The sequence below is a fragment of the Thermobifida sp. genome (assembly GCF_017577275.1).
In the GTDB taxonomy this organism is placed as follows: Bacteria; Actinomycetota; Actinomycetes; order Streptosporangiales; family Streptosporangiaceae; genus Thermobifida; species Thermobifida fusca.
Window position 1 is genome coordinate 461373 of record NZ_PITY01000020.1, and the last position, 115343, is coordinate 576715.

A 115343-nucleotide genomic window follows, 5' to 3' on the forward strand; every position below is an offset into this window, starting at 1 on the left:
AGCGGGCCCCCCGAGTTGCCTGGGTTGATGGCCGCGTCGGTCTGGATCGCGCTGAGGTAGGCCTCTTGGCCGTCCTCCCCCACGGTCACCGGGCGGTTGAGGGCGCTGACGATCCCCGAGGTGACCGTGCCGTCCAGTCCGAGCGGGGCGCCGATCGCGATCACGGTGTCGCCGACGGCTACCTCATCAGAGTCGCCGAATTCCAGCGGTTCCACATCCAACGGGTCCGCTAGTTTGAGCACCGCCAAGTCGGAGGAGGCTGCCGCGCCCACCACTTCAGCCCGGCTGACGTGGCCGTCGCTGTAGACGACTTCGATCCCGCCGCGGCGCACCGCGTCGACCACGTGGTTGTTGGTCACCACGTAGTTGCCTTCGATGACGAACCCGGAGCCGTTGCCGCTGAGCTGCGGGCTGGTGCTGCGGATCGATACCACGCTGGGGCTGACCCGCTGGGCGACCCCGGCAATAGTGTCGGGGGCGCGGCTCGGCACGTCGCTGGGCACTTCGTTGTTGGGCGCGCCGCTGCTCTGCGGGGGCGGGGATTCTTCTGGGGCGACGAGGGAGGCGCCCACCATGCCGCCGACACCTGCCGATCCTGCGGCTACAACCATGACGAGGAGCAGCACCGCCCACAGCGGCATGCCGTTCCGGCGGGGCCGCTGCTGCGGTTCTTCCGCGGGGATGCCGGGGGTGAAGACCGGCCACTGCCCGGTGGAGTGGACTGCGTCGGGCGGGGGCCCCGGATTCCGCAGTCCGGGAGGAACCGCCCAGGTCTGGGTGTGCGATGACGGAGTCTGCCTGACCGGTCCCGGCCCCGCGGAAGGATTCCATCCGGATGCGGCGGGCTGCTCTCCGATGGGCGACCACGCTGGCCCGGGGCTCATCCCGCCCAGGCTGGCCGGCGGTGCTGTGGCGGGGCCTGACGCGGAACCGGTGTACGGCCCGGACGGGGGCTTTGCCGGTCCCGTCACCGGGTCTTCCGCCTCTCCGTGTATGTCGCGGCGTCCGGTCTCGTTGGTCATGTGATCTCCGTCTGTTACTGCCCGATCCATCCTGGCGCGCACAAGATCAACGCTGGTTAAGGAGGCCACACTCGTCCGTGACCACGGGGTTCCGCATGCCCCTTCTCTGGGATGCACATTAGTCGAGCCACGTTCCCACGCGTTCGAAACCTCGACCGACTCGCTCCCAGAAACCGTGGCGGTCGGGCGGGGGCAGCGCGTGGAGGACGTCGGCGACGAGACCCGCTGGCGCGTCGGCGAGCACCGTGTGCACGAACCCGTCCGCTTCCCAGATCCGCTGGTGCTGGCCGCCTTCGTCGGCGACGTGGACGAGGGCGCCGTCCTCTTCGGTCCGGCGCAGCCCGGTGACCGCTGCCCCGCCGAGGCTGCCGCGCTGGGTGAACACGGAGATCACGCTGATCCCGTCGGAGTAGGTCAGGTGGGTGATCCGCTCGTCTCCTTCGCCGGTGGCGCGGGCCTCAACCAGTTCGAAGCCCCACAGCAGCCGTTCCGGCAGCACCCAGCCTTCGTCTCGCAACTGGCGGAGTTCCTGCGGGTCGAGTTCGTCGCCCCAGGGTCGGCTGACGACGTCGGGCTGTCGTGTCTCCTCGGCAAGCGCGGCCGCGTCCACACCGAACTGGATGGATTCGAACACGCTGGTCTGCGCGACTTCCCCGCTGATGTCGTACACTTCGCGACGCAGCAGCAGCCCGGTGTGCTCATCGGTCCAGAAGCGGGCCGCGACCTGCCCGTTGTCCCGTTGGGCGACCACACCCACGGCGGAGCGCTGCCCAATCTGGGTTTCCCCTTCGGTGCGGACCCAGAAGTTGGTTTCCAGCACGTCGAGCACGTCTTTGCCCACCCTGCCCCAGGGGGTTGATCCGACCAGCAGGTTGGTGCCTTCCCCGGTGTCGTGGAGTGGACTGACCAGCGTGCCCACGCCGGGCTGGTGGAGGATGTTCAGCCGGGCGGTTTCCGTGCGGCCCGTGCTGTCGACCCAGGACACCACGCGGACCCCCTGGTAGGAGAGGCGGACGCTGGTCTCTGCGGCGCGCCGCAGGACCGCCATGCCGTCCCCGCCGCGCCGTCCCGCGGGACGGTCGGCAGAGTCGCCGACAACGGCGACGGATACCAGGCACAGCAGCAGGCACAGCACGGCTGCCGTGGCCGGTGCACGCCATCGGGGACCGGCCGTGTCACGGCCCCCGCTCACCGGTGCTCAGGGGTGTCCGACCGCATCACCCCGCGGTTGACCGTCTGGACAACCTGCACTGTTGGTGCATCGTGCGGGGACAGGGGACGGGTGACCACTGGGACCGTGGCGGGGTCCCCCAGCGGGGACTGCCCGGAGACGGCCGCGTGTTCGATCGCGTAGTCGGTGAGCGCCGGGGTGACCACGGGGGGTTCCGCGGGGTCTCCACCGGCGAGGAACGCGGTGCCGAGGGCGGCGGCGAGCATGGAGACTCCCGCGACCGCGTAGCGGGCGCGCCCCCACTCGCCGCGGAACCGGAAGAGTCCGCGGGCCGGGGCGGGGCGCCGTTCCGGGCGCGGCAGGGGGAGTCCGCCGAGCGGTTGGCCTGCTCCCAGGGGCGGGGACGCACCGAACCCGCTGGGGGGTGCGGGCGGGTCCCCGGTGGTGGCCTCGGGAAGGGCGAGGAGCCGGGTGAGGAACTCGGAGGCGGGTTCTGGGGGCCGCAGGGTGCACAGCCGCTGTTTCAACTGGCGCAGCATGGCGGCTTCGAACCGGCATGGTTCGCAGCGGGCGAGGTGGCTGAGCACCCGTTCCCGCTCGCTGTGCCCCAACTCGCCGTCGATGAAGGCGGAGAGCTGCTCCTCTAGGTGGCTCATGCTTCCGTGACCTCCCCGACCCGTTCGGCTGCCTGGCGGCGGTGCTGCAGCGCGGCGCGGAGTTGGGCTCGGCCGCGGTGGATTCGGCTGCGCACCGTGCCCAGCTTCACTCCCAGAGTGGCGGCGATCTCCTCGTAGGAGAGCCCTTCGATGTCACACAGCACAACGGCGGCGCGGAACTCGGGGGAGAGTGCGTCGAGTGCGGCCTGCACGTCGGCGTCGAAGTGGCGGTCGTCGTAAGCCTGCGCGGGGGAGGGTTCCCGACCCTCGAGACGGTCGTTGGCGGTTTCCGCGAGTCCTTCGAAGCGGATGCGGGAACGGCGCCGCGCCATGTCGAGGAACAGGTTGGTGGTGATGCGGTGCAGCCACCCCTCGAAGGTTCCGGGAGTGTAGTTGGCCAGCGACCGGAAGACGCGGATGAAGACCTCCTGGGTGAGGTCTTCAGCGTCGTGCTGGTTGCCGGTCAGCCGGTAGGCGAGCCGGTAGACCCGAGCCGAGTGGGTGCGTACCACCTCTTCCCAGCTTGGCGGCTCCCAATGGCCGAAGTCGGCGGCAGGGGCTGGGTCTGCCACTAGCACTCCCTTCGTTCGGCGCTCGGTCCACGTGGCGGGGCGTCGATACTCCTGCTTTTCATTAACACCGCGGGGAACGATTAAGTTCCGCACCGCACACACGAGAGGACTTTGGGCCTGCCGAACCGGGGGTGGGCGCTGCTGCGGTTCCGGACAGCGGCAGGTCCGAGGCTGCTGCCCGGTTCAGGGGGTGCGGGAGTTTACCGTTCGGCGAGCCAGCGCAGCAGCAGCCGGGTGCCGAACGCGGTACCGCCCTTGCTGAGGATTCCCTCGTCGCTCATGGACCGGCCCGGGCCGGCGATGTCCAGGTGCGCCCAGGGCACGGAGCCGACGAATTCGCGGAGGAAGAGCGCAGCCTCGATGGCTCCGGGGTGCCCGTAGTCGTCTTTGACGCTCGTGTTCGCCAGGTCGGCGACGGGAGAGTCGAGGGCGTCGCGGTACTCCTCGTGCAGCGGCATCCGCCACAGGGTCTCGCCGGACCGCTTCCCCGCGTCGACGAGTGCGGCGGCCAGCGTGTCGTCGGTGGCGAAGAGGGCGCCGATCCCGCTGCCCAGGGCGACCCTGGCTGCCCCGGTGAGCGTAGCCACGTCCACCAGGGTGTCGGGGGCCAGCTTGGTGACGGCGTAGCCGATCGCGTCGGCGAGCACGAGGCGGCCTTCCGCGTCGCTGTTGAGCACTTCGACGGTGCGCCCGCTGTAGGTGGTCAGCACATCGCCTAGCCGCATGGCCGAACCGGAGAAGGCGTTCTCCGCGATCGCGAGCAGCCCGGTGACCGAGACCCGGACGCCGAGTTCCTGCACGGCCGAGAGGACCGCGAGGATGATTCCGGCGCCGCTCATGTCGGTCTTCATGAGCTTCATGTTGTCGTTGGGTTTCAACGACAGTCCGCCGGTGTCGAAGGTGATGCCTTTGCCGACGAGGACGATGTGCTCGGTGGCGCCGGCTGGGCGGTAGGAGAGTTCCACCAGTCGCGGCGGCCGGGGCGATCCTTGGCCGACGGTCAGGATCGCGCCGAACCCGTCGTGGTACAGGGCTTCCTCGTCCCAGACCCGGACCGACAGTCCCGCTTCTGCGCCGATGGCTTCGGCTCGAGACGCGAGCCACGCGGGGCTTTTCTCCGCTGCGGGAGTGTTGATGAGGTCCCGGGCCATGGCGGTAGCCCGGGCCAGGACCGTGCCCCGCCTGGTTGGTTCGGCGGCCTCGGAGGCTGCCGAACCAACCAGGTCGATCGCTGCCGCGGGCGCGGTGCCCTCGGCTGTCTCAGTCAGCGTGAACGTGTAGGAGGCCAGCAACGCCCCTTCCACGAAGGCGGTCAGCGCTTCCGGGTCGTGACCCGAGACAGCAGCGTTGACCGCGGCTCGGGAGCTTCCTCTCACCGAGCGTGCGAACGCCGCGCCCGCCTTGCGCATCTCCTCGGGGGTGGCGTCGCCGACCCCGAGGAACGACAGGCGGATCAGCCCTCGACCGAGATCCACCGGGAACTCGACGATCTGCCCTGCTTTCCCGCGGAATTCGTAGGTGTCGAACAATTGCGCCACCGACGCGGGAAGCCGGGCGTCGAGGTTGGTCAGGCTCAGTCCTACGCCGTCCGCTACCGGCTGCGGCCCGTCCGTTCCAGCGCGGACGATGATCGCGAGGCGGTCAGCGGTGGATTCGGCGAGGACGCCGTCAGTCGGGTGGATCTCCGTAGCGAGCGGCACGGGCACTCACATTCCTCGTGGATTCGGATATCGCGTGGCCGGACGATCACTCTCGCTGACCGTGTGGGCGGGGGTGAAGACGCAGTCAGGTCTGGTCGCCCGGCACCACGATGGGACAACGGTGGGAAAACCGTTAACTGACGACTTCGTTGAGTGCGTTGGCGAGTTCACCGGCCTCGGCCGGGGTCAGCTCGACCACCAGACGCCCACCGCCCTCCAGCGGAACCCGCATGATGATGCCGCGACCCTCCTTGGTGACCTCCAGCGGTCCATCTCCGGTCCTCGGCTTCATCGCCGCCATGCCGTATCCCCTTTCCTAGACGATGGTCGCGCGTGTGTGAGTCGGTCCATCGGCGTCCCGGATCGTCTCAACGAGTCCGGAGTGCGGAGCGGGCCGAATCCGCGTGACTCAGTGAACGAATCACTGATCTGTCATTATCTCGGTTTTGGCCCCGGGTTGGAAACGACCGGGAGGTTGTGAGCCGGACGAAACTCGACGATCGTGGGACGGCAACGGTGCTGGCGGTGCCGTCCGAAGACTCTGCTACCCCCGTGGGATTCCTTATTCCACCAGCCAGGACAGTCTCGGGCGAGGACTGCGCTCCGCGAATTACGGACCCGCTGTGTCAGGGAGAGTCAATGTCCGATAAAGAGAGCGTCCGCTACGAGGCTGCCGACGGGGTCGCCACGATCACGCTGAACCGGCCGGAAATGCGCAACACGCTCACCGTGGAAACGCAGCAGCTGCTGCTCGAGGCTTTGGAGCGGGCGCGCGGGGACGCCGCGGTCCGCGCGGTGCTGCTCACCGGGGCGGGCGAAGCGTTCTGCGCTGGCTGGGACATGGTGGAGCACGGTCGGCGGCTCAGCGAAGGCAAAGGCTTCGGGGACACGGTGCGCGCCTACACCAACCCCATCGTGTTGACCATGGCCCGGATGCCTAAGCCGGTGGTCGCCGCGGTCAACGGCGTGGCGGCGGGCGCGGGCGCCGGGCTGGCGTTCGCCGCGGACTTGCGGATCGCTGCCGCCGGCGCGTCGTTCGTCCTCGCGTTCGCCAGTCTGGGGCTGGGCGCGGATTCCGGGGTCTCCTGGACGCTGCCGCGGCTGGTGGGCCAGGCGCGGGCGATGGAGATGCTGCTGCTCGCCGAGCCGGTGACGGCAGAACGCGCCCTCGATATCGGGCTGGTCGCCCGGGTTGTCGCACCGGAGGAGCTGGCACACGCCGCGCGCAGTCTCGCCCTGCGCCTGGCTTCCGGGCCGACCGTGGCCTATTCCGCGATCAAGGCGGAGGTGGGGTGCGGCGCGGCGCTGGACCTGGCAGGTGCTTTGGAGATCGAAGCCAGCCTCCAAGACCAGTGCGTGGAGACCGCCGACCACCTGCAGGCCGCGCTGGCTTTCCTCGAGCAGCGGCAGCCCGCCTTCCGCGGATGCTGACCGGCAGCGCGGCACGGTCAGCCGAGGCTGCCGATCAGCAGGAACAGCAGGATGAAGAGCAGGACCCCGGCGATGACGGCGATGCTGACGACGCCGAGCACGAACGCGGTGCTGGTCCCCTCGGCCTGCTGCTGGTACTGCTGCCCGCTATAGGGCTGGCTGGTCTGGGGGTAGCCCCCGGTGGACGGCATCCACGGCTGGGCGGGGGCGTAGGGGCCGCTCGGCCCCCCGTGGGGCGGGATGGCCGCATTCCCGGAATGGGGGGTGGGATAGGCGTGCTGGTGCGGTCCGGGCGGGGGCGCGTACCCGCCCTGCTGGGGACCGGTCGCATACCCGTATCCGGACTGGTGCGGCCCGGTCGCATACCCGTATCCGGAGTGCTGTGCACCAGTCGAGGGCAGGGAAGGCTGGGGGCCGCTGGCGGTCTGCGGGTGTGGCGGGGGCGTCGGAGACGGCTGGGCCGCGACGTTGGAGTGCGGTGGCGGAGGGGCCGGCGGGTAGGAGCGGTAGAGTTCCGCGGCGCTCTCCTGCTCTCCCGTGTCGGCAGCGGCGATCGCCCCGGCCACGAGGGTCTGGTGGGTGACGGGGATGGCCGTGTCCGTGCTGGGCTCCTCAGTCGGGGGCGGCCCTTCGATGCCGAGCACCAGCATGAGGGTTTCGGCCGCGGTCGGCCGCTGGGCGGCGTCTTTGTTCAGGCAGCGTTCCGCGATTTCGCGCAGGGTGCCGCTGAGCTCCCCGAAGTCCGGTTCGTCGTTGATGACTCGCTGGACTACGGCTTTCAGGGAGCCGTGGCCGAACGGGCCGCGCCCGTTGGCCGCGTAGACGAGGGTGGCACCCCAGGCGAACATGTCGACGGCCGGTCCGAGCGGCCCACCGGTGATCTGCTCCGGGGCCATGTAGGCGGGGGTCCCGGCGATCCTGCTGGTGAGGATCGCGGTTCCTTCGAGGGCCCGGGCGATGCCGAAGTCGATGACGCGCGGGCCCCCGGGGGCCATGAGCACGTTGGCCGGTTTGAAGTCGCGGTGCACGATTCCGGCCTGGTGGATGGCGGCGAGGGCGGTGAGGGTGCCGACTGCGAGCCGTTCCAGGCTGGCTCCGCGCAGCGGCCCTCGCTCGCGGACCACGGCCTGCAGCGAGGGGCCTTCCACGTACTCGCTGACCACGTAGGGCGGGTCGGCGTCGAGGTCGGCGGCGAGCACTTGCGCGGTGCAGAACCGCGCAACCCGGCGGGCCATCTCGACTTCTTCGGCGAGCTGTTCGCGCAGGCCCGGCAGGTCGAGGGCGTCCCGGTGCAGCGTCTTGACCGCCACCCGTGCCCCGTCAGGGGCGCTTCCGAGGTAGACAACTCCCTGACCGCCCTGTCCGAGCCGTCCAAGTAGCGTGTACTCCCCGATGCGCGCGGGGTCGGTGTCGATCAAGGGGGCCGGATCGGCCATCGGTCCTCCCGATTGGCTGGGCCCGCCGTCGTTGTCCTGGCTGGCGGCGGGCATGGGGCGAACCTACTTGAGGGTACCCGTGGAGGTCATGACGGTTCCTTCTCGGGAGATACCCTCCCACGTGGCCTCGAGTGTTCCGGGGACGCGTTGGGTCAGGGTGAGCATGCTCGTGTCGATACAGCGGTCCTCCGGATCGTAGGTTTCCGCGTAGTCGAACACGAGAGATTCCGCGGTCTGCTCGGTGAGGACGATGCTGCCCCGGCAGTGGAAGGGAAGCAGTTCTGCACTGCCTCGGTCAGTCCCCGCGTCGAGTTTGAGCTGGACCACCCAGTCGGCGACCAGGTTGCCTTCCTCGTCGTGCTGGGACATCTCCCCGCTCCAGCTTCCCGCGTACTCTTCGGGGATGCCGTCGGTGACGACAGCAGGGGGTTCTTCGGGTTCTGGCTCTTCTTCTCCCCACAGCAGGCTGCCGACCATGACGGCCAGCACGACGACGCCGACGCCTACACCGAGGATGAGGGGCAGTTTGGGGCGCCGGTTGTTGTGTCGGGCGGATCGGGGCGGGGGCCACAGCGACATCGCTCGGATCGGGGATGCCGCTGACGGGCGCGCGCTCCGCTCCGATTCGGGGGGCGCGGTCACCGCTGTTCCCTAACGGGGGGTGTGGAGCGAGGACTCTGGCGCGAATCGATCATCGCTTCCTCCAACGGTGCGAACGTGCATGGAGGGGACGTTCGCAATACAGCGAAACAGGATAAGCCACGCGAACTACCCCCACACCGGCAAGCAATGTGACGAAAATCACATGAATAATGGTGGTGTTTTCCGCGGCACGCGGGGGTTTCGGGGGGTACTGTTCGCGGATTTCCTTAGGTCGAATTCTCCAATCCCAAGGAAACCGGCAAAAGGAAAGTATTGCCCACCCGCGTGCGGAAAAGAAGCAGCCGCGGCACGGACACCCGACCGCTGGCGCGCCCCGCTCAGGCTGGGGATTCCGCGGGATACCCGCGGGCAGTGCCGCTCCCACGGCAGTGGCAGTCGACGAGGTGGTCGTCCACCATCCCCACCGCCTGCATCATCGCGTAGACGGTCGTCGGGCCGACGAAACGGAACCCGCGCTGCTTCAACGCCCGCGCCAACGCGGCGCTCTCCGGGGTGGACGCGGGCACGTCCGCGGCCGTCTTCGGTGCGGGCGGCGGCGACTCAGGCGCATACCGCCACACGAACTCCGCCAGCCCTTCCGGCAGTGCCAAAGCCGCCCGCGCATTGCTGATGACCGCTTCGATCTTGGCGCGGCTGCGGATGATCCGCGCGTCCGCGAGCAGCCGCTGCACGTCCCGCTCCGTGAACGCCGCAACCCGGGCCATGTCGAAACCGCAGAACACCTCCCGGAGCGCCGCGCGTTTCCGCAGCACGGTCAGCCACGACAGCCCGGCCTGGAACGCTTCCAGGCTGACCCGTTCGAACAGTCCCCGATCGTCGCGGACCACGACGCCCCATTCCAGGTCGTGGTAGCGCATCAAATCGGCGGCGCCCAACGCCCACGGGCAGCGGAACCGCCCGTCGGCGCCGCGGCGTGCCCCTTGTGAAGGGAAGTCCGCCCCGGACGACTCCTGGGGCGGACTCTCCACGCTCATTCTTGACGGTCTCCTATCCCGGAATGCTGGTTGGCGTACTCGACCCCGGGGGGTGCGGCCGCGTCCGGCCAGGGGTCGGTATCAGATCCTTCACTCTCGGGAGCGTGCTGCTCTCCCCCCTCCGCTGAAGTTTCCCGGGGGGAACGCGGATACCACACCTGTGGCCGTGCTGCAGAGGAGGCGGGGCTGTGCAACCGCGCTTCCAACTGGGCGATACGCGCGTCCCGCTCCTCGATGTCGGCGGCCATCCGGTCCAGCACCTCGTCAACGGCGCGCACATGGTATCCCCACAGCGCGAGGGGAAGCCGGATTCGCGCCACGTCACGGCCGGTCACCAGGCGGTCAACGGGCAGGTCCAGCGGAGGGTGATCAGCTTCGAACCGCGCCAGTTGCCCGCCATGCCCCATGACCAGAACCGCCACGGTGACGAGCACCGCGAAGGCAGCCAGTGCTGTCAGGATCAGGATGGCTATCACACTGTCGATCGTGCCACATCCCCGCCACAGAATGTGACGCGGCACAATCCACGGCTCAGGAGTGCTCGGCTTCCCGCAGGGCCTCCTCCAGCTCTGTGACCGCCTCCTCCTCTTCCAGGGCCCGCTCCCACTCTGCGTGGGCCCGTTGGATCGTCTCGATGACGTCGTCCGGGTCGTCGGTGAGGTGGATCAGATCGGGGTCGCTCGGAGAGATCAAGCCTTCAGCGAGCAGCCGGTCGTTGATCCACTCCACCAGGCCGCCCCAGAAGTCCGTGCCCACCAGGATCACCGGGAAGCGGGTGATCTTGCCGGTCTGCACCAGGGTGAGCGCTTCGAACAGCTCGTCGAGCGTGCCGAAGCCGCCCGGCAGCACGACGAACGCCTGGGAGTACTTCACGAACATCGTCTTGCGGACGAAGAAGTACCGGAAGACGACCCCCAGGTTGACGTAGTCGTTGAGCGACTGCTCGAACGGCAGCTCGATACCGAGGCCGATCGAGGTCCCGCCGACGTCGGCGGCCCCCTTGTTGGCGGCCTCCATCAACCCCGGACCGCCGCCGGTGATGACCGTGTACCCGGCCTCCACGAGCTTGCGGCCGATCTCCTCCCCCAGCTCGTAGTAGGGGGTCTCCGGTTTGATCCGGGCCGAGCCGAACACGCACACGGCCCTGCCCACCTCGGAGAGCATGCCGAAGCCCTCAACGAACTCCGACTGGATGCGCAGCACCCGCCAGGGATCGGTGTGCACCCAGTCCGTCGGGCCGCGACGGTCCAGCAGCCGCTGGTCAGTGGTGCTCTTAGGGATCTCTCTTCCCCGGTAGGTGAGGGGACCTGCCTGCCGTTCGATCGATCGAGAATCCGTCATGTCGCAACGTTACCCACTCTGAGGTTTCTCGCATCGACTTTCAGGCCAAGCAACGGTGTCCGCAAGCGGTCTGAGCGGCGACAACCACCGCGGCAAGCGCCTTTACCCTGCCCCGGTCAGCCAGGCGGCCATCCGCTGCTCCGCGGTGGCGATCTCCGCCAAGTCCACCCACTCGTCTTTCGTGTGCGCGAGGGTGGGATCCCCGGGACCGTAGTTGACCGCGGGAATCCCCAGCTCGGCCATGCGCGCCACATCGGTCCACCCGAGTTTCGCGCGTGCCTGCCCGCCGCCGACCGAGGCCACGAACGCGGCCGCCGTGGGATGGTCCAGCCCTGGGCGGGCCCCTGCCGCCACGTCGGTCACCCGCACGTCGAACCCGTCGAACACTTCCCGCAGGTGGGCTTCGGCTTCCTGCGGGGTGCGGTCGGGGGCGAACCGGTAGTTGACGGTGACGACGCACTGGTCGGGGATGACGTTGCCCGCCACCCCGCCGGTGATCCCCACCGCGTTGAGCCCTTCGTGGTAGCGCAGTCCGTCCACTTCGGGCTGGCGCGGCGTGTAGGCGCGCAGCACGTCGAGGATCCGGCCGGCTTCGTGGATGGCGTTGCGGCCCATCCACGAGCGGGCGCTGTGCGCGCGCACCCCCTGCGCGGTCACCTCCACCCGCATGGTGCCCTGGCAGCCGCCTTCGATCTGGCCCCCCGTGGGCTCCAGCAGCACCGCGAAGTCCCCGCGCAGCCAGTCGGGATGCCGGGCGACGAGCCGTCGCAGCCCGTTGCGCTCCGCTTCGACCTCCTCGCAGTCGTAGAAGACGAACGTGAGGTCGTAGACCGGGTCGGTCAGGGTCGCGGCCAGCTTGAGCTGGACCGCCACCCCGCTCTTCATGTCGGAGGCCCCGCAGCCGTAGAGCCTGCCGTCCACGACGCGGGAAGGCACGTTGTCGGCGATCGGCACCGTGTCCAGATGTCCGGCGAGGATCACGCGCCGCTCCCGCCCCAGGTCGGTGCGGGCCACGACCGCGTTGCCGTCCCGCAGCACAGTCAAATGCGCATAGGACCGCAGCGCCTGCTCTACCGCGTCAGCGAGCGGCTCCTCTTCCCCGCTCACCGACGCGATGTCGATGAGGCGTGCAGTGAGGTCACGGACATCCGCGGTGAGATCCAACATGGCTGCGCTTTCGTGGTGAGACGGGACGGGGACACGCTACCGGTCCCGGCCTGCTCCTTCGAGCCGACCGGGACCGGTGGGAAGAAGCGAGGGTCAGCCGTTGACGCCGTGCTCGCGGAGCAGTTCGTTGAGCGCGAGCTTGTCGTGCTCCTGCCCCTCCTCCAGGCGCTTGAGCACGAGCAGGCAGGGCAGGCCGAAGTCGCCGCCCGGGAAGCTCTTCACCCGGTTGGCGGTCACGCACACCGACCAGGCCGGAGCTTCACCGCGCTTGAGCTCTTCACCGGTCTCGGCGTCGAACACGCGGGTCGAGGCAGTGAGGATCGTGCCCGCGCCGAGCTTGGCGCCGCGGCGCACCCGCGCCCCCTCGACCACCATGCTGCGCGAGCCCAGGAACGCGTCGTCCTCGATGATGACCGGGGACGCCTGCGGCGGCTCCAGCACACCGCCGACCCCGACCCCGCCGGACAGGTGCACGTTCTTGCCGACCTGGGCGCAGGAGCCGACCGTGGCCCACGTGTCCACCATGGTGCCGGAGTCGACGTAGGCGCCGATGTTGGTGAAGGACGGCATCAGCACCGTCCCCGGGGCGATGTAGGAACCCCACCGGGCGATCGCGCCCGGCACCACGCGCACCCCGTCCAACCGGGTCTTCAGCGGGATGCGGTCGTGGTAGTGGAAGCCGCCCACCGTGGACTCTTCCATCCCCAGCACGCGGAAGCTCAACAGGATCGCGCGCTTGGCCCGCTGGTCCACGACGACCTCGTCGGTCTCAGGGTCCACGTGGGCGACGCGCGCCTTGCCGGCGTCGATCTGGTCGACCGCGCCCACGATGATCTCACGGGCCTCAGCGTCGTCGGGAGTGAGTTCGGAGCGGCGCTCCCACAGCTCGTCGATGCTCTCCGGGAGCGGACTGGTGTACGAGGTGGTCATGGCTGGGAGCCTACTGGGTTCCTCCCGGGCCGGGAAAAACCGGGCACTCTCGTGGTGTCGGTCACGGGTGTCTGCCAGGGACTACGCTGGACGGTCCGTACCATCAACTACGAGAACCTTATTTGGGTGGCGTAGTCCGGACCGCACTCCGTACGGGCAGGCCACCTGGCCTACCCTTATGCCGCATCATGAGGATTTGTCATCTCATAGCGTAGTTTCTCCCGACATCTATATGGTCAGCTCGTGCCCAGAAAGCGTCGAAGGATTTCCGCGTTCGTCAAGATCCTGTTCGCCTTGACCCTGGCCTGTGGTCTTCTCGTTGCCGCGGGTATCTATGCCATACGCTCCATCAAACCTCTTGACCTGACTCCACCGCCGCCGAAAGACGGCTGCCGCCTCGCCACCGAGGAGGACACTGACACGCTCGAAGTGGAGCAGGCCGCCAACGCGGCAACGATCGCGGGCGTGGCCTTCGCCATGGACCTTCCCCCGCGCTCCGTGGTCATCTCCTATGCCACGGTGTGGCAGGAGTCGCAGTTCTTCAACATCGAGTACGGTGACCGCGACTCGCTGGGACTGTTCCAGCAGCGCCCCTCTATGGACTGGGGCACTCCCGAAGAGATCATCGACCCCGTCTACGCCAGCACCAAGTTCTACGAAGAACTGGTGAAAGTCGAAAACTACCTGGAGATCCCCGTGTACAAAGCGGCCCAGGCGGTGCAGCGCAGCGCCGACGGGTTCGCTTACGACCAGCACACGGAGCGCGCCCAGGTCATGGCCAACGCCTTCACCGGTGTGGAAGGGGCCGTAGTGACCTGCTGGTTCCCGGACGAGGAAGCGGGTCCCACCGACGTGGCTGCCGCGGTCGAGGAGATGCGGCGCGTCTTCGGGGTCGGCCCCGAAGAGCTGGGAACCGTCGAGCGCCAGACCGGTGACCTCGGCTGGGCCATGGCCCAATGGGCGGTCGCCCACGCCGCCGCCTACGGTCTTACCTCGGTGACCTACCTCGACCAGCAGTGGACCGCTGAGTCCGGTCTCGCCGGGTGGCAGTCGCTGCCCACCACCACCCAGCAGCTTGTCTTGGAGTAGTCCGCGGCGCCGGCACGTGCCGGGGGTGCTGCCTACAGTTCCGCGAGCCGTTTGACCGCGGCCGCCACCCGCTCGTCGGTGGCGGTGAACGCCACCCGGACGTGCCGGGCCCCCGCCGGGCCGTAGAACTCGCCCGGAGCGACCAGGATGCCCTGCTCGGCCAGCACCCGCACCGAGCCCCACGCGTCATAGTCGGGGTGGCTCGCCCACAGGTACAGCCCGGCTTCCGAATGCGTGATCTGCCAGCCGGCTTTCTCCAATGCGTCGCGCAACTGGGTGCGGCGGGCCGCATAGCGCTGCTTCTGCTCTTCAGCGTGCTCGTCGTCGTCGAGCGCCGCCCGCATCGCCGCCTGCACGGGGGCGGGCACCATCATCCCGGCGTGCTTGCGGGCCTGGAGCAGCTGCTGGACGAGGGCCGGGTCGCCGGCCACGAAACCCGCCCGGTACCCGGCCAGGTTGGAACGCTTCGACAGGGAGTGCACGGCGAGCAGCCCTTCGTGGGAGCCGCCGCACACCTCGGGGTGGAGGATCGACAGGGGCCGCTCCCCTTCCCAGCCCAGTTCCAGGTAGCACTCGTCGGAGGCGACCACTACCCCGCGTTCCCGCGCCCAGGACACGACTTTCCGCAAGTGCTCGAGTCCGAGGACCCGGCCGGTGGGGTTAGCCGGAGAGTTGATCCACAGCAGTCCGGGGCGGACCGGCCCTAACTGGGTGAGCGAGTCGGCCGCGACCGGCGTGGCCCCCGCGATACGAGCCCCGACGTCATAGGTGGGGTAGGCCAGTTCCGGGAAAACCACGGTGTCGCCCGGGCCCAGTCCCAGCAGGGTGGGCAGCCAGGCCACCAGTTCCTTGGAGCCGATGGTGGGCAGGGTGGCGTCCGGGTCCACCTGCACCTGGTGGCGGCGCGCCAACCAGCCGCTGATGGACTCCCGCAGCGCCCGCGTGCCGTACGTCTGCGGGTATCCGGGGGTGTCCGCGGCCTCGGCTAGTGCCGCGCGCAGCCGCGGGGGCACCGGGTCCACCGGGGTGCCCACCGACAAGTCGACGATCCCGTCGGGATGCTGCGCTGCGGTCTCTTTGTACGGTGCCAACCGGTCCCACGGGAAGGTCGGTAGCCGGTCAGCCACCGGGCGCCGCTCGGCCATGGTCGCCACGTCCCCTCATCACGTCACTTCCCGCACCGTCCCGGTCGGCGGGCGCGGGCCCTGTTCTGTTGTACCGTGTCCGCCCCGCCGGGGCACGACTCGATCACGCCGCCGCCTTCCCCAGCCGGGGCCAGGCAACGGCGTGATCGTCACATTCCTCAGGCCACCGCACCAGCGATGGCCGGACCCGTATCCGCTTTCTTCGTCCTACTCGCCCTGCGGTGGAAGGGCAGCGACCAGCGGGTGGTCCCGGTCGATCTTGCCGACCTTGGAGGCACCTCCGGGAGAGCCCAGCTCCTCGAAGAACTCGACATTAACCTTGTAGAAGTCCGACCATTCGCTGGGCAGGTCGTCCTCGTAGTAGATGGCCTCCACCGGGCATACCGGCTCGCAGGCACCGCAGTCGACGCACTCGTCGGGGTGGATGTAGAGCATGCGCCCGCCCTCGTAGATGCAGTCGACGGGGCATTCTTCAATGCATGCCTTGTCGAGCACATCGACACACGGCTGCGCGATGACGTAAGTCACGTCGTATTCCTCCTCGGTCTCGCCACGTGGACCGCGTAAGTGGCTGCTACGTCGCGATACTTCTGACCGACCACCACCGAGTGGCCTCCCGGGGCTTGGTGCGCTTGCGGGACGGTCTGCGCGGAAGACCGGCAGCGCCCTCAAACGGGTCTTACGGCCAGAGGACACGGGTACCGCTGTCCCTAGTATTGCGTTGCACGAAGCCTGGATCACAATCGGGGGGTCGTGACTGTGGGATACGTTGCCCGCTTCACCCACGCCATAACCAAAGACGATGTCGGCCAGCGAGTCACTGTGCGTTTCCGGCTGCCAGACGGGAGATTCCGGGATATCGTCGGTGTATTGGAGTCATGGCACGACGATGTGCTCGTGTTGCGCCGCCGCGACGGGTCGCTCGCGCACGTGACCGCCGCGGAGATCGTGGCCAGCAAGGTCGTGCCGCCGCAGCCGCCCCGGCGTTCCGGCGCACCGGGTTCCGCGTAACCCACGGGCCGGGCCATCGGAGGTGAGACGAGGCAGGAGGTGGGAATCCCGCCGTGCAGGAAACCGTGGCCGCTGCCCTCGCTCACCTGACGCGCACGGATCCGGTCGCCGCCCACGTAGCGCAGAGCGCCTTGGACACCCTGCTCTCCGGCCGGCGATTGGAAACCCTGACCCAGCACGCCGTCCAAGAGTTCTGCTGGCACGTCCTCCCGGTGCGGTTCTCCTCCGAGCCCAGCGAGTGGCAGTTCGTCACCGACTCGCTCAGCTCCCTGTTCCGCCTCCTCGATTTAGACCGCTACGCCGACATCTGCGTATCGGAACGCACCCGCGAAGTGCTGCGCGCCTATGCGACCTCCCACGACCAGGGCCTGGCAGCCTACGAGCGCAGCATGCGCTCCTCCGGGGTGATCCCGCCCGACCTGCCCGAATTGACGTGGGGGACCGCGCTCGGCAACGCCGAGATCGAAGCCTACCGGGAGACGTCCGCGGTACTGGAGCTGGCGATCGCCGCAGGTGAAGTACGTCCAGGCACGCGCGGCTGGCGGGCAGCCCAAGAGGAGCGCGCCCGCAGCTTCCTCACCCAGCCCGACCACCACGGCCTCAGCTATCTGGACAAGATCCGCCAGGAACGGGTCGCGGAGTGGCTGGCGTCCCGCTCCCACCCGCACCGGGAGCACCTGCTGCCCCTGCGCGGCCAGCTCACCGCCGGCGTGGACATGCCGCGCAACGCGGCTGACGCGCTCGCCCCCGTGCAGCGGCTGCTCGACTATGCCGCCGACGGGATCGCGCTCACCCAGATCGGCTACATATCTCCTGCCGTGGTGCGGGCGCTGTGCGACGAATTCGGCTGGTGGACATCGCCGTCGCCGCCGCGCAGCGAAACCGATGTCATGCAGCTCATCGTGCTGCACAAACTGCTGCGGGCTATGCGGGCGGTGCGACGCTCCGGCCGTCGGCTGGTGCTGACCCGGCACGGGCGGCAGCTCCACAGCGACCTCAACGAACTGTGGCGCGCGGTCGCGGAAAGTGTGCTGGCCACCGACGGTTTCGAGCAGGCCGCGATCGAAACCCTGCTGGGTGTGCTGCTGCTCCGCTCCCCGCAGTCAGCGCCCGCCCCATACGGTGACGCCGACATCGACGTCGCCGACGAGGCGTGCCGGCTGCTCATCCAGTCCGGCTGGGAGGATGACGTCATCGGCGGGCGGCCCCGCACCGACCAGGTGCGCTCCGTCCTCATCAGCGTGGTGTGGCTGCTGGAGATCCTGGGGTGCATCACCGGCCCCGACCTGCTCGGCGACGGCCCCACCCCCCAGTTGACGAAGGTGGGGCGGGCTTTTGCGCTCACCGCGCTCCACTTGTCGGCGACGGCTCCGGCCGCGTCACTGTAGTCGGTGGGGCGACCCCGGCACGCGGCATGCTCTGCTGCCCTCTAGCCTGTGGGTAGTTCTTCCACACCGTGTTTCACCCGTGTGACCAGCAGGAGCAGCATGTCCACGTCTGATCCGGCACCCCGGTCGGCGGCTGAGGAGCCGCCCACCGGCCCGTCGACCACCGCTAAGACCGAGCCTGCCTCGCCCGGTTGGCTGGACTTCCTGCCCAGCCCGATGTTCCTGTTGCTGGTGGGGGTGACCGCGCTAGCCGGGTGGCTGTCGTGGACCCGCGCCGAAGAGACCGTGCTCGGCTGGCGCACCGCCTACGCGCCGTTCCTGCTGCTCCTCGGCGGCTGGCTCATCTGTCTGACCCTGCACCAGTACGTGCGGTCGCTACTGGCCTACCGGGGCGGGGACCGGGCGCTGCGCGGCAGCGGCTACCTGAAACTCAACCCGTTCGCTTTCCGGGAGCTCGGCGCCCAAGTGGTGCTCCCGGTCGCGTTCCTGCTGCTCGGCACGTTCGGGCTCAACGGCCCCGCCGTGCACGTGGACCGGTCCGCGGTCACCCGTCCTTTCCGGGTGCTCGCTGCTTTGGGCGGGCTGGCCACCAACGTCGTGCTGGCCGCGGTGCTGGCGGTCGCGGTGGCCCTGCTCGTCCCCGCAGGCCAGGTCACGAACAACTGGGCGATCGGCGCGGTGATGTTCCTGTGCTTCCTCAACGTCAGCGCGGCCCTGCTCGCCCTGCTGCCGGTGCCGGGCACGGTGGGCTACGACATCCTCACCGAGGCGGTCAACCGGTGGCGGCCCAGCCGCAACGCGGCGATCTTCGGCACGGTGCTGCTGTTCGCTGCCGTGTGGTGCCCGCCGATCCACGCCGTGTTCTTGGAGAGGCTGTTCTCCCTGTTCAGTCTGATTGGGGTGGAGTCGCTGTACCTCGAGTGGGGGCAGACGTTCCTCCGTCCGTGGTGACCTTGTCCCGGGTTTCGGGGGTCAGCACGGTCGCCACAATCACCGCGCCTACCCCGCCGTAGAGGAACAGGTAGGTGGGGACGGTGGAGGTCATGACCACGTCGCCGCCGGCCACGTACCCGGTCAGGAGGACACCGGCGAGAATCCACCCGGCGGCGAACGCTCCCGGCCCCCATTTGGCGCCGACCGCCCAGCCGATCACCCGGGCCCCGGAGAAGAGGACGAGGAGGAACAGCAGGACGGTTGCCACGCTGAGCAGTTGGCCGATCGTGCCGGTCAGCCACAGCCACGACGCCCACCCGGCGCACAGTCCCGCCACGATTCCGCCGACCAGGCCCAGTGCTGCGAGGAAGACGATGTTGAGCGCGGCCAGCATGCCCATCAGGCGGCGGTCCAGCCCGGCGGTGGCTTCCGCACCGGGCTCTGCGCGCTCACCGGTGTGCTCTGCCGAGGAAGTCACAGTGAGCAGCCTAACCGCTTCCCGCGCCCCAGCCGGGCCAGGGCGCGGGGTGGCTTGTCTTGCACGCTGCTGCCGTGCTCCTGGTCAGGCGAACAGGTCGGTTTCGTAGCCATCGGGGCCGCGGCGGGGTTCCGGGCCGTGCAGCAGGGTGAAGTACTCCACGGCGTGGATCTCCTGGGCGATGCCGTTGGAGAGCGCGAACCGGGTGCCCGCCACAGCGACCTGGGTGGCGTGCGCCTGCAGAGCGTCCCGCTTCTTCTCCCAGTAGGCGGAGCCGTCGATGCGGGTGGTCACCAGGTCGTCCGGGGTGCCGGGGGCGATGTCCTCCACCGCGGCGGGCGCGGTGAACGGGCCCGGGTCGGCTTGCATGCGTGCCACTGACTCTTCCAGCAGCTTCCTGGGCTGGGCGATCGCATACAGCTTGCGGGCTTGCCAGGGGGTGCCCGGCAGGGAGGGGTCCGCGGCTTGAGCGAAGGCGCGCATGGTCACCCGGTGCGCTTGGATGTGGTCGGGGTGCCCGTAGCCGCCGTTGTCGTCGTAGGTGACGATGACTTGGGGGCGCACTTCCCGGATGATCGCGGCGAGTTCGTGGGCGGCCGTGTCCACGTCGGCCTGCCAGAAGCACGCGGGGTGGCTGTTCGTGGGGGCACCCATCATGCCTGAGTCGCGGTAGCGCCCCTTGCCGCCCAGAAACCGCTGGTCGTGGACACCCAATGCGGCGCAGGCGCGTTCGAGTTCCGTCACCCGGTACTCGCCTAGTCCGCCTTCCCGGTCACTCGCCAAATGGGCCAGTTCCGGGGGGATCACTTCCCCTTCTTCACCGAGGGTGCAGGTCACAAGCGTGATGTGGGCTCCCTCGGCCGCGTATCGGGCCATGGTCGCCCCGGTGACGATGGTTTCGTCGTCAGGATGGGCGTGCACCAGCAGCAGGCGACGGTCGTTCATGCCGGTGACGATACCCGCGCCGGTGAACTCTTCTCCCGGCGCCTCAGTGAAACGCCTGCGGGATGGCGCACCGCCGGACTGCGGTCTACGGCTGTCAGAATGCGTGGCATGAGCTTCCCACGACAGTACGCTCGGACCCAGCGCTTCAGCATCGGTGTTCCCCGCTCGTTCCAGATCTCCCCGGACGGCCAGCGTGTCGCGTTCTTGAGAAGCCGGGACGGTACCGACACCGCGACCTGCCTGTGGGTTGCGGAACCGGACGGCACGGAGCGGATCATCGCGGACCCGCGCACGATCGGTGACACGGGGGAGGATCTGCCGCCGGAGGAGCGGGCCCGCCGGGAGCGGCTGCGTGAGTCAGGAAGCGGCATCGTCTCCTACAGCGTGGACAAGGCGTTCACCCGCGCCGTGTTCTCCTTGTCCGGCAGGCTCTACAGCGTGGAGTTGGACGGCTCCGGCACTCCCCGGGAGCTGCCCGCGGCCTCCCCGGCCATCGACCCGGTGCTGGACCCCACGGGACGGCTAGTGGCCTACGTCCACAAGGGCGCCATCCACGTGCTGGACCTCGCCGACGGTTTGGACCGCGTGGTGGCCGCCCCGGACGGGAAGAACATCACCTGGGGTCTGGCCGAGTTCATCGCCGCCGAGGAGATGGGACGCCACCGCGGCATGTGGTGGTCTCCGGACGGGACTTTCCTGCTCGCCACCCGTGTGGACACGACCCCGGTGCGGCGCTGGCACATCAGCGACCCGGGGAACCCCGAAGCCGTGCCGCAGACGGTCGCCTACCCGGCGGCGGGCACCGACAACGCCGAGGTGCGGTTGGCGGTGCTGCGGGCCGACAACACCGGGGAGCCGGTGTGGGTGGAATGGGACCGGGACGCCTTCCCGTACCTGGTCACCGCGGGGTGGACCCAGCGGTTGAAGGGCACGTCGACCATCGTGTTCACCGTGCAGGACCGGGCCCAGCGCACGCTGCGGGCGTGCACCGCGGACCCGCTCACCGGGCACCTCCACGAGCTGTGGACGGAGACCTCCGACACCTGGGTGGAGATCATGCCGGGGGTGCCGGAGTTCGACGCTTCAGGCGCGGCACTGCGTTTCGGGGTGGACTCTTCCGGGGAGCGGGCGCTGTACCTGGGCGACCGGATGGTGAACTCCCCCGGGCAGTACGTGCGGGCCGTACTGGACGTGGACGGGTGCTGCGTGCTGTATTCGGCGTCCCCTCTCGGGGAGCCGCACATCGTCCGGCTGTGGCTGTACGACAGTCGGACAGACACGCGCACTGAGATGAGCTTCCCCGGGGCGGACGGTCCTTCCGGGGTGCATTCTGGGCTGCTGCGCGGCGACACCTTGGTGATCCAGCGGCGCGACCTGTCCAGTCCGGGGGTGCGCACCGCGATCGTGCGGGGTGTGCACGAGGAGCAGTCCGTGACCGAGGTGGAGAGCCGGGCGGAGCGCCCCGACCTGCCCGGTGTGCACGTGCAGCTCCAGCGGTTGGGCGAACGGGAGATCCCTGCCGCGCTCGTGCTGCCGTCGTGGTATACGCCGGATTCTGATCCGCTGCCGGTCCTCCTGGACCCCTACGGCGGCCCGCACGCCCAGCGGGTGCTCTGCGCCCAGAGCGCCTACCTGACCGCGCAGTGGTTCGCGGAGCAAGGGTTCGCGGTGCTGATCGCTGACGGGCGCGGCACTCCGGGCATCGGCCTGGCGTGGGAGCAGGCCATCCACCGGAACATGGCGGAAACCGTGCTGGAGGACCAGGTGGCGGCACTCCACGCGGCGCCGGAGGCGTTCGGGGTGCGCCTGGACTTGACCAAGGTGGGGATCCGCGGGTGGTCGTTCGGCGGATACTTGGCGGCGCTGGCAGTGCTCCGCCGCCCGGACGTGTTCCACGCGGCCGTGGCGGGTGCTCCCGTCACCGACTGGCGGCTGTACGACACGCATTACACCGAGCGCTACCTGGGGCATCCGGACGACGATCCGGAATGCTACGAGCGGGAGTCGCTGCTGGTGGACGCGCCGAAGCTGCAGCGCCCGCTGCTGCTGATCCACGGGCTCGCTGACGACAATGTGGTGTTCGCCCACACGCAGCGGCTGTCGTCGGCGCTGCTCGCGGCGGGACGTCCGCACACGGTGCTGCCGCTGTCCGGAGCCACCCACATGGCCAACGATCCGACCGTGTCGGAGAACTTGCTGCTCGTGCAGGTGGAATTCCTCCGTGACGCACTGCACCTCACCTGAGTGACCGCGTGTTCTCGGCCTCGGCGGGATCGGACCGGTTTTCGTCCCGCCGGGGCCGTGTTTTTTTGGACCGCCCGGCATGGTTTTTGGCTACCCAGGGTACATAGTGTGTCACCGATTGTCCGTTAGGTGGATAGTGTCCCTTCCTCGGACTGACTGTCCGAGACACTCCACCCGGTGGGCTGATCGGAGTCCCCCGCTCCGCCTGACTCCGACAACCCAGAAAGGAACGGGTCGTGAACCATTCCTCCCGAAGAACCACCTCCCTCCTTTTCACTGCCGCGCTGGCCGCCACTGCACTGGTCGCCGCCACCACCCCCGCCTCCGCCCAAGAGCTCGCCCTCAAACGCGACCTCGGGTTGAGCGACGCTGAAGTCGCGGAACTGCGCGCCGCCGAAGCCGAAGCAGTCGAGCTGGAAGAGGAGCTGCGCGACTCCCTCGGCTCCGATTTCGGCGGCGTCTACTTGGACGCGGACACCACAGAGATCACGGTCGCCGTCACCGACCCCGCCGCCGTGTCCCGTGTCGACGCGGACGACGTCACCGTGGACGTTGTTGATTTCGGGGAAACCGCCCTCAACGACTTCGTGGCGTCCCTCAACGCGATCGCTGACACCGCTGACCCAAAGGTCACCGGCTGGTACACCGACCTGGAGTCCGATGCGGTAGTCATCACCACGCTCCGGGGCGGCACTCCGGCAGCCGAAGAGCTCGCCGAGCGGGCTGGTCTGGACGAGCGGGCCGTGCGCATTGTCGAAGAGGACGAAGAGCCGCAGTCCCTTGCCGCCATCATCGGCGGCAACCCCTACTATTTCGGGAACTACCGCTGCTCTATCGGATTCTCGGTCCGCCAGGGCAGCCAGACCGGCTTCGCCACCGCGGGCCACTGCGGTTCGACAGGCACGCGAGTCAGCTCCCCCTCAGGCACTGTCGCCGGATCGTACTTCCCCGGCCGTGACATGGGCTGGGTGCGTATCACCAGCGCTGACACCGTCACCCCGCTCGTCAACCGCTACAACGGCGGAACGGTGACCGTCACCGGTTCGCAGGAGGCCGCCACCGGCTCTTCGGTGTGCCGCTCCGGAGCGACCACCGGGTGGCGCTGCGGCACCATCCAGTCGAAGAACCAGACCGTCCGCTACGCGGAAGGAACCGTCACCGGCCTGACCCGCACCACTGCCTGCGCTGAAGGCGGCGACTCCGGCGGCCCGTGGCTCACCGGTTCCCAAGCCCAAGGGGTGACCTCGGGCGGCACCGGTGACTGCCGGTCCGGCGGCATCACGTTCTTCCAGCCCATCAACCCGCTGCTGTCCTACTTCGGACTGCAACTGGTCACCGGCTGAGCCGGTCTTCTCGGCCCCGGGTTCCCCTGTCGCGGCGGTCCTTGGGCCGCCGCGGCGGTGGGCCCACACGTCTGACCAGTCACCCACCGTTAGGCTGGAGCTATGCGTTCTGTTTCGGCCGCCGTTGTCGACGCTGCCGTAGTCGTCCTCTTCGTGCTCATCGGACGGTCCAGCCACGGTGAGCCCAACACCCTGATCGACGTGGTCACCACCCTGTGGCCGTTTGCTGCTTCCCTCGCCTTGGGGTGGATCGTCGCCCGAGCCTGGCAGATGCCTGTCGCCCCCTTGCGCACCGGCGTGGGAGTGTGGGCGATCACCGTCGCCGCAGGCATGGCGCTGCGTGCCCTCTCCGGCGGTGGAATCGCCGTGTCGTTCATCGTCGTAGCGTCGCTGTTCCTCGCCGCAGGCCTCATCGGCTGGCGTGTCGTCGCCACCCTGGTGCTGTCCCGCCGCACCACCACTCCTACCCCCCACTGACTCCACACACGGTGGGCGACGTGTCCTGCGGAGGCGTTCCCGCTGCCTGTCCTACTCGTACCCCCGCGGATGTCGACGATGTAGACCAGGGTTGCGCCTCCCAGAACACCCACGGCGGCACGGCCCGCGTCACGGTAGGTCTCGTGCACTGCCCGACCATGCCAGGCAGTGGAGAGCCGGGCATCCCGCGGCTGCCCAGTCAGGCATGGCATAGACGGACACTGTGAATCGCGTGAGGGCCTGTCCGCACCCTCCCGTCTGCCATGGCGGGCAAGGACACCAACGTGTAGGAAAGCTGGATGTCAGAGTGGCCCGCTAGCGCTGTGGTATGCGGACTGCGGGCGGTCTAAAGAGGTGTGCCTGGTGATGAGGAATGCCTCGCTGAAGAGAGTCGCCCTCACCATGTCCTGATCGTCGCGGAGCCATGCCCTGCGTTGTCTCCGGGAAGCCGCTCGCGAGAGTGACGGCATCGTGGCTTCCCTCTCAACATCTCTAGGGGCCACTGGTGGTTCGTGGAGGACCCGCGCAAGTCCCGGGAGGCACACAGTTGGTGACGGCGAGGTCCACACTGCTCCGACGATGATCGGCTCAACGACGTAGGCGGTTACGGGGATGCGGACGTATCTGCCGAGGTGGGAAGAGCTCCGGCACACGCCTAGGGCTGTTCCCTGATCGTGCGAACACGAGCCAGGAGCGGTCTCTCATTCGTTTTTAGGCCGCATGTGCTCCGGGAGCACGAACACACCTCGACCGACCACTGACCGAACCAAGCCTTGTTCCTTGAGCCAGTTAACCGCACGCTCGGCGGTTCCCTTGGCAATGCCGAATTCCTGGTGGAGCTGTTTCACGCTCGGGATGGGCTTACCAGGCTGGTACCAGCCTGCTCTTATCCGCGAAAGCAGGATGGCCGCAATCTGCTTCCACACCGGATCGATGCACACCGGGTCAATCTCACTGTCTGGTCCGTACTCCCGGGACAAGGGTCCTAGATCTTCCATGTCCATAGCTTGCGTTACCACTTTTCACCGTACGTCTTCTGGTGTAGGCATGGGGATTTATGGTTACCCACAGGTTGGCAAGCCAAAGTCTTTGAATCCTTGTGTATGAGTGGGTAGGTGTGGGTAGGCTAGGGGACGTCTAAGGAACACGAAAAAGCTCCCGCGGTCGCGGCCACGACCCGGGAGCATGGTCAACGCTGCATGGGAGCGCTGACGTGGTCAGTCTACTGCTCAACTGGTTGGGCGTGGGTTTCCGCCTGCTCAGGCCCGTGACTGGGGTGCACGCAGCCCCGAAGTCGGTTGTCGCCACTCTGGAAGCCCCGTCCGTCCGCTCCCGCAAAGCACGGGAGCCGCACTCTCACCCCGCACCGACCGCCAAGCAAAACACCACCGCGAGCCGCCGCGGCCCGGTTCCGGTAGTCGACCCGGACAACGTCAATCCGCAAGCCGCTTTGATCCGTCCCTACTTCGTGGCGCATGAACGTCAAGCCGCTCTCGGGAGGTTTCTGATGTCCGACCTTGCCAAGGCTGACGCCATTTATGACCGGCTGAGCGAAGCGGTCCGCGAGCGTCTGGACGACCCGGAACTAGCGGACGCTTTCGAGCACCTCGACGACTGGCTGCGTGCGGGTCGCGCGCTTCCCACCCCGTGGAAGCGTGAGTAAGTCGCTGCGGTAAGCCTTCTTCCCTCCCACCAGGGCCCGTTTTAGCTCTCCGCCTCTCCTGGAGCTAGCGGGCCCGTTTTGCACCTGGCTCCAGAGGTACGGGGTATGGACTGACCGCGGATACGGGAGCGCGTACAGCTTCGGGCTGCTACGGGACAAGAAGCACGCCGCAGGCCGCACCTTCGGCTATGCCACACGCGACTTCAACGATGGTTGGCTGATCTCCGCGAGCAGCTACGGTGCCCGTCCAGGCATCTGCGAGTTAGCCGAAAAAGCCGAGTAGGCCTGAACACATCCGACCCAATGAGACAAGAGGAGGAACGCTGCTAGCCCGCCTGGGAAGCTCGAGCACGCCGATCTGTTTCTACGACTCAACTTTCTGAGGCACTAAGAGACCGTTCACAGGACGCCGCTACGTCGGCTGTGCTCCCCGACCATGGCAGCGCAACACTGTCTTCAGAGAAGTAACACTGCAACTCAACGGCCTGTATGACCGCTCTTCGATAGCGGTTACACAGTGCTTAGATGGCTTTCGCAGAAACTATTAAGTACGAGTTATTTATAAAATCATCAAGCAGGAATCATCCTTTCAAGCCTTGTGTCAATCACTGGAACCAACTTACGAATAAGAGTCCTCAACTCAACTTCCAAATCGGAACCTCCAGAAGAAACTGGAATCTTTACCTCTATACAAAATACCCCACTCCTAGTTCTTCCCAAAAAAATATATAGATTCTCTTCACCTCCTTTTCCAAGACCATAATAAGCAAAAGATTCATCGGCCATATCAGCCATCAACTCTTCATTTATTAATGAATCGAATTTTTCATTAACAGAAGATTTCTCTTCAGAAAGAAGATCCTTCGCCTGCTTCAGACGTTGCTCATCAGAAAAACTACCAGCAAAAACCTTATAACTCAGAGAGAAAATCCATTTATTTCCTGTCGAACTATACACTTCCCAGGTACAGTCATCTTGGACTATACGATCTTCAGCATCAGGACCAGGGTCACTGTAGTTATCTTCAGAAGATATCCTCACCGGCCCCATTTCTCTAAAGGCACCAGCTTGCCCAGATGTCTCCAAAGACCGACAAAGATCCAAGGATCCTTGTTCCATAGACAGCGGAGGTTCCCAAGTTACAACCGGAGATCCCGTCTGAATCCTGCCTGAAGAAGAATCACCTAAGCCTGAAACAAAAATAGCCTTGACGAGGCTAGAAATTATCCAGACAACCAGGAGACCAGCCAACACACCAGAGCCAGAAAAAATCAAAAACGCCTTAAACCCATGAATCCCCTCTTTTTTAACTTGTCTAGCTCCCATTATTTACCCAGTCTCTCCAATTGTTCTTTAGCTTCCGGAGCCTCCAACGGCCTGGTGAAGCCCATGATCGGCGCCCGGTTAGGGCTGTCGTATTCACGTACCGCGATAGGCCCGCAGTTGGTGCACCAGGCTTCAACCATCAGGCCGTCCCCGATCACCATGCCGACATGTCCTGGCCCCGGGGGTTCTCCTGGCCGCTGTACGTCGAAGAAGACCAGGTCTCCTGGCTGTTCCTGCCCCTTGGGAATGCGAGGGCCGAAATTCCATTGGTCCTGAGAGATGCGGGGAATCGTGACTCCGATGCTCTCGTAGGCCCGCATGACTAGCCCCGAGCAGTCAAAACCGTTCGGCCCTGTACCACCCCACACATAGGGTTTGCCTCGCTGGGCCAGTGCCCAGTCCACCACCGCTTGGACCAGATCGTCCGGAGCGCTGCCGATGAAGTTACCGTCAGCGGTCAGCGTGCAGTTCACCGCGGTAGCGATGGACGCGCTCGCCGTGTACGAGCCTTCCGCGTACTTCTCCGCCCACTCCAAAACCTCGTCGACATACCACCAGGCGTGGTTGTAGGCGTAGATCGCCTGGCGGATGTCTTCTTTGGCACCGTGGTCGAGCAGATAGTCGGCTGCGGCGGGAATGGCATCCTCTGGGTCGTACACGTTCACGATGCCGTCGCCGTTACCGTCCTGGCCGTAGCCTTCCTCTGGACGGTCCTCGACAGGCATGATCGGTTCTCCACCCCAGCTATTGCCTGCCGCAGACCCGTCCAGAGCACCGAACTGCATCGGTCCGGCTGCCCCCCAGTCGTTGTGTCCTTCCGTGATGCCCGGTCCGTCCCAACGACCGTGGTGGCTTTCCACCTGGCCGATCCCAGCCAGCACGTTCCACGGGATCCCTTTTTCCTCCCCGACCCTCTGGTAGATCTCTAGGTAGTTTTCCGGGATGGAGTTCTCGGCGTACCCGGAGGCTTCCACCTGTTCGGTCTCACTGGTGCATTTCAGTGCCCCAGAGGTGAGGTTGGCGACGCTTTGATTGACCGTGGCCAACGGAATGACGACCACCGCGACGGTCACCACGCCCGCGATGAACAGGCCGACACCGATCGCAAATTGGGTCGCGCAGTTGCCGTCGTCAGACGGAGGTACGCGGACGAACAGCCGGAGCATCACCCGCCTCCCAGGTTGCCTGCATCAGCCGGTTGGAAGTCGTAGACCCGCCAGCTCCCGCCTTCTTTGACCATGGTGACGGCAAAGTCCCCAAGGTTCTGGGCTTTACCGTCATCGCTTTCCGTAATGGACTGCACTTTGAGGATGAAGACGATCGACTCATCGTCGAAGCCGCGGATCGACTTCACCACCGCACGTCCAGTGGAAACCGCCTGCTGTTCAGCGCGTTCTCCCCACAGCGCTTCAGCTCCGGAACTCTGCGCGAGAGTCCGGGCATACTCCTTGGTGGCGTGCTCGCCGAGCCTGTCGTAATACTCCTGGGGGGATTTCGAATAGTCGATGGTGCCGTAGTCGGTGGCGAACTCCTGGGCCACAGCCGCTGCAGCAATGAACTCTTCTTCGCTGAAGGGCAGCCAGTCGGCGAGCGCCATATCTTCAGCCGCCACGGTGGGCAGCGGCTCGACAGGCTGGTCCTCTCCCCCTTCCTCCAGGGTCTCAGTCCTGCCGCCTTCGGCCACCTGCTCCTGCTGCTCCGGGTCTGACGTGTCAGAACCACCTCCCAGGCTCCAATAGATGCCGAAGGAGACGAGGGCCACGATCAGGACACCGAAGACAAGGCGCTGTGCGCCGTCGGAAAGTGGCTTGGACATGGGGGCTTTCCTGCTGGTGAGGTGGTTACAGGGGTGGGGTCAAGGTGCAGGACCGCTATACGGCCTGCACCTTTGAGCTGGCGAGGTCAGTCATCGCTGTCCAACCAGAAGGGCACCTCCCGTGTACGGTCGCGACGCCCAGCACCCTCGGCCCAGAACGGGCTGATCGGAGCGTCCTTGTCCTTGCGGGACCCGCTCAGCCAGGTACCGCCTTCGCCGCTGCTCTGCTCACTGGAGCTCGGTGCTGGCGCGGGTCGGGCAGGCGGCGGGGTCCGTTTCTCACCCCGGGTGCCAGGCCCAGCCCACCGGGAGGGGCGAGGCAGTGTGCTGCCCTGGGGCGGGGTCTCCGTGCGGCCTTCGAACAAGCCGGTCCCTGAGGCAGAGGAGTCCGCTCGTGGAGGCGCGGCGTCTTTACTGGCACGCGGTGCCGCTTCGGCGCGATGCGCGTTACCGGAGGAACCTGTCCCGAACACTGAGCTCCATCCGGTGTCTCCGACCCCGGTGTAGCCGCCGGCCGGGCGCGGCGGAATGGCCCCGCCACCGCCGGTTCCTTCGAAAAGACTGTTGCTGGCGGATGACGCCGTGCTGAGTCGGGGTGCTTGGGAGGAGTCCCGTTGCGGTGCGACGCCAGCCCTTGAGGCACCGCCGGATTTGGAGCTGCCGTCGAGGTTCAGCGGAGGCGGAGCCGCTTTACCCGGGGTCCGGCCGTAACCCGCCACTCCCCGGGCCCGCGCACGACCGCCGCTCTCGGTAGCGGTCGCACCCTCGTTGTCGCCTTCCGCCGCGGTGGCAACGCCCTCGGCTTCTGCTGCATCGGCACCGGCTGCCGCTCCTGCTGTCGCTGCCGCACCAGCCGGAAGAGCAGCGGCCCCAGCCGCAAGCTGTGGTGCCCGATCAAGGCCCCACTTCTGCGCTTTCATGTAGGCCACGGGCGGCAGGACATTCGCGCTGGCGGCCAGCACCCGGCTGTTGAGCGCATCGTTGACCATGCGCGAGGTGAAAGTGTTGGCGTTCACCGAAGCGAAGAGGTTCGCGAAAGGCTTGCGGTAGATGAACAGCGCCACGGTGAACAGAGCCAGCAGAATCATCTGAAGGCCCCAGCCAAGGTCAGTGGCCATCACCAGGCCGTAGCACATGACCAGAAGAGAAATAAGCAGAACGATAAATACCTGCTTGAGCAAAAGCCCGAGAAGCATCTCGAACCATCGCACCAAGACAGTTCGACCGTATCCTGGGTGAACTCCAATCAGCAAAAATATAGGGGAAAGCAACAGGAGCAAGAGGAACCCTATTTTTAGAACAATAAGAGCAACCGCTCCAGCAAGTATCAGCCCTCCAGCAAAAACAGCAGAAAAGAGGGCCAATGTTGCTACACCAAGACGGTTTCCCTGCTGACTCCCCTCAAACAATGGATAAACTTCAGGATAGGTTCTTTCGATGTTTTCGGCTATCTCTTGATAGCTTTCCTGTTTTTGAGAAACAAGTTCAACAGGGTCAATTTCCCCTTGTTCAATTCTATACTGCTCCAGCCTGCTTATGGCTTGCGCCTCCAATAGAGGAACCGCATATTGTTCAGCAGCAGCATCCGCAACCAATCCGCTTCCAAAAACTCCTGCCACCCACGGCCTACACACAAGGCCAGACCAGAGCATTTGAGAATTCTGACGGACAGCAAAATCTCCGTCTGATTCCCAGTCTGCTTTCTCGAGTTCGGGAGCTCCAGCAGGACAAATCGCAGAAGCCCCTGAAACTGTCACTTTGGCGACAGCGGAATTAACAAGACTCCCGCCCGCGTTGACTACGGTGCTCGCATATCCCAGGATCTGCCCGGGGTTAACGAGTATCCAGATACCCAGGGTGGTAGCGACCACCATCCATACGGCGCTTTCGATGGTCAGAGTGACCCGTTTGCGGATAAGGCCGTACCAGCCCAGCCACACCGCACCGAGGATGATCACTGTGGGCAGGAGCGGGCGCCAGATTCCTTCCCGGAGTTCACCGATAACGTTTTCAACCAGACGGTTAAAGTTGTCCAGCAGGCCATCCGAGGTAGCCGCCTGATAGACGGTGATCGTCGACTGGTTGATCGTCTTCGACAAGTCCCAGGCGGTATTGCTCAGAGTGGCCATCGCGCTGGAACTCAGTTTGTCCACGCAGGATTCGCGGATGGTGTGCCACTGCTGTCCGGCAGTTCCGTACTGGCCGTAAATGCTGGCGTCCGGAGGAAGGCCGTCGGGAGAAGCCGCCGCTGCATCCGCTGCTTGAGGCGGTACCAACAATCCGTCTACACCCGAGCCTGCTGCTTCAGGTTGGGGTGCTGGCTCCCCTTCACAACCCGGAACGGCGGCTTGCACTGAGCCGATCGGGACGAGTAGAAAAGCCAACATTAACGCGGCCAAAAAAGCGACCCTTCGCAGGTCGAACCGCCGAACCCGGCCCAGCAGTGTCATGGCAGCGGCTCCCGAATGTCCCGCGTGGTGTTGCCCACCAAAGCGCCGTCCTCCTCAACCTGGGGCTTTCGCCGTGTCGGGTTGGTGTCAAGCCACCGGAGCAGCTCTTCCGAAACGAGGTCGACGGCGATACGTCCGGCTCGCCCGTCGAGATCCCGGAAAATGCATTCCCCATTTCCGAGGTTGCGCAACGCAGCAATGTGTTCTTCGGAAGGCTCGATTCCAAGTAGCGACATCACGTTACGCACCTCGACCCGCTCTGTGGAGCGGAAAGCGAAAACACTGGAGATGCAGTTGGTGACCTGTTCGTTCAGCAAGTCACCGGCGTTTTGGCTGACCAGAATGAGCGCCGTATTGCGGGAGCGCCCCATACGAGACACTTCAGGCACCAATTTGGCACCTTCCGGTGTCGAAGTGACCGCCCATGCCTCGTCGAGGAAGATCGCCTTGGGCACCCGCCAGTCCAAACCGTTCATCAACCGGCGGGCGAACTGGCTAACCAGGTAGAGCAAGGCCACGCTGAGCCGCTGCTCGTAGCTGTAGTCGTCACGGTGGACCGTCGAGTCCGGCAGGGTGAGACCGCCGAGGGTGAACACGGTCGTCCATCCCTCCGTGTCGACCTGGGTGTCACCCTGCGGGTGGAAACAAAGCCGGGCCAACCGCATCTCGGACATGGACCGCAGGACCGCGCCCAGGTTGCGGGATGCGGCGTCGTCTGCGGACTCCAGGTAGGTGACGACCTTGCCGAGGCTGGGCTGCGGCTGGTCGGCGACCGCTGCCACCGCCTGGATCATCGCGGATTCGCGTTCCTCGCTCATGCGGGGCAGCAGCAGCCGCAGGGTTTCCGTGGCCATCGTCTTCTTTGTCGGCAGGTCATCGCCGAACCCGAACGGGTCGAGCAGCCCGGCCTGTGCCGACTCCAGCGCCATGATGCGCGCTTTGCGGCCGCGCCGCTGCAGCAGTTTCACCAGGGATGCGGCGTCGCCCTTCGGGTCGATCGCGGCAACCGTGACCCCGCGCAGCGCCAACTGGTAGATGAGCAGCAGCGCCAGTGTAGTTTTACCGCCGCCGGGCTCCCCGGTGATGGCGATAGCGGTGGGACGGTTGCGGGCAGCCGCAACCAGCGGGTCGAAGTGCACGATGGACCGTGCCCGGCCGATAGTCTCCCCGATGTACGGGCCGATCCAGCCCGCGCCACTGGAGTCTTTGCGGTCGCCGAGCTCCACGGTGGCGGTGGGCATGCCGCCCGCGATCGTGCGCAGCGGCTGGCGCTGCACGTACGCTTCCAGGCGCAGCCGGTCCCCCGGCAGCGATTCGCAGAACAGGGAGAACTGGTCGCCGGTGGATTGGGTGAGGTCGATACCGATGTCCCGGTAGTGTTCGGTGACCGCTTCGACCCGTTGCACGAGCAGGTCGTAGGTGGGGGCGGCCACGATGAGCCGATACCAGCCGTACACGAACGGCAGCCGCTCTTTCGTGATGCCGTGCTCCAGCATGCGGGCGGCGTTGATCTGCTCCACCAGGGCGATGTCGGGTTCGGCCCCGGCTTCGCTCATGTGCGCCTGCATGTCGCGGGCATGCGCGAGACGGCGCGACACGTCCTTACTGGCCTTGGCGGGCGGCACCAGTTTCATGCGCAGCGACGCTTCCACGGGGAACGGGAGCGCGTCCGCGTAGTGCAGCCACGGTTCGCCGTCCGGGAACGGCATCAGGTCAGGGAAGCGGGAGAACGACAGGTAGGAGACGTAGGCTTCCCCGCCGGGCTGTTCCAGGCGCAGGTAGGAGCGGCCGTTGTGGATGACTCCGTCGACGAGCGCTTCGATTTCGCCGCGGCCCCAGCGGCGGCGTCCCGCAGCCGACTCTCGGGGTTCTTCAATGGTGGCGGTGACGGAGTGGCGGAGCAGCCACGCGAGTTCGCTGGCCCGGGCGTGGCGGGCATGCAGCGAGCTGGCGGCGAGTGCCCGGCCAAGGCGTTCGGCTTGGGCGGTCCAGCGGGCGATCTCCCGGTCGTCGACCGCGTCGTCTTCCAAGCCGAGGGTGCGCTCAGTGCGCTGGTAGATGCCGAGCAGTTGCGCGAACACGCCTTGGGAGAGTTGGGCGCGCACCCCGCGCTGCCCCAGGCGCACCCCCAGGTAGACCTCTTTGGTCCAGAAGTCTTTCGCCCACACGTGCCGGTACATTTCGTCGAGGTACTCGTACCAGCCGGGCCCCGAGTCGGATGTTTCATCGAGCCGGGTCGCCCATTCCACCGCCGGATAGGTGCGGTGGGCGATCCGCAGGTGCACTTCCGCGTCGTTCATCCGGATCGCGGCGAGCGCGATCGTGATGTTGGTGGCGAAAGCTTCGCGCTCCTCCGGTGTGGAGAACTCGTAGGAGAAGGTGGGCAGGCGGAAGTAAGCCCATGCTTCGGTGTCGCTGAGCAGCACGCGATCGTCGAAGTAGCGGACCGCCAGCCTGCTGGCGCGTCTGCTGAACTTCATCGGCTCTCCTCCTGCGCTGATGTGGGGCGGCGAAGCGGCGTCGGGGCGGCCGTTTCACTTCGTTGGTGCCCGGTGTGGCTAAGGTGGTCGGCGACGACCGCCGCGAGTGCGGCGTAGGCGCGGCGGGTGGTGTGCCGCAGGGACCGGACTTCGATGACGGACTGGGCCGAAGCGATGTGGTCGTCCCACGGGATGCGGACAATGGCGCGGCAGTTGCCGCGGGCGACTTGCTCAGCGGCGTCCACGTCGGTGAGGCTGCGACGGCTGACCCCGTTGATGACGACGATCGACCGGGACCGCAAGTCGGTGTAGCCGTGGCCGTCGAGCCATTCGAAAGTCAACGCGACTGAGCGGGCCGCGTCCGCGCTGGCGGGGGCGACGAGGACGAGTCCGTCGACGACGGGCAGGGCCCGGGCCACACCGGTGGCGGCCGGGTCGAGCAGGATGATCTGGTAGTGCCGCCGCAGGGTGCCGGTCAGGGTGACGTAGTCGCGGTCGTCGAGGGTTTGCACGTACGGGTCGTCGAGGGTGGCGACGACTTCCAGTCCGCTGGGGGTGCGTGACGTGTAGTCGCGCAGGGTGGAGTAGGCGTGCAGGGCGTCGGTGTTGGCCAGCAGTGAGGTGAGGGTTTCCGGGGTTTCGGTGCGGATGCGCCGCGACAGGCTCTCCGGTCCCGGGTTGATGTCGACGGCGACGACATGGTCGTCGCGGTAGGCGGCCAGGGTATGGCCGAGCATGAGGGTGGTGATGGTCTGTCCCGCGCCGCCAGTGCAGCCGAGGACGACCACGCCGCGGGAGCCCGCCAAGGGTTTGCGGAGCCGTTCCATTTCGGCGGGCGACAGTTGGGGTTTGGCGTTGGCGGAGTGTCCGCCGGTGACGACGCGAGCCAGTCGGCGCCAGCCGCGCGTGCCGGAGGCGTCTTTGAGGGAGGCGGGTTTGGTGCCCGCGGAGGTGCCGCCGCGGGGCGGGGTGGCGCCGGTGAAGTGCTGCTGTTCCCCGGTGCCGTGGTCGAGCTGCAGGTCGGGTTTGCTGGGTGCGGGGCGTTTCTCTGCTTCGTCGGTGTGCTGGTCCGGGGTGCTGGTGCCTCGGGCGGGGGTGAGGATGCCGCCGACTTTGCGCGCGTTGTCCACGAACCGGGTGAAGAGGCCGCGGTCCGTGTCCGAGCCGGTGGTGGTCGGCTCGGGTTCGGTGTCCGGGGTGCGCTGGGGGGCTTGGCCTGCGGAGCGGACTCCGCGGGCGAGCCGGTTGGAGTGGCGTCGGGGCAGCGGGTCGCGGTTGTCCCCGTCGGCCGGGGTGGTGCGTTCGGCAGGGTCGGTGAAGCCGCGGCTGCGCAGCGCGGCCTGTTCGATGGCGGCGAGTTCTTCTTCGGTGCGGCGGGGGCGGACCGCGTCCACGAAACTGTCCAGCTCCCCGGTGCCGTGGTCGATCTCCAACCGCGGCTTGCCAGACGCGGAACGGCCCGCAGACCGCTCACCAGCCTGCTGCACCGGCTCCGGCTGCTCACCCCCACGGGACGCAGCCGACTCCTCCTCACCGCGACGCGGACGCACCGCATCAACGAAACTGTCCAGCTCCCCGGTGCCGTGGTCGATCTCCAAGCGTGGTTTCCCGGATCCGGCGGCGCGGATCTGCTCGGCGAGGGAAGGCAGGGTGGCGGAGACGTCTTCCTCCCATGCTGCGGGTTCGTCGCTGTCCGCGGCAGTGGGGGACGGTGCGGCGGGGGCGGGTTCGGGGCCGGTGTCCTCCGGCGTCCCGGAATCGGCCTGCGGGTCAGGTTCGGCCGGGACGGCTGGTTCGGCGGGGACAACAGCCGCGTCCTCTGCCGCGGAGACGTCCGCGGTGTCGCGAGGCTCCTCCCACGGGGAAGGCGCAGGCGACGGTTTCGGGGCAGGCACACCGGTGTCGCTGGTCCGGGCCACCGGCGGAAGGTCCCAGGGGGCGGCGTGCGGGCGCGGCCGGTTGGAGCGGCGCTGCGGCCGCGGCTCCTCCGCGGGGGCGGGCAGGGCAGTGCCCTGGCCGGTCTGGAGGGCCGGTTCCGCGGTGCCGCGGACGACCGGTTCGGCTGCGGCCCGAATGTCCTCGGACCGGGTCTGGGGTTCTTCGGTGGGCGTGGGGTGTGCTGCAGCCTGCGCTTCGTGGGCTTCAGCACGGGCGCGGGCCCGCTGCATGCGCCGGGCGATCACGTGGCTTTGGGCGCGGCCGCGCAGGCGGCGTTTCGCTTTCCGGTGTGCTGGCTCGGCAGCGTGGTCGGCGAAGTCGTCGGCTCGGGACGGCTGGGTGGGAACGTCAGCAGTGGAGGTGGGCTCCGCGTCCGGTTCCGTGTTGGGGGCGGGCGCGGATTCCGCGGCGAGTGTCGGCTCCGGTTCGGGTGCTGCCATGATCTCCTCGGCTCGGCGGCGTGTTGCGGCACGCTCCTCAGCCGCTCTGCGTTCCTCCTCGTCCCGTGTCGCCGCGGCGTCCGGTTCACGGGCGTGCGCGTCAGAGTCCTGCGGCTCGGGCTGGGTGTCCCCAGCGGGGACCGCGACCGTCTCGGCCGCGGTGGACGGGTGGTCGTCGTTGCCGGTGGCGGTGTCCCCTGTGTCGCGTCCCGTCCGGAACGCCGGGGCGTCGTCCCGGTTCTTGCGGGGGGCCAGTTCTGCCCGGCGAGCGGCAGCAGTCGAGGAGGCGAGGGGTGCGGGAGCGGGCTCCTCCTGGCGGGCAGGAGGGTTCTCGGGGAGGGCGAAACCGAAGTAGTTGAGGACGCGCCGGAACAGCGGCGGCTGGGCGGACCGCCGCTCCTCGGGTTCGTGGTGGGCGGGTGTAGGGGTGGGGGAGGCCGCCGGTGCACCGTCGGGTGTCGCAGCGGGCTCGGAGTGGTCTTCGCGGGCCGAGGCTTCAAGAACCTCGGTTTCCGGTTCGGTGTGTCGAATAGTGGTCCTGCCGAGTCCGGGGAGGGGTCCCGCAGCCGGGTCACGGCGCCACACTCGGGCCGTGACGATGATGCGGTCCGGCTCGTACTGGGGGACGAGCCGGGTGTAGACCCGCGCCTCGGTGGCGTAGACGAGTTGGGAGCGCAGCAGTTCGGTGAGGCTCTTGCCTTCGATGACGGGGCGGGTGGCCAGGAACGTGATCACGCCGGGCGGGACAAGCCACACCACGTGCCAGGGGGTGTGGAAGGGGACCCCGAGCAGCCCCATCAGCAGGCACCAGACGACGGACGTGCCCACGAACACACCGATGGTGACGAGCGAGACCGGGACCGGCAGCCGGAAGTCGTACAGCTTGTACAGCCGTTTCTCGATACGCCAGATCCTGGTGTATGTGGGCAGATCCACGTCCCCGGCCTCCTACTCGGTGCTCACGCCCATGGCTCGCGCGATAGCAACGGCGAGGACCTCGATGATCCCGGGCACATAGAAGACGATCCCAATAAAGATCGCCAGGATGATGAACTGCGCGAATCGCGTGATTTCCCTGGTGAACAGGAAAAAGATCGCGACGATCGACACGATCACCAGGAACAGGGGCCCGAAAAATCCGCGGAGCCAGTCCGCTAGCCCTGTGGTGTTGGGGCTGTCCGTAACCTCGGCGGCCAGATGCAACGTTGTGGATGCCGCGGCGGCCAGGTCGGCTGCAAAGCCGGTGAGGAGGGAGAGCATTTAGCCGACCCCCTCCCTTTCCTGGGTACTGTCCTGCATGGTCCTTGCCTCTCTTTGCACAATGGCTGGCCTAATCGCGACCATTGTGGCGCGCCCGTCAGTCAAACGAGTTGAGCGCGCCGCGGATGTCGCGTACGTACCAGGACCCGTCATCTCCGACAACGGTGACGTCGTAGCTTTGGGTGAGTTCCGCGGTGGTGTCCCCGCCGCTTCCGTCCGGGATCAGCCACACCACGGTGACTTGGGCGACGCGCACGTCTTGGGTGGCTCCGGGGACCGCGGGAGGCACTTTGGTGTCGGTGATCTTGCCGAACCGGAGGAAGTCGCCGGGGAGTGCGGTGACCTCGGCGCCCGGTTCGAGGTAGCGGTCCAGGTGCTCGTGGTTGTGCGCGTAGGCTTCGAAGAAGCCTTTGAGGATCGGTTCGAGTTCTGCCCGCGCCTCAGAGTCGGTGGCGAACGAAGTGTCGGGCAGGCTGGCTTTCTCGGGGGCGGCGAGGAGGGCGGGGCGGCCGGAGACGACCAGGGCGGTTCCTTCGCTGTCGGCGGCGTAGACGGGCACGTCGAGCGTCATGGGTTCGCCGTTGACGTTGACGGCGAGCCGCACGAGCGCGTTGTGCTCGTCTTTCACCTCGACGGTGATGACTTCAATGCCGGTAGCGGACAGTTGGACCCCGGGCAGGTCGAAAGCGGTGACACGGCCTTCCGGGACGAACTGGGCGAGGGCTTCAGCGCGTTCGCTCGCTTTTTCCGGATCGGCGTTGAGATAGGCGTCGGCGAACCGCACGGCGAGAGAGGCTGCGGCGGTTTCCGGGAATTCCACGGTGTCTTCGCCAACCGGCTGCTGCGTGGACTGGGGAAAGAAGTTCTCGCGTATCGGCAGCCACACGCCGTTGACGATCACCACGATGATGAATGCCCACAGCACGGCGCGGCCGACCCAGAGCCACCAACGGCCCCCCGCACCGGCCCGGGGACGCCGTCCCCCACCGGGCTGCGGGGCGGCGTCGAAGGTCTCGTCCGCTTCGGCGGGAGCATCCTCGTCAATGACGCTCCCGCGCCCAGCGGCTGACCTGCCAGCCATTGCGCCTCCATCCACACACGGGCGCGCCCCGCCGCGGGGCCGCCGGTTCCGCCATCCGTCTGTTGTTTATCCCATCTTCCATAGTGCGGCATGATCCGGGATCTACGCGCGGATTACCGGAACGTGTTTCTTTCCCGCTCTCAATACCTGACCTGGACTGATCGGGCAACAGCACGATACAGTCACGTCAATTTTCTCTGCGGTATCAGAAAACGGCCACCCCTTGCGGATATTTACGGGTGATCCGAAAAAACGGAAAAGGCGGGTGGATAGCGCAGGAAGCTGATCTTCTCAGCGGAGCTGCGGAGGAACTCCCCCACAGCAGCGGACACAGCACGCATGCGGAACGTCCCTCCCAGGCAACACGGCATCCGCGCTCCACGCTGCGGAGAGGGAGCCTGCGCTGCCGTCCGCCCCTCGTACCGGGCCGGGTGCGGGCAGCGGCAGCGGAAACGCGGGGCCGCGCCTCCACGGTCGAGGCCAGCGCGGCCGCGTCACGCAAGCGCGGGGGTGCGCTCCCCAGTGGGAACAGGGCACCCCGCACCGTCAGCAGAGCCGCTGGGCGGAGACTGCTCCGCCGCGGCGCCCGTTAGACGTTGAACCGGAACTCCACCACGTCCCCGTCAGCCATCACGTAGTCCTTGCCTTCCATGCGGACCTTGCCCGCGGCCCGGGCTTCCTGCAGCGAGCCCGCTGCCACAAGGTCGTCGAAGGAGACCACTTCGGCTTTGATGAAACCGCGCTGGAAGTCGCTGTGGATCACCCCGGCCGCCTCGGGGGCAGTAGCGCCCTTCCGGATCGTCCAGGCGCGCGCCTCCTTCGGCCCCGCGGTGAGGAACGTCTGCAACCCGAGAGTGTCGAAACCGACCCGGGCCAGTTGTGCCAGGCCGGACTCGGTCTGCCCCATCGACTCCAAGAGTTCGGCTGCCTCGTCCTCGTCGAGCTCGCTCAGCTCCGCTTCGAGCTTGGCATCCAAGAAGATCGCTTCGGCCGGGGCCACGAGTCCGGACAGTTTGGCGCGGAACGCCTCGTCGGCGAACGCTTCCAGGTTGCCGTTGAACACGTAGAGGAACGGCTTGGTGGTGAGCAGGTTCAGTTCGCGCAGCAGTCCGACGTCCACGCCGGCCTCAGCGGCCCCCGAGAACAGGGTTTTTCCGGAGTCGAGGACTGTGCGCGCCTTCTCCGCTGCGGCAAGCGTCTCCTGCTTCTCCTTGTCCTTGGCGTTGGCTCTGGCTTCCCGGGCCAGCCGGGTCAGCGCTTTGTCCAAGGTTTGCAGGTCGGCCAGGATGAGCTCGGTGTTGATGGTCTCGATGTCGCGCGCGGCGTCCACAACCCCGTCGACGTGGGTCACGTCGGGGTCCTCAAACACCCGGATGACCTGGCAGATCGCGTCGGTCTCCCGAATGTGGGCGAGGAACTGGTTGCCTAGCCCTTCCCCTTCGGAAGCCCCTCGGACAATCCCCGCGATGTCCACAAAAGTGACCGTGGCCGGAACAGTCCTGGCCGAGCCGAAGATCTCGGCGAGAGTGTCCAGCCGCGGGTCGGGGACACCGACCACTCCGATGTTGGGTTCGATCGTGGCGAAAGGATAGTTCGCCGCCAAGGCGTCGTTCTTGGTCAGCGCGTTGAACAGTGTGGACTTGCCGACGTTCGGCAGGCCGACGATCCCGATAGACAGACTCACGACTCTCGAGTCTAGACACCCGTTATGAGCGGTCAGTGCCAGCAGTAATCCCCGTCGTCCCGATGATCGACCGGAATCCGATCCCTCCTAGGGCGACACGAAACACACCGGAGAACCGGACACCTCACCCGAAGTGAGACACTGGCCACTATGAGCCATCACGAGGGGAGGAACGGTGACGACACGGCGGGACACGTGGGAAGTCCGGGTGCCGCGGCGGTCTGCTGCCGCACCGCGGCGGTCCGCGTCCGCACCCCGGCACCGCGCCGGTGCTTCGCCTTCACCACCCCGTGGACGGGTTCGGCTCACAGCCCGCGGCGCGGTGCTCTGCATCGTGCTCGCCAGCCTGGTCTCCGCGCTGCTCGCCACCGCTGTCGCCTACCCGCCGGTCAACGGCGCCGGTTTTGTGCTCGCCTGCGGGCTAGCCGTGCTGACCGTGCGTCCCCAAGACCTGCTGACGTTGAGCGTGAGCCCGCCGCTGGCCTACTTCTGCGGGGTACTCCTCGCTGAATGCGTGCTGAGCGTAGGAGCCGACAGTGTGCTGCGCAGCGTGGCCATCGGGGTCGGGCTCCGGCTCACCGACGCTGCCCCGTGGCTCTTCGGCGGGACCGCGCTGCTGCTGGTGATCGCCCTGCTGCGCGGACTGCCGCAGAACGTGCGGGAGTTGCGCGCGGAACTCACCACCCGGCACCGCCGCGGTTCCCGCCGTCTGTCGTGACCGCTCAGGCCGGGGAGACGGGGAGCGGCTTGCCGACCAGGGACTTGTCGTTCTTCGACCGCCGGGTCCGCAGTTCCCGGGGCAGAGCGAACGTTATCTTCTCCCGCTCGGTCTCCACTTCCTCCACGTCGGTGAAACCGTAGGTGGCGAGCCGCTCCAGCAGCTCCCGCACCAGGATCTCCGGCACCGACGCGCCGCTGCTGACCCCGATAGTGGTCACGCCTTCCAGCCACTCCTCCTTCAGATAGGTGGCGTTGTCCACCAGGTAGGAGGCGCGGGCGCCCGCGTCGCGGGCCACTTCCACCAGGCGGACCGAGTTGGAGGAGTTGGACGAGCCCACCACGATGAACAGGTCGCACTGCGGAGCGATCGCCTTGACCGCGGCCTGACGGTTCGACGTGGCGTAGCAGATGTCGTCGCTGGGCGGGTCGATGAGGTTGGGGAAGCGTTCCCGCAGCGCCTGAACTGTGGCGTTAGTCTCATCCACCGACAGGGTGGTCTGCGACAGCCACGCCACCCGGTTGGGGTCGCGGACCTTGATGTTGGCGACCTCTTCCGGGCTGTCGACGATCTGGATGTGCTCGGGAGCGTGGCCGCTCGTGCCCTCGACCTCTTCGTGCCCCTCGTGCCCAATGAGAATGATGTCGAGGTCCTCGGCGGCGAACCGCTGGGCTTCCTTGTGGACTTTAGTGACCAGCGGGCAGGCCGCGTCGATAGTCCGCAGCTTGCGTTCCGCCGCCTCCTTGTGCACCTGGGGGGAGACGCCGTGGGCGGAGAAGACCACGGTGGCGCCTTCCGGCACTTCGGAGGTCTCCTCGACGAAGATGACACCGCGCTCCTCGAGGGTGCGCACCACATGCGTGTTGTGCACGATCTGCTTACGCACGTAGATGGGGGGCCCGTACTGTTCGAGGGCCTTTTCGACGGTGTGGATGGCGCGGTCCACCCCGGCGCAGTAACCGCGGGGTTTGGCGAGGAGAACACGGCGGCGATTCGTCGCAGTCATGCCCCCATCCTACGGTCCATACCCGCTAGCGCGGGCTTTTGGGCACGCGAAGGGGCGTAAGCGCCGCTTTGGTCCCGTATCGGTCCCGAACTGGTGAATTCCGTTTCGCTCTCCTGCGGTGATGCGTAAAACTCCCCTATTCTGGCTATCTGCGCAATACAGCACATCGTCGCCGTCCCGACGTGTCCCCGCAACACCGTCGGATGTGCTCACACCGTTGTGACCGTGACCACTCAGGAGCCTCCGAGTCCCATGTCGAAGCCCTCCCTGATCAACAGAATCGGTGACGCGTTCAAGCGTCTGTTCGGTAGGTCGACCCGTCCCGTGGTGTCCAGCAAGCCCGAGGACATGGCCGCCGCTGACGTCCCAGCGAAGCGGGCCGAGGGCGCGGTCAGCGAAACGATTCCGGCGCAGACCGCGGACGCGGACGCCGCGGCGGAGTTCGCCACGGAGGCGGTCTCCTCCGACGAGCAGCGTCCCACCGAGCCGCCGGAGCCGATCAAGCCGTTGGAGACGTCGAAAGCTCCCGAAGCTGCGGCAGCACCCCAGCAGGCTCCCGAAGAGCCTCTGGCAGAGAAGAAGAAGGAGGAGGAGAAGCCGGCGGAGGCCACGGCCAAAGCGGAGTCGTCGTCCACGGAGCCGTCCGACGCTCAGTCGTCGCCCGCCGAGGAGAAGGCGGCGGAGCAGCCCGCAGCCGCGTCCGAGGAGAAGGCCGAGCCCGCCGCGGACGCAGAGCAGGCCCCCGCAGAAGCCCCTCTCCCCAACTACGACTCTCTGACCCTGCCGTCGGTCCGGGCCCGGCTCCGCAAGCTCACCGTCGACCAGGTCCGCCAACTGCGTGCCTACGAAGCCGCGCACGCCAACCGTCCCGAGTTCGTGCGCATGTTCGACAACCGGATCAAGAAACTCGAGGAGCAGCAGTCTGCCGAATAAACGGTTCGCTACGGGGGTGACGGCATGACCACCGGGGCTGGACAGACACGGTCCAGCCCTGGTCCTGTTCCAGCTCGGAGACGATACGGGTCCGCCGGCCGTCAGCCACTCCCCGGGATGAGTCCTGGCTCGTATCGTTGGAGCAACGCGAGCGTGACTCGGAGGCGAAGGAGTACTCCCCCATGGGCAAGGCGCTGGTGCTGGGCGGCGGCGGCATCGTCGGACTCGCCTGGGAGATCGGCGTCCTGACAGGGCTGCGGGACGCGGGCGTGGACCTGCGCGACGCCGACGTAATCCTGGGCACGTCGACAGGCGCGATCGCGGCCGCCCAGATCGTTTCCGGGGTTGCGCTCGACGAACTCTACGAACGCCAACTTGCCCCGGCGGGCGCCGAAGCTGCGGCGCGCCCGCACTGGTGGGTGCGGGCGCGGGTCGCCGGGACACTGCTGACCGCGCGCTCCCCCAGGCTGGGGCGGGCCCGGGTAGGGCTGATCGCAGCGTCCTCTGCCCGGTTCTCCCAAGCCGTGCGGGAGCCGCTGCTCGCCGCCCACCTGCCAGCCCGGGACTGGCCGGAGTCCACCCACCTGGTGGTCACCGCGGTCGATGCCCGATCCGGAGCCGTGCGGGCCTTCTCCCGCACCGACGGGGTCGACCTGCTGCACGCGGTCGCTGCGAGCAGCGCAGTACCGGGACTGTGGCCGCCGGTGGCGGTCGACGGGCGGTGGTACATCGACGGCGGGGTGCGGTCCGCGACCAACGCGGACCTGGTTGCCGGGCATGAACGCGTTATCGTCGTCGCGCCTTCCCCGCGCGGTCCCCTGCTGTGGCGGCAACCGGTCACGGTCCCGTTCCCGGAAGGCACGCAATGCACGTGGGTCACCCCCAGCCCGGAATCGCGTGCCGCGTTCGGCCGGGACTTGTTCAACCCGGCGCGGCGTGCCGCAGCCGCCCGGGCCGGGCGGGGCCAGGCCGCGGAAGTGGCGGTCCGGGTCGCCCGCACGTGGGGCGTGTGACCGGGCATTCCCCTTCCCCTGTCACCGGTCGCGTCTAGGCTCCTCGTATGGGCATGGAGAGTTCCCCCGAGTCCCCGCAGCCGGTACGTGTGGTCTTGCAAGCCGTGGGCGGCTGGATTGGACGGCTCGGCCGGATCTGGATCGAGGGGCAGGTCGCGGAGCTGCACCGCCGCGGCGGCATGGCTTACATCACGCTGCGTGACCCGGTGGCGAACGTGTCCGCCCGGGTGACCTGTTCGATCCGGGTGCTGCGGGCCGCTGACCCGCCCCCCGAGCAGGGAGCCCGGGTGGTGGTGTACGCCAAACCCGACTTCTATGTGCCGCGCGGCACGTTCTCGTTCCAAGCGTTGGAGATCCGCCATGTCGGCCTGGGCGAGCTGCTCGCCCGGTTGGAGCGGCTGCGGCAAGCCCTGGCCGCCGAGGGGTTGTTCGCGGAGTCCCGGAAGCGGAAACTGCCGTTCCTGCCCGGGGTGGTGGGGCTGATCTGCGGACGCGACTCCGCCGCGGAACGGGACGTGCTGGAGAATGCGCGGCGGCGGTGGCCCGCCGTCCGGTTCGAAGTGCGCGAAGTCGCAGTCCAAGGCGATCGTGCCGTGCCCGAGGTCATGGCCGCGCTGGAGGAACTGGACGCGCACCCCGAGGTTGATGTCATCATCATCGCGCGGGGCGGCGGCTCCCTGGAAGACCTGCTGCCGTTCTCCGACGAGGCCCTGGTGCGTGCGGTCGCGGCTGCCCGCACCCCCGTGGTCAGCGCGATCGGGCACGAACAGGACACGCCGCTGCTGGACTATGTGGCGGACCTGCGGGCCTCCACGCCCACGGATGCCGCCAAGAAAGTCGTCCCTGACGTGGGAGAGCAGTGGGAGCTCATCCGCCAGCTGCGGGACCGGGCGCGCCGGGTGCTGGAAGGCGGAATCGCACGGGAAGAAGCGTGGCTGGCGAGCATGCGGTCCCGCCCTGTCCTGGCCAACCCGGTCCAGGAAGTGGAACGGAAGATCGAGCAGGTATTCGACTTGCGGGACCGGGGACGCCGGGCGCTCACCGCTGCCCTCGACCGGGCCGGAGACAACCTCGCTCACATCCGTGCCCGGTTGCATGCCCTGTCCCCCGCCACCACGCTGGCACGGGGGTACGCGATCGTGCGGCGTGCCGACGGCACGGTGGTGCGTTCCGCCGCTGAGGTGGCCCCCGGGGAGGAGCTGCGGTTGCGGTTCGCCGAGGACGGGCTGGTCGCGATCGCTCAAAACCGAGAGGAGGACGAGCTGTGACAGCCGAAGAGAACCCGCCGGCTGAACCGGAACTGAGCTACGAGGAGGCCCGCGAAGAGCTGGTGGCGGTGGTGCGCCGCTTGGAGTCGGGCGGGTTGACACTCAAAGAGTCGCTGGCGTTGTGGGAGCGCGGCGAAGAGCTAGCGAAAACGTGCGAGGCGTGGCTGGAAGGCGCCCGCGCCAAACTGGCTGCTGCGTTGGCCGAAGACACCCCGGAGCCCGAGGAGGGCGCCCCGTTCTGACGGCGGCCGTCCAGGGGCGCCGCCGTGGACCAGCAGCGGGACTGCTTCCGCGCAGCCGGGCCACGCGGGCCGGAAAAGGACCGGGCGGCACTTCCCCGGCACGGCGGTGTCCCGCCACGTCACGTCGTAGGGCTGTGCCGCCGCACCGTGTTCTGCCTGCTCGTGGAACAGTCCCGCGCCGCGCTGTCGGGGCGCTGCCGCCCCGCCGTGGCTGGAGCGCGCGCGGAAATGTCCTGCCTAAAGAGGGCGTGCTGTCAGGGCTGGGACGCGCACCGGGCCACCGGTGCCGCTAGCGGGGCGAGCCCTTAGACCGGGTAGACCGCAGTCACTCCTGTGCGGGGGTCTGCGGTTCCAGCGCCCCCGCAAGGGTCTCCAGTTCCTCATAGGAGGCACCCCCGCTGACGATGAGCGTGGCGTCGTCGGTCCGCAGCACGAGGGAGCGTTCGTCCTCGACTTCGTTGTACCGGCGTTCCCAGACTTGGCCGTTGATCGTCGACTCCCCGTCGGGTTCGCCCCTCATCGTGACTTCGGCGATGAACGCGTCCGGGTCAGCGTCGCTGATGTGGAACGCGGCATGCCGGTCCTCGGGGGTAGCGAACCCCACCGACCAGCGGACCGGTTCGGTCGGCTCCTCTTCGGTCAGCGCGCCGCCGTCGTTCAGCCGCGAACTCGTGGGGGTCCACCCCTCGGGCAGTTGGTCCTGGTCAGGCGCGTACGCCTGGTAGGGCGCGATCTCGCTGAGGGTCAACGCGTCGGGGGTGTAGTCGACGGTAGGGATCTGCTCCGACCGTCCCGAGTCCACCACCACCGTGATCAGGACGACCAGGGCGATCAGTGCGCCCAGCACGATCGCGTAGCCCAGGAAGGTGTTGTCGCTCCGACGGCTACCGCTGCTCATGTGATTCTTCTCCACCCCGTCTCTCGGTTCTGCTGCTTCCCAGCTTGCCCGATGGTCAGGGGTCACTCTTTCCGGGGTGTCAGAGAACTGAGCCGTTCCACCACGGCGTCGGCGAGTTTCCGGGCCTCGTCCGGGTCCCGTTCGATGACCTCGGTCGCGGCCAGGGAGATCGAACCGGTGACGATCATCAGCAGCGCTTCGTCCACGGGTTCGTCCGCCTTGCGGAACAGGGCGGCGTTACGGCCGGTCCACTCCCGCAACTGCTGGCGCATGAGCGCTTCGAACCCGGGAGGGCTGTCCCCGCTGTAGAAGATCCGCGTGAGTTCCCGCTCCTCAATACACCCTTCCAGGTAGGCGCGTGCAGCGATGGTCATGAGCTTGCGGGGGTCGTTCTCTCCTTCCGCCCGGGCGTCGACCACCGCCTGGTGGGTCCGATCCTGCTGGCGCTGCTGGAACTCCTGGTAGAGCGCCAGGTAGAGGTCCGCCTTCCCGGTGAAGTGGTGGTAGAGGCTCCCGACGCTAGCTCCGGCCTGGGCGACAACCTCGCTGACCCCAGCTTTATCGAAACCGGATGTGCGGAACACGTACGACGCCGCTTCCAACAGCGCGCTGCGTGTGGCCGCTCCTCGGGCCGAGGCCCGCACCGGCTTTTCCACCTTCTCCACTGTCAACCCAATCGTTCCTTACCGCCTGCGAAAGGCTCACCTAGTGTTGAAGAGAGTACGCCAGCGGGATCCCGCACGACCCCGCTGTGCTGGAGGCTGAAAGAATTCAGCGCGCTCTCCGCACCGTGAGGGCGGAAGAGCTGATTCGGAAAGGGCTGGCCATGACCACTGCGAACGCTCCGGTACCGATCCCGCACGATGCTCCCGACCGCAACCTGGCCCTGGAACTGGTACGGGTCACTGAGGCTGCCGCCCTGGCCGCTGCGCGCTGGGTGGGGCGCGGCGACAAGAACGGCGCGGACGACGCAGCCGTGCGCGGCATGCGCCACCTGATCAGCACCGTGTCCATGAAAGGCACGGTGGTGATCGGGGAGGGCGAAAAAGACAACGCCCCCATGCTGTACAACGGCGAGCAGGTCGGTGACGGCAACGGCGCCGAATGCGATGTCGCGGTGGACCCGATCGACGGTACCCGGTTGACCGCGATGGGTATGCCCAACGCGATCTCGGTGATCGCGGTGAGCCCGCGCGGTTCCATGTTCGACCCGTCTGCCGTGTTCTACATGGAGAAGCTGGTCACCGGGCCGGATGCGGCGAACGTGGTCGACATCAACGCGCCGGTGGCCGACAACATTCGCGCGGTCGCTAAAGCCAAGGGCGGCGACCCGCGGGACATCACCGTGGTCATCCTCGACCGGCCGCGGCACGAGCGGCTGGTCCACGAGGTGCGGGAGACCGGGGCCCGCATCAAGTTCATCTCCGACGGTGACGTGGCCGGGGCGATCATGGCGGCACGCGCCGGTACCGGTGTCGACCTGCTGCTGGGGATCGGCGGCACCCCGGAGGGGATCATCGCGGCGTGCGCCATCAAGTGCCTGGGCGGGGTGATCCAGGGGAAGCTGTGGCCGCGCGACGACGAGGAGCGGCGCAAGGCTGAGGCCGCAGGACACGACCTGTCCCGGGTGCTGACCACTGACGACCTGGTCTCGTCAGAGGATGTGTTCTTCGCGGCCACCGGGATCACCGGCGGGGAGCTGCTCAGCGGAGTGAAGTACGTGGACGGCGGGGCGTTCACTGATTCGCTGGTCATGCGGGGGCGCAGCGGCACGATCCGCCGGATCAGCAGCGAGCACCGGCTGCGCAAGCTGTCGTCCTACCGCGGAGTGGACGTTTCTGGTGCCCGCTGAGGCATCGCCACGCTGATCACCGGGCTCGGCGCTGCTCGCCGGGCCCGGTCACTTTTCGGCCACGAACCGGTATAGCAAGAAACCAGAAAGTTCCACGGGAGGTCAAAAGCGCCTGGAACGAACGTTGAGAAACCTCGTGTCCGGAGGTCCCATGTCCTACCCTGACCCATCTGATCAGTCTCCCCAGTGGGGCCAGCAGCAGCCGCCACCGGGACCGCCGACCGGTCCGGGATATCCGCCCCAGGGACAGCCGCAGGGAATGCCTCCCGGACACCCTGCCGGACCGCCACCGTCCCACGGACAGCCCCTGGGGCCACCCCCGGGGCAGCCCCAGGGGGCTCCGCCTGGACAGCCTCAGGGAGCACCCCCGGGACAGCCCCAGGGCGTACCGTCTGGGCAGCCGCAGGGAGCACCCTCTGGGGCGGCGCTAGCGGCCCCGCACGGTCCGGGCGGTCCGGGTTTTCCGCCCTCGGGGCAGCCGATGCACAGCGGCCCGGGCGGCCCGCCGCCCCGCAAGAAGCCGGTCTGGCTCATTCCGCTGTCGATCGTGCTGGCCGTGGCCCTGATCGGCGGTGGGGTGTGGGCGTCCGTGGCCCTGGTGAACAACCTGTTCGGCGGGGCGCAGCCCGAGTCGGTCCTCCCCCGCTCCTCGGCAGTGTTCGCCAAGCTCGACCTGAAGCCCACGGGCCAGCAGTGGGCGTCCTACGCCCAGTTCTACGAACGGCTCCCTGACACGCTGAAAGACGAGTTCGAAAGCGCCGAAGACGACTTCGGTGAGGAGCTGTTCGAAGAGCTGTTCCCCAACGTCGAGCTCGACTACGCGTCCGAGGTCGAACCGTGGCTGGGGCAGCGTTTCGGTGTTGCCGTCTGGGCAGGCAACGAGGAGCCCCTGTACGCGATCGCCCTCGCCGTGGAGGACGAGGAGCTCGCAGAGGAGACCCTGACCCGGATCCAGAGCGAGGACGACACGCTCTTCTTCGAAGTCGTCGACGGGTTCGCGATCCTCACCGACTCCCAGGACGCGCTCAACGACCGGCGCTTCCTCGTCGAGAACGAAGGCACGCTGGAGGACAACGAGGACTTCGCCGACGACATCTCCGACATCGGCCGGGGAATCGCCACGGCGTGGATCGACTACGGCGCGATCGTCCACAACGAGGTGCTTGCCGCAGACGCCGACCTGGAAGACCTGGCTGAGCTCGGCCAAGTCACCGGCCGGCTCGTCGCGGTCGTGCGGATGGAGAGCAAGTACCTGGAATTCCAGGCCAACCTGGTCAACGCGGCGCTTGACGGCAACACTATCTTCGCCGAGTCGGTGCCTACCGGGGGCATCACCGCGCTGCACGACCTGCCCGACAACTCGGTGATCGCGCTCGGCGGGGACGGGCTGGACGCTGTCGCCCAGGCTTTCTGGGAAGCCAACCAGGGGAGCATCGAATCGTCCGAGGACTACGAGGAGTTCGACAGCGCGATGCGGGAGCTGGGCGTGCGCCTGCCCGCTGACTTCCACAAGCTTCTGGGCACCAAGACGGCCTTCGGCATGACCGACTTGGAGGGCCTAGACTACTTCGGGTACAGCGACATCCCCTTCGAACTGCGGCTGACAGGCGCAGACAGCGCTCTGTGGGACGAGCTGGTCTCCCCCATGAGCACCGGGTTCGGCCCTTCGCCTTCGGTGACCACCGACGGCGACACCACGGTGATCTCCATGGGCAGCGCCGGAACGGGGCGGCTCGGTGACGACCCGGTCTTCCAGGAGACGATGAGCGGGTTGGAGAAAGCCCACCTGGCGCTCTACATGGACCTGCGGGTCGCAGCCGAAATGTGGGAGGACGCGCGTCCGAACCAGTGGGGTGGCCTGGGCGGCGCCCTGCAGTTCCAGGAGAACGGCTCGGCGACGCTCAACCTGCGCTGGGTTCCCAGCCCTGAGTGATCCCGCACCAACCGCTAAGGGTGGGGCGCGGCGGACGGTCCGCTGCCCCCCACCCTTGCTGTGTTCTCGCCGGTGGAACGGGTCAGTCGATGAGGCGGCGCTGCATCTGGTGGACAGCGAGGACCCAGACGACCACGGCAAACCCCACGAGCACTGCCACATGGCCGAGGGCAGTCAGGGCTTCGATACCGAAAGCGCAGCCGCGGATCAGTTCCACACAGTGGTAGAGCGGGTTGGCCATGGCCGCTGTCTGCGCCCACTCCGGCAACTGGTCGATGGGGAAGAACGTTCCCGCGACCAGGAAGATCGGGGTGATGACCCCGGAGATGACATAGTCCGCCATCCGGATCGACGGGATGATCGCGGACAGCAGGATGCCGAAGAGCGCGAACCCGAACCCGGTGGCGGCCGCGATGACCGGGACGAACAGCATCGGCCAGACCGGGTCGAGGCCGAACCCGAAAGCGACGAGCAGCGGGGCGCAGCCGTAGACGCCGGCTTTCAACCCCAGCCACAGCGCTTCACCGGTGACCAGTTCCCGCACGTCCACGGGGGCAGCCAGCACCCCTTCGTACGTGTGCTGGAAGCGGCGGCGCACGAACGTGTTGATCAGCCCCGGAAACATGGACGTGAACAGCGCGGATATCGCCACGATCCCCGTGCCGAGGAATTCGATGTAGTCGTAGCCGCCGATGCTGCCGACGAGCGCCCCCATGCCCATGCCGAAAGCCAGCAGGTACAGCACGGGTTCGACGATCGACGAGAAGGTGATGGGCGCCCACGTGCGCCGGTACAGCGCCCACTCGCGGGCGAGGATGCCGAGGACGGGGGCAAACTCGAATCCTCCGGGGCGTGGGCGGTCTACGGTGGTGTTCTCGGTTGCGGTCACTCTACGGTCTCCCCGGTCAGGGTGACGAACACGTCTTCCAGGTTGCTGGCGCGGCGCATTCCCGTGCCGAGCCGGTCCCGCAGCGAATCGGGGAGTTCTTCGGCGCGGAGCACGGAAAGGGTGGAGCCGGTGCGCCGCGTAGTGAACCCGGCGTGGTGGATGACTTTCTCTAGTTCTTCGACACCTTCCGCCCCGATCTGGTACTCCTCGACGGTTTTCCCGGCGTATTTGGCGATCAGGTCGGCGGGTTCGCCGCGTTCGACGATGCGTCCCTTGGCCATGAGCGCCACTTCGTCGGAGAGCCGCTCCGCTTCTTCGATGTAGTGGGTGGACATGAGGACCGTGACCCCCTCGTCCCGGAGGGCGGAGATGAGCCCCCACAGTTCTTGGCGGACTTGCGGGTCGAGGCCGACAGTGGGCTCGTCGAGGAGGAGCACGCGGGGACGGTGGACGAGGCCGCGGGCGATGAGCAGTCGGCGGCGCATCCCCCCGGAAAGCTTCTCGGTGAACTCGTGTCGCCGATGCTCCAAGTGGGCGATGCGCAGTGCCCGCTCCACGGCGGCGTCGCGTTCGCGGCGCGGCACCCGGTACAGGTAGGTGAAGCTGCGCAGGTTCTCTTCGACGGTGAGTTCCTCGTCGAGATTGTCGTGCTGGGGCACCACTCCCATGAGGGAGCGCGCCCACTTCGACTTTTGGGGGATGGGATGGCCGAGGACGCTGACGTGTCCTTCGTCCACGGTGCTCTGCGCGGTGAGGATGCGCATGGTGGTGGACTTGCCTGCCCCGTTGGGGCCGAGCAGTCCGAGCACGACACCTTGGGGGACGTCCAGGTCGAGGCCGTTGACGGCGGTGATGTCGCCGAAGCGTTTCACGACCCCGCGGAGCGAGATCGCCGGTGGCGAGTCCGCTGACGGGTCCGGGGAAGGTTCTGGCCTTGCGGGCTGCGACGACGAAGTCATGGGGTTCACCGTAATCGGCGGTCGGATGTGGTCCTAATGATTTTTTCTGCGGCCACGGTGTCGGGAAGTACTGTTGACGGGTGTGATGGAGGGAACTTCCCCGGAACGGCTGCGGGCATCCGACGCGGACCGGGAGCGTGTACTGGCGGTGCTCCGCGAGGCAGTGGCGGACGGCCGTTTGGACTTCGAAGAATTCCAGGAGCGCAGCGACCGGGCTGCCGCAGCACGCCGCCTCGGCGACCTGGTGGGGCTCACCACCGACCTGGTGCCGCCGGAGGCGCAGCCGCTGCGGTTGGACTCCGGGCCGGTGGCCGCGCTGTTCGGTGCGAAGCGGCGGGGCGGACGCTGGGTGGTCCCCAGCCAGCAGTGGGTGTTCTCCCTGTTCGGTAGTGCCGAGCTGGACTTGCGGGACGCGCTGCTCGCCCGGGACCGGGTGGCGGTGGCCGCTTCCGCGTTCTTCGGCCGCGTGGTGATCCGCGTGCCGGAAGGCATGGAGGTGCGGATCCGGCGCCGCTCCTTGTTCGGTAGGCGGGCCGCAGTCCACCCCTCGCCGCTGCGTCACGCCCCCGTGCTGGAGGTTGACGGGGTCAGCCTGTTCGGTTCGGTGCGGGTCAGCACGTCCCGGAAGCGGCGGCTGGGGCGTGGCCGGCCGCGGCGTGAACTGAGGTGAGCGGGGCGCGTGGCCTGCCTGCCGTTGCGGGAGGGCTGCGCACGGCAGGCTGGGACCGGTCTGGCAGTCTGTGGTCTGGCTGAGGCTTGAGTGGGGAGTTGTGGCAGGTGTGCAACCGGGATCAAGGGGTGCGGTCCGCGCACGCCTTCGGGGTCAGTGTCCCGGGCGGGCAGCCGCAGTGCCCCGGGCACCGGGTCTGCTCGCGCCTCCACAGCCGTAGGGGATGGATGGTCGCCGACGGGGCCCCGGGACGGGGCGCACCGTGGGTGTGCGGAAAGGTGGACCGTAGTGGGAGTGGTTTTCCGCGGCTGGCCGGGCTGCCGGCGGCGGGTGCTGCGCCCGGACTGGTCTCCTGCTGCCGCGGGGCGCGTCCCCGCAGCACCGCCCTCCCTGTGAGCCTGACCGGCACATGCAACGAGGTTTGTCCTGGAGGTCTTTTAGATGACTGAATACCGCATCGAGCGGGACTCGATGGGCGAGGTCAAGGTTCCTGTCGAGGCCAAGTGGCGGGCGCAGACCCAGCGCGCGGTCGAGAACTTCCCTATCTCGGGGCAGGGCCTGGAGGCCGCGCACATCGCGGCACTGGGCCACATCAAGGCTGCGGCGGCGAAGGTCAACGCTGAGCTCGGTGTGATCAAGGAGGACATGGCCGAGGCGATCCGCGAGGCCGCGCTGGAGGTCGCCGCGGGCAAGTGGAACGACCAGTTCCCCGTGGACGTGTTCCAGACCGGGTCGGGCACGTCCAGCAACATGAACGCGAACGAGGTCATCGCGACGCTGGCCACGGAGCGGCTGGGCCAGCCGGTCCACCCCAACGACCACGTCAACGCGTCCCAGTCGTCCAATGACGTGTTCCCGTCCTCGATTCACATCGCGGCGACCTCCGCGCTGATCAACGAGCTGATTCCGGCGCTGAAGCACTTGGAGGAGACGCTGTCGGCGAAGGCGTCGGAGTTCGCCACCGTGGTGAAGAGCGGCCGCACCCATTTGATGGACGCGACTCCGGTGACCTTGGGCCAGGAGTTCGACGGGTACGCCGCGCAGGTGCGGTACGGCATTGAGCGGATCGAAGCGTCCCTGCCGCGGGTCGCGGAGCTTCCGCTGGGCGGTACGGCCGTGGGGACCGGGATCAACACGCCGGAGGGCTTCTCCGCGAAGGTGATCGCGGAGATTGCGCGGGCTACGGGGCTGCCGCTGACCGAGGCGCGCAACCACTTCGAGGCCCAGGGGGCGCGGGACGCTCTGGTGGAGCTGTCCGGTCAGCTGCGCACGATCGCGGTGAGCTTCTGCAAGATCGCCAACGACATCCGGTGGATGGGTTCGGGTCCGCGGACCGGTCTCAGCGAGATCTTCCTGCCGGACCTGCAGCCGGGGTCGTCGATCATGCCGGGCAAGGTCAACCCGGTGCTGTGCGAGTCGATGCTCCAGGTGGCCTCGCAGGTGGTGGGGAACGATGCCGCGGTGGCGTTCGGCGGGTCGACCGGCAACTTCGAGCTGAACGTGCAACTGCCGCTGATCGCCCGCAACGTGCTGGAGTCGATCCGGCTGCTGGCCAACATTTCCCGGGTGTTCGCGGACCGGTGCGTGGCCGGGATCACCGCTAACGAGGAGCGGTGCCGCGAGTACGCGGAATCGTCGCCGTCGATCGTCACCCCGCTCAACCGCTACATCGGCTACGAGGAGGCCGCCAAGGTCGCCAAGCAGGCGCTCGCGGAGCGGAAGACGATCCGCCAGGTGGTGATCGAACGCGGGTACATCGCCCAGGGCAAGCTGACCGAGGCCCAGTTGGATGAGGCGCTCGACGTGCTGGCGATGACCAACTCGCAGAAGTAGCAGCGGAACCAGTAACGGCGGTGGCCGCGGAAGGCCACCGCCGTGGTGCGCGTGGTGCGGGCCTGGCCTCCTGCCAGGCCCGCGGCGTTTGCGCGGGCGTGGTTAGTACCAGCCGACGCTCTGCGAGTGCTCCCAGGCCGCACACGGGCTGCCGTAGCGGTCCTTGATGTAGCCCAGTCCCCACTTGATCTGGGTGGCGGGGTTGGTCTGCCAGTCGGATCCGGCGCTGGCCATTTTCTCGCCGGGCAGCGCCTGCGGGATGCCGTAGGCGCCGGAGTAGGGGTTGCGGGCCTGGGGGTTCCAGTTGCTCTCCCGCTGCCACAGGGAGTCGAGGCAACTGAACTGGTCGGATCCCCAGCCGTAGTCGGCGAGCATGGCCTGGGCGATCGCCCGAGGGTCGCCGCTGGGGATGGATACGGGTTCCGGTTCTTCCTCTTCTTCCTTTTCCTCTTCCAGGGTGCCGCTGGCGGTGGCGAGGGACTGCGCAAGAGCCTGCTCCCGCTCAGTGCTGGCCTGTTCGAGCTGACCCGCCGGGACTCCCTGGGAGTCGTCGGGGAAGAAGGACTCTGTGTCCGCTTCGTCGGGCAGGATTGCGGCTGAGGCAGCCTGGTCCGGCGCGGCGCCGGTATCGGCGGCGAAAGCGGAGAAGCCGAACGTTGCACCGGCGACAGTGAGCGCCGCCGTTCCAGCCGCGGTAGCGAGCCGCAACGAAATTCGGTTCTTCAGCAAGGATTGGCCTTTCAACGGTCGCATGTCCGGTGGCTTCCCATGCGCTCGAATACACCCCGGATCTTGACAAGGGACTGGGTGGGCGACAGGCGAATCAACGGACACCACCGGCTGCCGTGTCGCCGAAGATCACCGCGCGCAGGGGTGGTTTTGGGGAGTCACCACAGACGACTGCGGAATGCGCGCTCTCGGGGTCTGAACGGAACAGAAACAACCTTGCCGCAAGATCTCGGCATCGTCACGCTACACCCATGGGTGACATAGACCACATTACATATTGGGGCTTTTTTGACAACCAATTCCATAGCACCCCCGTCTAAAAATAAGGGCGCCTGCCCAGAAAACCGGACAAACGCCCATGTCTGCGGCGGTCAGCCCTCCAGCATCTCCGTGACGAGCGCAGCAATCGGAGAGCGCTCCGACCGGGTCAGCGTAATGTGGGCGAACAGCGGATGCCCTTTGAGCTTTTCGATCACCGCGACCACCCCGTCGTAGCGGCCCACCCGGAGGTTGTCCCGCTGGGCGACGTCATGGGTGAGCACCACCCGCGAGTTCTCCCCGAGCCGCGACAGCACGGTCAGCAGCACGCCGCGCTCCAACGACTGCGCCTCGTCCACGATCACGAACGAGTCGTGCAGGGAACGGCCCCGGATGTGGGTGAGCGGCAGCACCTCGAGCATGCCGCGGTCCACGACCTCGTCGATGACGTCCTGCGTGGTCAGCACCGAGAGAGTGTCGTGCACCGCCTGCGACCACGGCGACATCTTCTCGTACTCGGTGCCCGGCAAGTACCCCAAGTCCTGACCGCCCACCGCGTACAACGGCCGGAACACCACCACCTTGCGGTGCTGCTGGCGTTCCAGGACCGCCTCCAGCCCGGCGCACAGCGCCAGCGCCGACTTGCCCGTACCGGCCCGACCGCCCAGCGAGACGATGCCGACCTCCGGGTCGGTGAGCAGGTCAAGGGCGATGCGCTGCTCCGCGCTGCGCCCATGCAGGCCGAACACGTCACGGTCGCCGCGCACCACCTTGACCGACTTGTCAGGCAGCACCCGGCCCAGGGCCTTGCCCCGTTCGGAGACCAGCACCAGGCCCGTGTGGCACGGCAGGTCCCGCGCCTCCTCGATATCGGTGGTTCCGTGAGCGAAGAGCTCCTCGATCTTGTGGGCAGGAACCTCGAGCTCCGCCATTCCGGTCCATCCGTGCTCGATGGCCAGTTCCGCGCGGTACTCGTCTGCGGCCAGACCCACCGACGAGGCTTTGATCCGCAGCGGAAGGTCCTTGCTGACCAGGACCACGTTGTTGTTCTCGGCGGCGAGGTTGCGCGCCACGGTGAGGATGCGCGTATCGTTGTCGTCCTGCCGGAACCCGGCCGGGAGGACCTCGGGGTTGCTGTGGTTCAGTTCCACCCGAAGCGTGCCGCCCTGGTCGTTGACCGTTACCGGAGTGTCGAGAGCACCGTAAGCGACCCTCAGATCGTCGAGCTTGCGCAGCGCCTCCCGGGCGAAATAGCCCAGTTCAGGATGGTGTCGCTTGCTTTCCAGTTCAGAGATGACGACGATCGGCAGGACCACCTCGTGCTCGGCGAAACGGGTGATCGACAGGGGGTCCGCCAGCAGGACACTCGTATCGAGGACGTAGGTGCGCCGGCTGCTGTCTCCTGCGGCGGGGCTAGGGCGGACAGGGTCACGGTGAACGGTCGAGGAACTAGCCACTCGTTCTCCCCCTGGGCGCGGTCAAGCGCCCTAGACTCACGGGAATCCAAGGACCGGGACCAGCCCCATGAGGGCCGGGACCGGCCCCCTTCGTGATGGTTTCCTGTCTCGCCAGGAGCATCAATGAGTCGGGGCCTCCCGCGTGGTGGGTATGCGCACCCCACCACCGCTATTGACGGTACCCCGCTCATCCGAAAGAGCAAGACCTTTATTCGACCAATTCGTGAATAAGTCGTTACCTTAACCCGGTCGACCCTTGGGAGAACAGGCTGTCAGCAGCCGAAACGCCGCTGGCGCACACTGTAGGAGCGCAGCGCGCGCAGAAAGTCGATCTTGCGGAACGCGGGCCAGAAGACTTCGCAGAAGTAGAACTCCGAGTGGGCGCTCTGCCACAGCAGAAAGCCGGAGAGCCGCTGCTCCCCGGAGGTGCGGATGAGGAGGTCGGGGTCGGGCTGACCGCGGGTGTAGAGGTGCTTGGCGATGTCGTCGAGGTCGAGCCGCTCAGCCAGCTCCTCCAGCGTGGTGCCTTTCGCGGCCTCTTCGAGCAGCAGCGAGCGGACCGCGTCGGCGATCTCGCGGCGCCCGCCGTATCCCACGGCGACGTTGACGAGCAGCCCGGGGTTGCGCTCGGTGGTGGTCCCCGCTTCCTTCATCACCTGGGCTGTGGAGGCGGGCAGCAGGTCGAGGGCGCCCATGGGGTTGACCCGCCGCCCTTCGTTGCAGAGCCGCCGCACTGTGTTCTCGATGATCTCGAACAGCGGTTCCAGCTCTTCGGGGGGACGCGCGAGGTTGTCGGTGGACAACAGCCACAGGGTGACGACCTGCACCCCGACTTCATCGCACCAGTCGAGTAATTCGAAGATCTTCTCGGCGCCCGCCCGGTGCCCTTCTTTCGGGCTGGACAGTCCGCTGAGCCTGGCCCACCGGCGATTCCCGTCGAGGATCACTCCCACGTGCCGGGGCTTTGGAGCGTTGCTCAGCGCACGCTCCAAGCGCCGTTCGTACAGCCGGTAGAGAGGGATGCGCAACAGCCCCATGGACGGTAGTACCTCTCCTGACACCTTCGAGGCCGCGAACACGGCAGCGGACACGCGGGGTCTCCGGCACGTGCACCGTGCCGGAACACCACCGCAGGCATGATCGCACGACGGGTTGCTTCAGCCGTCGATCAGTCCTTAACAGTAGTCAAGAACTGGGACTGCGACGACCATCTCCTTCGCCGTCTTTTGCGTGGAATGCCCCTCAGTTCACCGCGAGGGCCTGGCGAACCCGTTTGCGGCCTTCGTGGATACGCGATTTGACGGTTCCCAGCGCCAGGTCGAGCTGGGCTGCGATCTCCCCGTACTCCATCTGGCACAGGTCGCGCAGCACGAGGGGGGCGACCAGGTTAGGCCGGTCCTTCTCCAACTGGTCGAGCGCTTCCAGCAGGTCGATCCGCGACCCGGCGATGACGCTCGTGGTGCGCGGGTCAGTGCGGTGCGGCAGGCGGTCGGCTTCCGTGGGCATCTCCGCGGCCCGCCGCTTGAGTGCCCGGTAGGTCTGCCGCGCAGAGTTGGAGACCACCGTGTAGAGCCAGGTCGTGAACATCGAATCGCCGCGGAAGTTCTGGATGTTGGCGGCCACCCGCATCAGCGCGTCCTGGCAGGCCTCCTCAGCGTCCTGCCGGTAGGGCAGGAAGCGGGCACAGCGACGCAGGACGTCAGGTTGGATGCGGCGCAGCAGTTCTTCGAGCGCGGCTTCGTCCCCCTCTTTGGCGCGCAGCGCCAGTTGCTCGAGGGACTCTTCCTCACCCGGAGCGTGGTTGGGGCTTACCGTTTCAGAAGACTGGTCTGCTTTGGTCACGACGGACACTCCCCACTGACGATAGTCGCGTCCAGCTATTACACGCATACCTCCGCAAAAAGGTTGACACATTTTCCCGAACTGCTGACCAGTCGTGACAAGATTCTGCATCTAAGGCAAGGTGCTGCAGCGGCCAATCCTGATGCGTGCACCTCTGCTACCACGACATTCCCACACATTCCAGAAATATCGGCACTATCCTGACTTCCTCCCCGCGCCAGCCGCCCCGTCGACATCACCGGCCCCCTGCAGGAGCGGGCTCAAGGCTGCGCTACCCCGCTGCCCGCGACCAGCCTCAGCGTCTCGCCTGCCCTGGCGTGGACGGGCTCCCCTGACTGCTGTGGGCTGGGACCACTCACCGGGAAAGGGGCCAACCACACTTCCCCTTGTCGATCACATCAATGACGACAGCGGATGGCCGCTTACTCCTACCGCCGTATCGAGGTGGCCGCTGAGTTCGGCGCGGTGGTCTTCTGCCCCACGCATCGACCAGCACACCTTTGACCGAGAAATCCTGATATCCGACACGGCCTGTGGCCGGAGCGCCGTGGCGCAAGCGCCGCCGAGCCGCATGGACTCGGCTACCTCAGACGAGTCCTGTGATCGCAGCCATCGCACCGCCCAGGCCGAGCACACAGCCCGCAGCCTGTGTGGGGAGTCCATGCTTCCAAGGACGTGGGCAGGATGACGGGACCGTACCGGTCACGGCGGTGGCCAGCTCCGGCGCGCATCGCGGCTACCGTGCCCAGCCCACGTTCTCGCACCCGGACGATGGATGCACTAACTGTGACGAACGGAACACAAAACCGGGGTATGTCGGCGGCATAGCGACCGCGGGGCACTCCCCCCGCTTACTCCGACTCTCTGAAAGAAGGCCCGCACGCGCGGGCGGGAAAACACGCCAGCACAGGGCCCGGAGCCCGGCGGCGTGCTCGTGCGCGTGCACAGACGGCGCCCTCCGCCCTCCTCCCCATGGCAAGATCACGGTGTCAAGGTCACCAAGACGTGGTAAGCAATACCTGTGGCACAACCGGAACGTTTCGGGCGTTATCGCGTCCTGCGGCGGCTGGGTTCGGGCTCGTTCGCCACCGTCTGGTTGGGACACGACGATCTGCTCGACACCCCGGTCGCTATCAAAGTGCTCGCTGAGAACTGGGCACACAACCTCGACATTCACCAGCGTTTCGTCGAAGAGGCGCGCATCCTGCGCCAAGCCGACTCCGAGTGGCTGGTGCGTGTCCACGACATCGGGACCCTGCCCGACGACCGCCCCTACTTTGTGATGACCTACGCCGACCGGGGCAGTGTCGCCGACCGGATCGCCCAGGGTCCCCTGCCGCTCGACGAGGCGCTCCGGCTGCTCACCGAGATCGGGCAAGGTGTGACCGTGCTGCACCGGCACGGCACCATCCACCGCGATATCAAGCCGTCGAACGTCCTGTTGCAGTCCAGCCCGGTCGGGGAGCGGGTGCTCGTCGCCGACCTAGGGTTCGCCAAGAGCATCGACGGTGCCTCCGGGTTCACCGCGTCTGCGGGCACCCCCGGCTACATGTCCCCCGAACAGAGCGTGGTCGGCGGCGACATCGATGTCCGCGCCGATGTCTACTCGCTGGGCGCGGTCGCCTACGAACTGGTCACCGGCAAACGCCCGCCCAGCCCTCCGGTGCGTGTCCCGCCGAGCCGGCTGCGCCCTGGGGTGCCGCCTGCCCTCGACGAGCTCATCATGTCGGCGCTGTCCCCGAACCGCAGCGACCGGCCGCCCGACGCGGCGACTTTCACCTCCCGTATCCGGGAGATCCGCATGTCGCCCGACCTGGAGTTGGCGACACCGTGGTGGCAGCGGTACCGCGCCACGTGGACCCGCCTGGTCGCCTTGGTCGCGACCGCGGTGGCCGTGCTCGGGGTGGCTCCGGCAGCCTCGGCCTCCCCGCATCTGCCGATGATGGAGATCTACGACGCCAGCGGAGAACTCCACGTGCGGGTGCCCACCCCGTGGCTCCGCCAGATGCAGCTCAACGGGTGGTCGCCGCGGGAACTCGGCCTGCCCGGGGGCCATGAACCGGGCCTGCTGGTCGCCACGGATCTCGACGCCTGGTCCGATGCCAGACAGTCGGTCTCCGGCCTGTTCGCTGGACTGTTCGTCTCTGACGGCCAGTCCCCCGACCTGGACCGGCTGATCTCTTCTGGTCTGTGCTCGGGCCAGCCGCAGCGGCAGCGGTTCACCAACGCCCACTGGGACGGCGAACTGTGGCAGTGGGTCGACTGCTCCCCGGACAGTTCCGAAGGGGACGTGTTTACTGCTGCCGTGTTGCAGCACCGCGGCCAGGAGCGGACCCTCTACCTGGAGATCCGCCAAACGGAGCACCAGCCGCAGACGGTTGCGGAGATTCTGGACGGGCTCCGGCTGATCTCGTAGCTCCGGTCTTTTCGGGAGTGCGCCCGGAAAAGCAGGAACAGCTCCGCGTCCTGCCGCGGTTCTCCGTCCCTTCGGCTGGCCCTCGTTACCGGGCAGAGCAGCGAGTCTCGGGGGCCGGTCCCGCGTCTTCCCGGGCCGCGGGAGCGTCGTCTCTGCGCAGTTGCGGTGCGGAACGGCTCACCGCCGTGACGGCGTGGTCCGCACCGGCAATGCTGACGTCGCTGTCCAGGCCCGGCTCAGCGATATCCCGGCCCTGCTGTTCCCGCAGCCGGCGGAGCGCACCGTGGACTGTGGCCGGTGGATTCGCGACTCGGAAATTGACCAGGCCCCTGACCAGGCCGCGAAAAGAGACCGGGAAAACCGGGTCGAACAGGGTCCGTTCCGTCTCCTCGTCGCGGATCGCGACAGCGACAACGGAGTAGAAGACGGCTACAGCCAGAACGAGGGCGGGGATCACCCAGAAAAACGACTGCATCGCTGTTCCTCTCCGCTATGGCGTCACCAGTTCGTCAACGGTCACCTCCACGACGGTGAACTGTGCCGAACCACCGCGCCGCGGTGCAGCCGGTGGCTTTTCCCGGCACCTCACCTCAGGGATAAAAGATCATTACCCGACAAATAATGACAAAACCCAACAAATGCCCCACGGGTGTGGTGGTCGGCTGGAGTCAGACCATTCCCCGGCCGCCCCCAGCCGGCAGGAGAGGAATACCGCTATCAGCGCTGTGCACCGCAGGGACTTTCGGATGCAGACTTTTCTGCTCCGACTTGTCCCGCCCCCGAAACCGCCTGTTCCGCAGTGGTCGGAGCAGTTCCGGGCCCCGTACTCGGCTGCCGTGCCCGGGGAGCACCCGCCGCAGGTCAGGAGATCGCTTTGAAGCGGGACAGATCCGCTGAGCGGACGATCAGGTCATACTCTTCGGCGCGCTCCTCCACCATGACCGGCACATCGAATTCCAAGTCCGCTTCGGGGACATACCAGGCGCGAGTGCGGAATGTCCCCCCGCCCGTGCACGTGATCAGCCACTCGCTGTACTTCGTCTCTTCCCCGCTGACCAGCAGGAAATCGCCGTGCTCAACGATCTCGGAGTGCTCGGCCCGAATCCGTGCATTGAGCTCGGGGCGCTTCGGGCACGACGCCCACGGCCGCCGCCAACTGTCCGGGTCCGTCAACTCCGCGCCCTCCGGGTCGATCAGCCCCTCTTCAGACGCGTTGATCCGGATGCGCAACGCCTCGCTCGGGCAGTTGCCGCCCGGGGCGGGCCCCACTTCCGGCGGCGAAAGGCAGTTGTCGGCGATATCCGTGTGCCAGCCGTCCGGCAGCACTACGTTGATCCCGGTGTAGTTGTGCAACGTGGCCTCGTCGGACACCTGGAAACCTGATTCGGACGAAGCCATCGGATGCGCGAGCCCAGGCATCACCTGCGAGGGCGTGCCGAAACCGCATGCCGGAGCCGCCAATATCGACGCGGCCAGCGGGAACGCCGCAGCCCTGGTTGCCCGCACACGCTCCTCCTTTCCTTGCCCGCCGCTTCCCGCTCTCACCAGGCGGGCGAACGGAATCACGGTATCCCCCGTAAACCATTCCGTGGTTTCCTGCATCTCATCAGATAGGGAGCACAGTGGCGGGTTGACGAGACTCCGCCACGCACCCGTCATCGCGTCCTCTCGGAGCCTGCGTGGGGGCTTGCTCCGGGAGGACGCCCCCCTTGCGGGGTCTGCTCAGCTCAAGCTCTGGCGAGCTCCGCGGTCAACTCTTCGGTGGTCGTAGCCGGAAGCCGGCAAGTGAAGTTCCGGCACACGTAGGCCGCGGGACGCCCGTCCACCAGGGTCCGACCCTCCAGCAGCCCGATCCCCCCATCGTTGACGCCGTCGCCTCGGCTCACCACTGTCCCGGGCGTCGTGGCCAGCAGCGCGGTGCGGTGCAGCTCCTCGGCCACAGGATCCCCCTTGGGGCCCACTACAGCGATTTCGACCGGTCCGGCAAGAAGCGCCTCGGCGACCGCCATTCCCCACCCGGCGAACCTCGGGGTCTTCTCTGCGAGCGTGGAGACCACGCCGAGCGCGGCTTCCGCGGCCTCCCGATGCCGGAAAGAGCCGGTGAGCGCCGCGTAGCTGAGCAGGGCGCCCGCTGCCGCCGACCATCCTGAGGGGGTGGCGTCGTCGGTGAACTCGCGCGGCCGGTTGAACAGCGCTTCGGCGTCGTCTGCGGTGTCGTAGAACCCGCCCGAACCGTCGGTGAACCGGGTGAGCACGGTCTCCAGCAGCTCACCGCACACCCCCACCCACCGGGTCTCCCCGGTCACCGCGTGCAGGGCCAGCAGCCCTTCCGCGAGGTTGGCGTAGTCCTCCAGCACTCCGGCGCTCGTGCCAGGGACCCCGTCGCGGGACACCCGGACCAGCCGCCCGTCCGCGTAGTGCCGTTCCACCACCAGGCGAGCCGCCTCCCGGGCCCGCTCCACCAGGTCGGGACGGTCCAACAGAGCGCCCGCCTCGGCGAGCCCCGCGATCGCCAGCCCGTTCCACCCCGTCACCACCTTGTCGTCGCGGGCTGGTGGGACCCGATTGGCGCGGGCCTTACGCAGCCGGTCGCGGACGTAGGCGTACCGCTCACGGTCGTCCGGATCAGCACGGAGCTGCAGCACCGACGTGCCGCGTTCGAAAGTGCCCTGCTCGGTGACACCGAACAGTTCAGCGGCCCAGGCACCGTCCTCCTCCCCCAGCACGTCGCGCAACTGGGCAGGGGTCCACACGTAGTAGCGGCCCTCCTCGCCTTCGCTGTCCGCGTCCAGCGCACTAGCGAAACCGCCTTCCGCGGTGCGGAGCTCCGCCACCATCCAGTCGGCGGTCTCCACGGCGACCCGGCGGGCCAGCTCGTCCCCGGTCTGCCGCCACAGGTGGGTGTAGCAGCGCAGCAGCAGCGCATTGTCGTACAGCATCTTCTCGAAGTGCGGCACGGTCCACGTGGCGTCGACCGCGTAGCGGGCGAACCCTCCGGCGAGCTGGTCATAGATCCCGCCGCGCGCCATCGCCTCGGCGGTGTGCCGCACCATGCGGAGCGCTTCCGTCTCCGCGCCGTCGCTGACCCGGGCATGGTGGCGCAGCAGGAACTCCATCACCGGGGACGGCGGGAACTTCGGGGCAGTGCCGTACCCCCCGTTGACGGTGTCGTACTCGGCTGCCAGCCGCGCCACCGCCTGCTCCAGGACCTGCGCGCTTGGCGGCGGCCCGCTAGGCAGCGTGCGGGGGGCGCTCAACGCCTCGGCCACCCGCTTGCCCTGCCCCACCACCCCGGTGCGATCGGTGCGCCACGCGTGGCTGATCCCGAGCAGCAGCCGCTGGAAATGCTCCCGGGGAAAGTAGGTGCCGCAGTAGAACGGCTCCCCGTCCGGGGTGGCGAACACCGTCATCGGCCAGCCGCCGTGCCCCGTCATCGCCTGGGTGGCTTCCATGTACACCGCGTCCACGTCCGGCCGCTCCTCCCGGTCGACCTTGACGTTGACGAAGTTGGCGTTCATGATCTGCGCGGTCTGCTCGTCGGCGAACGACTCCCGCGCCATGACATGGCACCAGTGGCAGGCGGCATACCCGATGGACAGCAGGATGGGCACGTCGCGGCGGCGCGCCTCAGCGAAAGCCTCCTCCCCCCACGGGTACCAGTCCACCGGGTTGTCGGCGTGCTGGAGCAGGTAGGGGCTGGTGGCGTGAGCAAGACGGTTGGGCATATCTCCTACTCTGCCCGTTGTCTCGACTCAAGACACCCGAAAAAATCAGCGGCCCCGCCGGGAGCAGCGGGGCCGACAGCATGACACCGGGTCAGTCCTCTCGGTCCTCCGGCTTGGTCTGCTCGGCCTCCTTCTCCTTCGCGGAGTCCTCGGTGAAGTCACGAGAGCGGGCGATGTCCAAGTGCCGCCGCATGGAGCGCATGAGCAGGAACAGCACCCCGCCGATGAGCGCGATGACGGTGAATCCGAGCAGACCCGGGGTCACCAGGTCGTTTACGGAGTCTGCGAGCTGGAGCGCCGAGAGGTTCATAGTCTCAATTCTCACACCTTGTCGCGGATGCCCGCGAAGAGGTCGTCCTCGGGCAGTTCGGTATCGACGAAGGACCGCGCCAGGTGGTAGTCCTCGGTGGGCCACGCCTCACGCTGGATGTCGTTAGGCACGGCGAACCAGAAGCTGTTCGGGTCGATCTGGGTGGCGTGTGCGAGCAGCGCGCGGTCGCGCACTTCGAAGTACTCGCCGCACTCGACGCGCGTAGTGATCTCCCAGCGCCGCGTGTCGCGCTTCTCCAAGCGCTTCATCCAATCGGCGTAGGGGTTCTCCATGCCGCGGTCGCTGAGCACTTTGGCGATGGCTTCGAAACGCTCCAGGGGGAAGGACACGTGGTAGTAGAGCTTGCTCGTCTGCCACGGCTCCCCGGTGCCCGGGTAGCGCTCAGGGTCGGCGGCGGCCTCGAAGGCTTCCACCGACACCTTGTGGCACATGATGTGGTCCGGGTGCGGGTAGCCGCCCTGCTCGTCGTAGGTGATCATGACGTGCGGCCGGAACTCGCGCACCAGACGCACCACAGGTTCGGCAGCGACCTCCAGCGGCTGCAGCGCGAAGCACCCTTCAGGCAGCGGGGGCGGAGGGTCGCCTTCCGGGAGCCCGGAGTCGATGAACCCGACGAACACCTGTCGGACACCGAGGATGCGCCGGGCCTCCTCCATTTCCTTGCGCCGGACTTCCGCGATGTTCTCCCGGATCTCCGGACGGTCCATCGCGGGGTTGAGGATCGAGCCGCGTTCGCCACCGGTGAGGGTGACCACCAGCACTTCCGCGCCTTCGTTCACGTAGCGCGCCATCGTGGCCGCGCCTTTGCTCGACTCATCGTCGGGATGGGCATGCACGGCCATAAGCCGCAACCGCTCGGACAATTTGGGAAGCCCCTCGATGTCGTAGTCGGACGGCGTTCACCACCCCGCCAGCCCGCTGGTCCGCGCTGGCGCGGCGCGAAACAGCACGGGCGGAGTGTGAGCCTGCTAAGGCAGGGATATCTTAGACAACTGTAGGTCCCACTTCCGGAGATTCCCTATGCCGCCCCAGCCCGACAACCCTTTGCGTGCCGCCGCCCAGCCGGTCTCGGGCACGCGGCGACGCCTCGGCAACCAGCCGTTCTTCTTCGTGCTCGGCGTTATCGCCGCCATCATCTTCACGATCGGCTGGGGTGCTGCTCTCTTCAGCTACAGCGGCAACACGCTGGGGCAGGTGCATCATCAAACGTTCGCGTGGCGGATCGTCTCCGACACGGAGGCTCGAATCTCCTTCCAGACCAACAGCAGTTCGGGTGCGCGCTGTCTGATCCGCGCCTACGACGAGTACCACGTCGAAGTCGGAACAACCGAAGTGACTGTTGAGGGGGGACTACGGGAAGTGGAGGCAACAATCGACACCGTTCGTCGCGCTACGACGGTACAAGTCGTCTCTTGCAGGGAACAAGCTTTCTCAAACGAGCCTGTCCACAAGTAGTTCCCAACCGCCCCTCGACAAGAGGAGCACCGATATTGAGCCCTCAACCTGACTCCGGTCGGGCGTCCGCATCGCGCTGTCCAGCGGGATTCCGGGCGTCGGTTGCCGTTACGCAACGTCACGCCGATTGATGGGCTCGATGCTAATCTCGTAGTTTCATCTACCGCGCCCCGAGCGCGGTCCCTAGAACCATCGAGGGAGTTCCCGTGACCGAGACCCGTGATGACAACGTCACCTGGCTCACTCAGGAGGCGTACGACCGGCTCACTGCCGAGCTGGAGTATTTGTCAGGGCCTGGTCGCATCGAGATCGCCGACCGGATCGAAGCCGCTCGGGAAGAAGGCGACCTGAGGGAGAACGGCGGCTACCACGCGGCCAAGGAAGAGCAGGGGAAGATCGAGGCCCGCATCGCCCACCTGCAGTCGATCCTGAGCAACGCGCGCGTCGGCCAAGCTCCGCAGCGCGAAGGCGTGGTCGGCCCTGGTATGACGGTGACGATCAAGTTCGAGGGCGACGAGGAAGAGATGACCTTCCTCCTCGCCTCCCGGGAAGAGAGCGGGGCACCCATCGACGTGTACTCCCCTAAATCCCCGCTGGGGGAGGCCATCAACGGCAAGAAAGTCGGGGAGAAGGTCACCTACAAGCTTCCGAGCGGTAAGGAAGCGACCGTAGAAATCCTCGACGCCGTTCCGTACAACGGCGGCTCATAACCCCTACAAGCACAACGCGGAAGGGGTGGCCGAGAGCCACCCCTTCCGCGTTGTGCGGTGGCGTCGGGAACGCAGTGGACACTGGCGGCCACTCCTCGAGTGGGAGCGCACCACAGGAAAGACGTCATAATCGTCCTGTTCACTGCTCTTGGTTGCCATCGTCTGGAGTGCCCCACTATGACGCACCCGCACCCGTCGCCCGCTCAACCCCCGTCGCCCTACCTGGGGCCTCCCCCGCCCCGGGGCCTTTCCCGCACGGGGCCTACCCGCCTCCGCCCGGCGTGTTCCCGCAGCCGCCCGAGGTTGCCAGTTGGGGACGGCGGGTCGCCGCTTTCCTCATCGACTCGGTCCTCGCGCAGGTGCTCACTTTCGGGGTGATCCTTATCGGCGCCCTAGTCGCCGCACTGGTGGACAACATCGCCTATCCCGAATACATCCACTCGGACACGATGAGCCCTGCCGCGATCACCATCGTGCTCACGGCGCTGTTCGCCGCGTTCGCCACCGCCATCGCCTACTGGTCGCTGCCGCACGCCAAGTGGGGAAAGACCATCGGCAAGTGGATGCTCGGCATCCGGGTGATCGCCGCGAACACGGGGACGCCCCCGTCCGTGGGCCGCGCGCTGGGGCGCTACTTCTTCTTCGCGCTGCTCTCGTTCCCCATGATCACGTTCTTCGTCGACTGCCTGTGGCCGCTGTGGGACTCCCGGGGACAGTCCCTCCACGACAAGGTCGCCGGAACCTACGTCATCCGCGGCTAGCCCGGGAAGGGAGGCGAAAGCCACGAGCCCCACATATCGCGACAACTAGCGATAATGTTCGGGTGACTATTCCTCCCTGGAACCACCCTTCTGGACAGCCGCACGGGATTCCGCATCCCTATCCCGCCGGGGGGAGCGGGGGCTATCCCGCAGTCCCGCATCCCCCGCACGCTCGCATCCACGTCCCCACGGGGATGCCCCTCGCCGGGTTCGGACGCCGCCTGTGGGCGCGGATCATCGACTACTTCCTCCTGAGCGTGCTCGTGTTCCTGCTCGGGTTCGGAATCCTGTTCCTCGTCTTCCTGGCCTACCCCGGCCTGGAGGAGACCTCGGATACCTTCGACGCCACGTTCGGTTTCCTGTTCCTCTTCGGCTGGGGACTGGCCTCGTTCCTGTACGACTGGTTCTTCCTCGCCGCGACTGGGCGCACCCCCGGCAAGATAATGACCCGGCTGCGGGTGATCAGCGCCACCGGCACCCCGCTCAGCCAAGGACAAAGCGCCCTGCGCAGCGCGGTGTTCGGCTTCCCGCACTCCCTGCTGTGCCTGGGACACCTCTTCCTGTGCGTGTCCTGCCTGGTGATCGCCGGCGACAGCCAGGCTCAGGCACTGCACGACAAGATGGCGCGCACCGTCGTCATCCACACCCCTTAGTCTCGGCGGTCGCGGCCGCGCCGTCCGCGGGAGGCCGGGCCGTCACCCCCGGAACGCCAGCATGCACGCGGTGAAACCGTGCAGGTGGTTGCGTCCGGCAACGGGGCCGATCTCTCCTGCCGCGAAGAAACCGCCGACCGCATCAATCCCGAGAATCTGCTGGACCCGGCGTACGTCGTGGTCGGCGCTCGGGAACATCCCGCTGCCCCGGCCATTGCAGGAGAACAGCAGGGCCCCTTCCGCGGTGCCGCCGGTGTCGTGAGCGAACAACCGCAGCCGTTCCAGCAGATCGCTGTCTGCGGTGGCCTGGTCGCGGACTTGGAAGCGGACGGTCTGCCCCACGTCCACGACATCGCCGATGGTGATCGTCGACTGCTCCGGATCAGCGTCCAGCACGCCCCGGATCAGGAAGTCGCCGCTTTCGTGCCGGTCCGCGTACTCGTCGATAGCGATGCCGATGTGGAGTCCGTCCGCGACGAGCTGCTGCTCTTCCGGGGGGAGCGCGCTCACAATGGACTCCAGTTTCGCGTAGGCGGGGGTGCCCGCCAGTTCGATGAGGACGTTGTCCTCGGCTTTGGTGACGACCATGGAGGGGCCGATGGGACGGCATCCCTGGCTCACCACCGTGCCCAGCACTCCGTTCCCGCCGAACAGCAGTCCCACGGCCCCGGCCTGCACGGTCTCGCCCTGCAGGAACAGCCGGACGCTGTCGCCGCCATAGGTGCCGTCGGCCAGCCCGCCCACGATAGGCAGACCGTCCAGGATCGTGTTGCTGTGCTCCACGAACGTGTGCGTGGGGAACACGTACGGGTTCGCCAGCAGGAGCGCCGCCTGGTCCGCGGGGGTGGGTTCCAGCACGCCGATGACCGCGAGCTGGTCGCCTTCCGCGATCGCGGCGAGTTCGAACGGGGTCATGGTGACGCCGGGCAGCATCGCAGCCCACACGCTGACCGCGCCCTGCCCTTCGGTGCCCCGCCCACCGCCGATCACCCCGCCGGCGCTGCAGCCGATCGTGGTCGCCCCCTCGGCGAGGGCCATGGCACGTTCCCCAGCGAGCGCCACTTCCTCCGGGTCGATACCGCTGACGAACACGCAGACGAGGTCGGCTGGGCCGTCGAGTCGCTCAAGCGCCTGCCTGGTTGCGCGTTCAGCCGCGCTCACTAGGTCGACCCCGGTAGCCAGGGCGTCGCTGAACCGGGTCACTGTCGCCTCCTCGCCGTCTACCGTGAGCGGTCTCTCACGGGCATCGCCATTCTCTCTTGTTGCCGGTTCTCCTTGCATGCGGAACATTCCCTTTACCCCAGAATCCCGGGGGTCAGGCATGGCGCCGTCTTCTGCCGTGGCAGGGGGCGTGGGATTCCGCACACCTGTGTCCGCCACAACCGCGATGCGGTGAATAGACTCGAAGGTGTGCCCGATCACGTCGACCTTCCGCACACCCTGGGCGCGTTGCGCGCTTCGGGGCACCGCTACCGGTCAGTCAAAGACGAAATCCGCGAAAATCTCCTGCATCGGATCCGGTCGGGGGAGGAACGCTTCCCCGGGATCGTGGGGTTCTCTGAAACCGTACTGCCGCAACTCGAACGGGCCCTCCTTGCCCGGCATGACGTGGTGCTCCTGGGTGAACGTGGCCAGGGAAAGACACGGCTGATCCGTACACTCACGGGTCTGCTGGACGAGTGGAGCCCGGCCGTGGCGGGCTGCGCGCTCAACGACCACCCCTACGCGCCGGTCTCCCCTCAAGCCCGTCGGATGGTCGCTGAATACGGCGACGACCTGCCTATCGTGTGGCGGCACCGCGACGAGCGGTACAGCGAGAAGCTGGCGACCCCCGACACCAGCGTCGGCGACCTCATCGGCGACATCGACCCGGTCAAACTCGCGGAAGGGCGTAGCCTCGGCGACCCGGAGACGGTGCACTACGGCCTGGTACCGAGGTCGAACCGGGGCGTGTTCTGCCTCAACGAGCTGCCCGACCTGGCCGCGCGCGTCCAGGTTGCGCTGTTCAACGTGCTTGAAGAGCGGGACGTGCAGATCCGCGGCTACCAGTTGCGGCTGCCGTTGGACATGCTCGTGGTGGCGAGCGCCAACCCGGAGGACTACACCAACCGGGGCCGGATCATCACCCCGCTCAAGGACCGGTTCGGCGCGGAGATCCGCACCCACTACCCGGTGGAGCTCGACGACGAGATCGCCCTGATCGAACAGGAGAGCCGGCTGTCGCCGGAGGTGCGTGTCCCCCCGCACCTGGTGGAAGCGGTCGCCCGGTTCACCCGGCTGGTGCGCGAGTCCCCGTCCGTGGATGAACGCTCCGGGGTGTCGGCCCGGTTCGCGATCGCCGCAGTGGAGACGGTGGCTGCCTCCGCGGAGCGCCGTGCCGCGATGACTGGCGAGCAGGCGGTGGCGCGGGTCTGTGACCTGCCGTGCATTACGGCGGTGCTGCGCGGCAAGGTGGAGTTCGACCTGTCCGAGGAGGGCCGGGAGAACGCGGTCTTGGAGCACTTGCTGAACCGCGCCGTCTACGACACGTTCCGTCGTGTCTTCAGCGGAGTGGACTTGGGACCGCTCACCGAGCGCTTCTCCTCCGGTGCGGCCGTGGAGTCGGGGGATCTGGTGAGTGCGGAAGAGCTCCTCGCACGGGTGGGCCCGTTCACCGGGCTGGCGGAGCTCGTCAAGCGGGTCGCCCCGGACAGCGACGACGATCCGGTGTCGGCTCCCGGCTATGCGGCGGCCGCGGTGGAACTCGCGTTGGAGGGCCTGTATTTGAGCCGGAGGCTGTCGAAGGACACGCTGCCGCACGGGGCCCGGTACCGGATCTGACCGGAATAGGCGCAGATGAGCGGATTCCGCTACCGGAGTTACGTGGACGGCCCCGACCCGTTGCGTCCCCCTTTCGACGTGCGTTCCGCGGTGGACGCGCTGGGGCGTGCGGTGCTGGCCGGTGCGTCGCCCACGCGGGCGCTGCGTGATCTGCTGCGCCGCGGCATCCGCGGGGTGCGCGGACTGGACGAGCTGCTGCGCCACGTGCGGGAACGGAAGGAGCAGCTCCGCTCGCAGGGCAGGCTGGACGGCACGCTCGCCCAGGCGCGCCGCCTGCTGGACCAGGCCGTGGGCCAGGAGCGGGCGGTGCTCTTCCCGGATCCGAGCGACGAAGCCCGGCTCCGGGAACGGGAGCTCGACGACCTGCCCGCTGATCCGGCCGCGGCGATCCGGCGACTCGCCGGCTACCAGTGGCGCTCTTCGGACGCCCGTCAGACGTTCACCCAGCTCCAGGAGCTGCTGCGCCGCGAAATCCTCGACGCCCAGTTCCGCGGTATGCGGCAGGCCATGGCCCGGGGCACGCCTGAGGAGCTGCAGCGGGTGCGCGCCATGCTGGACGCGCTGCACGGGATGCTGGACGCGGACGACCGCGGGGAGCACACCCAGGCCGACTTCGAGCGGTTCATGGCCGAGTTCGGGGACTTCTTCCCGGACCGTCCGCGTACCCTCGACGAGCTTGTGGACGTGCTGGCCTGCCGTTCCGCGGCCATGCAGCGGCTCTTCGACTCGCTGACCCCCGAGCAGCGGGCCGAACTGCTGGCGCTTAGCGCGCAGGTCATGCGGGACGCCGGGCTGGCCGACGCGGTCCAGCGGCTCGGGGAGCGGCTGCGGGCCCGCCGCCCCGACCTGGTCTGGTCCGGCGGGGTCGCGGTCGACGGGGACGCGGAGCTCGGGCTCGGCGACGCCACCACTGCGGTGGCGGAACTCGCTGACCTGGCTGAACTGGAGGAGGCTCTCGGCCAAGGGTACGCGGGGGCCCGGCTGGACGACATCGACACGGCCGCACTACAGCGGGTGCTGGGCCGGTCCGCAGCCGAGGATGTGGCGCGGCTGCGCGCCCTGGAGCGGGAGCTCCGCGACCGGGGCTACCTGTCGGGGTCGCGCGACCGGGTGCAGCTCACCCCGAAGGCGGTGCGGGCGCTCGGGGAGGTGGCGCTGCGCGACGTATTGTCCGGTGCGGGGCGGCGTCCCGGCACGCACGACACGCGGGAAGGGGGCCCGGCCGGGGAGCTGACCGGAGCCAGCCGGCCGTGGCGTTTCGGGGACGAGCAGCCGTTGGATGCGGTGCGGACCGCCATCAACGCGGTCCGGCGCGGCGCATCCTCTGAAGGCCGTCTCCGGTTGCGCCCCGAGGACATGGAGGTGGCGGAGACTGAGCGGCGCGACGCGGCCGCGGTGTGCCTCCTCGTGGACTTGTCGTATTCCATGGTGCAGCGCGGTTTGTGGGGGGTGGCCAAGCAGACCGCGTTGGCGCTGCACACGCTGGTGTCCACCCGGTTTCCGCAGGACGCGGTCTACGTCATCGGGTTCAACGACCATGCCCGGGTCTTGGCTCCCCGCGAGCTGGCGGAGTTGTCGCCGGAACCGGTCCAAGGCACGAACCTGCACCACGCGCTGCTGCTTGCCGGACGGCATGTGGACCGGCACCCGGAGTTCGAGCCGGTGGTGCTGGTGGTGACCGACGGGGAGCCGACCGCGCACCTGGAGGAGGACGGGCTGCCGTACTTCTCGTATCCGCCTTCGCCCCGCACCACAGAGTTGACACTGGCGGAGGTGGACCGGATGACCCGGCGCGGAGCGCGGATGACAGTGTTCTCCCTGGCGGACGATCCGCGGCTGGAAGAGTTCGTCACCGCGCTCGTGGCCCGCAACGGCGGCCGCGCCCTCCGCCCGGTCGCCGACCAGTTGGGGTCGTTCGTGGTGCGGGACCTGCTGGCACAACGCTCCCGGTGGTGACCGGGCCGGTCACTCGGTGGCGGGGAACTCGTCGTAGAGGCGCCATTCCTCTCCGGTGAAGACCGCGAACAGCCGGTGGTATGGCTCCCCGTTCCGGGTGATGAGCACCGTCCCCCTGTCGGTGGTCGGGTTCTCCTCGTCGTCGGAGCCTTCGACGTGCACGCACCAGGCTTCGTGGTCCGGGCCGCCTTCACCGGTGGCCTCGCAGTCCAGCGGCAGGTAGCGGTCGGCGAGCCAGGTCTCCCCTACTTCGGCCAGGGTGGGCGCGGTGATCTCCCAGGCGCTGGGGTCGTCTTTGATGCGGATCGCTTCGTCCAGCCAGTCGGGGCCGGGGCCGTACGGGTCTTCGATGACGAAGTTCTCCACCAGTTCCCAGTGCTCCCCGTCCGGGGTGGTCAACCGCAGCGCTTCGAACGGCTCAGTGGCGGGCGGGCCGAGGACGAACACGGTGCTGTCCCCCACGTCCGCGTACAAGCTGAGGCAGATCCCCTCCCCTCGGATGAGGGAGAATTCTTCCTCTTCACTCAAGGTTTCGCACCGACCGGCATAGTCGACGTCGTACTCCCAGGTGTCGGCGATGTGGGCGCGCACCAGTTCGTGGAGGGTCGGCAGCTCGGGGGAGGGGGAAGCCGACGGGGTCGGCTCGGCGTCGGACTGCGGTGCGGCAGTGTCCTCCTCGCCTTCGCATGCTGCGGTGAACAGGAGGAGGGGAAGGGTGAGCAGGGCCGCGTGGCGGGCAGAAACGCGCATAGGACTCCCTTGCAGCGGTTCGGACACGGTTCGTGCGGGAACCCCCGCCATCCGGAGGTGCGGGTCGGGGGCCACCCGCTGGATACCCGGCAGACAGCGCGAGCCGCGGCCTAGCGGAGGCCGGGAGCGGACAGAGCCGGGCGGAAAGGTCCGCGCGGATCATAGGCGGTGGAAGGGACCAGCCGCGACAGATGAGCGGGCTGGGGCTGTTGCCGTGGAGGAGCGGCGCCGCAGCGGCTCCGCGCGGGTGAGAAGCCGTCCCGGGAGTCGGGCCTCCCGGGACGGCTTTCCGGCTACGGCTCCAATGCTTGGAGCAGGTCGTTGACGAGGTCGTCGACGGTTTCGATACCCACGGAGAGCCGGACCAGGTCGCTGGGCACTTCCAGGAGGGAGCCCGCGGTGGAGGCGTGGGTCATCTTCCCCGGGTGTTCGATCAGCGACTCCACCCCGCCCAAGGATTCAGCGAGGGTGAACACTTTCGTTTTCGCGCACACCCGCAACGCGGCTTCCTCCCCGCCGCGCATGCGGAACGACACCATGCCACCGAAGGCGCGCATCTGGTCGACCGCCACCTTGTGGCCGGGGTGGTCGGGCAGGCCCGGGTAGAGCACTTCGGCGACTTCCGGGTGGCCGACGAGCGCTTCCACGACGCGTTCCGCGTTGGCGCAGTGCCGGTCCATGCGCACGCCGAGGGTTTTGATGCCGCGCAGGGTCAGCCAGGCGTCGAACGGTCCCGCGACCGCGCCCATCGAGTTCTGGTGGAAGGCGAGGCGCTCTCCCAGTTCCGCGTCGGCGACCACGAGGGCGCCGCCGACCACGTCGGAGTGGCCGCCCAGGTATTTGGTGGTGGAGTGCACGACCACGTCCGCACCGAGGCTGAGCGGCCGCTGCAGGTACGGGGAGGCGAAGGTGTTGTCGACCACCAGCAGCGCGTCAGCGGCGTGCGCGATGTCCGCGAGCGCGGCGATGTCCGCAATGTTGAGCAGCGGGTTGGTGGGGGTTTCCACCCAGATCGCCACGGTTTCCGGGCGGATTGCGGTCCGCACCGCCTCCGGGTTGGACAGGTCGACGGCGTCCCAGCTCACTCCCCACCGTTCGAAGACCTTGGAGACGAGGCGGAACGTGCCGCCGTAGGCGTCGTTGGGGATGATGAGGTGGTCGCCGGGTCGGGCGATGGTGCGGAGCAGGGTGTCCTCTGCGGCCATGCCGGAAGCGAACGCCAGGCCCCGCACCCCGCCTTCCAGCGCGGCCAGGCATTCTTCCAGTGCCGTGCGGGTCGGGTTGGCGGTGCGGGAGTACTCGTAGCCGCCGCGCAGCCCGCCCACCCCGTCTTGGCGGTAGGTGCTCGTCTGGTAGATGGGGACCACCACGGCCCCGGTCTCGGCGTCTGCCTCCTGACCGGCGTGGATGGCCAGTGTCTCAAACCCCTCGTAACTCATGGCGCCACAGTAGTACCGGCAGTCTCATGTTTTCCTGTCCCACCCCGCTCGGCCGGGGTTTCCGTGGCTCGGCGGGGCGGTCCGCGCCGGGGCTATCCGGCAGCGGGTTCGGTGTCAGCGTCGTCGCGGCGGACGATCACATCGGTGCGGAGCGGCGGATTCCACCCGGTTTCGGGGTCGTAGCGGCGCACGATGCGGCCGGGCACGCCCGCGATCACGCAGTGGTCGGGGTAGGTGCCGGGGCGCACTACTGCACCCGCCGCGACCACGCAGTTGCGGCCCAGGTTGACGCCGGGGAGGATCACGGCGTGCGCGCCGATCCAGGATCCGGCGCCGATGCGGACCGGGGCTTCGGTGGGCCACTGGTAGCCGATGGGGGTGTTGGGGTCGGCGTAGCCGTGGTTTTGGTCGGTGACGTAGACGTAGGGGCCGGTGAAGACGTGGTCTTCGAACACGATGGAGCGGTGCGCTACGACGTGCGAGCCGCGACCGATCGTGCACCCGTCACCGATGGTGAGGAGCGGTTTGGGTCCGAGGTCGAGTCCGGGCATGTATCCGGCGCTGAGGGTGATGTCCGCCCCGATCAGGGTGTGGGAGCCGAGGGCGATCCAGGGTTCCCCGAAGATGGTGGCGGGGGGAAAGGCGATGGAGGTGCCTTCACCGTAGGCGGCGAAGCGCGCGGCGGCACGTGAGCCGTAGCGGATGTCTGCTTTGCGCCGTGCCCAGGACCAAGCTGTACGCACCATCCAGGAAAGCAGCCGCGACACGGGGTCGTCTCCGTAATGTACTCGTCAGTAATACTGAGGAAACCCTAGACGACCCGGCTGCCGCTGTTGAGAGGGTGGGCCCGGAAAAATCCGCTTCCCGCCTCGATGCCACCCAGGACAGGCATGCCTGGCCCATGGCCCGCCCGGCCCTGCTGGGCAGGCCCCTTCCCGTGCCCCAGGGCCGTGGGGAGGGGTCCAGGGCCCTAGGGGCACGGTTCTGCCAGAACAGCCGCGCGGGGTGGGGCGGGCCGCGGTCAGCTCGCTAGGTGGGCGAGCAGGTCTTGGCGGGTGAGGATTCCCGAAGGCTTGCCGTCCTCGAGCACCACGACCGCTCCCGAGCTTTGGAGCAGTTCCACGCAGCGGCTCACCGGCTCCCCGGAGCCGACGACCGGCAGCGGCGGTCTCATGTGCTGCTCCACGGGGTCGCCGAGCTGGGCCCGGCCGTTGAACAGCGCGTCGAGCAGGTCGCGTTCCGCGATGGCGCCCACCACTTCGGCGGCCATCACCGGGGGTTCCTCCTTCATGACCGGCAGCTGGGAGACCCCGTATTCGCGCATGATGGCGATGGCGGTGCCGACCGTCTCGTGCGGGTGGGTGTGCACGAACTCGGGCAGGCTGTCGTCCTTGGCGGCGAGGACCTGTCCGGCGGTGGCTTCCTCCGTCTCCGGCTCCAGGAAGCCGTAGTCGGCCATCCACTCGTCGTTGAAGATCTTGCCAAGGTAGCCGCGGCCGCCGTCGGGCAGGAGCACCACGATGACGTCGTCGGGTCCGGCTTGGGCCGCCACCTTGAGCGCGGCTACCACGGCGAGCCCGCACGAGCCGCCGACCAGCAGCGCCTCCTCTTTAGCGAGGCGGCGGGTCATGAGGAAGGAGTCCTTGTCGCTGACCGCGATGATCTCGTCGCAGATCTTCGTGTCGTAGGTGGCGGGCCAGATGTCTTCCCCCACGCCCTCCACCAGGTAGGGGCGGCCAGTGCCGCCGGAGTAGACCGAGCCTTCCGGGTCGGCGCCGATGACCTTCACCCGGCCGTTGGAGACCTCTTTCAGGTAGCGGCCGGTGCCGGTGATCGTGCCGCCGGTGCCGATCCCCGCGACGAAGTGGGTGATGCGGCCTTCGGTCTGCTCCCAGATCTCCGGCCCGGTGCTGTAGTAGTGCGACTCCGGGTTGTTGGGGTTGGAGTACTGGTCGGGTTTCCACGCGCCGGGGATCGTCGCGGCCAGGCGGTCGGAGACCGAGTAGTAGGACTCGGGGTGGTCGGGGGCGACGGTCGTGGGGCAGACCACGACTTCGGCCCCGTAGGCGCGCAGCACCGCGAGTTTGTCGGCGCCGACCTTGTCCGGGCAGACGAAGACGCAGCGGTAGCCCTTTTCCGCGGCGACGATCGCCAGGCCTACACCGGTGTTTCCGGAGGTGGGCTCCACGATCGTGCCGCCTGGTTTGAGGAGGCCCCGCCGTTCGGCGTCTTCGACCATACGCAGGGCGATGCGGTCTTTCACCGATCCCCCGGGGTTGAAGTACTCCACTTTCGCCAGCACAGTCGGAGCGAGTCCGGCCGTGACTTTCTTCAACCGAACCAGCGGTGTGTTGCCGACGAGTTCGATCAAAGAGTTGGAGACCCGCATCAACTCTTCCCTTTCCTCCCCTTGGGCCGCCGCGGTGTCGGGGATGCGACGGCGGCCATGGCATGCGGTACCGGTACTCCGGTGTCCGTCTGACCCTATACGCCGCTTACCTGGACCGTTGCGGCGGAGGAGGAGGGAGTGCTGCGCGTCTCGTTTCCGACTTGCCCCGTTGTATTCGGGTATCACCCGTGATACAGAGACGGTTCTCGCTTCGCGGTGGGAGGCGGTCGCATGGCTCTACGCGCAGCGCAGGCTCGGCGGATCATGGCGGCGACCATGTTCGGCGGCGGCGGGTTGACCCTGCTGGCGGCGAGCACCGTCGCCTTGCTTTTTCTGCAGGCCAAGATCGCCGCTCGGACGATCGGGGTCACCCCTTGGCAGCGTCCCCGGGTCGACGGGGTCTACGGCGTGGGCGGGGGCGAGCCGCTCACCCTGCTCATGATGGGCGATTCCACTGCCGCGGGTTTCGCCGTGTCCGATCCTCGGCAGACCCCGCCCGTGCAGTTGGCTTCGGGGCTGTCGGCGGTGGCGGACCGTCCGGTGCGGCTGCGTGACGTCTCGAAAGTCGGCGCTACCTCGCAGGGACTGCTGGCGCAGTTGGACCGGGTGCGCGGCGAACGGGTGGACCTGGCGGTGATCTTCATCGGCGCCAACGACGTCATCGACCGGATCCGCCCCGCGGACGCGGTGTCCCATTTGCGCGTCGTCGTACGGGAGCTGGTGGCCTCCGGTGCGGCAGTGGTGGTGGCCACCTGTCCTGATCTCGGCACGGTGCAGCCGATCCCGCAGCCGCTGCGCGCTATTGCGCGGCGGGCGTCCCAGCAGATGGCGGCCGCGCAGACGGTGGCGGTGGTGGAGGAGGGCGGGAGCACGGTGGCGTTGGGCGACCTCCTCTCGGACGAGTTCTCGCTGTATCCCGAGGAGATGTTCGGTCCGGACCGGTTCCATCCTTCGGCACGCGGCTACGGGCGGGCGGTGGCCGTGGTACTCCCTGCACTGTGCTCGGCCTTGGGGCTGCTGCCGGAGCCGGTGGAATCGGAGCCGGATGCCGAGGAGGTGCTCCCGGTGGACCGGGCTGCGGCGGCAGCCGTGGCGGCGGCCGGAAGCGAAGTGCGGCAGGCCGGGCAGGAGGAGCACAGGCGCGGTTCGCTCGGCCTGTGGGCGCGGCTGCTGCGCCGGGACACGGCCCCCGCAGCAGACACCCACAAACTAGAAACCGATTCCAATTCGGTTAAAGCGACCCCGGCCGCGTCCGTAGGAAGTCGGATTGGCTAGCGTTCTGGGTAACGAGGTCGCAGCCGCCCGTGACCTGCGGGTGGACTCCCGTCAGCATCTCCTAGAAAGGCCGAGGCATGCCTGAAGCCGTCATCGTCGCTACGGCACGCTCTCCCATCGGACGGGCTTTCAAGGGGTCCCTCAAGGACATCCGCCCGGACGACCTGACCGCGCAGATCATCTCCGCGGCGCTCGCCAAGGTCCCGCAACTGGACCCCGCCACCATCGACGACCTCCTCCTGGGCTGCGGGCTCCCCGGTGGCGAACAGGGCTTCAACATGGCCCGCGTCGTCGCGGTGCAGCTCGGTCTGGACTCGGTCCCGGGCACCACCATCACCCGCTACTGCTCTTCATCCCTGCAGACCACCCGGATGGCGTTCCACGCCATCAAGGCCGGGGAAGGCGACGTCTTCATCTCCGCCGGCGTGGAAATGGTCAGCCGCTTCACCAAGGGCAACAGTGACACGCTGCCCGACACGAAGAACCCGCTGTTCGCCGAGGCTGAGGCACGCACCGCCCGCCGCGCCGAGGGCGGTGCAGAACCCTGGCGCGACCCGCGGGAAGAGGGCAAGCTCCCCGACATCTACATCGCTATGGGGCAGACCGCGGAGAACGTGGCGCAGCTGCGCGGCGTCTCCCGCCAGCGCCAGGACGAATTCGCGGTGCGTTCGCAGAACCTGGCGGAAAAGGCGCTCGACAACGGTTTCTGGGAGCGGGAGATCACCCCGGTGACCCTGCCTGACGGCACGGTGGTCTCCACCGACGACGGTCCGCGGCGCGGCACCACCTACGAGAAAGTCGCCGCCCTGGACCCGGTGTTCCGCCCCGACGGCACGGTGACCGCGGGGAACTGCTGCCCGCTCAACGACGGCGCGGCCGCACTGATCATCATGAGCGACCGGAAGGCCGCTGAACTGGGCATCACCCCGCTGGCCCGGATCGTGTCGACCGGGGTGAGCGCGCTGTCACCCGAGATCATGGGGCTGGGACCGGTCGAGGCCTCCCGGCAGGCGCTGGCCCGCGCCAACATGTCGATCCGCGACATCGACCTCGTGGAGATCAACGAGGCGTTCGCCGCGCAGGTGCTTCCGTCCGCGGACGACCTGGGCATCGACATCGACTCCCAGCTCAACGTCAACGGCGGCGCCATCGCTATCGGCCACCCGTTCGGTATGACGGGGGCGCGGATCACCACCACGCTGATCAACGCCCTCCAGTTCCACGACAAGACCTTCGGCTTGGAGACCATGTGCGTGGGCGGCGGGCAGGGAATGGCCGCCATCTTCGAACGGCTGAGCTGACCCCAGAAGTACCGCGCACCGCGGACAATTCCCGGCGGGGCATTCACGTGAATGCCTCGCTTTACTCTTTCTCCACGCTCCCCGGAGGACCGGTTTCTTCCCTTCGGGAAAGAGCGTCCCCGCCATTCCCCCGGGGAAAGGACTTCCTTCTCTCCCTTGGGGAAAGGGTCCGCGGAGCCTGTGAATACGCGGAGCAACAGAGCAGTTTTCCCCTCGGGACTCCGTTCCCCGCAGGAGTTTCCCCCTGCCCTGCTGGGCCGCGGAAAAGAGCGCGCCCGCTCAACGACGGCTCGGCCGAAGACTGGCGCTCGAGGGCATTGCCCCGCAGCAGGTACCCGCATGGGGGCCGTACAAAAACGGGTGCCCCTCCCGCCCAGGGGAGAGGCACCCTGTCCTGCTCTGGACCGTGCGTTATTCGCTGAACATTGACTGGATGATCCACAGCAGACGCACGATCTCGATGTACAGCCAGACAAGCGAGACAGTCAGGCCGAACGCGAGCTGCCAGGAGACCTTCTCCGGCAGACCGTACGCGATGGCCTCCTCGACGTCGCGGAAGTCGATGGCCAGCACCAGCGCAGCCAGCACGATCGCGACGGCGCTCACCAGCAGGCCCAGCGGTCCGGCTTCCCGCAGGCCCAGGCCGCCCGGGACGAAGATGCCCACGATGAGGTTGACCAGGACCAGGGCGAGGAAGCCGAGCAGCGCCGCGGTCACCACCTTCACGAAGGTGTTCGTGACCCGGATGACCTGGAACTTGTAGAGCGCGAGCATGATGCCCGCCACGAACAGCGTGCCGAAGACCGCAGGCACGACAAGGCCTCCGGGAGCCACCCCGGATCCGGCGAGCGACGCTTCCAGGACGAAGCTGAAACCGCCGACGAACAGGCCTTCCAGCCCGGCGTAGATGAGGATCAGCGCCGGGTTGGTGGACCGGGTGAAGGAGATGACCAGGCCCAGGATCAGGCTGCCGATCGCACCGATGACCAGCATGACGACGCTGAGGGCCGGGTTGACCAGCATCGCCATGAAGTAGGTGAGGACGGCGCCCAGCACGACGGTGCCGAGCGTGAACCCGGTGCGCATCACCACGTCGTCGATGGTGACCGGGCGGGTGCCGGGAACCGCCGGACCGTAACCAGGCTGGGCCGGGTACGGGGCGGGGCCGTACCCCTGCGGGGGATAGGGCTGGCCGTAGCCCGGCTGTCCGTAGCCCGGCTGTCCGTAACCGGGCTGTCCGTAACCAGGCTGCGCGTAGGGCTGGCCGTACCCTTGCGACGCGTAGGGCTGGCCGTAGCCGGGCTGCGCGTAGTAGCCCGCGCCTCCCGGAGCGCTAGCCAGGGCCCGCTTGATCACGGGATTGGAACTGCTGCGCTTCCGCATAATCGTGTTTGCACCTCTCAACGGCGAGATACCAGTGCCATTCAACGTAACGGATCCCGCTAGCAAAGGGGTTCCCGTTTTCCGGTCGCACCGCACGGCGACCCTATCGCACGGCTCCCCCGGCGAAGAGAGCGCGGGCGAAGAACGCCGTATTCGCGGGGCGTTCAGCCAGTCGCCGCATGAAATAGCCGTACCACTGCTCACCGTACGGCACGTACACCCGCACCCGCTCGCCCCGATCGGCCAGAGCCGCCTGCAGGTCGGTACGGACTCCGTAAAGCATCTGGTACTCGTAGGAGTCCGCGCTGCGCCCGGCGGACCTTGCGAGGAACGCGGCAATCCGCAGGAGGCGCGGGTCGTGGGTGGCCACCATGGGATAGCCGGGGCCGTCCATGAGGATGCGCAGGCAGCGCACATAGGAGCGGTCCACTTCGGCCCGGTCGCGGTAGGCCACCGTAGCAGGCTCGTCGTAGGCGCCTTTGCACAAGCGCACCCGCGACCCGGGCACGGCCAGGTCCCGGCAGTCGGCTTCGGTGCGCCGCAGGTAGGCCTGGAGCACAGCCCCGGTCCGGGGGAAGTCGACGCGGAGCTGGTGCACGATGTCCAGGGTGGCGTCCGTGGTGGTGTGGTCTTCCATGTCCACGGTGACCGTGGTGCCCACCGCTTCAGCGGCCGCGCAGATCTGCCGGGCGTGGTCCAACGCGAGCTGTGCACCGTCGCGGGGCAGCGCCAGGCCGAGCGCGGAGAGCTTCACCGACACCTCGGCCCGCGGGGCCAGGCCGTGCTCTCCCAGGGCGGTGAGCAGGTGCGTGTAGGCGTCCACTGTGCGGCTGGCCTGCTCAGCGTCGGTGATGTCCTCCCCCAGGTAGTCGACGGTGACGTGGCGGTCAGCGGTGAGCTGGCGGAGGACAGGGAGCGTCGCGTCGAGCGTGTCTCCGGCGACGAACCGGCGGACCACGCCCCGGGTCAGCGGGGAGCGGGTCACGAAGTCGCGGCAGCGCGGCGAGCGGGCCGCGAGCAGCAGGAGGGTGCGAAGCATGCCGGTGTCCCCCTGCCCTCAGTCCTGGTGCGGGTAGCGGTGGTCGGTGGGCGGGACGAATGTTTCTTTGATCACCCGCGGGCTGGTCCACCGCATGAGGTTCGCCATCGACCCGGCCTTGTCGTTGGTGCCGCTGGCCCGGGAGCCGCCGAACGGCTGCTGTCCCACGATCGACCCGGTGGGCTTGTCGTTGATGTAGAAGTTGCCCGCCGCAAACCGCAGCTGCCGGGTCGCCGCGAGGATCGCAGCCCGGTCGGTGGCGATGATGGCGCCGGTCAGCCCGTAGGGTGCGCCGCGATCGACGAGGCGGAGCACCTCCTCGTAGGCGTGGTCGTCGTAGACGTAGACCGCGAGGACCGGCCCGAAGTACTCGGTGGTGAACACCTCGTGGCTCGGGTCGCTGCCGAGGAGGACCGTGGGGCGCACAAAGTAGCCGACGCTGTCGTCGGCAGTGCCGCCGACGAGCACGTCGATCGTCGGATCCGTGCGCACCCGGTCGAGCAGGCGGGCGAGGCGGTCGTAGGCGCGGCGGTCGATGACTGCGCCCAGGAAGTTGCGGAAGTCGGTGACGTCGCCCATGGGGAGCGCGTCGACCTGGGCGAGGAAGTCGTCACGCATCCGCTCCCACACCGAGCGGGCGATGAAGGCACGGGAGGCAGCGGAGCACTTCTGGCCTTGGTATTCGAACGCACCGCGCAGCAGGGCGGTGCGGAGCACGTCGACATCGGCGGAAGCGTGCGCGACCACGAAGTCTTTGCCGCCGGTCTCTCCGACGATGCGCGGGTAACTGCGGTAGCGGGCAATGTTCTCCCCGACGGTCCGCCACAGGTACTGGAAGGTCCGGGTGGAGCCGGTGAAGTGGATGCCCGCCAGGTCGGGGTGGGTGAGGGCGACTTCGGAGAGCGCCACGCCGTCGCCGGTGACCAGGTTGATGACACCGGGCGGCAGTCCGGCTGCTTCCAGCAGTTCCATGGTCAGGCAGGCGGCGAGCGTCTGGGTGGGGGACGGTTTCCACACCACGACGTTGCCCATGAGCGCGGGCGCGGTGGGGAGGTTTCCGGCGATCGCCGTGAAGTTGAACGGGGTGATCGCGTAGACGAACCCTTCCAAGGGGCGGTGGTCGGTGCGGTTCCACGTGCCCGGCGCGTGGACGAGCGGCTGTTCTGCGAGGATCTGGCGGGCGAAGTGCACGTTGAACCGCCAGAAGTCGGCGAGTTCGCAGACCGCGTCGATCTCGGCTTGGATCACGGTCTTGGACTGCCCCAGCATGGTTGCCGCGTTGAGGCGCTGCCGCCACGGGCCGGAGAGGAGGTCGGCGGCGCGCAGCAGGATCGCGGCCCGCTCGTCGAAGGGGGTGTCCCGCCACGCGGGGGCGGCGTGGAGGGCAGCGGCGATGGCGTCCCGGGCGTCCTCGTGGGTGGCGTTGCCGAGAATGCCGAGCACGGAGGCGTGGCGGTGCGGTTGGACAACGTCGATGCGTGCCCCGCCGCCGAGGCGCCGCGTGCCGCCGATAGTCATGGGGAGTTCTCTGGGCTGGTCGGCGAGTGCGGTGAGGTAGCGGGTGAGTTCGGCGCGTTCCGGGCTGCCGGGCGCGTAGGACAGGACCGGCTCGTTGACGGGTGCGGGAACGTTGGTCACGGCGTCCATGGATGACCCCCTGGTGTGGTGTCGCGGGTGGACTAGGCCAGTACCCAGAAGGGACTCCTTGTGGGCGTCCCCGGGGGAAAGTGAGGTGCGGGTGGTTCGAGTCGGTGGAAAGACCGGTCGGCTGTGTGAGGGTTTCTACCCGCGAACTGGCCCGCCCAGTGGGGGATTTCGCACCCGGAAGGCTGTTTTGTCGGGGATGGACGCCAGGGGTTGCGGCAAAAGAAAAAGCCCGGTCCTGAATGCAGGAGCCGGACCTGGGAGTTTCTCAGTCCACCGTGACGGGTGGGTGAGGAGTACCCTCGGTCGGATTCGAACCGACACTTATGACCCTTTTAGGGGGCCTGCCTCTACCGTTGGGCTACGAGGGCGCATCTAGCATACCGGTCACCACGCCACTTTTTCTGTGGTTTGGAGTTTTACTTCACCATCGAGTACGAAGTGTTGTGGACCCGTTCCGATTCGAAACGGGTCCACTACCTTCTGTCGTTTTTTCGTCGGGAAGCAGTGCCTCGGTTCAGGAGACGCGGCGCAGGTTGCTGCCGTCGACTTGCGGGCGGGCTGCTTCGGTGAACGCCTGACGGGGCTGGCTCATCTCCGGGATCGACGCGAAGTCGCGGCGCAGGAAGAAGCCCAGCGTCCAGTCGGCGAGGACCCGCATCTTGCGGTTGAACGTCGGCACCGCCAGCAGGTGGTAGCTGCGGTGCGCCAGCCACGCGGGCAGCCCGGTCAGCTTGACCGCGCCGAACACTTGGGCCGCGCCCTTGTACATGCCGAGTCCGGCGACCGCCCCCAGGTTCTTGTGCCGGTAGGGCTTGAGTTCCTTGCCGCGCAGGGTGGCGATGATGTTGTCGGCCAGGACCGGGGCCTGGCGGACCGCGTTCTGCGCGTTGGGCGGGTAATAGCCGCCGTTGCCGTCCGGGACTTGGGCGTTGTCGCCGCCCGCGAAGGCGTTCTCCACCCCCCTGACGGTCAAGTATTCGGTGGTGTCCACGTGGCCCTTGGGGCCCAGCGGCAGGTCGGAGGCTTGGACGACCGGGCTGGGCTTGACGCCGGCGGTCCACACCAGGGTGCCGGCTTCGAACTCGGTGCCGTCGCTGAGCTTGATGCGCTGGTCGACCGCTGACTCCAGGAAGGTGGACAGGCGCACGTCGATGCCGCGGTTGCGGAGCTGCTGGAGTGCCTTGGCGCCCACCTCGGGGCCGACCTCGGGCAGGATGCGGTCGGCGGCCTCAATGAGGTAGAAGTGCAGGTCGTCGATGCTGATCGACGGGTAGATCCGGGTGGCGTCGCGGGCGAGGTCTTCCAGCTCCGCGATGGCTTCGGCCCCCGCGAACCCGCCGCCGACGAACACGAAGTTCAGCGCCTTGCGCCGCACTCGCGGGTCGTCGGTGGAGTCAGCGATGTTGAGCTGCTCCAGCACGTGGTTGCGCAGATAGGCGGCTTCCTGGACGGTTTTGATGCCGATGCCGTGCTCCGCTAGCCCAGGAATGGGGAGGGTGCGGGAGACTGCTCCAGCCGCCATGACCAGGTAGTCGTAGGTGAGCTCGCGGCGCTCCCCCTCGTTGGTCACGCATTCGACCCGGCGCTGGGCGTGTTCGATGCGCACGACCCGGCCGTTGAGGACGCGGGTGCGGCGCAGGACTTTGCGCAGCGGGACGACGACGTTGCGCGGGGAGATGCTGCCCGCGGCCGTCTCAGGCAGGAACGGCTGGTAGGTCATGTAGGAGTTGGGGTCCACCACGGTGATGCGGGCTTCTCCCGGTCCCAGCTTCTTCTCCAGCCGCTTCGCGGTGTACATGCCCAGGTACCCACCGCCAACGATGAGCACGTGCGGGATCTCCGATGCGTCACCGCCGCCGGGCACCAGCCGGTAGTTCCTGCTTTCGGTCATCGTTGTTCCGCCCCTGCTTCCCCGATCCCACGGCTCCACCGAGCGTAAAGATCGGCAAATTTTCTTCGCCTGTCACCTTCTGCATGGATTCACCGCAGAAACCATGCGATTTTTAAGCCAAGGCGAGATCTCGCCCCTCTCGTCCTGCTTGTGCATTCTTTCACAAGCTACCCACGTCAGCCAAGGAACAGATTGGAAAGGTTTAAACCAGGATAAACCACCCTAGAGCAGCGTTTCCGCAGGTCAGGATATATGTGAATGCTTTCACAAGCCTGGTGCGGCGTGACCCGGTTCACGGATCCCAGGACGGTTGACCTGACGAAATCCCCTGGTCACCCGCGGAAACCGGGCCCGGTGCACCGCACCTCACGCGCTAGCCGGGGCCTCCACGGCCAGACTCCACGCGATGCCGTCCAAGATGTCGTGCTCACTGGCGACGAACTCCGCCGCCCCCGTCCGGGCCAGCACCCGCTCCACGATGAGCGAACCCGCGCCGATCACATCCACCCGGCCCGGATGCATCACCCCGATCGCGGCCCGCTGCTCGTGCGGCATCGCCAACAGCTCAGCGGTGATCTCACGGAGCCGCTCCACCGGCACCCGGGCGTGGTGGATCCGCTCCGGGTCGTAGGCGGGAAGCCCTTGCGCGATCCCGGCCAGCGTGGTCGCTGTTCCCGCCACGCACACCACGGTCGCGGCCTCCCCCAGCGGCACCACCGCCGCGGCCTGGTCCAACGCTGCTTCGATGTCGGCGGTCGCCGCCGCAACCTGCTCCGCCGTGGGCGGATCAGCGTGGAAGTGCCGCTCCGTCATCCGCACGCAGCCGATGTTGACCGAGCACTGGGCGCGGACCGCGCTCGCCCCGGCATCCCCGGTGTGGCCCAGCACAAACTCGGTGGACCCCCCGCCGACGTCCACGACCAGGTAGGGGCGGTGCAGCCCGGAGCCCTCCCCCATCGCTTCCAGCTCCGCGGTCGCCCCCACGAAAGACAGCTCGGCCTCCTCCTCGCCGCTGATCACCTCAGGCTCCACGCCGAGGATCTTGCGCACACCCGAGACAAACTCGTCCCGGTTGGCGGCGTCCCGGGTCGCGCTGGTCGCCACCATGCGCACCGAATCCGGGCTGAGCTGGACCCCGTAGCCGCGCATCACGTCCACGTAGTCGCGGAGCACGTCGAACGTGCGCTGCAACGCCTCCGGGGCGAACATGCCAGTGCGGTCCACCCCCTGGCCGAGCCGGACCACCTCCATACGGCGGTCCACGTCCAGCAACTGGATGTCCTCACCGTCCGCGTCCAGCACTCCAGCGACGAGCAGTCGGAGGGAGTTGGTTCCGCAATCGATGGCCGCGACCGTTCTCACTGGTCCTTGCCGTTCCTCTCGGTCTTCTCGCTACGGTCACTGCACACGCACGGCCCCCGGTCCCACCACGGGGGAAGCTGGTCCAGCGCCTCCCGGCCCAGCGGGTTGCTCCCGGGAACGGCAAGTTCGTGCGCGACCAGCGCATGCAGGCATTTGACACGCTTAGGCATACCGCCCGCGCTCTGCATCCCCTTGGGCAGCGGTTCGAGCCCCAGCTTCTCCGCGAGCGCGGCACGCTCCGCCAGATAGGACTCGTGCGCCCTGGTGTAGGCGGCCCGCAGCTCGGCGTCGTGCTGCAGCCGCTCCGTCATCTCCCGCATCAGCCCGCTGCTCTCCAACCGGCCGATCGCGGAGGCCGCGCGGGGACACGTCAAGTAGTACAAGGTGGGGAAAGGAGACCCGTCCGCCAGCCGGGGAGCGGTGCGCACCACATCGGGAAGCCCGCACGGGCACCGGTGCGCCACCTCGTACACGGCCCGGGGCGGCCGTCCCAACTGCTGCCGGATGATCTCGACATCCTCGGCGCTGACTCGCCGGGCGGGAAGCTGGTCTGCGGAGTTCATGGTCCACTCAGCCTACTCCCGTCGTGGCCTCCCGCGTTCCTCCCGGCCCGGTACTGCGGCGTTCAGCCTTGCGGCTGGTCGGCTTCCGCCACCGAATCCCACAGTTCGACAAACCACGGGTTGGACGGGCTGCGCTCCGGCACGGCCTCCTCTTCCGGGGTGCCGCCGATGATGATGTAGGTCTGCTCGCCCGGGTACTGGTAGTGCAGCCGCGAACGCGCTTCCCGCTCGATGTAGGCGGGGTCTTGGAGCTCCTCGTAGCGCGCGGTCAGCTCCGCAACCGACTCCTGGATCCGCGCCCGCTCCTCTTTCAACTGGGCGATCCGCGCCCGCTGGGCAATGTACTCGCGCAGCGGATAAGCCAGGCTCAGTGCGATCACGCAGACCAGCAGCGCAAGGACTGCGGCCCGGCTGGTCAACGCCGGCCTGCTGCTCGCCTGAGCGGCGGTGCGGCGGCCGCGGGACGCCGCGGCGGCCGCGGGCCGGGTCCGGCCGCCGGGGGACTTCTTCCCGGCGGCCTTCGACGGTTTCGAGGCACCGGACGGTGAGCCCCCCGTCGTACGCGGACGGCGGCCACTGGACGGGTCCGGCACCTTCACCACGGGATCAGCCCTGTCGCGCGAAACGCGGGAACGCGTTGGCTCCGGCGTAGACGGCTGCGTCGTCGAGCTCTTCTTCGATCCGCAGCAGCTGGTTGTACTTGGCGACCCGCTCGCTGCGCGCCGGGGCACCCGTCTTGATCTGCCCCGAGTTCGTCGCCACCGCGATGTCGGCGATCGTGGTGTCCTCGGTCTCACCAGACCGGTGGCTGATCATCGCGGTGTACCGGTTGCGCTGCGCCAGCGACACCGCGTCCAAAGTCTCGCTGAGCGTACCGATCTGGTTCACCTTGACCAGCAGCGAGTTGGCAGCGCCCTCGTCGATACCGCGCTGCAGCCGCTCCGGGTTGGTGACGAACAGGTCGTCGCCGACCAGTTGCAGCCGGTCGCCGAGGGACTCGGTGAGCGCCTTCCACCCGGCCCAGTCTTCCTCGCTGAGCGGGTCCTCGATCGACACCAGCGGGTAGGACTCGACCAGCTCGGTGTAGTAGGCGGCCATCTCCTCCGCGCTGCGGCTGGAGCCCTCGAACTGGTAGGCGCCGTCCGCGTAGAACTCGGTGGCGGCCACGTCCAAGGCCAGGGCGATGTCCTGGCCCAGCGTGAAGCCCGCCTTCGTGATGGCTTCGCTGATCAGGTCGAGCGCGGCGCGGTTGCTGTCCAGGTTGGGCGCGAACCCGCCCTCGTCACCGACACCGGTGGCCAGGCCGTGGGCTTTGAGCACCGCCTTGAGCGAGTGGTAGACCTCCGCGCCCCAGCGCAGCGCCTCCCGGAAGCTCTCCGCCCCGATGGGGGCGATCATGAACTCCTGGATGTCGACGTTGGTGTCCGCGTGCGCACCCCCGTTGAGGATGTTCATCATCGGCACCGGCAGCACGTGGGCGTTCGGGCCGCCCAGGTAGCGGAAGAGCGGCAGGTCCGCGCTCTCCGCGGCCGCCTTGGCCACCGCCAGGGAGACACCCAGGATGGCGTTGGCGCCCAGGCGCGACTTGTCGGGGGTACCGTCCAGGGTGATCAGGGCGCTGTCGACGAGCCGCTGCTCCTCGGCCTCGTAACCCACGATCTGTTCGGAGATTTCCTCGTTGACCGCGGCGACGGCCTTCTCCACGCCCTTACCGCCGTAACGGTCGCCACCATCGCGCAGTTCGACCGCTTCGAACTGACCGGTGGACGCGCCACTGGGGACAGCCGCCCGGGCAATCGTCCCGTCGTCGAGTGCGACCTCGACCTCGACCGTCGGGTTACCGCGGGAGTCGAGAATCTCCCGTGCGTGTACTGCCTCGATCGACGCCAACGTAGTACTCCATTTCCTCGCGTCTGTGCGTGGTCCCGGTCGGTCCCGCGCACTGCGCTGTCCGAGACCCGGCCGGTGGGGTAGACATCAGTCGCACAGTGCCCAAAAAGTGTCCCGGGTCACCACGCGAACCACCCAGAGCCTACCGATCCGGGTACCGCCACGTCTCCCCCACGACACGGATTGGTTTAGTCCATTTCTCTCAAACCCCTGATCATCCGGGATATCCCCTTTCACGGTTGTGAGACGCACCTCACGTCGCACGGCTGGGACACCCCTGTGCTGCCGCGCCCTGTGGTCTCCTCGATACCCACAGAACCCGCGAAACACACGGGTGGCACGGCCCTCCCGTGTCCCTTCAGCCACCTGCAGCGACGTGCTACCCGCCTCACCGCACCCTGGCAGGGGTCCGCTTATAGTTCGCTATGTCCACTGTGCCGCCGCACAGACCTTTCGAGGCGGGACATGACCTATACGACCGCGCCCCGCCTTAGGCGGCGGCACACCATCGAGCTCGCCATGCTCGCCGTGGCGCTCACCGTATTCGCCACCGGCCTGTGCCTGACCGGGCTCCAACTGCACGCACAGGTGCCCGACCTGCTGTGGCTGGCCACCGCAGTCCTCGGCGGCAGTGCACTCGCCGTGCACGTAGCCCTGCGGTTCTGCGCCCCCTGGGCCGACCCCCTGATCCTGCCGCTCGCGGTCCTCCTCAACGGGATCGGCTTCATCGTCATCTGGGGGCTGCACGCCGAAGCCGGCGACCCGCCCACTGCCGCATTCCGGCAACTCCTGTGGACCGGGCTGGGACAGCTCGGTTGTCTGACCACAGTGCTGCTGGTCCGCCACCCGCAGCGCCTGCAGCGCTACCCCTACCTGATGGCGTTGGCCGGGCTGGTCCTGCTCGCCTCGCCCATGCTGCCCGTGATCGGCCTCGACCAGTACGGCTCCCGCCGCTGGCTGTCCTTCAACGGTTTCACCGTGCAGCCCTCAGAGTTCGCCAAGATCCCGCTGGTGCTCTTCCTCGCCGCCTACCTCGGCATGAAACGCGACATCCTCGCGCTGGCCGCCGCCCAGATCACCGTGCGCGGCGTCAAGATCTTCAGCGTGCCGCGGATGCGCGACATGGGCCCGATGACCGCGGCGTGGGGCATCGCCATCCTCATCCTCGTCGGCACCAAAGACCTCGGCACGTCACTGCTGCTGTTCACCGTGTTCCTGGCGATGCTCTACACCGCCACCCTGCGCAAATCCTGGGTCGGGATCGGCGTGGCCATGTTCCTCGCCGGGGCTTACGTCGCCTACCTGCTTTTCTGGCATGTCCGCCAGCGGGTGACGATCTGGCTGCACGCGTTCGACCCCGGCGTCTACTACGCACCGCAAGGCAGCGCCCAAGTGGTGGAGGGACTGTTCGCGCTCGCTGACGGAGGACTGTTCGGCCTCGGGTTCGGCCAAGGGCGCGCCGCTACCCTCTTCGCCTCCGACAGCGACCTGATCATGGTGTCGGTGGGAGAGAAGTTCGGGCTGGCCGGGGTCGCCGCGGTGCTGCTGGTGACCCTGCTGCTGGTGGAACGCGCCTTCCGGGTCGCGCTGGCCGCCCGGGACACCTTCGTCAAACTGATGACCACCGGGTTCGCGTTCCTCTGGGCGTTCCAAGTGTTTGTTGTCGTCGGCGGGGTCACGCTGCTGATTCCGCTGAGTGGTATGACTACCCCGCTGCTGTCGGTCGGCGGCTCCTCCCTGGTGACGACCTGGATCATGCTCGGCCTGTGGCTACGGGTGAGCAGTGAGGTCCGCCGTGCCGCCGTCTCCCGCTGCCACGACGACACGGCCACCATGGAACTGCCGCGCTCTGCCGTCAGCCCGACGCCCCCTCCGACTGCTTCCAATAAGAGCGCCACTGATCAGGAGTGAGCTTCCGCGGATCCACCCCATCTGCCCGGGCCGCTTCTTCCACGGCCCGCACCCGGGCATCGAACCGGCGGGCCGCGGCACGCAGGTCCATCTCCGGGTCGGCGGAACGGCGCCGCTCGTCCGCTACCGCCGCGAACAGCGCCCCACCGGGTCCGCCGTCGTCCCCGATCAGGTCTTCAGGCACACCGTTGCGGGCGGCACGCTTCTGCAGCTCGTAGGCGAGCAGCGCGGCGGGCTGCCCGAACGGCACCCCGGCCAGCATGGACACGTCGGCCTGTTCGCCTTTCGCCTCCCGCTCGGCGGCTTTGATCGCCTCCCAGTTGGCGCGGACCTCGTCGGCACCCGCCACTTTCGTGGTGGAGAAAACGTGCGGGTGGCGGCGGACCAGTTTGTCGATGATGGCGTCGGCCACGTCGTCGATCGTGAACCCGTCCGGGCCGCGCTCGGCGGCCACCCGAGCGTGGAACACCACCTGGAGGAGGACGTCGCCCAGTTCCTCGGCGAGAGTGTCGTAGTCGCCCCGTTCGATCGTTTCGACGGTTTCGTAGGCCTCCTCGATGAGGTACTTGGCGAGCGACTCGTGAGTCTGCTCGGAGTCCCAGGGGCATTCGCGTCGCAGGGTGTCCATGACCTCCACCAGCGCGATCAGCCGATGGCCCTGGGGAGTGCCGTTGTGCTCGCTCATACCCCCATTGTGGAGGCCGCCGCGGGTGGGGCGGCCCACGCGGGCGGTCAGCGCGGCAGCCAGCCGCCGGCGCGGAGCGCAGCCACCACGCGCGCCACCGACTCCTCCTCGCTTTCCGTGGACGTGTCGAGGACCAGGTCCGCGTCCTCCGGGGGCTCATAGGGGTCGGAAATCCCGGTGAACGCGGGGATCTCCCCGGCGCGCGCTTTCGCGTAGAGCCCTTTGCGGTCGCGGGCCTCGCACACTTCGAGCGGGGTGGCCACGTAGACGAGGAAGAAGTCCCCTGTCTCTTCCGCCATGCGCCGCACTTCGGCACGGGTGGCCGCATACGGTGCGATGGGGGCGCACACCGCGACCCCGCCGTGCCGGGCGATCTCTGCGGCCACGTATCCGATCCGGCGGATGTTGAGGTCGCGGTCGGCCCGGGAGAACGTCAGACCAGCGGACAGCAGGCGGCGCACCACATCGCCGTCGAGCAGGGTGACCGTGCGCCCGGCCTGGCGGATCTGCTCGGCCACTCCGCGCGCCACCGTGGACTTGCCGGAGCCGGAGAGCCCGGTGAAGAAGAGGACGAGTCCGCGGCGGGTCCGGGCCGGGCGGGTCCGGGCGAGTGCGGCGGCCACCGGTTCCGGGGTGAGCCAGGCGGGAAGCGGCGTCCCCTGGGCGAGGGCCTCGTCGACGGCGGCGGTGTCCCATTCCGGGCGGGCCTGGGCGGGAGGAACCTCGTCGGCGGGCCGCCACCGCTCGTGGACGGTGTCGTACACCCACTCGGTAGCGGCCACCGGTTTCACGGGGAGCTCTGCGGCAGTGCCGGGGAGTTCGCCCACCCCCTCGAGCATGAGGTGGGTGGCGCCGTAGGCGGCGGCGACGTGGGCGGCGAGCAGGCCCCGCCGCTCCGCGGACCATTCGGGGGCGCCGTCGGCAGGTGCGGTGGGCAGGGTGAGGACCGCGAACCGGGTGTGCTCCGGCAGGCAGGGGCGGGCGGCGAGGACCACGGTAGCCGCGCCTTCCCCGTCAAGCGGCGTGTCTACGAGGACCAGCAGGTCGGCGTCGCCCAGGGTGGCGAGGGCGGCCCGGATCTGGGCGAGGGCCCGGTGGTGGAGCGGCCGGTCGGTGACAACAGCCAGCAGCGGTCGGCGCTCGTCCCGCGCGGACCGCACGTCTGCCGCGGTGGCACGCAGGGAGCGGTGCGAGCCGTAGGCGGGCGGGGCTGCGGGCCGGATCGGCCCGGCCAGGCGGACCGTCCCGTCCCGGAAGGACTCGGTGACGGTGAGCTCCGCGAGCGGTGCCCCCTCGGGATCGGCCAGCACCAGCTCGCGCACGTCGGCCAGCGTTTCGGGGACGGTCAGCGTGACCGGAACCGGCCACGCCGCTCCCGCCGGAGGAGGCCCCGGCCGGTCGAGCTCCGCGGCCTCGGCTTGCGCCATGAAACCCGGGAGCGGACAGACTCCGGAGAGCAGCAGCTCCAGGTGGGCCAGTCCTTGCGGCCCCGGGGTGAATACGGCGCGTCCTCCGGTCGGCTGGGTCATCGTCGCTCCCTGATCGAACGGATTTTCCGCCTCAGCCTAGGGGCGGATGGACGGAGTGCCTCTAGGCTGGGGAAGGCCTGTGGATACGTGGCCTTCGCCACTCCCCGTCCGGTGCTTTAAGGCCGTACCGCGACCTCTTCGGGGAACATCCCGGTTTATCCTGGCGTTTCCCTGGGGAGCGGACAACCGCGGGCCTCACTCGCGACTGCTGCCCCGTCCACAGGTCCGTGGATTTCCGATGCGGCCGGCGCACCGCCCCGCGTAGGCTGTATCGGGGAATCCCGACTATGCCTCACGTTCTGCGCCCATTGCGAGCGGGCCGTCCATCGTCACACGCCCCACCTGGTGATATGAGCCTTAATGGACTTCTCTCTGTCGTCACCGGCGACCCAGCCCTGAAGCGAGCGATCGAGACCGCACGCAACGGCCACGATCCTCTCCTCGACCTTGTCGCGCCGCCGTCGGTGCGCCCGTTGATCGTGGCTGGCCTCGCGGCCGACGCTCCGGTGGGAGCGGGACGTCCCGTGCTGGCGCTGACCGCCACGGAGCGTGAGGCCGCTGATCTGAACAGTGCCCTGGGGTCGCTGCTGCCGGCCGACTCGGTGGCGCTGTTCCCCGCGTGGGAGACCCTGCCGCACGAGCGCCTCTCCCCCCGCTCCGACACGGTGGGGCAGCGGTTGGCGGTCCTGCGCCGCCTGACCCACCCGGATCCCGACGATCCGCTCACCGCACCGCTGCGGGTCGTGGTCGCCCCCATCCGGTCCGTGCTGCAGCCGCTGGTCTCCGGGCTGGGTGACCTCCAGCCGGTGCGTGTGCGGGAAGGCGACTCGGTGGCGCTGGACGAGCTCGTCCAGTCGCTGGTCGACATCGGCTATTCGCGGGTCGACCTGGTGGAGAAGCGCGGGGACATCGCGGTGCGCGGCGGCATTCTCGACGTGTTCCCGCCCACCGAAGAGCACCCCCTGCGGTTGGAATTCTGGGGCGACACTGTTGAGGAGATCCGCTACTTCCAGGTCGCTGACCAGCGTTCCATCTCCAAGCCCGGAGCAGCCGAAGCCGGCCTGTTCGCCCCGCCCTGCCGGGAGCTGCTGCTCACCGACACGGTGCGGAAGCGCGCCCGGGCCCTGGCCGCCGAGTACCCGGCGCTTGCCGACATCCTGACGAAGCTGGCGGACGGGGTGGCGGTCGAAGGCATGGAAGCGTTCGCACCGGTGCTCGCGGACCGGATGGAGCTGCTCCTCGACCTGCTGCCGCCGGGCACCCACATCGTGGGCTGCGACCCGGAGCGGATCCGCACCCGGGCCCAGGAGCTGGTCGCGACCAGCCAGGAGTTCCTCGAAGCCTCCTGGATCAACGCTGCTTCCGGCGGGGAGGCGCCCATCGACCTCGGCGCGTCCGCCTACCAGTCGATCGCCGAGCTGCGCTCGCGGGCCCGGGAGCTGGGACTGCCGTGGTGGACCGTCACCCCCTTCGACCCGGGCAACCCTGCCGCAGCTGAAGACGACCACTCGGTGGTGGTCGGCGCCTCAGCTACCGACGCCTACCGGGGGGACACCGAGCGGGCGATCGCCGACGTCAAGTCGTGGCTGCACGAAGGCTGGCGGGTCGTGCTGCTCACCCCCGGACAGGGGCCGGCGGAGCGGCTCGCGTCCATGCTGCGGGACGCCGGGCTGGGCACGCAGTTGCGGGACGCGCTGCCGGAGCCGCCGGAGCCCGCGGTGGCTACGGTCACCACCGGGCTGCTCGAGCACGGTTTCGTGTGGCGGTCGGTCCGCACCGTGCTGCTCACCGAGACCGACCTGGTGGGGCAGCGGTCCTCCACCCGCGACATGCGGCGGATGCCGAGCCGCCGCCGCGGTGTCGACCCGCTCCAGCTCAAACCCGGCGACTACGTGGTGCATGAACAGCACGGGATCGGCCGCTACGTCGAAATGGTGAGCCGGACGATCCAGGGCGCCACGCGCGAGTACCTGGTCATCGAATATGCGCCGTCCAAACGCGGACAGCCGGGGGACCGCCTGTTCGTGCCGACCGACCAGCTCGACGAGGTGACCCGCTATGTCGGCGGGGACTCCCCCACCCTGTCGAAGATGGGCGGCTCCGACTGGGCGAAGGCGAAGAGCCGGGCACGCAAGGCCGTCCGGGAGATCGCCGGGGACCTGATCCGCTTGTACTCGGCCCGCCACGCCTCCCCCGGGCACGCGTTCTCCCCGGACACCCCGTGGCAGCGGGAGTTGGAGGACGCCTTCCCCTACGTGGAGACCCCCGACCAGCTCGCCGCGATTGAAGAGGTCAAGCGCGACATGGAGAAGCCGGTGCCGATGGACCGGCTCATCTGCGGCGACGTCGGCTACGGCAAAACCGAGGTCGCCGTGCGCGCGGCTTTCAAAGCGGTGCAGGACGGCAAGCAGGTGGCGGTGCTGGTGCCCACGACCCTGCTGGTCCAGCAGCACCTGTCCACGTTCACGGAGCGCTACGCCTCGTTCCCGGTGACGGTCCGCCCGCTGTCGCGGTTCCAGAGCGACGCCGAGATCGAACGCATCCGCGAAGGCATGCGCACCGGGGAAGTCGACGTGGTCATCGGCACCCACCGGCTGCTCTCCCCGGAGACCCAGTTCAAAGACTTGGGCCTGGTGATCATCGACGAGGAGCAGCGCTTCGGCGTGGAGCACAAGGAGGCGTTGAAGCGGCTGCGCACCCAGGTGGACGTCCTCTCGATGTCGGCCACTCCCATCCCCCGCACCTTGGAGATGGGGTTGACCGGGATCCGGGAGATGACCACGATCCTCACTCCGCCGGAGGAGCGGCACCCGGTCCTCACGTTTGTGGGCCCCTACGACGAAAAGCAGATTGCCGCGGCCATCCGCCGGGAGCTGATGCGCGAAGGCCAGGTGTTCTTCGTGCACAACCGGGTGGCGTCGATAGAACGGGCCGCCGCCACGGTGAGCCGCCTGGTGCCTGAGGCGCGGGTGGCCTGGGCCCACGGGCAGATGAACGAGCACCAGCTCGAACGGGTCATGGTCGACTTCTGGGAGAAGAAGTTCGACGTCCTGGTCTGCACCACGATCGTGGAATCCGGGCTGGACGTGCCCAACGCCAACACGTTGATCGTGGACCGCGCCGACACCTACGGGCTGGCCCAGTTGCACCAGTTGCGCGGCCGGGTGGGCCGCGGCCGGGAGCGCGCCTACGCCTACTTCCTGTACCCGCCGGACAAGCCGCTCACGGAGACCGCGCACGAGCGGCTGGCCACGGTCGCCCAGCACACGGAGAGCGGTGCGGGCATGTACGTGGCGATGAAGGACTTGGAGATCCGCGGCGCCGGCAACATCCTGGGCACCGAGCAGTCCGGGAGCATTGCGGGGGTCGGTTTCGACCTGTACGTGCGCATGGTCGGCGAGGCGGTGCGGGAGCTCAAGGGCGACCAGAGCGCGGCCCAAGAGGTCGAGACCAAGGTCGAGCTGCCGATCAACGCGCACATCCCGCACGACTATGTGCCGGGTGAGCGGCTGCGGCTGGAGGCTTACCGGAGGATCGCCGAGGTCGCGAGCGAGGACGACATCGCGGCAATCCGCGAGGAGCTGCTCGACCGCTACGGCGAACCCCCGCAGCCGGTGGACAACCTGCTGGCGGTGGCGCGGTTCCGGGTGCTGGCCCGCAGTGCTGGGCTGACCGACGTGGTGCTGCAGGGCACGCAGATCCGGTTCGCCCCGGTGGAGCTGCGCGAATCCCAGCAGTTGCGGCTGCGTCGGCTCTACCCCAAGGCGGTGGTGAAGGCCGCGACGCGGACTCTGATGGTCCCGGTGCCCAAGTCGGGTGGGCTCGGCGGCAAGCAGTTGCGTGACCGCGAACTGTTGACGTGGTGCACCGAACTGGTGGAGGCGATCTTCGAACCGCAGCGGAAGCCGCCGCAGGAGTGACCGTCGTCCCCGCAAAGCTGCCGGGCCGGGCCCTGGTGCGGGGGCGCGGTCTGCGTCCTTGCACGCCGATGTCGTCTGCGCAGACTGGTTGACCTGCGCAGACGACGGGTGTGCCGGGGAGCGGGGTCAGTCAGCGGGCAGCCACAGGTCCGGGCCGAACACTTCGTAGTGGATGTCCTTGGCGGGCACTCCGGCGGCGAGGAACTGGGCGCGGATCTCCCGCATGAAGGGCAGCGGTCCGCACAGGTAGACCTCGGCGTCCGCGGGGACCTCCAGCCCGGTGAGGTCCATCTGCCCGGGCAGGCCGCCGTCTCCTTCCTCGTACCAGACGACGTACTGGGCGTGGGGCAGGCGCGCGATCAGGGTGGAGGTTTCCTGCCACAGCGCGTGCTCGGCGCGGGAGCGGTCGGCGTGCAGGGCCAGGATCCGCCGGGTGGCGCCGGTGGCGGCGAGGTAGTTGAGCATGCCGACGATGGGAGTGCAGCCGATTCCCGCGGTGGCGAACACGAGCGGCCGGTCGCTGTCGGTGAGGACGACGTCTCCGAAGGGGGCGGAGACGGTGAGGGTGTCCCCTGCTTTGGCGGTTGCATACAGCAGGGCGGACATCTCCCCTTCAGGGGTGTGTTCTGTGCCGCGGACCCGTTTGATGGTGATGCGCCGGGTGTGCTCGTCGCCGCCGGAGATGGAGTACTGGCGGATCTGACGGATACCGTCCGGCATGCGGTGGAGCACGCTGACGTATTGGCCGGGCCGCGCTTCGGGGAGGGGGCCGCCGTCGCTGGGCCGCAGGACGAGGGAGAACACGTCGGGGGTCTCTTCGCGGCGGTCCACGATGGTCCATTCCCGCCAGGTGCGGCCGTTGTCGGCGTTCTTCTCCGCGTAGAGGCGGGCTTCGAGCGCGATCAGCGCGCCGCCCATGAGCCAGTACACCTCGTCCCAGGCGGCGATGACTTCGGGGGTGGCTGCGTCGCCGAGGACGTCGGCGATCGCCCCGAACAGGTATTTGTGCACGATGACGTACTGGTCGTCGGTGACCGCGACGGCGGCGTGCTTGTGCGCGATGCGGGCGAGCAGCGCGTCGGGGCGTTCGTCGGGGTTGGCGAGGAGTGCGCTAGCGAATCCGGCGATGGATCCGGCGAGGGCCCGGCGCTGTTCCCCGTTGGCCTGGTTTCCCCGGTTGAACAGGCCGTCGAGGAGTTCGGGGCGCTCGGAGAACATCGTCGAGTAGAAGCGGGAGGTGATCTCGTCGAGGTGGGCCCCGACGACCGGCAGCGTGGCGCGGACGATGTCGGCGGACTGGGTTGACAGCATGCACCCTCCAAAGGGTTGGGGAGCCGAAACCCCCGTTAATTTGCATCCTGGATGCATATTAAAGAGGGGTATACGGGACCCCCACTGACCCCCCACTTAAGGGCACATCACTGTTTTTCCAGTTCAGAGCTGTTTTGCGGACGTTCTGGCGCTCGCAGTTGCACCAGGATCGGGCCTGTGGGGCTCGCCACAAGCGATTCGACCGTCACCTCATCCAAGGCAGCGAAGAACGCTTCCTGCGCCCGCCGCAGCTCCCCGCGCAGACGGCAGGCCGCACGCAACGGGCAGGGCGGATCGTCCTCGCACGCCACCACGTCCTTGCTGCCCTCAAGCTCCCGGACGATCGAACCAACCGTTGCCGCCCGCCCCGCCGGGGTGAGCCGCAACCCGCCACCGCGTCCGCGCCGCGCCTCCACCAGCCCCATCTCGCTCAGCCGCGCCACCGCCTTGGCGGCGTGGGTGTAGGGCACGGCCAACATGCCCGCCACTGAACGCGTGGTGAGCGTCTCCTCCCCAGCAACAGCGAGACGCATCACGATGCGCAGCGACAGATCAGTGAAGGTGGTCAGACGCATGCCCCCACGTTAGGCGCTGTCCGGACCTGCGTCAGCCGGACCGTCATCACACTTCCACAACCAGCATTTCGATACTAAAAGTCATAACAGAGTTACTAATAGTTATGTCATGATGGGGTCATGACCGTGTCCCCTGTCCTCCTTGTCGCAGCCAGCAGCGGCTACCCCGCACAATTGTGGCCCCCGCGCCCCTGGTGGCACAGGAACGAACGATTCTGGATCACCCTGCGCACTGCCGACGCCGCCGCCAGGGCCGCTGATCCACGGCCGTCCCACTCCCGCTCGGCATTCCACCGCGCCGCCGCTCTGACCCGCACCACCCTCACGGCGCTCCGCGTCTTCACCCGGTACCGGCCAGTCATGGTCGTCGTCACCGAAACGCGGAAGACCCCGTTCCTCTTCTTCGCCCGCCTCTTCGGCGTGCCCACCCTCGCCGTCGAAGTCCACGACTGGGTCACCACCGCGACCCGCACCGCACTGCTGTGCCGCCCCACGACCGCCCGCCCCGGCCTGGGAGCGCGGCGGATGAGCGCCGCAGACACCGCGGCGCCGCAGCGCAGCCTCCGTCGGCCCCGCCGCGGCGCCCGCCGCAGGATAGGACGCTGTCAGCCGGCCTGAGTGATCATCCCCGCGCCCACGGTGGCGTTGGTTCCCTCGTCAATCAGGATGAACCCGCCCGTCAGCCGGTTACGCCGGTACTCGTCGACAAAGAGCGGCTGGGCGACCCGCAGCTTGACCCGGCCGATCTCGTTGAGCGCGAGGCTCGTCGCCGACTCGTCCCGTTCCAAAGTGGTCGTGTCGATGCGGTACAGCAGGTCGCGCACCATGACCTTGGCGACGCGCGTGGTGTGCTTGATCAGCAGCTTGGTCCGCGGGGCGAGCGGCGGGCCTTCCGACATCCAGCACACCATGGCGTCCAAGTCCTGGGTGACGGTCGGCTGGTTGTGCGGGCGGCAGATCATGTCCCCGCGCGAAATGTCGATGTCGTCCTCGAGCAGCAGCGTGACCGACATCGGGGGAAACGCTTCGGCCACGTCCCCGTCGGCGGTGACGATCCGCTGAATCCGCGTGGCCATCCCCGACGGGAGGTGGACCACCTCGTCCCCGGGCCTGAGCACCCCGCTCGTGACCTGCCCGGCATAGCCGCGGTAGTCGTGCAGCTCCGGGTCGTCCGCCCGGTACGGCCGGATCACATACTGCACCGGGAACCGCGCGTCGACGAGGTTGCGGTCCGAAGCGATGTGCACGGTCTCCAAGTGCTGGAGCAGGGAAGGACCGTCGTACCACGGCATCGCGGCCGACCGCTCCACCACGTTGTCGCCGTGCAGCGCCGAGATCGGGATGAACGCCAAGTCCCGCACGTCGAGTTTGGCGGCGAACTCGGTGAACTCCGCTTTGATCTCTTCGAAGCGCTCCTGGGAGTAGCCCACCAGGTCCATCTTGTTGACGGCAAGCACCAGGTGGGGGACCTGCAGCAGCGTGGTGAGGAAGGCGTGCCGGCGGCTCTGCTCCTGCACCCCCTTGCGGGCGTCCACCAGGATCACCGCCAGGTCCGCGGTGGAGGCGCCGGTGACCATGTTGCGGGTGTACTGGATGTGTCCGGGGGTGTCCGCGATGATGAACGTCCGCCGCGGAGTCGCGAAGTACCGGTAGGCCACGTCGATCGTGATGCCCTGCTCCCGCTCGGCCCGCAGCCCGTCGGTGAGCAGGGCGAGGTTGGCCTGGTCCTCTCCCCGGGCGAGGCTGGTGCGTTTCACCGCCTCGTACTGGTCTTCCAGGATCGACTTGGTGTCGTAGAGCAGTCGGCCGATCAGAGTGCTCTTACCGTCGTCAACGGAACCGGCCGTCGCAAACCGCAGAATGTCAGTAGCCATGGGCAGTAGATCCAGATGTGTAGGCGCGGACAGATGACTGGGAACACACGAACGGCTAGAAGTAGCCTTCGCGTTTGCGCTCCTCCATCGCGGCCTCGCTCCCGCGGTCGTCTGCGCGGGTCTGTCCGCGCTCAGTGATCCGCGTCGCCGCGATCTCGGCGATCACCTCGTCGAGTGTGGTCGCCGTGGAGAGCACCGCGCCGGTACACGTCATGTCGCCCACCGTGCGGTAGCGGACAGAGGCTTCGAACACCTCCTCGTCCTCGTCCCGGGTGACGTACGGGCTGTCCGGAAGCAGGATGCCGTCCCGTTCGAACACCCGGCGCCGGTGCGCGAAGTAGATCGACGGCAGCCGAAGCCCTTCCCTGCGGATGTAGTGCCACACGTCCAGCTCGGTCCAGTTGGACAGGGGGAAGACCCGGATGTTCTCCCCTCGGTGGACGCGGGTGTTGTAGAGGTTCCACAGCTCCGGCCGCTGGTTCTTGGGGTCCCACTGGCCGAACTCGTCCCGGAACGAGAACACCCGCTCCTTGGCCCGTGCCTTCTCCTCGTCGCGCCGCGCCCCGCCGAACGCCGCGTCGAAGCCGTACTTTTCGATCGCTTCGAGGAGAGCCGCCGTCTGCAGCCGGTTGCGGCTGGCCCACCGGCCCTTGGGCTCCACTACCTTCCCCGCGTCGATCAGGTCCTGCACCGAAGCCACAATGAGCCGTACCCCCAGCTCGGCCACCCGCTTGTCGCGGAACTCGATGACCTCGGGGAAGTTATGGCCGGTGTCCACGTGCATGACCGGGAACGGGATAGGTGCGGGCCAGAACGCCTTCTCGGCGATCCGCAGCATGACCACCGAGTCTTTGCCACCGGAGAAGAGCAGCACCGGACGTTCGAACTCGGCCGCGACCTCACGCATGATGAAGATCGCCTCGGCCTCGAGGAAGTCGAGTTGCGAAAGCTGGTACCGTCCGACGGCGTCGCTGACCTGACTCATGAAACCCGCCTCGTGCTCGCTGCGTCCCCCGAGCCGAGGCGCCGGCCTCAGGCTCAGGTGTGTGGACCCGCGTTGTCCATATCCGCTACGTTACGGATACTGGCCAACAACATACCCGACAACTCCGATCGACATACTAGGATATCGGGCAGGTAGGGGTCTGGCCGGTTGTAGGTCAACGAGCTCCCGTCAATGCGCGACGTGTGCAGGCCAGCTGCCCGGGCCACCGCGACCGGAGCCGCACTGTCCCATTCGTACTGGCCGCCCGCGTGGATGTAGATATCGGCGATCCCCAGCATCACCGCGCTGATCTTGGCGCCCGCCGAACCCATCGGCACCAGCTCGGCACCCAACTGGTTCGCCAGCCGCCGCACGAACTCCGGCGGACGGGTCCGGCTCGTCGTGATCCGCAACCGCTGCCCCGCGGGGCGCTCCTCCGGAAGCCACGGCGGGTCCACCGTAGACAGCGTGCTCCCCTGTGCGGGCAGCGACACCGCACCGGCGACGAGCTCCCCGTTCTCCCACAGTGCGACGTGCACCGCCCAGTCCGTGCGGCCCGCCTCACCGAACTCCCGGGTGCCGTCCAACGGGTCGATAATCCACACGCGGTGTGCTCTGAACCGCCGGGGATCCTCTACCCCTTCCTCCGACAGCACCGGATCGCTGGGCCGCAGCCGTCCCAGTGCGGAGAACAGAAACTCGTGCGACACCCGGTCACCCAGGGTGCGCAGCACTTCCGGTTCGTCGAACCCGTGGCGCTCCCGCAGCCGCAGCAACCGTTGACCGGCCTCAAACGCAAGGTCACGCGCCACTTCGTGATCGTTTCTGATGGTGCTCACCAGGTTCAGCACGCTCCTGTCCCGGACCCCGGATCCCGTATCCGGCATCGCCCCATCCGGACCACCACCAGTGTGGCACGCTCCGCACCTTGCGGGAGCGGTCCGGGAACAATCGTCCAGAACCCTTACGAAGCAGCCGTGTGGTAGACGAGTTGGGCTTTCTCCAACCCGGACGTCACCACTGTCTCCACCGCGTCGGCCGCCCGCGCCACGTGCACATCCAGTTCCTTGCGCTCCGCGGTGGAAAAGTCCTGCAGCACGAACGACGCCGCATCCATCCGCCCCGGCGGACGTCCGATCCCCACGCGCACCCGCACGTAGTCCGGAGAGCCCAGTGAGGCGGTGATCGAACGCAGGCCGTTGTGCCCGGCCGACCCGCCGCCTCGCTTCAGCTTCAGCCGGGCGAACGGAATGTCCAGCTCGTCGTGGACCACGATGATGCGGTCGACCGGCACCTTGTAGAAAGCACTCAGCTTGGCCACCGGTCCGCCGGACAGGTTCATATACGAAGCCGGTTTGGCCAGCACCACCGGCGCATCACCCACGCGTGTCTCCACCACCTGGGCGTGGGCCTTGTGCAACCGCCACCGTTCGCCCCGCTGCGCGGCCAACTCGTCCACCACCATGAAACCCACGTTGTGGCGGTTGCCCGCATACTTGGGCCCGGGATTGCCCAGCCCCACGACCAGCCAACGCTCGCCGCTCACCACCGCACCACTTTCTCCCGGCCGCGCATCCGGTTCCCTGGACACAGACGCGCGGCCTCCCCACAGCCGTGCGAGAAGACCGCGCATCGCTACAGACCCCTTTCGGCGGCGCCGTTACTCGGCGGCCTCTCCCTCCTCTTCCTCCTCGGTGGCCTCGGGAGCGGCCTCGGCGACCACGGACATGACGATCGTCTCGGGGTCCATGGCCAGCTCGACGCCCTCGGGGAGCTTCAGGTCACCAGCGGTGACGTTCGTGCCGATCGGGAGTCCGTCCACGTCCACCTCGATCCCCTCGGGGATACGGGTGGCCTCGGTGCGCACCTCGGCCTGAGCCATCTCCAGGTTGAGGACACCGCCAGCGCCGACCTCGCCCTTCACCAGCAGCGGAACCTCGACCACGACCTTCTCGCCCCGCTGCACGACCAGCAGGTCCACGTGCTCGAGGAAACCCTTGATGGGGTCGCGCTGCACGCTCTTGGGCAGCACGAGGCTCTCTTTCTCGTCGACACCCTCCAGACGCAGCAGCACGTTCGGGGTCTTCAAAGCGAGCATCAGGTCGTGGCCTGGCAGGTTGATGTGGCGGGGAGCGATGCCGTGGCCGTAGAGGACGGCCGGCACCTTGCCCGCGCGACGGGCGCGGCGTGCAGCGCCCTTACCGAACTCGGTGCGCGGCTCGGCAGCGATACGTACCTCGGACACGACGAAACTCCTTGGTGGATCATCCCCCGCAGCGACGGGGAGACACGGCTTCTACGGAAAACAGCCCCGCTCCAATACCAGCGGGAAAACCCAGCACACGCGGGGAAAACACGATCTCGCCGTGCCACTGCCACAGCGGCCCGCGCGAGCACAGAGATCGCCCCGCACACGCGGAGAAGCTCATAGCAGTCTACTGGCTTGGCCGACGCCCCGCGCACAGCGGGACGGTCGACGAATCACGAATCCGCAGACCATCCCGCCCTCTCGATCACTCGAACAGGCTCGTCACTGAACCGTCGCTGAACACCTCGTTGATCGCCCGAGCCAGCAGTGGAGCGATCGATAGCTGGGTCAGCTTGTCGAACTGCCGGTCCTTCGACACCGGCAGCGAGTTGGTGATGACGACCTCGGAAATCCGCGAGTCCTTGAGCCGGTCCACGGCGGGCCCCGACAGCACACCGTGCGTCGCGACCGCGATCACCTTGGCTGCCCCCTGCTCGAACAAGGCGTCCGCGGCCTTCACGATGGTGCCCGCGGTGTCGATCATGTCGTCCACCAGGACACAGGTCCGGCCCCGCACCTCACCGACGACTTCGTGGACCCGCACCTCGTGCGCCACGTCCGGGTCGCGCCGCTTGTGGACGATCGCCAGCGGCGTACCCAGCCGGTCGGCCCACCGGTCTGCGGTGCGCACACGCCCCGAGTCCGGCGACACCACGGTGGTGTTGCTCAGGTCCACGTTGGCCGCCACATAGTCGGCGAGGAGGGGAAGGGCGAACAGGTGGTCGACCGGGCCGTCGAAGAAGCCCTGGATCTGGTCGGTGTGGAGGTCCACCGCCATCAACCGGTCCGCCCCGGCGGCTTTGAACAGGTCCGTGATCAACCGCGCCGAGATCGGCTCCCGCCCCCGGTGCTTCTTGTCCTGGCGCGCGTAGCCGAAGAACGGCGTCACTACGGTGATGCGTTTCGCTGACGCCCGCTTCAGCGCGTCCACCATGATCAACTGCTCCATGATGGACTTGTTGATCGGATCGGAGTGGCACTGGATGACGAAAGCGTCACACCCTCGGACCGACTCCAGGTAGCGGACGAAGATCTCCCCGTTGGCGAAGTCCTGGAACCTGGTGGGAACCGTTTCGATACCCAGTTCCACCGCGACCTCCGCCGCGAGATCGGGGTGGGTCCGTCCCGAGAAGAGCATGAGTTTTTTTTGACCCGCGGCTTTCATGCCGGTCACGTTAACATCCCCCATAGTTCCGGTTTGTTCTCTCTTCGCCTGCCCGGGAGACCTTCCGGCGCCAGACGCGACAGTGTTGTGGTCACCGGTCTTCCTCCGAGCGGGCCCGGGCTCGCTCCGCGGCCTGTGCCGCAGGAGTACCCGGACGTTTACGTTCCACCCAGCCTTCAATAGTGCGCTGGGGGCCGGCCGAGACTGCGAGCGCCCCTGGCGGTACGTCCTCGCGGACTACAGTCCCCGCTCCCGTGTAGGCGCCGTCGCCGACCCGGACGGGAGCCACGAACATGGTGTCACTGCCAGTGCGCGCGTAGTCACCGATTACCGTGCGGTGCTTGTTCACCCCGTCGTAGTTGACGAACACCGACGAGGCACCGATGTTGACGCCTTTGCCGATGTCGGCGTCGCCCACGTAGGTCAGGTGCGGCACCTTGGAGCCCTCACCCACCGTCGAGTTCTTCACTTCGACGAAGGTGCCGATCTTGACCCCGCGGTCCAGGCGCGCCCCGGGACGCAGGTAGGCGTAGGGGCCGACGGTGGCCTCCGGGCCGATCACGGCTTCCCGGGCGACCGTGTGCGAGACGACAGCGTCCTCCCCCACCTCGGTGTCGCACAGCACCGTGGCGGGCCCCACCTGGGCTCCTTCACCGATCACCGTGCGCCCCTGCAACTGGGTCTGCGGTTCCAGCACGGCGTCGCGCCCCACGCGGACGTCGACGTCCACCCACGTGGAGGCGGGATCCACCACGGTGACACCGTCGCGCATGAGCTGCTCCAGCAGCCGGGCGTTGAGCAGCCGGCGCGCCTCGGCGAGCTGGACCCGGTCGTTGACCCCTTCCACTTCGGTGCGGTCAGGGGCGATGTAGGCGCCGACCCGGTGGCCGTCGCCGCGCAGGAGCGCCACCGCATCGGTGATGTACTCCTCGCCTTTGGCGTTGTCCGCGGAGAGCCGGTGGACCACCTGGGACAGCAGGGCCCCGTCGAAGGCGTACATCCCGGAGTTGATCTCGTCGACCGCGCGCTGCTCTTCGGTGGCGTCCGCGTGCTCGACGATGCCGGTGACCGCGCCCGCAGCGTCGCGCACGATCCGCCCGTAGCCGGTGGGGTCGGGGACCCGGGCCGACAGGATCGTGACAGCGTTCCCCTCTGCTTCGTGCGCAGCAACCAGGTCGCGCAGCGTCGCACCGCGCAGCAGCGGGGTGTCTCCGCAGGTCAGCACAACCGTTCCGGTGAGTTCCACGTTCTGTGCGCGCAGCGCTTCGATCGCCATGCGCACGGCGTGGCCGGTGCCTTTCTGCTCTTCTTGCAGCGCGGTGATGGCGTGCGGAGCGATGCTCTTGAGGTGCTCCGTCACTTGCTCCCGTGCGTGGCCGACGACCACGACGGTGCGTTGCGGTTCGAGCTCGGCGACGGCCGCCAGGACATGTCCCAGCAGACTCCGGCCGCAGATCTCGTGGAGGACTTTGGGGCGCCTGGACTTCATACGGGTGCCCTCGCCTGCGGCGAGGACCATGACGGCGGCTGGACGGCTCGCGCTCACTGGAGGCGACTCCTCTGTCGCTGGCGGATGAACCGGGATGAGTGTTGTGCGTGCAGATACGCTGCGGTCAGCAGCCCCGCGGGGCGGCACAGGATGCCGCGAACGACGAAACGGGGCCCCAGGGCATGCGGAAACCACGTCCTGGACCGACACAGGCAGCATACAACTGGGCCGGGGGATATTTTGGGGCGACTCGGTGGGTGGGCCGGGATGGGGAGTGCGGTGACCTGGGCTCCGGACGTGGACCGGTGCCGGTGAGTCCCGGACCCGGGGCACGGGGAGGGGTTTGGACGCGCGTGTGCGGGCGGCGCGTGCTTCGCCTGTGCCGCGGGTGACGCGGGGTGCGGAACGGTTCGGGGCCGTGGCGAGTGGGCGGGCTCAGCGGCCGGCCGAATGCGGCTGCCCTGGTGGACGTTCCGTGGAGACTGCGGCGTTCCGCTCTGCTGTTCTGGAGGACCGGGCGTGCGCTGGAGAAGAGCTCCCGGACCAGGACTCGAACCTGGACGACGGGGACCAAAACCCCGCATGCTGCCAATTACATCATCCGGGAATGAAGCAGGCTTTTCTGCACCTTCTCACGCTTCTTCGTGAGTTGTCCGCGTTGCGCAGACACCACGATAGCTTTCCCACAACTCTAAGGCACATCCGTAAGTGCCTTGTCCTTTTTTAGGCCGCCGCCCGGGCTGAGAGTTCCGCGCCTGCGGGCCTCGGACGGCCGTGCGGCGGACAGCCGCGTGCTTCTCGGGCACAGATCCGGCCGCAGCATCCCGTGCTGACGTGATTTTTGTCCTATCTCGGACAGCCCTCGTATCCCCAGGCGGAGCGGGGTAGATGGGGCTGCACCAAAAACATTACCCGCTTCCCTTGCCAAACCTACGGACCCGTAGGTTACGGTTACGTAGGTATAGGTTGTCCGACCGTCGCTGACCGGAAGGGCGTTGCACCTGTCCGTCCTTCCGCCCTGCTCGACCAGGATCCGCCTGGTGAGGTGGGGGTGGCTGGTCTCGCCCCGCAGAGATCAGCCGTCGGGGGACTCCCTTCCAATCCATCCGGCTATCCAGAACGAGGTGGGCTTATGTCCGAACTTTCCGCCAACTCGACCCAGCGCCGCGCTCCGGAGCCAGAGATCCTGGACGAGAAGCGCTCCCGCACCGAGCGCTACACCATCTTCACCTTCGTCTTTGTGCCGCTCCTCGCCCTAGCCGCCGCCGTGCCCTTCGCCTGGGGATGGGGACTGACCTGGCTCGATGTCGCTATCGGCGCGGTCTTCTACCTCATCGGCGGGCTGGGCATCACCGTGGGCTACCACCGCCTGTTCACCCACGGCTCGTACCGCGCCGCGCGGCCCCTGAAGATCGCCCTGGCCATCGCCGGCTCCCTGGCGATCGAAGGCGGGGTCATCAAGTGGGTGGCCGACCACCGCCGCCACCACAAGTACTCCGACCACGAAGGCGACCCCCACTCGCCTTGGCGGTTCGGCGACGACTGGCGTTCCGTGGCCAAAGGCATGTTCTACGCCCACATGGGCTGGCTGTTCCTGGACGAGCAGAAGACTTCCCCTAAGCGGTTCGCGCCCGACCTCCTCAAAGACAAGGACCTGGTCCGTATCGACCGCTACTTCTGGGTCTTCGTGCTCATCTCGCTGCTCACCCCGCCGCTCATCGGCGGCCTGGTGACCATGTCGTGGTGGGGCGCGTGCACCGCGTTCTTCTGGGGAAGCCTGGTCCGTATCGCGCTCCTGCACCACGTCACGTGGTCGGTCAACTCGATCTGCCACACCATTGGTGAAGAAAACTTCACGGTTCGCGACCGGTCCCGCAACGTCTGGTGGCTGGCGATCCCGTCCTTCGGCGAGTCCTGGCATAATCTGCACCACGCCGAACCGACCTGCGCCCGGCACGGGGTCCTCAAGGGCCAGATCGACATCTCGGCACGGGTCATCTGGATCTTCGAGAAACTGGGATGGGCGACCAAGGTGCGCTGGCCCGACCCCGAGCGGCTGGCAGCCAAACGTGTCGCCGCCTAACCAGATCGGCCATCATGGGGAGCCGTGAGCGAACAGAGTCCCAAAACCCGTAAAAAGCAGCGCATGACCGGCAAGGAGCGCCGGGAACAGCTTCTCGCAATTGGTAGGGAACTGTTCGCCGAACGCGGCTTCGCCGCCACTTCCGTGGAGGAGATCGCGGCCCGCGCCGGGGTCTCCAAACCGGTGGTCTACGAGCACTTCGGAGGTAAAGAAGGGGTCTACGCGGTCGTCGTCGACCGCGAGATGCAGCGCCTGCTCGGCCTTGTCAGCGACGCTCTCGTCGAGGGGAGTCCACGCCAGAAGCTGGAGCGGGCGGCCCTCGCCCTCCTGCAGTACATCGAGGAGCACAGCGAAGGGTTCCGGATCTTGGCGCGCGACTCGCACGCCGCGTCCGGGACCGGGAGCTTCGCGAGCCTCATCAGCGATATCGCCACCCAGGTGGAGCACGTGCTCGCCGAAGAGTTCCGGGCCCGCGGCTACGACCCGAAGCTCGCTCCGCTCTATGCCCAGGCCCTGGTGGGCATGGTGGCGTTGACCGGCCAGTGGTGGCTGGAGGTGCGCCGTCCCCGCCGGGAGGTGGTGGCAGCCCACCTGGTGAACCTGGCGTGGAACGGCCTGTCCCGTCTGGACACCAAACCGCGAGTGGAGGGAGCCCGGTCTCGACGGCGAGAATAACGGGCTCACTCATCGATTATCTTGATATCAAGAGATATGCTAGGTGCATGCGTGACGAGGTTGACGGTCTAGTCGAGGCGTGGCGCACCGAACGTCCCGATCTTGACGTAGCGCCGCTGCAAGTCCTGAGCCGGGTCTCTCGGCTGGCCCGCCACCTCGACCGTGCGCGCCGTTCGGTCTTCGCCGCCCACGACCTGGAGCCGTGGGAGTTCGACGTCCTCGCCGAACTGCGCCGCTCCGGTCACCCCTACGAGCTGAGCCCTGGGCGGCTCATGCGCGCCACCCTCGTGACCTCGGGGACCATGACCAACCGGATCGACCGGCTCACCGAGGACGGCCTCGTGCGCCGCCTGCCGGACCCGACCGACCGGCGAGGCGTCCTGGTCCGGCTCACCGACGAGGGGCGGGAACGCGTGGACGCGGCCCTCGCCGACCTCCTCCGCTACGAGGAGTCCCTCCTCGCCGCGCTCACCACGGCCGAACGCGACCAGTTGGCCACGCTGCTGCGGACCGTCCTCGCCCCCCTGGACGAACCGGACTGATTCCTCACACTTCTCCCACGCCCCATGACCGGCTTTTGGGAACACCCTTACCACACGTCTCGGTAACGGACAGAAGTCATCACTCTGTGATGACTAGCTTTTTCCGGTCTGTTACCGGCATGCTACGCAGGGGCTCACTTTGACCGATTGACCTGCGAGAGAAGAGACGTGAGAGACCATGCGCCGGTTTGCTTGGATATGTACCGCCGCAGCAGTAGCCCTGCTGGCCGCAAGCTGCAGCTCCGAAGACAACAACGCAGCGGAGATGCAGTACTACCTGTCGCTGGGTGATGGTCTGACAGTCGGAGCCCAGCCTGACGACTCGGGCGACGTCCTCGAAACCGCCACGGGCTACACCAACCTGGTGGCCTCAGCCCTGTCAAAGGAGCCTCCGGGGGTGCAGCACGTCAACCTGGGGTGCATCGGAGAGACCACCATCACCTTCCTCAGCGGTGGCGCTGAAGGCTGCGAATACGACGAGGGCTCGCAGCTGGACGCCGCCGTGGAGTTCCTGGAGCAGCACAAGGGCAAGGTGCGCCTCATCACGATCAGCATCGGCGGCGAGAACCTGTTCTCGTGCGCCCGGGACGAGGACGGCGCGCTGACCACCGACATCGACCGGGAGTGCGTCTCCGAAAACCTGCAGAAGGTCTCCGAGGACGCGCCGATCATCGCCCAGCGGCTGCGGGAAGCCGCGGGCGACGACGTCGAAATCATCGCGCTCACCGCCTACAACCCGCTGCTCGCGATGTACCTGCAGGAAGAGGTGACCGAGGTCGTCGCCACGGAGGACGACGACGAGCGCACCTACCAGGACACCGCCAACTACACCAACGGCATGCTGGCCGCGATCAACGGCACCCTCAACGACGCCTACAACGCCGAGAACATCACCGTGGCGAACGTGGCCACGCTGTTCGACGTGGACAACTTCGAAGAGAACGACGACGGCACGCCCGCCAACGTCCACAACGTGTGCCAGTACACGTGGATGTGCGACACCGAGCGCGGCCCGGACATCCACCTCAACCAGGAAGGGGCTCAGGAGGTCGCCACCCTCGTCCAGGACGTGATGCGGGAGTAGCGCCGCATCGGCGTCCCAGCTCGGCGTAGCGGCGTGCCTCGCCGCCCCGTGGCGGCAGTGGGGCGGCGGGCACGCGACTCCTCACTCTCCGAGTCGCTCGGCCTCCCGGAGCCAGGCGTCCTCCAGTTCCGCTTTCTCCGCGGTGAGCGCTTTGAGCTCCGCACCGAGCTCCGCGAGGCGGGCATAGTCCTCCGCGGCTTCCGCCATGAGCGCGTGGAGCTCCTCTTCCCGCGCACTGATCCGGTCGATCCGGCGTTCGATGCGCTGCAGCTCTTTCTGTGCGGCCCGCCGCTCCGCCGCCGAGAGTTTCGGTGCCGCCTCGGCGGGACCGGCGTCCTCCTTCGCGGCAGCGCCGTCCTGGGGGATCTCGCCGCGCTCCGCACGCTCGGCGCGCAGCCGCAGATACTCGTCGACCCCGCCGGGCAGGTGGCGCAGCGTGCCGTCGCCGAGCAGCGCGAACACCTGGTCGCAGACCCGCTCCAGGAAGTAGCGGTCGTGGCTGACCACCACCAGCGACCCGGGCCAGCCGTCGAGCAGGTCCTCCAGCTCGGTCAGCGTCTCGATATCCAGGTCGTTGGTGGGCTCGTCCAAGAGCAGCACGTTGGGTTCGGCCATGAGCAGCCGCAGCAGTTGCAGCCGCCGCCGCTCCCCGCCGGACAGGTCGCCGATCGGGGTCCACTGCCGCTCCCCGCGGAAGCCGAAGCGCTCCAGCATCTGGCTCGCGGAGTACTCCCGTTTGCCGACGGTGACGCGCTGGCGTATCTCGGAGACGGCTTGCAGGGGCCGCGCCTCCGGGTCCAGCTCCGCGAGGTTCTGCGAGAGGTGGGCCAAGTTGACGGTGGCCCCGTGGCGCACGGTCCCGGCGTCAGGGGCCTGCTCTTTCGCGAGCAGGCGGAGCAGGCTCGTCTTCCCCGAGCCGTTGACCCCGACCACGCCGATACGGTCCCCGGGCCCGAGCTGCCAGGTGAGGCGGTCCAGCAGGACGGTGTCGCCAGCCCGGAGGGTGACGTCTTTGACGTCGATGACGGTCTTGCCCAGCCGGGAGCTGGCGAACCGGACCAGTTCGACGGTGTCGCGGGCGGGCGGCTCGTTGGCGATGAGCGCGTTCGCCGCTTCGATCCGGAACTTGGGTTTGGAGGTGCGGGCCGGCGGTCCACGGCGCAGCCAGGCCAGTTCCTTGCGGAGCAGGTTCTGGCGGCGCTCCTCCGCGGCGCGGGCGAGGCGCTGCCGTTCCGCTTTGGCGAGCACGTAGGCGGCGTAGCCGCCTTCGTAGCGCTCCACCCGCCCGTCCACGACCTCCCAGGTGCGCTGGGTGACGGCGTCAAGGAACCAGCGGTCGTGGGTGACGACGGCGACGGCTTCGCGCCGCTGGTTGAGGTGGTCGGCCAGCCAGGCAATGCCTTCGATGTCGAGGTGGTTGGTCGGCTCGTCCAGGATGATCAGGTCGTGGGTGTCGATGAGCATCCTGGCGAGTCCGGCGCGGCGGCGCTCCCCACCGGAGAGGTGGGCCATCCGGGCGTTGAGGTCCCATCCGGACAGCAGGCCGCGGAGCACATCGCGGATCCGCGCGTCCCCCGCCCACTCGTGTTCGGCCCGCCCGTCGAGGACGAACTGACCGACGGTGGTGTCAGGGAAGCTGTCCTGCTGGTGGAGGAAGCCGATCCGCAGCCCCCGGCTGTGCACGACCCGTCCGGAATCAGGCTGGAGCCGTCCAGCGATGACGGACACCAGCGTGGACTTGCCGCCGCCGTTACGGCCCACGATGCCGATCCGATCGCCCTCCTCGATCCCGAGGGACACGGAGTCCAAGAGGACGAGGGGCCCGTAGGCCAGCGAAACGTCTTGCAGATTGACGAGGTTCATCCCTTCCATTGTCGCGGGTGCGCGGGAGTGCAGGGGACGGCTTCTCCCGCCCCGCAGAGATCAAGAAGAGCAATGCGCCACAGCAGGGCAACTGACCGCAAATCTCAGGTTAGGTTGAGGTCAACAGACCCACCGACGAGGAGGTTGGAGCATGGCGCAACTTCCGGTCCAGCTCACGATCGGCCAGCTCGCAGAGCGCAGCGGGATGTCGCACAGCGCACTGCGGTTCTATGAAGCAAAAGGGCTGATCCGGGCAGAGCGGACCGCGGGCAACCAGCGCCGCTACCACCGCAGCACCCTGCGCCGCCTAGCGTTCATCGCGGCCGCCCAGCGCGTGGGGCTGACCCTCGCGCGGATCCAGGAAGCGCTGGCCACACTCCCTGAGGAGCGGGCCCCCACCGCCGAGGACTGGGCGCGGCTCTCCCGCATGTGGCGGGACGAACTGGAGACCCGGATTGATGCGCTGCAACGCCTGCGGGACCGGTTGACTTCGTGCATCGGCTGCGGCTGTCTTTCCCTGCGCTCCTGCGCGCTGCGCAACAACGACGATGCGCTGGCCGCGTGGGGACCGGGTGCCCCGCTGCTGCGCCCGGCACGCGAAGGCGGCCTGTAGCCGCCTACACCACGGTGGCGCCGGGGACCGGGCCGTGGGCGGTCACCGTGTCCGCACACGTGCCGCTCGCGCGCAAGGCAGCGGCAAGCTCGCGGGCGTGGTCCGCCGACTCGGCGAGGAACGCACACGTGGGTCCGGAGCCGGACACGAGGGCGCCCAGCGCTCCCGCGGCACGGCCCGCCTCAAGGAGGTCCCCCAGTTCGGGGCGGAGCGCCAAGGCG

Annotated in this window: 102 protein-coding genes and 2 tRNA genes (2 of these 104 cut by a window edge); 35 read left to right on the top strand and 69 right to left on the bottom strand. The window is 67.8% G+C overall.

What is annotated here, in order from left to right; genetic code table 11:
- The 6 genes from CW348_RS07040 to CW348_RS07065 all read right to left on the bottom strand — a co-directional run.
- Window positions 1–884, bottom strand: the 5' portion of a protein-coding gene (locus CW348_RS07040; protein ID WP_287463216.1) for a S1C family serine protease. It extends 448 nt beyond the left edge of the window; 884 of the gene's 1332 nt are visible here — the first part of the coding sequence; its start codon is at window positions 882–884; the stop codon falls past the left edge of the window.
- A gap of 256 nt (window positions 885–1140) precedes the next feature.
- The gene (locus tag CW348_RS07045) at window positions 1141–2214 is read right to left on the bottom strand and encodes a sigma-E factor regulatory protein RseB domain-containing protein (RefSeq protein ID WP_011290953.1); all 1074 of its coding nucleotides are present in this window, start codon (window positions 2212–2214) and stop codon (window positions 1141–1143) included.
- Window positions 2211–2849 carry an anti-sigma factor gene (locus tag CW348_RS07050; protein ID WP_011290952.1) on the bottom strand — a complete coding sequence of 213 codons (639 nt, stop codon included), beginning with the start codon at window positions 2847–2849 and terminating at the stop codon, window positions 2211–2213. Before CW348_RS07050 ends, CW348_RS07045 begins: the two co-directional genes overlap by 4 nt.
- Entirely contained in the window at window positions 2846–3427 is a 582-nt protein-coding gene (sigE, locus tag CW348_RS07055; RefSeq protein WP_258076876.1) for an RNA polymerase sigma factor SigE, read from the bottom strand. Before sigE ends, CW348_RS07050 begins: the two co-directional genes overlap by 4 nt.
- A 194-nt stretch (window positions 3428–3621) precedes the next feature.
- Window positions 3622–5121, bottom strand: a complete 1500-nt coding sequence (locus tag CW348_RS07060) for a leucyl aminopeptidase (protein WP_016188212.1) — start codon at window positions 5119–5121, stop codon at window positions 3622–3624.
- Between the two features lie 133 nt (window positions 5122–5254).
- On the bottom strand, window positions 5255–5422 hold the full coding sequence (locus CW348_RS07065; RefSeq protein WP_011290949.1) for a DUF3117 domain-containing protein: 168 nt from the start codon (window positions 5420–5422) through the stop codon (window positions 5255–5257).
- 338 nt (window positions 5423–5760) lie between these two features.
- Between CW348_RS07065 and CW348_RS07070 the strand changes: the two genes are divergently transcribed.
- Window positions 5761–6552: an enoyl-CoA hydratase-related protein gene (locus CW348_RS07070; RefSeq protein ID WP_011290948.1), complete on the top strand. Its 792-nt coding sequence runs from the start codon at window positions 5761–5763 to the stop codon at window positions 6550–6552.
- Window positions 6553–6569: 17 nt separating this feature from the next.
- On the opposite strand, the gene CW348_RS07075 is transcribed toward CW348_RS07070, so the two are convergent.
- From CW348_RS07075 to CW348_RS07105, 7 genes are all read right to left on the bottom strand, one after another.
- Window positions 6570–7988 carry a serine/threonine-protein kinase gene (locus CW348_RS07075; RefSeq protein ID WP_016188211.1) on the bottom strand — a complete coding sequence of 473 codons (1419 nt, stop codon included), beginning with the start codon at window positions 7986–7988 and terminating at the stop codon, window positions 6570–6572.
- A gap of 63 nt (window positions 7989–8051) precedes the next feature.
- A complete protein-coding gene (locus tag CW348_RS07080; RefSeq protein ID WP_011290946.1) occupies window positions 8052–8630 on the bottom strand; it encodes a hypothetical protein in 579 nt (192 codons plus the stop codon).
- Window positions 8631–8968: 338 nt separating this feature from the next.
- The gene (locus CW348_RS07085; protein WP_011290945.1) at window positions 8969–9625 is read right to left on the bottom strand and encodes a DNA-3-methyladenine glycosylase I; all 657 of its coding nucleotides are present in this window, start codon (window positions 9623–9625) and stop codon (window positions 8969–8971) included.
- On the bottom strand, window positions 9622–10101 hold the full coding sequence (locus CW348_RS07090; protein WP_016188209.1) for a hypothetical protein: 480 nt from the start codon (window positions 10099–10101) through the stop codon (window positions 9622–9624). Before CW348_RS07090 ends, CW348_RS07085 begins: the two co-directional genes overlap by 4 nt.
- A 55-nt stretch (window positions 10102–10156) precedes the next feature.
- Window positions 10157–10966, bottom strand: coding sequence for a TIGR00730 family Rossman fold protein (locus CW348_RS07095; RefSeq protein ID WP_011290943.1), 810 nt, complete (start codon window positions 10964–10966; stop codon window positions 10157–10159).
- Between the two features lie 102 nt (window positions 10967–11068).
- A complete protein-coding gene (gene dapE / locus CW348_RS07100; RefSeq protein WP_011290942.1) occupies window positions 11069–12133 on the bottom strand; it encodes a succinyl-diaminopimelate desuccinylase in 1065 nt (354 codons plus the stop codon).
- A 93-nt stretch (window positions 12134–12226) separates the two neighbouring features.
- Window positions 12227–13063, bottom strand: coding sequence for a 2,3,4,5-tetrahydropyridine-2,6-dicarboxylate N-succinyltransferase (locus CW348_RS07105; RefSeq protein WP_011290941.1), 837 nt, complete (start codon window positions 13061–13063; stop codon window positions 12227–12229).
- Window positions 13064–13306: 243 nt separating this feature from the next.
- On the opposite strand from CW348_RS07105, the gene CW348_RS07110 reads away from it, so the two are divergent.
- Window positions 13307–14152 carry a hypothetical protein gene (locus tag CW348_RS07110; protein ID WP_104612839.1) on the top strand — a complete coding sequence of 282 codons (846 nt, stop codon included), beginning with the start codon at window positions 13307–13309 and terminating at the stop codon, window positions 14150–14152.
- A gap of 32 nt (window positions 14153–14184) precedes the next feature.
- Here the strand turns inward: CW348_RS07110 and dapC are convergent, their stop codons facing one another.
- Window positions 14185–15297 (bottom strand): succinyldiaminopimelate transaminase, encoded by a 1113-nt coding sequence (gene dapC / locus CW348_RS07115; RefSeq protein ID WP_011290939.1) that lies wholly within the window; start codon window positions 15295–15297, stop codon window positions 14185–14187.
- Between the two features lie 207 nt (window positions 15298–15504).
- Window positions 15505–15825: a ferredoxin gene (gene fdxA, locus CW348_RS07120; RefSeq protein ID WP_011290938.1), complete on the bottom strand. Its 321-nt coding sequence runs from the start codon at window positions 15823–15825 to the stop codon at window positions 15505–15507.
- A 231-nt stretch (window positions 15826–16056) separates the two neighbouring features.
- On the opposite strand from fdxA, the gene CW348_RS07125 reads away from it, so the two are divergent.
- The 3 genes from CW348_RS07125 to CW348_RS07135 all read left to right on the top strand — a co-directional run bounded on the left by CW348_RS07125 (window position 16057) and on the right by CW348_RS07135 (window position 18647).
- A complete protein-coding gene (locus CW348_RS07125) occupies window positions 16057–16308 on the top strand; it encodes a hypothetical protein (protein WP_011290937.1) in 252 nt (83 codons plus the stop codon).
- A gap of 53 nt (window positions 16309–16361) precedes the next feature.
- Complete coding sequence (locus tag CW348_RS07130) at window positions 16362–17696, top strand: hypothetical protein (RefSeq protein ID WP_016188205.1); 1335 nt, start codon at window positions 16362–16364, stop codon at window positions 17694–17696.
- 99 nt (window positions 17697–17795) lie between these two features.
- Entirely contained in the window at window positions 17796–18647 is an 852-nt protein-coding gene (locus CW348_RS07135; protein ID WP_258076877.1) for a site-2 protease family protein, read from the top strand.
- Here the strand turns inward: CW348_RS07135 and CW348_RS07140 are convergent.
- Together CW348_RS07140 and mshB are read right to left on the bottom strand one after the other, a co-directional pair.
- Entirely contained in the window at window positions 18583–19107 is a 525-nt protein-coding gene (locus CW348_RS07140) for a hypothetical protein (RefSeq protein ID WP_104612840.1), read from the bottom strand. The two genes, CW348_RS07135 and CW348_RS07140, sit on opposite strands and share 65 nt — an antisense overlap.
- A gap of 84 nt (window positions 19108–19191) precedes the next feature.
- Window positions 19192–20052, bottom strand: coding sequence for an N-acetyl-1-D-myo-inositol-2-amino-2-deoxy-alpha-D-glucopyranoside deacetylase (gene mshB, locus CW348_RS07145; protein WP_104612841.1), 861 nt, complete (start codon window positions 20050–20052; stop codon window positions 19192–19194).
- 108 nt (window positions 20053–20160) lie between these two features.
- On the opposite strand from mshB, the gene CW348_RS07150 reads away from it, so the two are divergent.
- The 3 genes from CW348_RS07150 (at window position 20161) to CW348_RS07160 (ending at window position 24116) form a co-directional block, all read left to right on the top strand.
- On the top strand, window positions 20161–22296 hold the full coding sequence (locus tag CW348_RS07150; protein WP_011290932.1) for a S9 family peptidase: 2136 nt from the start codon (window positions 20161–20163) through the stop codon (window positions 22294–22296).
- Window positions 22297–22532: 236 nt separating this feature from the next.
- Window positions 22533–23639 carry a S1 family peptidase gene (locus CW348_RS07155; protein ID WP_016188200.1) on the top strand — a complete coding sequence of 369 codons (1107 nt, stop codon included), beginning with the start codon at window positions 22533–22535 and terminating at the stop codon, window positions 23637–23639.
- A 102-nt stretch (window positions 23640–23741) separates the two neighbouring features.
- Complete coding sequence (locus CW348_RS07160; RefSeq protein WP_011290930.1) at window positions 23742–24116, top strand: DUF3054 domain-containing protein; 375 nt, start codon at window positions 23742–23744, stop codon at window positions 24114–24116.
- A 701-nt stretch (window positions 24117–24817) separates the two neighbouring features.
- On the opposite strand, the gene CW348_RS07165 is transcribed toward CW348_RS07160, so the two are convergent.
- On the bottom strand, window positions 24818–25120 hold the full coding sequence (locus tag CW348_RS07165; RefSeq protein ID WP_016188199.1) for a GntR family transcriptional regulator: 303 nt from the start codon (window positions 25118–25120) through the stop codon (window positions 24818–24820).
- 209 nt (window positions 25121–25329) lie between these two features.
- On the opposite strand from CW348_RS07165, the gene CW348_RS07170 reads away from it, so the two are divergent.
- Window positions 25330–25779, top strand: a complete 450-nt coding sequence (locus CW348_RS07170) for a hypothetical protein (RefSeq protein WP_011290928.1) — start codon at window positions 25330–25332, stop codon at window positions 25777–25779.
- A 570-nt stretch (window positions 25780–26349) separates the two neighbouring features.
- Here the strand turns inward: CW348_RS07170 and CW348_RS07175 are convergent.
- From CW348_RS07175 to ychF, 9 genes are all read right to left on the bottom strand, one after another.
- Window positions 26350–27105, bottom strand: a complete 756-nt coding sequence (locus tag CW348_RS07175) for a hypothetical protein (protein WP_287463230.1) — start codon at window positions 27103–27105, stop codon at window positions 26350–26352.
- A complete protein-coding gene (locus tag CW348_RS07180; protein ID WP_287463232.1) occupies window positions 27105–28271 on the bottom strand; it encodes a bifunctional lytic transglycosylase/C40 family peptidase in 1167 nt (388 codons plus the stop codon). Before CW348_RS07180 ends, CW348_RS07175 begins: the two co-directional genes overlap by 1 nt.
- Entirely contained in the window at window positions 28271–28921 is a 651-nt protein-coding gene (locus tag CW348_RS07185; RefSeq protein ID WP_104613139.1) for a hypothetical protein, read from the bottom strand. Before CW348_RS07185 ends, CW348_RS07180 begins: the two co-directional genes overlap by 1 nt.
- A gap of 86 nt (window positions 28922–29007) precedes the next feature.
- A complete protein-coding gene (locus tag CW348_RS07190) occupies window positions 29008–31371 on the bottom strand; it encodes a type IV secretion system protein (RefSeq protein ID WP_287463234.1) in 2364 nt (787 codons plus the stop codon).
- Window positions 31368–33851: an ATP-binding protein gene (locus CW348_RS07195; protein WP_011290924.1), complete on the bottom strand. Its 2484-nt coding sequence runs from the start codon at window positions 33849–33851 to the stop codon at window positions 31368–31370. Before CW348_RS07195 ends, CW348_RS07190 begins: the two co-directional genes overlap by 4 nt.
- Complete coding sequence (locus CW348_RS07200; RefSeq protein ID WP_287463236.1) at window positions 33848–37165, bottom strand: conjugal transfer protein; 3318 nt, start codon at window positions 37163–37165, stop codon at window positions 33848–33850. Before CW348_RS07200 ends, CW348_RS07195 begins: the two co-directional genes overlap by 4 nt.
- A 12-nt stretch (window positions 37166–37177) precedes the next feature.
- Window positions 37178–37489: a hypothetical protein gene (locus tag CW348_RS07205; RefSeq protein WP_011290922.1), complete on the bottom strand. Its 312-nt coding sequence runs from the start codon at window positions 37487–37489 to the stop codon at window positions 37178–37180.
- A 97-nt stretch (window positions 37490–37586) separates the two neighbouring features.
- The gene (locus CW348_RS07210) at window positions 37587–38570 is read right to left on the bottom strand and encodes a conjugal transfer protein (protein ID WP_104612945.1); all 984 of its coding nucleotides are present in this window, start codon (window positions 38568–38570) and stop codon (window positions 37587–37589) included.
- Window positions 38571–39159: 589 nt separating this feature from the next.
- The gene (gene ychF / locus CW348_RS07215; protein WP_011290920.1) at window positions 39160–40254 is read right to left on the bottom strand and encodes a redox-regulated ATPase YchF; all 1095 of its coding nucleotides are present in this window, start codon (window positions 40252–40254) and stop codon (window positions 39160–39162) included.
- Window positions 40255–40429: 175 nt separating this feature from the next.
- Between ychF and CW348_RS07220 the strand changes: the two genes are divergently transcribed.
- The gene (locus tag CW348_RS07220; protein WP_011290919.1) at window positions 40430–40972 is read left to right on the top strand and encodes a DUF6542 domain-containing protein; all 543 of its coding nucleotides are present in this window, start codon (window positions 40430–40432) and stop codon (window positions 40970–40972) included.
- Between the two features lie 4 nt (window positions 40973–40976).
- On the opposite strand, the gene CW348_RS07225 is transcribed toward CW348_RS07220, so the two are convergent.
- Window positions 40977–41978, bottom strand: coding sequence for a 4-hydroxy-3-methylbut-2-enyl diphosphate reductase (locus tag CW348_RS07225; protein ID WP_011290918.1), 1002 nt, complete (start codon window positions 41976–41978; stop codon window positions 40977–40979).
- Window positions 41979–42230: 252 nt separating this feature from the next.
- Between CW348_RS07225 and CW348_RS07230 the strand changes: the two genes are divergently transcribed.
- The 4 genes from CW348_RS07230 to CW348_RS07245 all read left to right on the top strand — a co-directional run bounded on the left by CW348_RS07230 (window position 42231) and on the right by CW348_RS07245 (window position 45434).
- Entirely contained in the window at window positions 42231–42911 is a 681-nt protein-coding gene (locus CW348_RS07230) for a hypothetical protein (RefSeq protein WP_104612946.1), read from the top strand.
- 182 nt (window positions 42912–43093) lie between these two features.
- Window positions 43094–43924, top strand: a complete 831-nt coding sequence (locus CW348_RS07235) for a patatin-like phospholipase family protein (protein WP_104612947.1) — start codon at window positions 43094–43096, stop codon at window positions 43922–43924.
- 47 nt (window positions 43925–43971) lie between these two features.
- Window positions 43972–45192, top strand: coding sequence for an exodeoxyribonuclease VII large subunit (xseA, locus tag CW348_RS07240; protein ID WP_011290915.1), 1221 nt, complete (start codon window positions 43972–43974; stop codon window positions 45190–45192).
- Entirely contained in the window at window positions 45189–45434 is a 246-nt protein-coding gene (locus CW348_RS07245; RefSeq protein ID WP_011290914.1) for an exodeoxyribonuclease VII small subunit, read from the top strand. Before xseA ends, CW348_RS07245 begins: the two co-directional genes overlap by 4 nt.
- 325 nt (window positions 45435–45759) lie before the next feature.
- Here CW348_RS07245 and CW348_RS07250 read toward each other — a convergent pair whose 3' ends face one another.
- Window positions 45760–46332 (bottom strand): DUF4245 domain-containing protein, encoded by a 573-nt coding sequence (locus tag CW348_RS07250; protein ID WP_011290913.1) that lies wholly within the window; start codon window positions 46330–46332, stop codon window positions 45760–45762.
- A 62-nt stretch (window positions 46333–46394) separates the two neighbouring features.
- The gene (locus tag CW348_RS07255) at window positions 46395–46997 is read right to left on the bottom strand and encodes a TetR/AcrR family transcriptional regulator (RefSeq protein ID WP_104612948.1); all 603 of its coding nucleotides are present in this window, start codon (window positions 46995–46997) and stop codon (window positions 46395–46397) included.
- A 161-nt stretch (window positions 46998–47158) separates the two neighbouring features.
- On the opposite strand from CW348_RS07255, the gene glpX reads away from it, so the two are divergent.
- Together glpX and CW348_RS07265 are read left to right on the top strand one after the other, a co-directional pair.
- Complete coding sequence (gene glpX, locus CW348_RS07260) at window positions 47159–48184, top strand: class II fructose-bisphosphatase (protein ID WP_011290911.1); 1026 nt, start codon at window positions 47159–47161, stop codon at window positions 48182–48184.
- Between the two features lie 481 nt (window positions 48185–48665).
- A complete protein-coding gene (locus CW348_RS07265; RefSeq protein ID WP_016188189.1) occupies window positions 48666–50117 on the top strand; it encodes a DUF3352 domain-containing protein in 1452 nt (483 codons plus the stop codon).
- An 82-nt stretch (window positions 50118–50199) separates the two neighbouring features.
- Here CW348_RS07265 and CW348_RS07270 read toward each other — a convergent pair whose 3' ends face one another.
- Entirely contained in the window at window positions 50200–51006 is an 807-nt protein-coding gene (locus CW348_RS07270) for an ABC transporter permease (RefSeq protein WP_011290909.1), read from the bottom strand.
- Window positions 51003–51965, bottom strand: a complete 963-nt coding sequence (locus CW348_RS07275; protein ID WP_011290908.1) for an ABC transporter ATP-binding protein — start codon at window positions 51963–51965, stop codon at window positions 51003–51005. The genes CW348_RS07270 and CW348_RS07275 overlap by 4 nt, the downstream gene beginning before the upstream one ends.
- Before the next feature lie 85 nt (window positions 51966–52050).
- Between CW348_RS07275 and CW348_RS07280 the strand changes: the two genes are divergently transcribed.
- Together CW348_RS07280 and CW348_RS07285 are read left to right on the top strand one after the other, a co-directional pair.
- Complete coding sequence (locus CW348_RS07280; protein WP_016188187.1) at window positions 52051–52635, top strand: DUF1707 domain-containing protein; 585 nt, start codon at window positions 52051–52053, stop codon at window positions 52633–52635.
- 441 nt (window positions 52636–53076) lie between these two features.
- Entirely contained in the window at window positions 53077–54468 is a 1392-nt protein-coding gene (locus tag CW348_RS07285) for an aspartate ammonia-lyase (protein ID WP_016188186.1), read from the top strand.
- A 102-nt stretch (window positions 54469–54570) separates the two neighbouring features.
- Here the strand turns inward: CW348_RS07285 and CW348_RS07290 are convergent, their stop codons facing one another.
- From CW348_RS07290 to CW348_RS07305, 4 genes are all read right to left on the bottom strand, one after another.
- Complete coding sequence (locus CW348_RS07290; protein ID WP_011290905.1) at window positions 54571–55221, bottom strand: transglycosylase SLT domain-containing protein; 651 nt, start codon at window positions 55219–55221, stop codon at window positions 54571–54573.
- Between the two features lie 347 nt (window positions 55222–55568).
- Window positions 55569–56912, bottom strand: a complete 1344-nt coding sequence (locus CW348_RS07295) for a PhoH family protein (RefSeq protein ID WP_011290904.1) — start codon at window positions 56910–56912, stop codon at window positions 55569–55571.
- A 272-nt stretch (window positions 56913–57184) separates the two neighbouring features.
- A complete protein-coding gene (locus CW348_RS07300; protein WP_011290903.1) occupies window positions 57185–57949 on the bottom strand; it encodes an isoprenyl transferase in 765 nt (254 codons plus the stop codon).
- Window positions 57950–58154: 205 nt separating this feature from the next.
- Window positions 58155–58754, bottom strand: coding sequence for an RNA polymerase sigma factor (locus tag CW348_RS07305; RefSeq protein ID WP_104612950.1), 600 nt, complete (start codon window positions 58752–58754; stop codon window positions 58155–58157).
- Between the two features lie 1021 nt (window positions 58755–59775).
- Between CW348_RS07305 and CW348_RS07310 the strand changes: the two genes are divergently transcribed.
- Entirely contained in the window at window positions 59776–61170 is a 1395-nt protein-coding gene (locus CW348_RS07310) for a serine/threonine-protein kinase (RefSeq protein ID WP_011290901.1), read from the top strand.
- 85 nt (window positions 61171–61255) lie between these two features.
- Here the strand turns inward: CW348_RS07310 and CW348_RS07315 are convergent, their stop codons facing one another.
- The 5 genes from CW348_RS07315 to mca form a co-directional block, all read right to left on the bottom strand.
- Window positions 61256–61645 (bottom strand): hypothetical protein, encoded by a 390-nt coding sequence (locus CW348_RS07315; protein WP_011290900.1) that lies wholly within the window; start codon window positions 61643–61645, stop codon window positions 61256–61258.
- 386 nt (window positions 61646–62031) lie between these two features.
- Complete coding sequence (locus CW348_RS07320) at window positions 62032–62676, bottom strand: hypothetical protein (protein WP_146088112.1); 645 nt, start codon at window positions 62674–62676, stop codon at window positions 62032–62034.
- 221 nt (window positions 62677–62897) lie between these two features.
- Window positions 62898–64895, bottom strand: coding sequence for a thioredoxin domain-containing protein (locus CW348_RS07325; RefSeq protein ID WP_016188182.1), 1998 nt, complete (start codon window positions 64893–64895; stop codon window positions 62898–62900).
- Between the two features lie 91 nt (window positions 64896–64986).
- Entirely contained in the window at window positions 64987–65205 is a 219-nt protein-coding gene (locus tag CW348_RS07330) for a hypothetical protein (RefSeq protein WP_011290897.1), read from the bottom strand.
- Between the two features lie 11 nt (window positions 65206–65216).
- Window positions 65217–66089, bottom strand: a complete 873-nt coding sequence (mca, locus tag CW348_RS07335) for a mycothiol conjugate amidase Mca (protein ID WP_011290896.1) — start codon at window positions 66087–66089, stop codon at window positions 65217–65219.
- 157 nt (window positions 66090–66246) lie between these two features.
- Between mca and CW348_RS07340 the strand changes: the two genes are divergently transcribed.
- The 4 genes from CW348_RS07340 (at window position 66247) to CW348_RS07355 (ending at window position 68805) form a co-directional block, all read left to right on the top strand.
- A complete protein-coding gene (locus CW348_RS07340; RefSeq protein WP_011290895.1) occupies window positions 66247–66681 on the top strand; it encodes a DUF4307 domain-containing protein in 435 nt (144 codons plus the stop codon).
- 206 nt (window positions 66682–66887) lie between these two features.
- Window positions 66888–67391, top strand: a complete 504-nt coding sequence (gene greA, locus CW348_RS07345) for a transcription elongation factor GreA (RefSeq protein WP_011290894.1) — start codon at window positions 66888–66890, stop codon at window positions 67389–67391.
- Between the two features lie 167 nt (window positions 67392–67558).
- Window positions 67559–68152: an RDD family protein gene (locus CW348_RS07350; protein WP_258076893.1), complete on the top strand. Its 594-nt coding sequence runs from the start codon at window positions 67559–67561 to the stop codon at window positions 68150–68152.
- Between the two features lie 62 nt (window positions 68153–68214).
- Entirely contained in the window at window positions 68215–68805 is a 591-nt protein-coding gene (locus CW348_RS07355; RefSeq protein ID WP_227480992.1) for an RDD family protein, read from the top strand.
- 42 nt (window positions 68806–68847) lie between these two features.
- Here CW348_RS07355 and CW348_RS07360 read toward each other — a convergent pair whose 3' ends face one another.
- A complete protein-coding gene (locus tag CW348_RS07360; protein WP_016188180.1) occupies window positions 68848–70008 on the bottom strand; it encodes an FIST N-terminal domain-containing protein in 1161 nt (386 codons plus the stop codon).
- 207 nt (window positions 70009–70215) lie between these two features.
- On the opposite strand from CW348_RS07360, the gene CW348_RS07365 reads away from it, so the two are divergent.
- Both CW348_RS07365 and CW348_RS07370 read left to right on the top strand, forming a co-directional pair.
- On the top strand, window positions 70216–71625 hold the full coding sequence (locus tag CW348_RS07365; RefSeq protein WP_041427629.1) for a sigma 54-interacting transcriptional regulator: 1410 nt from the start codon (window positions 70216–70218) through the stop codon (window positions 71623–71625).
- A gap of 15 nt (window positions 71626–71640) precedes the next feature.
- Window positions 71641–73581 (top strand): hypothetical protein, encoded by a 1941-nt coding sequence (locus CW348_RS07370; RefSeq protein ID WP_104612951.1) that lies wholly within the window; start codon window positions 71641–71643, stop codon window positions 73579–73581.
- Window positions 73582–73590: 9 nt separating this feature from the next.
- Here CW348_RS07370 and CW348_RS07375 read toward each other — a convergent pair whose 3' ends face one another.
- The 4 genes from CW348_RS07375 to CW348_RS07390 form a co-directional block, all read right to left on the bottom strand.
- Window positions 73591–74331, bottom strand: a complete 741-nt coding sequence (locus tag CW348_RS07375) for a hypothetical protein (RefSeq protein WP_011290888.1) — start codon at window positions 74329–74331, stop codon at window positions 73591–73593.
- A gap of 293 nt (window positions 74332–74624) precedes the next feature.
- Window positions 74625–75770, bottom strand: a complete 1146-nt coding sequence (locus CW348_RS07380; protein WP_016188177.1) for a cystathionine gamma-synthase — start codon at window positions 75768–75770, stop codon at window positions 74625–74627.
- Window positions 75771–75862: 92 nt separating this feature from the next.
- Entirely contained in the window at window positions 75863–76516 is a 654-nt protein-coding gene (locus CW348_RS07385) for an acyltransferase (protein WP_227480991.1), read from the bottom strand.
- Window positions 76517–76791: 275 nt separating this feature from the next.
- On the bottom strand, window positions 76792–78159 hold the full coding sequence (locus CW348_RS07390; RefSeq protein WP_011290885.1) for a cystathionine beta-synthase: 1368 nt from the start codon (window positions 78157–78159) through the stop codon (window positions 76792–76794).
- Between the two features lie 231 nt (window positions 78160–78390).
- Here CW348_RS07390 and CW348_RS07395 point away from each other — a divergent pair, with 231 nt between their 5' ends.
- Both CW348_RS07395 and CW348_RS07400 read left to right on the top strand, forming a co-directional pair.
- Window positions 78391–79434: an SGNH/GDSL hydrolase family protein gene (locus CW348_RS07395; protein WP_011290884.1), complete on the top strand. Its 1044-nt coding sequence runs from the start codon at window positions 78391–78393 to the stop codon at window positions 79432–79434.
- Window positions 79435–79511: 77 nt separating this feature from the next.
- Window positions 79512–80735, top strand: coding sequence for an acetyl-CoA C-acetyltransferase (locus CW348_RS07400; protein WP_011290883.1), 1224 nt, complete (start codon window positions 79512–79514; stop codon window positions 80733–80735).
- Between the two features lie 411 nt (window positions 80736–81146).
- Here the strand turns inward: CW348_RS07400 and CW348_RS07405 are convergent, their stop codons facing one another.
- The 9 genes from CW348_RS07405 to eno form a co-directional block, all read right to left on the bottom strand.
- Entirely contained in the window at window positions 81147–82118 is a 972-nt protein-coding gene (locus CW348_RS07405; RefSeq protein ID WP_011290882.1) for a Bax inhibitor-1/YccA family protein, read from the bottom strand.
- Window positions 82119–82221: 103 nt separating this feature from the next.
- A complete protein-coding gene (locus tag CW348_RS07410) occupies window positions 82222–83157 on the bottom strand; it encodes a proline dehydrogenase family protein (RefSeq protein ID WP_011290881.1) in 936 nt (311 codons plus the stop codon).
- An 18-nt stretch (window positions 83158–83175) separates the two neighbouring features.
- A complete protein-coding gene (pruA, locus tag CW348_RS07415) occupies window positions 83176–84804 on the bottom strand; it encodes an L-glutamate gamma-semialdehyde dehydrogenase (RefSeq protein ID WP_011290880.1) in 1629 nt (542 codons plus the stop codon).
- A 294-nt stretch (window positions 84805–85098) separates the two neighbouring features.
- A tRNA-Leu gene (locus CW348_RS07420) sits at window positions 85099–85172 on the bottom strand.
- Between the two features lie 146 nt (window positions 85173–85318).
- Complete coding sequence (locus tag CW348_RS07425) at window positions 85319–86695, bottom strand: NAD(P)/FAD-dependent oxidoreductase (RefSeq protein WP_011290879.1); 1377 nt, start codon at window positions 86693–86695, stop codon at window positions 85319–85321.
- Between the two features lie 366 nt (window positions 86696–87061).
- Complete coding sequence (locus CW348_RS07430; protein WP_011290878.1) at window positions 87062–88057, bottom strand: Ppx/GppA phosphatase family protein; 996 nt, start codon at window positions 88055–88057, stop codon at window positions 87062–87064.
- Complete coding sequence (locus CW348_RS07435) at window positions 88054–88620, bottom strand: DUF501 domain-containing protein (RefSeq protein ID WP_011290877.1); 567 nt, start codon at window positions 88618–88620, stop codon at window positions 88054–88056. The genes CW348_RS07430 and CW348_RS07435 overlap by 4 nt, the downstream gene beginning before the upstream one ends.
- A gap of 62 nt (window positions 88621–88682) precedes the next feature.
- The gene (locus CW348_RS07440; protein ID WP_011290876.1) at window positions 88683–89222 is read right to left on the bottom strand and encodes a septum formation initiator family protein; all 540 of its coding nucleotides are present in this window, start codon (window positions 89220–89222) and stop codon (window positions 88683–88685) included.
- Window positions 89223–89226: 4 nt separating this feature from the next.
- Complete coding sequence (eno, locus tag CW348_RS07445; RefSeq protein WP_011290875.1) at window positions 89227–90510, bottom strand: phosphopyruvate hydratase; 1284 nt, start codon at window positions 90508–90510, stop codon at window positions 89227–89229.
- Between the two features lie 465 nt (window positions 90511–90975).
- On the opposite strand from eno, the gene CW348_RS07450 reads away from it, so the two are divergent.
- Complete coding sequence (locus CW348_RS07450; protein WP_011290874.1) at window positions 90976–92421, top strand: FtsW/RodA/SpoVE family cell cycle protein; 1446 nt, start codon at window positions 90976–90978, stop codon at window positions 92419–92421.
- Here CW348_RS07450 and CW348_RS07455 read toward each other — a convergent pair.
- Both CW348_RS07455 and cysC read right to left on the bottom strand, forming a co-directional pair.
- A complete protein-coding gene (locus tag CW348_RS07455) occupies window positions 92366–93106 on the bottom strand; it encodes a YabN family protein (protein ID WP_016188172.1) in 741 nt (246 codons plus the stop codon). The two genes, CW348_RS07450 and CW348_RS07455, sit on opposite strands and share 56 nt — an antisense overlap.
- A gap of 47 nt (window positions 93107–93153) precedes the next feature.
- Entirely contained in the window at window positions 93154–94635 is a 1482-nt protein-coding gene (cysC, locus tag CW348_RS07460) for an adenylyl-sulfate kinase (protein ID WP_011290872.1), read from the bottom strand.
- Between the two features lie 350 nt (window positions 94636–94985).
- Between cysC and mfd the strand changes: the two genes are divergently transcribed.
- Window positions 94986–98555: a transcription-repair coupling factor gene (mfd, locus tag CW348_RS07465; RefSeq protein WP_016188170.1), complete on the top strand. Its 3570-nt coding sequence runs from the start codon at window positions 94986–94988 to the stop codon at window positions 98553–98555.
- A 126-nt stretch (window positions 98556–98681) separates the two neighbouring features.
- Here mfd and CW348_RS07470 read toward each other — a convergent pair whose 3' ends face one another.
- Together CW348_RS07470 and CW348_RS07475 are read right to left on the bottom strand one after the other, a co-directional pair.
- Complete coding sequence (locus CW348_RS07470; RefSeq protein ID WP_287463262.1) at window positions 98682–99866, bottom strand: globin domain-containing protein; 1185 nt, start codon at window positions 99864–99866, stop codon at window positions 98682–98684.
- Between the two features lie 107 nt (window positions 99867–99973).
- On the bottom strand, window positions 99974–100441 hold the full coding sequence (locus tag CW348_RS07475; RefSeq protein WP_011290869.1) for an Rrf2 family transcriptional regulator: 468 nt from the start codon (window positions 100439–100441) through the stop codon (window positions 99974–99976).
- Window positions 100442–100561: 120 nt separating this feature from the next.
- Between CW348_RS07475 and CW348_RS07480 the strand changes: the two genes are divergently transcribed.
- Window positions 100562–101059 carry a hypothetical protein gene (locus CW348_RS07480; protein WP_016188168.1) on the top strand — a complete coding sequence of 166 codons (498 nt, stop codon included), beginning with the start codon at window positions 100562–100564 and terminating at the stop codon, window positions 101057–101059.
- Here the strand turns inward: CW348_RS07480 and cysN are convergent.
- The 8 genes from cysN to CW348_RS07520 all read right to left on the bottom strand — a co-directional run bounded on the left by cysN (window position 101047) and on the right by CW348_RS07520 (window position 108869).
- A complete protein-coding gene (cysN, locus tag CW348_RS07485) occupies window positions 101047–102315 on the bottom strand; it encodes a sulfate adenylyltransferase subunit CysN (RefSeq protein WP_011290867.1) in 1269 nt (422 codons plus the stop codon). The genes CW348_RS07480 and cysN overlap by 13 nt on opposite strands.
- Window positions 102316–102370: 55 nt before the next feature.
- Window positions 102371–103300, bottom strand: coding sequence for a sulfate adenylyltransferase subunit CysD (gene cysD, locus CW348_RS07490; protein WP_011290866.1), 930 nt, complete (start codon window positions 103298–103300; stop codon window positions 102371–102373).
- A gap of 53 nt (window positions 103301–103353) precedes the next feature.
- On the bottom strand, window positions 103354–104139 hold the full coding sequence (locus CW348_RS07495; RefSeq protein WP_038043217.1) for a 3'(2'),5'-bisphosphate nucleotidase CysQ: 786 nt from the start codon (window positions 104137–104139) through the stop codon (window positions 103354–103356).
- A gap of 125 nt (window positions 104140–104264) precedes the next feature.
- The gene (gene pth, locus CW348_RS07500) at window positions 104265–104933 is read right to left on the bottom strand and encodes an aminoacyl-tRNA hydrolase (protein WP_038043202.1); all 669 of its coding nucleotides are present in this window, start codon (window positions 104931–104933) and stop codon (window positions 104265–104267) included.
- Window positions 104934–104960: 27 nt separating this feature from the next.
- Window positions 104961–105545 (bottom strand): 50S ribosomal protein L25/general stress protein Ctc, encoded by a 585-nt coding sequence (locus CW348_RS07505; RefSeq protein WP_104612651.1) that lies wholly within the window; start codon window positions 105543–105545, stop codon window positions 104961–104963.
- 268 nt (window positions 105546–105813) lie between these two features.
- Window positions 105814–106782 carry a ribose-phosphate diphosphokinase gene (locus CW348_RS07510; protein ID WP_011290862.1) on the bottom strand — a complete coding sequence of 323 codons (969 nt, stop codon included), beginning with the start codon at window positions 106780–106782 and terminating at the stop codon, window positions 105814–105816.
- An 82-nt stretch (window positions 106783–106864) separates the two neighbouring features.
- On the bottom strand, window positions 106865–108319 hold the full coding sequence (glmU, locus tag CW348_RS07515) for a bifunctional UDP-N-acetylglucosamine diphosphorylase/glucosamine-1-phosphate N-acetyltransferase GlmU (RefSeq protein ID WP_011290861.1): 1455 nt from the start codon (window positions 108317–108319) through the stop codon (window positions 106865–106867).
- Between the two features lie 478 nt (window positions 108320–108797).
- Window positions 108798–108869: transfer RNA gene (locus tag CW348_RS07520), tRNA-Gln, on the bottom strand.
- Between the two features lie 525 nt (window positions 108870–109394).
- Here CW348_RS07520 and CW348_RS07525 point away from each other — a divergent pair.
- From CW348_RS07525 to CW348_RS07540, 4 genes are all read left to right on the top strand, one after another.
- Window positions 109395–110345 (top strand): acyl-CoA desaturase, encoded by a 951-nt coding sequence (locus CW348_RS07525; protein ID WP_011290860.1) that lies wholly within the window; start codon window positions 109395–109397, stop codon window positions 110343–110345.
- A 63-nt stretch (window positions 110346–110408) separates the two neighbouring features.
- Window positions 110409–111020 (top strand): TetR/AcrR family transcriptional regulator, encoded by a 612-nt coding sequence (locus tag CW348_RS07530; protein WP_016188163.1) that lies wholly within the window; start codon window positions 110409–110411, stop codon window positions 111018–111020.
- Window positions 111021–111067: 47 nt separating this feature from the next.
- Window positions 111068–111562, top strand: a complete 495-nt coding sequence (locus CW348_RS07535) for a MarR family winged helix-turn-helix transcriptional regulator (RefSeq protein WP_011290858.1) — start codon at window positions 111068–111070, stop codon at window positions 111560–111562.
- Window positions 111563–111740: 178 nt separating this feature from the next.
- Window positions 111741–112646, top strand: a complete 906-nt coding sequence (locus CW348_RS07540) for an SGNH/GDSL hydrolase family protein (RefSeq protein ID WP_011290857.1) — start codon at window positions 111741–111743, stop codon at window positions 112644–112646.
- Between the two features lie 81 nt (window positions 112647–112727).
- Here the strand turns inward: CW348_RS07540 and CW348_RS07545 are convergent, their stop codons facing one another.
- Window positions 112728–114509: an ABC-F family ATP-binding cassette domain-containing protein gene (locus tag CW348_RS07545; RefSeq protein ID WP_016188162.1), complete on the bottom strand. Its 1782-nt coding sequence runs from the start codon at window positions 114507–114509 to the stop codon at window positions 112728–112730.
- Window positions 114510–114660: 151 nt separating this feature from the next.
- Between CW348_RS07545 and soxR the strand changes: the two genes are divergently transcribed.
- The gene (gene soxR, locus CW348_RS07550; RefSeq protein WP_011290855.1) at window positions 114661–115122 is read left to right on the top strand and encodes a redox-sensitive transcriptional activator SoxR; all 462 of its coding nucleotides are present in this window, start codon (window positions 114661–114663) and stop codon (window positions 115120–115122) included.
- A 4-nt stretch (window positions 115123–115126) separates the two neighbouring features.
- Here soxR and CW348_RS07555 read toward each other — a convergent pair whose 3' ends face one another.
- Window positions 115127–115343 carry the 3' portion of a 4-(cytidine 5'-diphospho)-2-C-methyl-D-erythritol kinase gene (locus CW348_RS07555; RefSeq protein ID WP_061783878.1) on the bottom strand. Its footprint extends 707 nt past the window's final position, so 217 of the gene's 924 nt are visible here — the last part of the coding sequence; its start codon lies beyond the right edge, outside the window — the gene reads right to left on this strand; the stop codon is at window positions 115127–115129.

Bases quoted from the DNA above. Each gene is read 5' to 3' on its own strand.
- CW348_RS07050 (WP_011290952.1), bottom strand. From the start codon at position 2,849: ATGAGCCACCTAGAGGAGCAGCTCTCCGCCTTCATCGACGGCGAGTTG.
- CW348_RS07065 (WP_011290949.1), bottom strand. From the start codon at position 5,422: ATGGCGGCGATGAAGCCGAGGACCGGAGATGGACCGCTGGAGGTCACC.
- CW348_RS07070 (WP_011290948.1), top strand. From the start codon at position 5,761: ATGTCCGATAAAGAGAGCGTCCGCTACGAGGCTGCCGACGGGGTCGCC.
- CW348_RS07075 (WP_016188211.1), bottom strand. From the start codon at position 7,988: ATGGCCGATCCGGCCCCCTTGATCGACACCGACCCCGCGCGCATCGGG.
- CW348_RS07085 (WP_011290945.1), bottom strand. From the start codon at position 9,625: ATGAGCGTGGAGAGTCCGCCCCAGGAGTCGTCCGGGGCGGACTTCCCT.
- CW348_RS07095 (WP_011290943.1), bottom strand. From the start codon at position 10,966: ATGACGGATTCTCGATCGATCGAACGGCAGGCAGGTCCCCTCACCTAC.
- dapE (WP_011290942.1), bottom strand. From the start codon at position 12,133: ATGTTGGATCTCACCGCGGATGTCCGTGACCTCACTGCACGCCTCATC.
- CW348_RS07105 (WP_011290941.1), bottom strand. From the start codon at position 13,063: ATGACCACCTCGTACACCAGTCCGCTCCCGGAGAGCATCGACGAGCTG.
- dapC (WP_011290939.1), bottom strand. From the start codon at position 15,297: ATGGCCGAGCGGCGCCCGGTGGCTGACCGGCTACCGACCTTCCCGTGG.
- CW348_RS07135 (WP_258076877.1), top strand. From the start codon at position 17,796: ATGTCCACGTCTGATCCGGCACCCCGGTCGGCGGCTGAGGAGCCGCCC.
- mshB (WP_104612841.1), bottom strand. From the start codon at position 20,052: ATGAACGACCGTCGCCTGCTGCTGGTGCACGCCCATCCTGACGACGAA.
- CW348_RS07150 (WP_011290932.1), top strand. From the start codon at position 20,161: ATGAGCTTCCCACGACAGTACGCTCGGACCCAGCGCTTCAGCATCGGT.
- CW348_RS07160 (WP_011290930.1), top strand. From the start codon at position 23,742: ATGCGTTCTGTTTCGGCCGCCGTTGTCGACGCTGCCGTAGTCGTCCTC.
- CW348_RS07165 (WP_016188199.1), bottom strand. From the start codon at position 25,120: ATGGACATGGAAGATCTAGGACCCTTGTCCCGGGAGTACGGACCAGAC.
- CW348_RS07175 (WP_287463230.1), bottom strand. From the start codon at position 27,105: ATGGGAGCTAGACAAGTTAAAAAAGAGGGGATTCATGGGTTTAAGGCG.
- CW348_RS07180 (WP_287463232.1), bottom strand. From the start codon at position 28,271: ATGCTCCGGCTGTTCGTCCGCGTACCTCCGTCTGACGACGGCAACTGC.
- CW348_RS07185 (WP_104613139.1), bottom strand. From the start codon at position 28,921: ATGTCCAAGCCACTTTCCGACGGCGCACAGCGCCTTGTCTTCGGTGTC.
- CW348_RS07190 (WP_287463234.1), bottom strand. From the start codon at position 31,371: ATGACACTGCTGGGCCGGGTTCGGCGGTTCGACCTGCGAAGGGTCGCT.
- CW348_RS07195 (WP_011290924.1), bottom strand. From the start codon at position 33,851: ATGAAGTTCAGCAGACGCGCCAGCAGGCTGGCGGTCCGCTACTTCGAC.
- CW348_RS07205 (WP_011290922.1), bottom strand. From the start codon at position 37,489: ATGCTCTCCCTCCTCACCGGCTTTGCAGCCGACCTGGCCGCCGCGGCA.
- CW348_RS07210 (WP_104612945.1), bottom strand. From the start codon at position 38,570: ATGGCTGGCAGGTCAGCCGCTGGGCGCGGGAGCGTCATTGACGAGGAT.
- CW348_RS07225 (WP_011290918.1), bottom strand. From the start codon at position 41,978: ATGACTGCGACGAATCGCCGCCGTGTTCTCCTCGCCAAACCCCGCGGT.
- CW348_RS07230 (WP_104612946.1), top strand. From the start codon at position 42,231: ATGTCGAAGCCCTCCCTGATCAACAGAATCGGTGACGCGTTCAAGCGT.
- CW348_RS07235 (WP_104612947.1), top strand. From the start codon at position 43,094: ATGGGCAAGGCGCTGGTGCTGGGCGGCGGCGGCATCGTCGGACTCGCC.
- xseA (WP_011290915.1), top strand. From the start codon at position 43,972: ATGGGCATGGAGAGTTCCCCCGAGTCCCCGCAGCCGGTACGTGTGGTC.
- CW348_RS07250 (WP_011290913.1), bottom strand. From the start codon at position 46,332: ATGAGCAGCGGTAGCCGTCGGAGCGACAACACCTTCCTGGGCTACGCG.
- glpX (WP_011290911.1), top strand. From the start codon at position 47,159: ATGACCACTGCGAACGCTCCGGTACCGATCCCGCACGATGCTCCCGAC.
- CW348_RS07265 (WP_016188189.1), top strand. From the start codon at position 48,666: ATGCACAGCGGCCCGGGCGGCCCGCCGCCCCGCAAGAAGCCGGTCTGG.
- CW348_RS07275 (WP_011290908.1), bottom strand. From the start codon at position 51,965: ATGACTTCGTCGTCGCAGCCCGCAAGGCCAGAACCTTCCCCGGACCCG.
- CW348_RS07280 (WP_016188187.1), top strand. From the start codon at position 52,051: ATGGAGGGAACTTCCCCGGAACGGCTGCGGGCATCCGACGCGGACCGG.
- CW348_RS07285 (WP_016188186.1), top strand. From the start codon at position 53,077: ATGACTGAATACCGCATCGAGCGGGACTCGATGGGCGAGGTCAAGGTT.
- CW348_RS07290 (WP_011290905.1), bottom strand. From the start codon at position 55,221: ATGCGACCGTTGAAAGGCCAATCCTTGCTGAAGAACCGAATTTCGTTG.
- CW348_RS07300 (WP_011290903.1), bottom strand. From the start codon at position 57,949: ATGGGGCTGTTGCGCATCCCTCTCTACCGGCTGTACGAACGGCGCTTG.
- CW348_RS07315 (WP_011290900.1), bottom strand. From the start codon at position 61,645: ATGCAGTCGTTTTTCTGGGTGATCCCCGCCCTCGTTCTGGCTGTAGCC.
- CW348_RS07325 (WP_016188182.1), bottom strand. From the start codon at position 64,895: ATGCCCAACCGTCTTGCTCACGCCACCAGCCCCTACCTGCTCCAGCAC.
- CW348_RS07330 (WP_011290897.1), bottom strand. From the start codon at position 65,205: ATGAACCTCTCGGCGCTCCAGCTCGCAGACTCCGTAAACGACCTGGTG.
- CW348_RS07340 (WP_011290895.1), top strand. From the start codon at position 66,247: ATGCCGCCCCAGCCCGACAACCCTTTGCGTGCCGCCGCCCAGCCGGTC.
- CW348_RS07370 (WP_104612951.1), top strand. From the start codon at position 71,641: ATGAGCGGATTCCGCTACCGGAGTTACGTGGACGGCCCCGACCCGTTG.
- CW348_RS07375 (WP_011290888.1), bottom strand. From the start codon at position 74,331: ATGCGCGTTTCTGCCCGCCACGCGGCCCTGCTCACCCTTCCCCTCCTC.
- CW348_RS07380 (WP_016188177.1), bottom strand. From the start codon at position 75,770: ATGAGTTACGAGGGGTTTGAGACACTGGCCATCCACGCCGGTCAGGAG.
- CW348_RS07385 (WP_227480991.1), bottom strand. From the start codon at position 76,516: ATGGTGCGTACAGCTTGGTCCTGGGCACGGCGCAAAGCAGACATCCGC.
- CW348_RS07390 (WP_011290885.1), bottom strand. From the start codon at position 78,159: ATGCGGGTCTCCAACTCTTTGATCGAACTCGTCGGCAACACACCGCTG.
- CW348_RS07395 (WP_011290884.1), top strand. From the start codon at position 78,391: ATGGCTCTACGCGCAGCGCAGGCTCGGCGGATCATGGCGGCGACCATG.
- CW348_RS07400 (WP_011290883.1), top strand. From the start codon at position 79,512: ATGCCTGAAGCCGTCATCGTCGCTACGGCACGCTCTCCCATCGGACGG.
- CW348_RS07405 (WP_011290882.1), bottom strand. From the start codon at position 82,118: ATGCGGAAGCGCAGCAGTTCCAATCCCGTGATCAAGCGGGCCCTGGCT.
- CW348_RS07410 (WP_011290881.1), bottom strand. From the start codon at position 83,157: ATGCTTCGCACCCTCCTGCTGCTCGCGGCCCGCTCGCCGCGCTGCCGC.
- pruA (WP_011290880.1), bottom strand. From the start codon at position 84,804: ATGGACGCCGTGACCAACGTTCCCGCACCCGTCAACGAGCCGGTCCTG.
- CW348_RS07425 (WP_011290879.1), bottom strand. From the start codon at position 86,695: ATGACCGAAAGCAGGAACTACCGGCTGGTGCCCGGCGGCGGTGACGCA.
- CW348_RS07435 (WP_011290877.1), bottom strand. From the start codon at position 88,620: ATGAACTCCGCAGACCAGCTTCCCGCCCGGCGAGTCAGCGCCGAGGAT.
- CW348_RS07450 (WP_011290874.1), top strand. From the start codon at position 90,976: ATGACCTATACGACCGCGCCCCGCCTTAGGCGGCGGCACACCATCGAG.
- CW348_RS07455 (WP_016188172.1), bottom strand. From the start codon at position 93,106: ATGAGCGAGCACAACGGCACTCCCCAGGGCCATCGGCTGATCGCGCTG.
- cysC (WP_011290872.1), bottom strand. From the start codon at position 94,635: ATGACCCAGCCGACCGGAGGACGCGCCGTATTCACCCCGGGGCCGCAA.
- mfd (WP_016188170.1), top strand. From the start codon at position 94,986: ATGAGCCTTAATGGACTTCTCTCTGTCGTCACCGGCGACCCAGCCCTG.
- CW348_RS07470 (WP_287463262.1), bottom strand. From the start codon at position 99,866: ATGCTGTCAACCCAGTCCGCCGACATCGTCCGCGCCACGCTGCCGGTC.
- CW348_RS07475 (WP_011290869.1), bottom strand. From the start codon at position 100,441: ATGCGTCTGACCACCTTCACTGATCTGTCGCTGCGCATCGTGATGCGT.
- CW348_RS07480 (WP_016188168.1), top strand. From the start codon at position 100,562: ATGACCGTGTCCCCTGTCCTCCTTGTCGCAGCCAGCAGCGGCTACCCC.
- cysN (WP_011290867.1), bottom strand. From the start codon at position 102,315: ATGGCTACTGACATTCTGCGGTTTGCGACGGCCGGTTCCGTTGACGAC.
- cysD (WP_011290866.1), bottom strand. From the start codon at position 103,300: ATGAGTCAGGTCAGCGACGCCGTCGGACGGTACCAGCTTTCGCAACTC.
- pth (WP_038043202.1), bottom strand. From the start codon at position 104,933: ATGCGCGGTCTTCTCGCACGGCTGTGGGGAGGCCGCGCGTCTGTGTCC.
- CW348_RS07525 (WP_011290860.1), top strand. From the start codon at position 109,395: ATGTCCGAACTTTCCGCCAACTCGACCCAGCGCCGCGCTCCGGAGCCA.
- CW348_RS07530 (WP_016188163.1), top strand. From the start codon at position 110,409: ATGACCGGCAAGGAGCGCCGGGAACAGCTTCTCGCAATTGGTAGGGAA.
- CW348_RS07535 (WP_011290858.1), top strand. From the start codon at position 111,068: ATGCGTGACGAGGTTGACGGTCTAGTCGAGGCGTGGCGCACCGAACGT.
- CW348_RS07540 (WP_011290857.1), top strand. From the start codon at position 111,741: ATGCGCCGGTTTGCTTGGATATGTACCGCCGCAGCAGTAGCCCTGCTG.
- CW348_RS07545 (WP_016188162.1), bottom strand. From the start codon at position 114,509: ATGAACCTCGTCAATCTGCAAGACGTTTCGCTGGCCTACGGGCCCCTC.
- soxR (WP_011290855.1), top strand. From the start codon at position 114,661: ATGGCGCAACTTCCGGTCCAGCTCACGATCGGCCAGCTCGCAGAGCGC.